This is a genomic window from Bacillus cereus group sp. MYBK108-1, from assembly GCF_051917185.1.
Taxonomy (GTDB): domain Bacteria; phylum Bacillota; class Bacilli; order Bacillales; family Bacillaceae_G; genus Bacillus_A; species Bacillus_A cereus.
In genome coordinates, this window is the sequence record NZ_JBQAHZ010000001.1 from 691,062 (window position 1) to 806,404 (window position 115,343).

Genomic DNA, 115,343 nt, shown 5'->3' on the forward strand with positions numbered 1-115,343 from the left:
TACTCTCTTATACATATCCCTTGAAGACTCTCTTTTTCTTTCTATCACACTAAACCACGCACCACTTCTTCTAATAATAAATTCAACCATTCATCCAATTTGTTTCAAAACACTCTAATACATTCAGCCTTCTTTCCATTTATTTCCTAAAGAGTACCATACAGTATGTTCTGCTTTTCCTTTTTCCAGTTAAAATAATGTTTTATGAGGAACTACAGGGTGTTCCTTAGTATTTTCGTACTACATAATATTCACCTGTAAAATGTCCCACTATATCAATTCTTTGATATTAAAAACTTGTAAAATATCTTGCTCTAACTTTATTGCATTAAAGTCCGACGTAGCCTTTTCCCCTAACAGTCTAATAGATTGAACAACATTTCCAATTGTCAATATTTTCCTCGTAGCATAATCTGCAGATAAAAATGTCTCATAGTCAATCCTTAATCGAAAGTCTGCTACTTTACTCTTCTTTTTAAAAAGCTTTCTTTCTTTAAAGAAACCCGCAGCTTCATATTCCGGAGTTATGTTAACTACTATAGGAATTATAGCTATTTCTTCTACTTCGCTACCATAATTATTACTATTTAATTTTTCAAGGTCACTACCGATTTCTGAAATTATATTTATAAATCCCTCAGCAATTTCCCCTTCTAATTCACCACTCAAAAAAAACCTCATAATCACTCATCCTTTTCAATTATTACTTTTATTTAGCGGGGGACGCTTTCTATCTGTTTCATATAATGGATTGATGGTGCCACTCTTTCTCCTACCTTATATATCTTTTTATAGGGATATACTTTTAAATTTTACGTAGAATATATCTTTCAGGCGGGCCGCTCCCCTGCTCAGCTTGAAAATATAATAATTTACTCGGTATGCATGAAATTAAACAAGGTAAAGCACACCAAATAACTTTTTCTATTGCACATTCTAATCCCATAAAACTCCCATCAATTTCACTAATAAGGGACATTACGTAACAAGAATCCTTTGCTCCATATTTTTTTAATTGCGTTGATATTCCTTCAGCATACACCATATTTTTTGTGATAGATTCAAAATACATAGAATTTAAGATAGTGTCATGGTTATGCGCCAAACGCCCTAATGCCTTCACTCTTTTTTTAGGTGAAGTTAGTTCAAAAATAATTCTATCCTGGATTTTTTTTTGAAAAAAACTCCTAACTATGAGTTCTTCATATTCTTTATCCATGTATCTTTTATCCTCCTATATTCTTAAAGTTACCTTTTCTGAAAAATATAAGTGGTGCGACATATATATATTAATTAACTTTGGATATCTCCAGTATCTCCTTGCGCTAAAAAAATCATTTAATTACCTCTTATTATTTTCATGTTGCATAAATATCGAAATTATTACTAGCAATTGTTAAAAGCGCACCATCATATTGAATAAATGCACACGCCGATGATGGAACTAATTCGATTTGTGGTACAACACATTCTCCCATTAAACACTTCATCAATTTACTTTGATTTATTTCCTCTAGTTTAATACCAACGCTATTTCCTAAACTGATAATAGCAAAAGTATTTTCTATACTTACACCATAAAAATACTTGATTATATATGATACTTCTGTCCTTGGTATAGAATCAAAAACAAAGAAAATGTTCCTTCTTCCCGAATCAAAAACTGTGTAGGAAATGTTTTTAGACTCTATTTCTTCTTTCACATTTTTTTCCTCAGATTTATCTACATGTACAATAAACTGATTAATCCTCTCTTGAACAAGTAAACTTAAATTATCAACATTACGATTATAATCATCAAATAAATCTGTTTCATAAATATCAGTTATATTACTAACACGGTATATATTTGCATCTTCAATACGTTGAACCTTTTCGAATGTAAACTCCATAGTACACCTTCTTTTCTCTCAAAGTTATATTTATCCCTATTCCATCCTACTATTCTCATTTAATAATATTAAGTTTATCTATTCCTATTTGTTTTTATAAATCAATAATAATCTAATTCTCCTCACAGAGAATCCGCTTTTCACCTTATAATACGCTACTTGTAGAGTATGCATACCATTCCCTTTTCCATATCTGTTTCGTATAACGGATTAATGTTGTCTCCATTTAAATCAAAATTCCGAATTATAGGCATTTAAATCCCTAGCTTCTTTAAAGTAATTTCTAAATTTATCATCAATATTTATATCGTTACTTAATAACAACATCAAACTGGAATCCCAACAAACAATTTCAAGTTTTGCTTGAGGGTGCTGAATATTTGGACTTGGTACCCAGAGCCCTTCGTTTCCATTTGCATAGGGCTCTACAAGCAAATTATTAATATCAATGTTTATAGACTTATCAAACGCAGATAGTACGCCCCAAATAAATTGAGGATTATATTTCTTTACGAGATTTGAAAGATCTTCACCTGCTATCCAAACTATTGGATACGACATTTTAGGATAATCTCGGATAAGTTTCTCTTCCTGATGTGCGACAATCTCCATGTCTGTTATAAGCCAATTAAACTCTTTTTCCCTACCTTGAAATGAGTCAAAAACGGAAGCTAAAACTGTATGTTTAGATCCATGTAAAATGAAGTTCATCCAATCCCTCCAATTAGTAACAATCGATAAGTTAGCCTTCTTGAACTTATTATGTGTAGATAATTAAACAAATACCAATGAATACTGTTACTATACACAATATAATAGTTGTTGCAGTATCTAGCAAAATGCTTACGGCTAAGAAAATTATTGATTTAAGAGCAAAAGAAGGCCCTTTTTCTTTCCATTGCCGATAGATTTGTATCATTGCATAAATTAATGGAATCATACCACCTATAATCAGAATAATCCCTATTATTTTCTCCATGTTTCCTCTCCTTTTAAAGATTCGAATCAATAAATATACTATATAATCATACGCCCTCAGAATATATCCTTATATTTTTAGAGTTATTTTACACATACAAAACTCTCTAATCATAGCTACACTCGTATTAAGCGCATTGTTAAAAATTATATAATCTTTCATTCTGTAATTAACGGAACTTTCTATCAGATGTACGATTGCCATTCGCGTCATACGTTAAAGATTCGTTTCCGAATTTTACAAGTTGATTCCCATCATTGAATGTTGCCGCTATAGATTTTGTTTCTTTTCCATTCTCTACAACTTTCACACTCGTACGGTTACCAAATCCGTCATATGTGTATGATTTACTTGTTCCGTTTGGCAATGCTTCATTTAATAGTTGGTTGATCGAGTCATATACAAAGTTTGTCTATCATGATTCTTTTTGCATCACTTTTTAATAAGATTATCCCACACACCATATATGTTTTTACCACTAAGCTACCTTAATATATACAAAGAAAGAAGAGCTTATATAAGCTCTTCTTTCTAAAAATAGTTCTCAAAAAGACATGAATCTTTTTCTATCCCTTCAAAACATCTGGATAATCACTTGATTTCCCATTAAAAAGGTTCAATCCAATGAGCTCCTTCGTTCGCTGTTCTAACAGTAAAAATTCTTCTTCCTTCTTATCATTTAAAACTGTTAGTAGTCCTTCGTTTAGCGGAAAAGAATTAGACCATGGAAGAGATTGAAGCTTATCCTTCCCTATAAAATCAACAAATGATTTCCCGAAATAATTATATTCAAATATTCCGGGTATTCTATTCTTTATTGTTCCTGTTATATGTTGTCTATCTACCATTTTTTCATCACTGATATATCCGTATATGGCATTAAATTCAACCAATGCTCCTTCAAAAAAACTTAGTATTTCTTTTTGGTATTTAGTAAAAATTTTCTTTGTGAACGATATAGTTAAATAATTGATACTCTTCCCCCTAGAATCTTTCCACCACGCTACATTAAACCAAAAGCCATTTCCTCTCCCAAGCATTCCACCGGCTGTACCCATCATCTCATCTAACTCAAAATCATAGCAACCTGGTTCTTCATGCATCCACATCTTCAAAGCCTGTTCAATTGTAAATACTTTATTAATTGGTTCATATTGTGCCATTTTTGTAAATTTCAATCCCATTTTTTCGATTGCTTCAAAGAAAAATTTTGCATATTCATGCGAAGAAATATCTTCCTTCGTATAAATATCTAATTGTATAGACATAAAAACCTCCATTTTTTAAATTTATAAATATTATCTATAAGTATAATATTTATTTTTTCCATAGCGTACTTTTATTTTCCCACCAGATTTGTTAATCGCATTTATTAACGGCTTGGAAACTTTAGAATGTTTAGAAACTATCAAATCAATCCGCTTACCTGACTTCGCATATTGTTTAAACTGCTTGGAATATGATATCTTTCGGACATCTTTAATTTCTGTAATTCTCCCTTTAGATAAACTATCAGGAATCCGGCCCATTACCTTTTTAGTATTTTTCGCTAATCCAAGCTCTTTTAATACTTTCTTTTCAAAACCTCGACCTCTAGCATATCTATATATATAGTGCCTAGCTTTTTAGCTGCATAGCGAGCTACATGAGGGGCAGCCATTCTCGCTCCAGCCACTACAAGTGGAGCAACAGGTATATTACCATCTGGATCGATTAACATTACTGGATTATTATCTACATACGTATATACATTTTGTGTCACAGGATCATCTTCATCACCTGGCTCTGGATCTATCGATAAGAACACACCATGTTCTGGATTATAGTATCTCGCAATCAGATAATACATGCCAATTTCTTTATCATACATGTATCCCGCATATCCAAATGGATTATCTGCTGCGATACCTTTTACTTCGCTCTTTAATACGTTACCCCACGAATCATATTCGTACGTTGCTACAACTTCTTTGTTTTGATTCGTCATCGTAACTACATCACCACGAAGGTTGTAATGATAGTATAGCGTTTCTTCTTATGATTTTATAATCAATAAAAATTAATGTATACACAAAGAGAGAAGAGGCTAATTTAGCTCTTCTCTCTTTCAATTACTTCTCTGTTTATTTTTCCTCTTTCACTTCTTCTATATCATATATTTACAATTCAAATAACGAATTTACTATCCATTGTTCATAAATTTTCTTCAATATAATTTTTAGCTACCTCATTGTTTGGGTCATCTTTTAATATATCCTTTGCCCAATTCATAGCTGATTTTTCTTCAAAAACATCATCTGGAACACTAGCAAAAAACAATAAAAACTCCCTATATTGCATATTATTAGGCTCCAATTCGATACACTTCTTTGCATGATAAAAAGCAGCTAGGTATGCCCCCTCTAAATGACATAGTGGATGACATAAAATATCTGATGCTAGTGAATGTAATCTAGCATCATTTCGACTCTCTAAATAACTAGTCAAGAAAGTGTATATAATAATATTGGGTTCATTAAAAGACCATTCTATTAATAAATCCTCTAATTCCTCAATACTTATTTTATTTGCATATGCTATCGCATTTCCAATGTCTCCTCGATAAATTGCATCTTTTAACAAATCATTCATTATTTTACCCGCCCATTTGATATATATATCTTCCCGTTCTTTTTAGCATACGTAACCGTTACTTGTTGTCCTTTCACCTTCATAGTTCTTTGATAACTTGATTTTTTATATGGAGTTTCCTTTCCTCATTACCTTCCCCATAACTTTAGAAACAGATTTAAAATCACCTGGTTATTTTGTAACTTTATTCCAATTGCACTTTGGAGCTAAAATATGCTGTACTTTATTAGTTTGCTTCCCTATATTTTTTAATTCTTTGTTCACAGCCCTAGAGTGTTTATAATTATTATAAGCTGCCTTTACCTTGTTGCCTACCCACTCCCTGCCTGTTTACCATATTTAACACCAGCACGGATTGCATATTTCGCACCATACCTAGCTGCTATCATTCCACCTGCAATTGCAACCGGTACTAACCATGCCCACTTACCATCTGGATCCGCCATCATAACCGGATTATTATCCGCATAAGTATACCCATTCATTGTAACCGGGTCATCCTCATCGCCCGGATCTGGATCCACCGATAAGAACACACCATGTTCTGGATTATAGTACCTCGCAATCAATTAATACATGCCAATTTCTTTATCATACATGTATCCCGCATATCCAAACGGATTATCTGCTACTATTCCTTTTGCGTCGCCCTTTCGGACATTTCCCTAAGCATCATATTCATAGTTTGCTACCACTTGTCCATTTTGATCTGTTATCGCTACTACATCGCCACGCGCACGGTAGTGGTAGAATAATAAGACTAATTTATATCTTATATAAACAAAGGCGAAGCCTTCCAAGAGACTCCGCCTTTTCAATGTACACTGAACTTCAACAATTACTAGCTATTACCTAAACATTGTTCTGTTTATGCTTTTTTCAAACCTTACCACCGAACTTATTCTATTACTTGTGTTTCCCATCCGTCATAACTATCACATGTTCCACTATATAAAATCGCTAACTCAGCCATTTGCTTTGTTTCTTCCCAAACATTTTCTTTTGTTGGTATACAATTTTTCCCCACTATAAATACATAGTAACGTAACCCATCTTCTGAAAGTTGTTCAGATGGTTCATAAATATCATAACCTTTTACATGTAGTACCTCTGCAATTTTCTCTGCAGTCTCTATTGTATCTACTAAAAAGTAATGTTCTAGATAGTGCACTTTCGTTAAATTAGATCCTGCATCCTCCAAAGCTGCTAATGTTTCTATATCCTGATTTTCTCTTTCTTGTCTTTCATGAATTTTTTCTGTCATTTATAAATCTCCCTTAAATCGCTTTATAGTACGGATAAAAGTTGCTATCCTCAGTTATACTCAATTATAAAATTTCTATTAGCGGATATCTCTTCTACAAACTTTTGTTTTTTTTCTAACTTGTATTCCATGCAGAAATCTATTAAATGAGACGTAGACCAAGTCACATTTCGAACTGGATTTCTCCTAGTGTTTTCATTTATTTCTCCCATTATTTCCATATCAAAAATAACCTTAAGAGTATAATCGTCAAATACCATTCCATTAAGCATCAAAGCTGTTAAAATGTTAGCATTATCGATTTCCTCTTTAGTAGGCACTGTTTTCAAATGTAAATCGAATATAACACATAGAGGAAACACGTCTTCCATCAATTCAACAATTTGTCCGAAAAAATATGTTTCATTTGGTAAAGAGATAGAAAATACATCCCCAACTTTCCATTTTTGTTTTTTAGGTCGTTTCCAAGATTCAATGAATTGTTCATACTCTCTTTTATTCTCAAATGTAAATTCTTCGTCTATAAGCTTATTCACCAAAATCGCCACTTGTAACATTGTCTTTCCATTTGTTGAATATATCTCTACACAATCGCTCTCTGAATCAAAACGGACTTTACCTTTTATTCCCGCTTCTTTAACTTGATTTCGTATAAAAACCATTGCATCATAATTTGTCTCTAAATCTAAAAGCCCGGCTAAATCCTCAAAAAGGATATATTCTTTTGAACTAAAATCCGGTATAAACATACGAATTTTTCCGACCTGTAACGTGTAATTTAATTTATTAAATAATACTGATTGCATTTATTCACTCCTTCACTAATTAAACATAGTATTGTTTCCATTTTTTCTTAGCGATTTCATGACGTGCATTTTCCAGTTTCCCACCATATTTTTGCGGGCCGCCGAATTTATTAATCATTTTTTGTTCATATCTTCTTGCTTGTCGCCCTGGTTTCGTTCTAAGTAAAATCTGAAAATCATATTTGGCATTATTTTTCTTTGCATGTTCTTTTTGGCGCTTTTCATACCTTTGCATATTCTTCGCTCTACCAACATATTGTTTTCCTGTTGCTTTATTTGTCCTTAGATAAATAACAGCTGTTTTCGCCACTTTACCTGCAACTTTAAGTTTACCACCACCAATTGCACCTTTGGCAGCCGCTTTAGCAATTCCCTTTGCGCCTTTTCCTGATTTATATGCCCCATATCCATCATAAAGTGCAAAACCAGCATTAACAACTAACCAAGCAGCATGCCCATCTGGATCCGTCATCATCGCCGGATTATTATCCGCATACGTATACCCATTCATCGTAACCGGATCATCCTCATCGCCCGGATCAGGATCCACCGATAAGAACACACCATGCTCTGGATTATAATAACGCGCAATTAGATAATACATGCCAATTTCTTTATCATACATGTATCCCGCATATCCAAATGGATTGTCTGCTGCGATACCTTTCGTATCACTCGTTAATACATTACCCCATGCATCATATTCATACGTTGCTACAACTTCTCTATTTTGATCTGTCATCGCAACGACATCACCACGAGGGTTGTAGTGGTAGTATAACGGGTTAATACTGTCTCCATCATAGAAGTAACGTGTTACTTGGCCATTTACATTCTTTTCAATACGACGATTATCCTCATCGTACTTATATGTTGTGAAGGCATTGCTTTCACCTTGTTTTGTGAGTGATACGTGTTTGGCCAGATACTACATTTAAAAAGAAAATGCACCCCTAACTGTTGATTTCTCGACAATTAGAGATGCACTTCCATATCAAGTCTATCTTATATCAATCTTCTCTCTATTTTTCTACATGAATTCATACACTTTTTAAATTTAATTAATGCTTTATATTAAATTAAATTCACCTTCACTAGGATACACCTGTATATAATCTTCCTCATCGTTTACATAGGCAATCTTCACACCATCTAACAACTGCTGATTTTCTAGTTCATCTAGAATTGTCTTCAACGCTTTATCAACGTCAATTACAAAGTTAAATATGTTAATTGTCCCGCTACCAATATCTCCACCATCGCAATGGCCATTTCCAGACCATCCCAATGCTTCATCCATAATCTCTTGAACTTGTTGTCGTTTTTCCAACGCTGCTTCCAACTGATTGTCTTTATAATGATATTGTAAAACAAATTCTATCAATTCTTCCTCATCGAGTTCCTTATAACCATCCGCCAAATGTTCATCTGCTAACTCTTTCATTTCTTTTTCAACACGTTGAAATGGATACAGTTCTATTTCATACATTTCACCTGTATCACCAACACAGCCGCAATGTACAATTAAAGTTTTCTTATCTTCTTCCCATACTTCCCAGTACAACATTTTATCTATGCCTTGCTTAATTAGTTTAATCAAATGTATACCCTCTCTCTATATTTATAATTAACTGCATAATGTTTCGCCTCAAGTTCTGCAATAATTGCTCCTGTTAGATTTTTATTTTCTCTTCCAAAATAATTTTGTTATTAAACATGAATTTCTTCTTTCCAACTACTAGATTTAGATTGAACTACTATTAGATTTTCACTTTCCCATTTTAATGTACCCAAAAATCTTGCATACACCATTTCATTTCCTACCTCTTCCACCAATAGTTGATCTCGAATCTTTAATCCCTTTTCATCATAAACTTCACATCGTAGTTGGAAACCTTTAACACGATGAATTCCTTTTAATATCGCTATCTTCTTACGGCTTGGGCTTTTCTTAGGTGTCTTCCCAACTAAAAATATTCCTTCATAGTTTTGCTTCACAATTTCATCTAAAGATTCCTCTATATACCCTTTAACAACAGATGATGAAAGAGTAGAGTTTTCTTCAAGTCCAGGGACAACATATTGGCGTACTAATTTGCAAAACTCTTTGTATTTCTCTTCAACTGAATTTAATGCTAAAAAGTCCATAAAATCATATGGAACATATATACGAATTTCACCCAAAGCTCTATTCACTTCATATGAAATATCAGTGTTTTCGTTAGCTAAACAAAAGACAGTTACTTTTTCAATCTCTCTTAATCCCATCTCAAACTCGCTAACTTTCTTTGAGAAAATTAGCTCAAAAATTCTAATTTCATGTACAAGCAAATAATGTTTTTTAGGACGTTTTTTTTTCCAATCGTAAAACTTTACTTCAAGCAATATAATTCACTCCTTTAAATTTATCACCATGGCATCGGGGACCTATGATACTTTCTATCAAACGTCACTCCCCTTTTACCTATTCTATTTACATGTCCCTGTTCCCATTTATATGCTTTTGCTCTGGTCATATTTTTCTTCACAACACGCGTGTAATGTTTTTGACCGTATTTAGCTGTCCATTTATTTGCTTGGCTTGTGGCCCTAGGAGATGTACCGGCTTTTGTTATACGAGAATTACTAATCCCTACTTTTACTACATGCTTTTTCCCTTTATCTTTTATATATATCTCATAACCATGATTATTTCTTTTACTTGACAGGGAATTCCCATGCCCCTTAGGCCTCTTAGCTTTCTTAGCAACCTTAGCAACTTTTGTAACTTTCTTATACGTCTTATAAGCTTTATATCCTCTATAAAGAAGTACACCACCTACAATAACTGGATGATTTCCATCCGCATCTACTTTCATTACTGGATTGTTATGAGCATATGTATAAGCATTTTGAGTAATTGGATCATCTTCATCCCCTGGATCTGGATCAACTGAAATAAATATACCGTGATCTGGATGATAGTATCTCGCCATTAAATAATAGATGCCTATTTCTTTATCATACATGTATCCCGCATATCCAAACGGATTATCTGCTGCAATACCTTTTGTATCACTCTTTAATACATTACCCCATGCATCGTATTCATAGTTTGCTACAACCTCTTTATTTTGGTCCGTCATCGCAATGACATCACCACGTGGATTATAGTGATAATATAATGTTTGTCCATTTGATTTCATCGCTAAGCGTACACCATCTGCTGAATACACATAATGACGAAGAACTTTTCCACTTCCATCTGTTTCATATAATGGATTAATACTATCTCCATCATAGAAGTAACGTGTTACTTTTCCATCTATATTCTTTTCAATACGACGATCATCATCATCATATTTGTATGTTGCGAATGCATTGCTCTCACCTTGTTTTGTGATCGCTACAAGTTGGTCATCTTCATTCCATGTATACTTATACTTCCCATCAGATGTACGATTTCCATTCGCATCATACGTTAACGATTCGTTTCCGAATTTTACAAGCTGATTTCCGTCATTAAAGGTTGCCGCTATAGACTTTGTTTCTTTTCCATTCTCTACAACTTTAACACTTGTACGGTTTCCAAATCCATCATATGTGTAAGATTTACTTGTTCCGTTTGGCAATGCTTCATTTAATAGTTGGTTAATCGGGTCATAGACAAAGTTTGTTTCTGTTACTTTTCCGCCTGCACCCTCATGTTTAATCTTCGTACGGTTACCCGATTGGTCATATTCATATCGTTCAGATAGAAGAATACCGTTTGATGTACCTACTACTAAATCTTTTATTTTGTTCGCATGATCATAGTTGAAAGTAGAACCTGAACCATTGCCAGCTGTATACGTACGAACATTTTCTTGATCGTCATAATCAAATCGATACGTTTGAGAACCGTCTGTCACACGAATGTTTTGATCTAACGTATTGTAGTCATACGATACTTTATTTGTATATCCGCCTTGCGTTACTGTTTGTTCTTTTAACTTTTCTGTCTTACTGTTTGCTTTGTCGTGATATGCCCAGTCAATTTTTCCGCCTCGGCTATCTGTTGCACTTGTAACGCGGTCTGCCTTGTCGTATGTTTTTGTACGTTCTACGCCGTTGACATGGTCTTTTACTTTCGTAACTTGTCCATTTTGATCACGTTCGAATGTAAATGAATCTTTTCCATTACGCTTTTCACCAACGACGCGATCTGCTGTATCATATACAGACTCTAAAATAGAACCGTTTGGCATTTTCGTTTTAATCTTGTTTGCATTTTCATCGTACGTGTTTTCAATACGACGGTTTAACGCGTCGATATACACTGTATTTTTATTATCTACATCATATTCATATTTGTGTGTTTGTGTTTTCCCACCAAACATGACAGATTTCTCTGTTGTGTTTCCATTATGATCATAACGATAATTTACAGAAGTACCATTTTTTAATGTAACCTTTGTTAATAGATTATCTTTGTTATAATCATATAGTTTTGTATTTCCTTTTTCATCTGTCTCGCTCTTTTTATTTCCTGATGCATCGTATGCGAATGTATTTTTCTGTCCTTCTTCATCATACGTCGCAACAACATTTCCATCGTTGTCGTACTCGTTTTTAATAAGAGCGTTTCCTTCTAATAGGCGTATATCATCAAACCAAACTTTTCCTTTATTCTCTCTTCTAAAGAGCATATAAACTTCCATACGTTTAATTGGTTTAGTGGCAGGGATTACAACCGCACTACGATTCCAATCATTTGTCCCACTTGGGAATTTCGCTTGGAAATTTTCCCCACTACCATCTTGATAATGTACATCTGCCCAAATAGAGTAATCTCGAGAGAGTTTATCTGGTGCAGTATTTTCTACATTTACTGATTTAGACATTCCTGTTAGCGTAATTGGTTCTGCTTTTTTCTGATTTATAGTGATATGCTTGCCATATCCTACATCTGAACCACCATATTGGCTACGCTCTAATACAATAGATGAATGTCCCGTAAAGCTCTCTTGCTGAGAAACATCTTTCGGATCACAGCTTGTTCCATCTCCTCTAATCCAACCTGGCATACAGCCATTTCCCGCCATATTTTCTAAACTACTATTTTCAATTGGGTTAAAGCTAGAAGAAACTTCACCTTTTTCTAGTTGAATCTTATCAAACCATGCGGAACCACTTGAATCTGCTCGATTATAATCAACTTGTAGATATATTCTAACTTTTTTTGTTTGATCTGTTGTCTTAAAGGTTACTTGGCGATTCGTCCAATCTTTCTCGCCCTCTATCCTATTATGACGTGTATCAAACCAGTTATTCCCACTTCCAAGAGGGGTTCCATCTTCTTTTAATAACTGAACATTAAAAAATGCACCAGCGTGAGTTAATGATGTTTTCATCATCCCACTTAATGTGTATGTTGTATTTGGTTCTACTACCACATCTTGAATCGCACTATGGTATCCCCAACCAGCGTTTTGCGCCTTTACTATCATTTGTAAAGATGAAGATCCACCCAATCCACCCGGCGCGAATGTTGCATCTTTTTTCAATGATCCATGACTATTAGCCTTCTCTTCATTCCATCTCTCAGTGTTATTCATTTCAAAGCTTGGATTTTGAATCAGGTTTTCTCCTGTTCCCAACTCTCTAGTTGTCGCAATTGGATTTCCAAACTGATCATACTGCATGAAAGATGATGTATTTGCTGCTTGGTCTGTTTCAGATACTTCTGTATTTGCAGCCTTATAAGCAACTGTTGTTTCACGATTTTCGTTATCTGTCGCTTTTATAAGCCCGTTGTCTTTATTGTACTCAAACTTTTCTGTTCCCATTTCATCAGTAACAGAAGTTACATTCCCATTACCATCATAGGTCGCTGTTTCTGTTTGATTTTTAGGAGTTGTTGTTTTTACTAGGTTATTTGCATTATATTCATACGTTGTCGTTAAATTTAGACGTCCAGAATCTTCAACTGTTTTGACTGGGTTTCCAGCATCGTTATACGTATAAACAGTTTTACGTCCTTTAGGATTCGTTAACGTAACTTCTTTCGCATCTGTATTATATGCTAATGTCGTAGCTTTTCCTAATGGGTCCGTTACTTTTACTAATCTATTATTCTCGTATGCATACGATGTTTTATATGGTTTGGCATCGGTATGTTGCGGATCATAAATAGATGTTAGTAATCCATTATCATATCCGTATTTATATACTTTTCCTTCTGGTGTTGTAGAAGAAACGAGTAAATCTCCATCATATTTAAATGTAATCGTCTTGCTATCTGGGCCGATTACTCTTGCTGCTTTTTTATTATTTCCATCATATTGTACGACTAACTCTTTGCCAGAAGCATTTTTCACTTTTGATAAACGTGATTCACCATCATACTCATATGTCGTCGTATTTCCGTATTTATCTTTTGTATACTGGATACGACCTTGTGCATCTCCAGATTTATAGAAAGTAACCGTTTGGTCTTTATCTTTTATTTCATATCCGCCTGATACTTGTTTAATTTCTAAATATATACCTGTAGGAGCTTGATACGTATTATCTCCCGTTCTAGTAAAAGTAATATTTGCACCATCGGCAGAAATTAATAGTAAGTTTCCATTTCCTTCAGCCAAAATTCTTTCTTCTAATCCACTAGACCAACCTGTACCAAATAAACCTACTTTTTTACTTTGGCTATTATACGTTCTTTCTACTGATACATCCGGTCCGCGCCCTGATAACGTAATATCTTTTTCACTCATGATAAAGTTACCATTTGTAGCATTCACTGTACCATTTAGTACCGGAACTGATGCCCAGTAATCAAACATCCCTATAAACCCAAAGTCTTGAGCAAATTTAGGTACAAATTCATGCGAAATTTCACTTTCAGCATGTCCGGCTTTACTATACGCTGTTACACGGAACCAATAATTTTTAAAGCCAGCATAAATTCCGCCAGAATTCTTATACACAGGTGATGGATCAACTGCTAATTCTGCACCTTTTTTATCATGATGAAGTAAATATTGGCCTTTTGCAATTTCATCTTTCGTTGGCCAAATTTTCTCATTTTGCGTTGTCCAATTTGTTTTATTTCCTACGTCGAACGCTTCGTAATCTTTTCCGTTATAAATCCAAACTTTATAGCCTGCAGCCGCTGGAACTGCATCCCACTTTAATGTGACATATCCTGTTTCCTTATCTGTCGCATTAATGTAGGCCGATCCGTCTGGCTTTTTCACTTGTTCTAATGGAATAAATGGAACTATTTCATCTGAAAGTGGACTATCCCCAAACGGATACTCTGCTACAATACGAATCCAGTAGCTACTTCTTCCGCTATAATCCCCGTACGGACCTCCTGACTCGTAAGCATTTTTATATATTTGTCCTGGGTTAGTAGGCGCTTCTGCACCTTTTCCGTCATCATGTATCCAGTAACGCCCTTGTGCAATTTCTTCTGGCGTCGGGAATATTTTTTTATCTTTTGTCGTCCAGCTTGTCACATTCCCAACAGGAATATATTCATAGTCATATCCATTAAAAATGGCAACTTTATAACCTGTTGCTCCTGGAACTCCGTCCCATTGTACATTGAAGTGACCTGAACCACTCCCACTGCCATTTGAGTAAGCTTGTACTCTTGGCTTATTTGGTTTTGCGTAGGAATATTTCACTTCCAAGAATGGTGCATTCGTTCCATTTTCAGCTGCAATGAATTTCTTCCAATGGTTTTGACCATTACCATTTGCATGTAGCTTAAAGCCATTGTTTTGTCTAGCGCCTTCTACCCATGCTTTTACTGTGTTAGTTACATTAAACTTCGCCAATTGTCCTCTTGTTACATCAGCATGTGCAATATTATTTGAACCAGGTTTATTATTCCAATTTAAACTACCTTCATTCCAGGCACTCGTTACTTCATCTAACCAAACACCATTTGGTTGATTCGCATAATAATGCCAAATGGTATGTACATTGAATGTTGCACTTTCAATATTTGCACCTTTAAAACTCGAAACGTCTGGTTTAATAAATGCAAAGTTTGTCCCAGATGACCCATCATAATATCCTACTTTTAACGTATAAGCATTTTGACCAGCATCCCAAAGCTTTCCTCCTGAATAATTGACAGTTGGATATGCACTTGAAGCATATGCATTATCAAAATCCTTCAACTGAACCGAAGGGTCTACATATACCGGATATTTTCGCTCTGGTGCTTGTAACCACTGCGGATCTGCAGTAACAGTTAATGTATATGTTTTTTCATCTTTCTTCTCAATATTGTAGCGAACTGCATCTGACGTTACAGCCTCGCCTGATTGCTGGTCCACATTGGAATCATTCATATATGGTTTCGGCAATGTGAATACTTTTTCTTTTTTCTCATCTTGGAAGTCGATTGAACCATCTTCCTGTAAGCTAGGTGTTAAATCTGTTTCTAATGCAAATGTAAAAATGTGGTGTCCTGTATACTCACGTAATACAAAATCTTCTTTTACATTTTCATTGAATGTCGTACTCTTTAAATCAATATTTGGGAAGACCCCTTTATACCATACTGTATTATTTTCATGTGTTGCAGTGACTGGTGATGGCTTCATTTCACCTTTTTCACCATTTGCACTTATTAATTTATACTGAATAGTATGATCCTTTACTTTAAATTGAACGTACTTTCCATCTTGTGTCGCTTTCTCGAACTCTGGTTCTAATGTTGTATTTTCAGTTACAATTTTTTCATTTGGTGCTTCTACTAATTTTGGTGAAACCTCTTCTAGCTTTCCATCTTTCTCCGCATGAATCGGTTCCGTATATACCCTCTTTGTAAAAGTACCATCATTGTTATCAAAAACCTTTTCGGTTTCCGTTCTTTCTTCTACAATCTCAGTCGGACTCGCCTGTGCTTTAGCCTTATCCTTCTTTAATTGATCTGGATGTGGAGCTGGTAATTCCTGCTCCTCTTTCTTTTCCACTTCTGGACTTTGTTCTGAATTTGGAGATGGTGTAAACGGTGGTGCCGTTTCTGCCAACCCATTCAGTGGTATAGAAGTAACAATTAATGCAACTACGATAAGTTGTATTAAATACTGATACCACTTCCTTTGTTTCTTACCTTCCATAAACTCACCTCACTGAAATATTTTTAACATATATAATGTTACATATCACAATTTATATAAACTAAAGAGTAAAGTAAATACAGTTTTAAAGTTTTGAAGATTTTGTGCACAAAATACGACAATTTAATAACAATTTTTAAAATATCATTTCAGATAATTAATTCTGTTATATAATTTAAGATTACAATAATTACATCTATTATTATTTACTAACGACAGAATATGAACATGATTCAACTAAACTTTTACATTCACTTTTGTTCTAGCATTCCAATGAAGCTAATACATTGAGTTTCATTGGAATAGCGTAAATGTGGGTCTTCTAATTGTAATAACTGTGTTTAAGAAAGTAAGAGAAATATCCTCATTACTACTCGTATCAAATAGTTGTTTGAACACGCTCCGCTATTATATATACAAACTTCCGACTACATTTCATATGAGAAAAAGTTATTACGATAAACAAAGAAAAGGTCTCCTAAAATATCTTTTAGGAGACCTTTTCTTCATTACACTTGCATCGCTTTCTCTCTCAATGCTCTTCTTAACAACTTACCAGTCGTATTCTTCGGTAATTCTATTAAAAACTCAATGCTTTTCGGCACTTTATATTTCGCTAAATGTAACGTACAGTAATGCATTAGTTCTTCTTCTGTTACGTTTGCTTGCTTCAAAACGACGTACGCTCGCACAGCTTCTCCTAAGTTTTCATCAGGAACACCGATTACGACAACTTCCGCTACTGATTCGTGCGTATATAATACTTCTTCTACTTCACGAGGGTATACGTTATAACCGCCAACTAAGACGATATCTTTTTTACGATCAACGATATAGAAGTAACCTTCTTCATCCATTTTCGCCAAGTCACCTGTATATAGCCAGCCGTCTTTCAATGTCGCAGCTGTATCTTCTGGTGCATTATAGTATCCTTTCATAACGTTAGGTCCGCGAACGATTAATTCACCGACTGCGCCGACAGGTACTTCTTCCCCAAGTTCATTTACAATTTTATTTTCTACATGCCAAATATTTGTGCCAATCGACCCTGGTTTACGAGGACGATCTAGCGGATTGAAACAAGTAACTGGTGATGCTTCTGATAAACCGTATCCTTCTGAAACAATAACATTAAAACGTTTTTCAAAGTTTTGTAGAAGAGCAACAGGCATCGATGCACCACCGGAAATACAAAGACGAAGCGTCTTCACATCTTCTGCGCTTGCTTCTTCAAATAAATATAAATAATTGTACATCGTCGGTACGCCAGCAAAGATCGTTGGTTCGTACGTACGACAAATACGGAATACTTCTTTCGGACTAAATTTCGGTAACATTAAAATCGTTGCCCCGTTCACAATCGGTGCATTTACCGCAACTGTTAAACAGAATACATGGAACATAGGCAGTGCCGCAACAACACGGTCATCAGCCGTATATTGTAAATACGAAGCCACATCGCTTGCATTACTATATAAATTTTTATGTGTAAGCATAGCGCCTTTCGGTTTTCCAGTTGTGCCCGAAGTGTATAGGATAACCGCTACATCTTCTTCATCTAGTTCAGGACCTTCGTAAGTTGTATCTCCAGTCCCCACAAAACTAGTAAACGTTTTCATTTTTTCGGTTTCTGTATGGTTAAAATCTGATGAGGTTTCGCATATGATGATGTTTTCTAATGAAGGAAGTCTTGTTGTAAGAGATTGTATAACAGGTAGAAGGACGTCGAGTACGATGATTGTTTTTACATCTCCATTTTGTAAAATATAATGCATTTCGTCTGCTGTATAAATTGGATTAACTGGAATAACAGTTGCTCCGGCTTTCATTGTTCCGTATAAACCGACCAAAAAATGTGGTGAGTTCCCAACAACTAATGCGACATTGTCCCCTTTTCCAATGCCCATTTCTGCTAAATTGCCAGAAAACCTTGTGACCATTTTGTTTAATTGGTCATATGAGACCGACTGATCCATAAATATATAAGCCGGTTTATCCCCCTTCTTTTTTGCCGTTTCAGCCAAAGATTGAACGAGATTCACAAAAACCCCACCTTTATAAAATTTAGAATATTTAAAAATTCTAAATTAATTATATTAAAAGAAAATTAAAGTGGCAAGTGATATTCTATTAACTGCATATAGACAGACTACCTACTCTTAGTTTACTTTGGAAGAATACGGGGATTTTATTTGTAAGTAATTTATGAAACTAGACCAGAAATCATTTTAGGATAATATGCATTCATCTTTTCTCTAAGTTTATTAAGTTCCTCTTTATTTAACGTCGTATGCTCGCCGTGCAAGTTAAGAGCGTCCGCTCCATCTTCATGAAAATACACCGTAACATATAACGTCGGTAACCCTTTGTTGTTTTCATCTATTGATAAGACGACATCTGGCGTTTTATTAACAGTGCTGAATGTTTCATTTCTTTTCCACTTCTTATTTTGAAACATGTCTTGTATATCATGTATCTTTCGTTTGTTATCTGTATGCGTAAAATATATAACATTATCCTCAGCCGGTTTTCCGATAGACAAAATTGTACGACTTGAGGGCAATCCACTGTTACACGCTGTCATTCCGATGACGAAGCTGAGCAATAATATAACGTACATTACTCTTTTCATTTCGATTCGCCTCCTTTTCATATATATATTCCTTTATAAGAGGCAGATGTCCTGTAAGTATACATTTTGTGGTAAATGGAATTATATCGACAAAACTACAAAAAGAAAGAGGCTGCCTTTATGGCAGCCTCCCTCATTTTTAGAAGAATAAATGTAAGAAATCTTCTGTTGTAATGTTACCGAAGTAGCGTGCGATATCTACGCCTTCTAAAGCTGCAGTGAATGCATCTTTATCGAACTGAACGCCTGTTAGACGCTCTTCGATATCATGAACATCTAGTGAACCGAAGAAGTCGCCGTAAATTTTACATTCTGTTACTGTTCCTTTTTTCACTTCAAGACGAACATCAACTTGTCCAACTGGGAAGCGGTGTGAATGTTGTAAGTTGAACTTCGGTGATTTTCCATAGTTCCAATCCCAATTTTGGTAACGTTCTTCAGAAAGTTTATGGATCTCTTTCCAATCATTTTCTGTTAATTCGTACGTTGGGATTTCTGTTTCTCCTTCGAAAATTGTTTCTAGAAGAAGTTGTCTAAACTCTTCTGTCGTCATTTCTTCGTTTAGGAACTCTGTAATGTTCGCAACGCGGCTACGGATTGATTTAATACCTTTTGATTGAATCTTATCCATTTTTACTTTTAACGCTGATACGACGTGATCGATTTCAGAGTCAAATAGTAACGTACCGTGGCTGAACATACGACCTTTCGTTGAGAACTGCGCGTTACCTGAAATTTTTCTACCTTCAGCTAAAATGTCGTTACGACCACTTAGTTCTGCCTTTACACCTAATTTACTAAGCGCTTTCGTTACAGGCTCTGTGAATTTTTTAAAGTTGCTGAAACTGTCTCCATCATCTTTCGTAATAAAACTGAAGTTTAAGTTTCCTAAATCATGATATACTGCGCCTCCGCCTGATAGACGACGAACGACATGAATACCTTTTTCTTTTACGTAATCTGCATTAATTTCTTCTACTGTGTTTTGATTTTTACCAATGATAATCGAAGGCTCATTAATGTAGAACAGTAAATATGTTTCGTTAATATCTAAATTTTTCACACAATATTCTTCGATCGCTAAGTTTATTCTAGGATCTGTAATTCCTTTATTATCAATAAATAACATCGTATCACCTCATGAGTTCCATACGTAACCACTATGCGCTAGCGTAATATGGCCACTGAAAATTTGTTTTGCTTCTGTTACTAAATCAGATGGGTTGCCTGTATGCGGTAAGTGCGTTAATAAAAGTTCTTTTACATTCGCATCTTTTGCAATACTTGCTACTTCTGTACTATTCATATGCCCTGCTTTTGCAGCCTCTTGATGTGCATACATATTACACTCACAAATGAAAAGATCAGCATCTTTCGTGAATGGAATAAACTCAGGAATATAACTGGAATCAGCGCTGTATACTACGATATCACTACCTGCTGTAATGCGCATCGCAAAGCATGTAACAGGATGAACAGTTTTTAAGAATGAAATCGAGAACGGTCCAATTTGAAGTGTTTCTTCTGGATTGTACGCGATTCCTTTCGTATGCGGTTCATGTGTTAAAGAATGGAAACCATTCTCATCAAACGTATGACCGTATATTGGTAGTTCTGGTAGTTGCCTTGTTATCGCGCTCGTAATTAATCTCGCATATTGCAATACCCCAATATCTGCAACATGATCGTGATGATAGTGCGATAGTACAACTGCATCTATATCAGATGGTGTTATATATTTTTGAAGCTGTGCTAGTACACCACTACCACAGTCTACAAGTAAACGAAAACCATCGTGTTCAAACAAATACCCCGACGTTGCTTCTCCCGCTTCTGGAAAGCCGCCCCAAAAGCCGACAACAGTCATTTTCATATGTATCCATCCTTTCTAAAACCGAGTAGGAATGCAGTTTTTCTCCGTACTTGAGAAAGTTTTTTACTTACATCCTACATTGTTAACTATAATCCATTTCCTAAACTTTTTCATTAATTTTCAATTTTGTTATAAAACAGTTGTTGACTTTTATTTTTTGTACTAATACAATGATAGTAAGAAATGGAAATGGAGGGATTGACATGATCGATCAACCAATGGAGTTTTTCAGAAATTTACCGACGAAAACTTGTGCGCACTGTGGGAAAGAAATTGATGAGCAACACGAAGCATACCATAACAAATGTGACGATTGCGTTCACGAAGAATAGTAGTTTGTGAACATAAAAAAACCTAGCAGACATAGTCTACTAGGCTAATAACATCTTATCCTTCATCGTTGAACCTTTCACCAAGAGCTCCAGTTCAAACTCATACAATTCTTTTTTTCGATAATTTTTCGTATGGATTTTATCCATCATTAGGTCGACAACTTTTCGGGCCATTTCATCAATTGGCTGTTCAATAGTCGTAATACCTGGTTCTGTAATCTGCGATAATATTTGATTATCAAAACCGATAACAGCGAGATCATCTGGAATGCTCCAGTTATGGCGTTTCGCCTCTGAGATAATTCCAGCTGCTACCTCATCGCCTCCTGCCAAAATCGCGGTAGGATTTTTTTTGTCCTTTAATACTTCATGGAATATTCGTTTTCCATCCTCCCAAGAGAAAGCGTTTTCAAGAAAGTCAATCGCTTCTACTTGGCGGCTCTTCTCAGTTATTGCACGTAAAAAGCCCATTTTTCGCTGCTGGCTAACGACTTTGGTTTCGTTACCACGGCAAAAAATAAGATTACGATATCCTTGATCTAACACATGCTTCGCAGCTATGTATGCTCCTTGCGCATGATCAAACTTCACTGTTGGAATATTTGCTTCCTCAATATATTCATTACACAACACGATTGGACCGTGCTGTAAGTATGGCTCTACATCTTCCCACGGATTTTCTAGTGAACATAGAATAATCCCATCTACTTGCTTCGTAGATAATAATTGTAAATACTCCATCTCTTTTTCCGGTAAATATCTTGTTTGACAAATAATCAGTTTATATTTATGTTCAGAAGCAGCAATCTCGATTGCTTCGATAAATCTACTGAAGAAAGGATTTGTAATCCTTGGAACTAGCACCGCAATTGTTTCCGTTTTTTGTTTACGAAGCCTTCTCGCCGCAGAATTAGGAACGAAGCCTAAATGCTTCATTGCTAATTGAACCCTTTTTTTCTTCTCATCTGAAACATATGGATGATTATTAATCACCCTAGAAACCGTTGTCCTTGATAACCCCGCTAATTTCGCCACGTCCTCTATAGTCGACACGAAATTCTCCCCCTTTGCATGAAAACGTTTTCTTAAATTGATTATATAGTATATTATTGGAAACTGCAATATCGGTTGTTATGATTTTACTATATTAATATTATACATAGGTAAAAGTCTGTTAATGCAGGGGAATTTATACTGCTTTTAGAAGTTTACGTTATGTACATTCCTTTTCTTAATACCATATATCCTTTATTCAATATAAAACCCCATCAATACGTCATCTCCATATGATCCATCTTCATATTTAATTTGCTTTCGTTGTCTGCCTTCTTCTACAAAGCCCATACGTTTGTACACTTTAATTGCCCTATCATTAACAGAAACTACACCTAAACAAATTTTCTCTAAACCTTTCTGCCCTTTCGCCCAACTAATAAGAAATTCAATTAATTTCGTGCCTATGCCTTGATTACAATACGCCTCTTTAATCCCCATTCCCATTGTGCCTGCGTGTTGTAACCGTTCTAGTTCATATCGGTTGAAAAGTAAAAAGCCAACTACCTTCCCATCTACTTCATACACGATATAAAGATTACCTTTCTCATTACTTTTCCGTATCTTTTCTCTTTCTGCATTCATATCATTCGGTAACTTCTTTGGGGATACTATGAAAAATTTTGTAGTAGTTTCCGATAATATAATTTCTTTTCTAATATTCATAATTGCTTCTGCATCAGTCTCTTTTACTAACCGTATCATTGAATCACCTCGTACTTTTTCTTTTTAAAAATAATATTAAAACTATAAAACGGCCAATATGCAATATTACATATTGAGAATCTTTTTACTCTTGATACAATATTCATACATCAAAATAAAAGGAATGTATGCAATGAATCCAATCTTAACAGCTGCAAAACAACTATTACATAAAGAAGAAAAGATTTTATCTACTTTAAAATGTTCACTTACTGGCTATATGATTACGCATAAAGTCCCGTATCCTGGCATGTTACTTGCTACTAATCAAAGACTTCTCTTTTTTAGCCAATATAAAAACACATTCATTGCCGAATTTGATTATGAAAAAATTCTATCCATAGAAACAAAGAGAAGAATCTTTGACAAAAAAATAATATTTTACTATGAAGATGAATATATAACACTTGGATACATTACAAGTTCGAATGTTGAAGCGTTCATAGACTTACTACAAAGAAACAGCAAGACTAGCACAGGCTTATAATCAGCGGGGATCCCCTCGCTGATTCATTATTTTAACTCCTCCCACTTCGTTCAAACTTCTCTCCCGTTTATACAGTACATATTATCCTCTCTATTCATAAACCCCTGTACAATAAATTCACGTCTAATTGTACAAAAATCATCATGATATTGTTTTATAAATGTATTAATTTCTTTTTCTGTATATTGATTTTCAGCATTTAACTTGCTAATTAAATGCTCTAACAATACTAGTTTTTTCTTCTTTTGACCTGGAATCGATTTTAAACGATCCTCTTTATCGAAAAAGTTACGAATGGTCGTATCCCGGAATTTCATTTCACTTTCAGTCATTTTGTTATCCTCCATCACTTTTTTTCTTTATCTTTTCACTTAAAATATCAATAAAGTAATATCCACCCATTAACACATAATAGAACGTAAGTATTCCAAATGCATCTTTCATACTTGTATATACTTCTTTATCAAACAATATAGGTGAAAGGGCATAAACAAGAAAGATTATTAGCGGATTTACGATAAAATAATAAGTAAGATTGCCTTTCATCATATCAACTCCTCTACCCTATGTTTCTTTGTAAATTGTTGTAATTCCTTTTCTTTCGTTTTTATAGCTTTTAGAAAGATTTATAGATGAACTAAGGAAAAGATGTGCCCTCTATTAAAATAAAAAAGCACCAAAAAGGTGCTTTTATCTACGCTTCAACCGATTGATTTTCAGCAACATTTTTAAATTGTCGTTTGTGCATCAAAGTTAAGGAAGCGATCGTTCCAAGTGATAATACAACGATAAAGATCATGAGCATTCCTATGTTTTGCCACATGAAGTCAAAGTCTCCACTCGATACGACTGCTTTCAATCCTGATACAGAGTATGTCATCGGTAACCAAGCATTGAATGGTTGTAAAAACTTCGGAATCAATTCTAGCGGGAATGTTCCGGCACTCGTTGTAAGCTGCATAATTAATGTGATAATGGCAATAAAACGGCCTGCATCACCGAATGCTGTTACTAAACATTGAATTAATGCGATAAATGCTAAACTTGTAATGATACTAAAGAGTATGAAGTATGGAATGCTTTGTACTTCTACACCCAATCCGAACAGTAATATAACATCTGCTACTATCGCTTGAATAATACCAACTGATAGTAGTACGCCGAACTTACTAATAAACCAACTAAATCCTGATTTTGGAACTCCTACTGTATCACGTAATGGATATACGATTGATAATAGTAATGCCCCAACGAATAAACCGAGTGATAGGAAATACGGCGTAAATCCAGTTCCGTAGTTAGGAACTTCCGCCATTTTCTCCGTCTTCACTTTTACAGGACTTGCAAACATATCATACGTTTTATCCGTCCCTTTTACTTCACCAGTTTTTTCTGCTCCTTCGCCAAGTTTCTCTGCAAGTTCACTTGAACCATCATTTACTTTCACTAGTCCATCAGTTACTTTTCCTGATCCGTCTGCTAGTTTATTTACTCCGTCGATTAGCTGGGTTGAGCCATTTGATAATGTGCCTAAGCCTGTTGTTACTTGACCGGAGCCATCTGCTAATTGATTTACTCCACCTGCCATTTGATTTGCTCCTACAGATAATGTTCCTAAACCGCCTGTTACTTGACCGGAGCCATCTGCTAATTGGGACACCCCTACAGATAATATTCCTAAACCGCCTGTTACTTGGCTTGAGCCATCCGCTAATTTCGTTACTCCTGCAGATAATATTCCTAAACCGCCTGTTACTTGGCTTGAGCCATCTGCTAATTGATTTACTCCACCTGCCATTTGGTTTGCTTCTGCAGACAATGTTCCTAAACCGCCTGTTACTTGACTTGAGCCATCTGCTAATTGATGTACACCACCTGCCATTTGATTTGCTCCTGCAGATAATGTTCCTAAACCGCCTGTTACTTGACCAGAGCCATCTGCTAATTGATTTATCGCATCAATTAATTGACCGGATTCATTTTTAAATTTATTTGCGCCTTCTTTTGCTACATTTAAATTCTTACCAAACCCTTGGAAATTTTCAACAAATCCTTTTTGTGCACTGGATAATTTCTCAATACCCTCTGTTAAAGAGTCCAATTTCGCTGTATTCGGTAGTTTGTTTTGTGCATCACTTGTTTTTTGATTTATTTCGCCTTTTAATTGTTTTACTTCTTCATTTAATTTATTTGTTCCACCTGCTACTCCGGCAGCTTTTTGTTGAACTGTAGCTGTACTTTTTACAGCACTTGTTATAAATGGTTGTAACTGCTCTTGATATTCTTTCGGTAAACTCTCGATTTGCTTTTGTAAATTCGCTACATCTTGCGCTGCATTTTTTGCATCTCCTGCTGTTGATTGCGTAAGTTCATTTAACTGATTTACATTCGCCCCAGCTCCATCTATTTTCTCATTTACTGTATTCAATATAGAAGGGCCTTTCGACTGTATTTCCTCTAAACCTGCAGCAGAACTTTTCACTTTACTATTTAAATCTTGCAAACCCTTTTCAATTTTTTGAGAAGCTACCTCTAATTGTTTTTGTCCCCCAACCAGTTGTTCCATACCATTTGATAGATCAGTTGTTCCTGTTTTTAATTCACCGGATTTACTTACTAACTTGTTCAAACCACCGGTCACTTTCTCAGATCCATCACGCAATTCGCCAATACCTTTTTGCATTTCACCCGTTTTGTTATTTAACGTATTTAAACCGTCTGTTACTTTTCCGGAGCCATCTACTAATTTTCCGATACCTGTTTGCATCTCACTTGTTTTACTATTTAACGTATTTAAACCGTTCGTTACTTTTCCTGAGCCGTCTACTAATTTCCCGATACCCGCATTGCCATTTAGTGCATGTAAACCGTCTGTTACTTTTCCTGACCCATCTACTAATTTTCCGATACCTACATTGCTATTTAATACATGTAAACCATCTGTTACTTTTCCGGAGCCATCTACTAATTTCCCGATACCTATTTGCATTTCACCGGTTTTGCTATTTAACGTATTTAAACCTGCTGTCACTTTCCCAGATCCATCAAATAGTTTCCCAACTCCATCCTTCATCTCCCCAGATTTCCCTTGAAGCGTATGAAGGCCATCCGTCACTTTACTTGAACCATCATGCAACTCACTTGATCCGTCGTGTAGTTTACTTGCCCCTTCCGCTCCATCTGCTAATCCTTTTGAGACGTCTTTAATAGAATCGAACATTTTCTCTGCATATGTTTTCGTTAACGTGCTTGATACTTCAGTTTTAATCTTTTCAATGGCTGTTCCTCCAATTTGTGAAGATAAGAAGTTTAAACTTTCGTTTGGAATGTACTCTAAGTTTAATGGCTTTGGATTGTCTTTTAGTAACGTTGTAGCGTTACTTGAGAAGTCATCTGGAATGCGCACTAACATGTAATACTTTCTACCTTCCATTCCTTTCTTCGCTTCTTTTTCACTTACGAACTCCCATTTAAAACTTTTATTATCTTTTAAATTATCAACGAGCCCTTTTCCGACCTCAATTGGTTTCCCATCAAATACTGCGCCTTTATCTAAATTGACTACTGCAACTGGTAAGTCATCTAACTGTTTATACGGATCCCAAAAGGCCCACAAAAACATCCCTGCATATAAAATCGGTACGAATAAGACCGCAATAATTGGAATTAATATTTTTTTACTTTTTATAATTTCCGTGAACTCTTTCCGAAGTAACTGATTCCCTTTCATAATTTCTCCCCCTTTTTATAAAATGACCAAAATGTTCATATAGTCATTTTTACCCAAACAAAAAGGCTATACTTGTTCATACATATGCCTTATCCCTGAATTTATTACTATGCAACTTTTTCTTATTATGATTATAACTTTTCTATATCCCCCCTTAACTTAAATATATGACCGCATTGTTCATTCGGTCATTTTTTATAAAATTAAAAGGATTATCTTAGTTTGACAATCCTTTTAATAAATAAAGTTCAAATAACTCTGCAATTTTTTCTTTTTCTAGCGGTTCGTGATTTTTTTCCCAATCAAAAATAAGCGATACATATAGACGAAGCATAATAAATGCTGTAATTTCTGGATCACATTTGCTAATTTCACCTTTTTCAATCGCAATCTTTAAATACGATTGAATAACAGAAACGATTTCCACATCAACTTGTTGCATAACTTCTTGTACTTCTTTCGTTCCCATATCGCGCTCTTCTTGAATTAATTTAATCATGAGCTGATGTTCTTTTCTAAATTCCAAGATGCTATATAATGCTCTATGTACATTTTCAAAAAATGAAACATCTGAACGAATTGCACTTTCTGCAACTTGCTTCATTTCTGTAATTAAATTAGAAATAATTTCACCAAATAGCTCTTCTTTATTTTTGAAAAAAGTATAAATCGTTCCTTTTCCTACATTCGCTAACTTCGCTACTTGATCCATCGTTGTTGCTTTATAACCGAACGCTGAAAAAGACTTTGTTGCAGCTTCAATAATAGAACGTTTTCGATCTATCGCCACATTGTCACCTCCAAAAATGACCAATTGGATAATATAGTCAATCAGTACATCTTTGATATTACCACACGCTTACATTCTATACAAGTTCTCTTTTTATTATTTCCAGTATAAAAAAATTCCAGTCAGTGTATATCATACTGTCCATAGTTTATCAAAAAGTATACTTGTATGGAAAGCTAGAATATATTCGTAAATAATTGCTGACTAGATCCCACTAGAAATTTAATAAAATAGACAGTGTTCTTAAAACCAAAGGTTTAAGAACACTATCTATTATTTTGACATAGAAAGTAATATTTTCTCCATTTCTTTCTTAGTTAGCTCATCATCGATTATCTCTTCGTATATCTTTGTATCTCTTGTAAAAATATCATTCACTATGACAATTTGATAATCACTATTCTTACCTTGTGCTGGTACAAACATTTTAAGGCCTCTTAACTTCCCCTCTCCATGAGAAGATTTATTATAGACCATTCCTTTCCCGTCTAAACTATAACTTTCTAAATTCTCTTCTCCAGGCATCATATAGTGTAGTGGATCCTTACCACCATTAACATTACCATCCATATACATCCTTGACTGATAAATCGTAAAACCATATTTCCCTTTTGTATATTCTGATTTAATAACTAATTCTACATCTCTTCCAAAATATGAGTCAGCCCATTCTCTCTTTAGCTCATAACCTTCTGGTATATAAGTCGGCTGCTTAATTTGATACGGTACATGTTCTTTTGCTTCTTCTATAGTATATGTTAAAGACTTCTCCAGCTTATCTTCAAGCGGCTTTAATGTCTTCTCAATAGTAGCTAATCTTTCTTGATCAGCTTTCTTCAAGCGTTCAGGTTTATATTCCTTTGTATCTCCATCATAATTCTCAGGCACATTTTTCTTAACCATTGCTTTCTTATGAATTTCTTGCGCTTCCTTAAATAATTGAACATACTGCTCAAATTCTTCTTTCGTAAAATTCTTTTCTGCCAAATACAAAAAATCTGTATTCATTTTATATGACTTTATCGACATACCCCATTCTCTACTTGCATTCTCTGGTGTACCTAATACTGTTTCTATCGCTTCTTCAAAAGCCGCTTTATGTTGCTTTTTTCCTACAATTTTTTCTTCCTGTCTTTCATCTCCCTCAGTTATCCTTGCATTTAATAAAAATCCGCCTGCTATAGCTGCTATCGCAATCACTCCAAGTAAAGAAAGGCGATACGATTTCTTTTGGAATTTTTTAATCATAACGATTCTCCTTTTTAGTGTTCGTTTATTTCTACTTAAATTTGCTAGGCTTGGTACTTGATAGGAATAATGTTCTAGAAGGGTAATAATTGTATGACCGTATGCAATTTGTTCCTCTTTATCTATAAAAGTAAGTGCATATGCATCACAGGCTAATTCTTGATCTTCTCGCATACAAAAATAGGCGTACCAAAGAATCGGATTGAACCAATTTAATAGGATTAAACTGTACATAATCCAATTTACAGCTACATCGTTTCTCTTAATATGAGCTAACTCATGGTAAAAGACATATTGTAATTGTTGTTCATTTAATACTTTCATATGTTTTTTTGATAGTAATACTTTCGGACGAAAGAAACTAAACACAGTTGGGCTCGCAATCTTTCCCGCCAGACGTAACGAAACTGCCTTCTTTATTTTCATAGACTGCTTACAGCGATTAAACACTGTAACGACCTGTTCATTCGTAATATCCGGTTGTTTCTTTATGTACGAATATAACCGTCTATTTGTACGAAACGTAATATATGCTAATACGATGCCCCCAGCTAGCCACACATACAAAGCAATTTTGTATAAAGAAAATGTAGTCTGTTGTTCCGAACTTACTTCTACTTCCGGTTCGCTAGTTTTTGTCACCATTTTAGGATTTGATTCCAATTCCACTTTACGGTCGCTTTCTATGTTCACTATATTCTCAGTAGCCGGCATATTTTTTGGAATAACTTCCGATACACTAGAACGATAGGAAAGTAATGAGTAAATGCTATAAGAGCTATCTGGCGACCACGGTAAAAGGAGTCTTACCATTAATACGATCCACAGCATATATTGCCACCGGGGTGTTAATTTATTTCTAAATAAAATTTTTATACATAAAATAAATCCGACTAATATGCTAGCCATAAGTGACGTTTCTATAAGCCAATCAAAAAAATGAGGAAGGTATACATTTATAAGCGTGTTTATCATTTTTATCGATCCTTCCTCTTATTCTCCTCTGTCTTCTCATCTAAAATGCGTTTTAATTCATTAATATCTTCTGAAGATAATTTCTCCTCTTTTAAGAAATTAACAAGTAATGGCTTAAACGCTGCACCGCAAAAACGTTTTAGTAAAGATTTCGTTTCCACTTGCAAATAATTATGTTGTGATACTAACGGATAATAAGCATACATTCGCCCTTTATCTTGATGGTAAGAAACGGCTTCCTTTTGTACTAATCGATTAATTAATGTGCGGATTGTTTTCGGTTTCCAGTCCATTGCATCTTCCAGTTCTTCTATAATTTCATTCGCTGTTTGTGGAGAATTCGACCAAAGTACTTTCATAATTTCTAATTCCGCTTCAGATATTTTAGGTAATTGATTTGTCATCGTATGTTTCACTCCTAAGTATTACATTTGTAATCTATAATTAAGATTACAAATGTAATACTTAATTGTCAACCATATTTTAGAAAAATTAATTTCAGCTAACCCTTACCTCACAACAACAAAATTCCTCTTTTTCAAATAATCAAATAAAAAAACAAGAAAATCTTTACAATTAATAGTAATATAGAAAATAGACAAGTTTATCAAAATAGTGGAGGCTTTTTCAGTCATGATGCGTGCGCTTCGTTTAAATATAAAGCAAGCTTTTTGTAATCGTGTTTCTTTAATTATTATGTTTAGTGGATTTGTTCTTATTTGTATTTATCATTATTATTATGTAATTCGTTATTTAGGAGACGCTGCGAATGGACCTATATCGACGGATATTAAATGGATTGGATTTCGTGGAAATGAAATGGATGTTTATTTATTATTAATGCCAGTTATTGCAAGTCTTCCCTTTAGTACAAGTTATAACTCGGATAAGTCCGATGGTTTTAAACCGTTTGTCAGTAAAGAAATTTCTTTATTTTCTTATTCAGTAACGAAATATATCGTTACATTTTTTTGCGGCGGACTTCTTTATACATTTCCATTCATCTTATCGTTATTATTTTGCAAATTAACCATTCCAGACGGAGTACCAACGGCTGGTTCAGGCATTATAAATGATAACGGGATGTTCGCAAACTTATATGAAACTTCTCCCATCACTTACATTGCTGTATATATCGGAATTAATTTTTTATTTGCAGGCTTGATGGCTCTTTTAGGACTTGCTGCATCTGCATGGTCCCAAAAGGACTATATGGCGCTTCTATTTCCATTTGCAACTACCTCTATTCCTTACGTCCTGCTAAATACGGTACTCCCTACAATAGGCGGAGCACCTATTCATTTATATGATCCAAGGCAGCCGCTGCATGGCATGTCACCATATATTTTGACAATACAATGTGCCTTCTTCCTCTTCGTTAGCTTAATCATGTATATACAAGGAGTAAAACGTGATAGAAAAAAATATAGACGAAGGTTGCAAAAAAGAGAGCGGTGCAGAAAAGCGTTTCAAGTATAATAAAACCCTAATTTCCTTACTATATTGGAAATTAGGGTTTTATTTACTATTCACTTACGGTGTACCTGCCAATCCCCATAAAATAACAACCGCTACAAAATAAATCGCTTTAATCGCTATTACTAAACATAATGAAACAATTGCATATTTACTTAATTCTCTTCTTGCACCTATTAAAGTGAAAATAACCGCCAAACTAAATGTTATATAAGAAGCTGCTGTATGTATTAAGTTATACGTAATATCTAGATTGCTTGTAAGTCCTGTTATATCAGCTACAAACTGAAGCATGATGATCGTACTAAAAAAAATTGCAAACTGATTCATTACCTTTCCATTTATTTGTAACTGCATTGTTGTCCCCCTTATTAAAAACTAAATATTCAATCAATTTTATCATTAGATTACAAAAAAAGGAATCATCTCTTTATACTATTCTATAACGATGCCAAAAAAGAACGCTTAGTCACCTAAGCGTTCCTTTCTTTAAGAAGCTTTCTTCAAATCAATTTGAGCAAGTACTGGGTCATGGTCGCTTACACGTCCGTGCTCTTTCATTATATTTGAGTTTAAGTGCACTGGATCTACAATTGTGTGTGGTGCGATATTATTTGTTACTAAAATATGATCTAACACTTGTGCATTTCCTTCGTGAATGTACGTGTAACGATTCTCTTTTGGCACTGTGTTTAACATATCTTTTAAGATTGTTCCCTCTAGTGTTTTTAGTGGTTTAGAGAATTCGAAATCGTTCATATCACCTAACACGACAACTGGTGCATTCGTATTCTTTTTCTGAATTCCTTGCACGAAATGATTTACTTCTTGTGCTAACTGAATTCGTTTGTCTTCACTTTTTAATACGAGCGGCTGCACTTTTCCAAATGGCGTTGCATCTCCTAGTTTTGAGTTTAAGTGATTTGCAACGACAACAATGTTTTGTCCTTGGAACGTAAATTCTGCCGCTAACGGTTTACGTGTACTTTCAAATAATGGATTTTCGTCTCCAATACGAACAACATTTTTATCAAGTAACTTTGGTACCGTCGCTAATTTCACGCGTGATGGATTATAGAAGAAGCCGACGCGAATATTCGCTCCTGGTGCTCCTCCGTCTTGATTATTGTTTGGAGCGATTTCTACATACTCATACTTCGGTCCACGAATTTCTAGCACTGCATCAATGATACGTTTTGCGCTTAATGACGCATCTGTTGTACCGTCATTAATTGATCCGTTATTATCTTGCATTTCCTCTACACCGATAATATCTGGCATTTTTAAGTTGTATTTAATAGAATACGCTAACGCTTTTACCTTTTCATCTGTTGTTTCTTTTTTATTCGCTGAGAAGTTTTCAATGTTATATGTAGCAACCGTTAACTTATCAAGACGTGGCTGAATATTTGCGCCTACTTGCTTAAATCCACCATCCACTACAGCTGGCAGTTCTGTTATTGGCGAAATACGGAAAGAACCGTAATCATATCCTACTACCCCTGTTATATCTCCAGTAAAAATATCTCCTACTTTTGCTACATAATCACGAGGTACTTTCACAGAAAGACGCTCTGGGTTTAATTGGTTTTCATCTAATAGAGGTGTGCCATATTGTGTTACTATTTTATCTCCACCATTTTTTACTGTTACATATAAATTTCCATTTTTCTGAGGTGCAATAATTTTTGGTGTTGGCATCGTAACACGCATGCCTTCTATACTTTCATAAAAGTCGATTGCATCTTCATTTGGATCAAATAAACCGAATGCATCATTATCAATAATCTGTTCCGGGATTTTCACACCGTTTTCCCCAAGTACAATCGGTGCTGGCAAAGATTGATCTTTTGCGATTACAGCAACGCGACTCGCCTTAATTTCTGTCGTCGTTAAGTCTGTTTCAAATCGCTCTGCATATCCTGGTCCAACATATTCTTCTACTACTCCATCAACTTGAATAAGATCTCCTACTGCTACATTCGCATCTTTTTTATATACGTACATACCTTCTGAAGTAGCTGGATCATTATCTGGCTGATTATCTTCTATATAAAAGCCGTTTTTATCAAGCGCTGTGACAACGCCTTCCACATTGTTTACTTTCTTCCCGTTGTAAGGAGACATATGTGATTTTCCTTGAATGTCATGAATACGAACTGGTTCATTATTTACGATAATAAATGAAAATGTCGAAATTGCTGAAGAAGTAAGTCCTTCTTTTTCTGCGATTGCTTTCACTACACTATTTTCATTCACTATAATCTGTCCATTATAACGAACACTTTTATTAGTAGGATTAGAGCCATCTAACGTATAGTAAATTGTTGCACCTTCTGTATTCGTCGTTAATGTTACCGCTGTTCCTTTAGCAACTTCTCCGCCGTTCGGTGAAGCTACTACATCGCTAACACGGTTTTGTCCTTCACCTTGAAACTTATAAGCTGTTACTGATTTTAGACCTGGGTTACTAAAATATAATTCAAGAGTCCCAGTCAAACTAACTTTCTTCCCGATATTTTCAGGGTGATCTTTTACATTCACTGCCGTTCTCACATCACCTTTTGGCAACTGAACGGGCATGATTTTGTCTGGATTCGTTTCGTTTGGCGAATCTGCAATTGCTACGTTTGTATCATCAAACTTAGCTGGATCCTTCGTATATTTAGAAGAACTTTGCGTATATCCGACAATATAGCCTTCCACAATCCCCTTCGTTTTTCCTTGCTGCTTAAATACTTGAATTGCTTTTTCTACTGACATAGAAGCAGTTTCTTCTGCTTGCGCTAAAGTTCCAGTAAATGAAAGCAATAGCAAGAATGATAAAAAGACGCTTAACAATTTCTTCACAGCCATTTTCCTCTCCCTATTTCATATTTTCTCAGCATTTCTATCATAACAAATGATTCGTTATATAGAACTATTTTTCGACAAATTTTACAAAAGATTTATTTAATTTACAAGCTTTCAAACTATAATACAAAATAATAATTTTACACCTTCTACAAATGCACTCTATAATGTTAGAGAGAGAAAACAGAAAATATCGACATTTGATTGGCATGTAAAATGGATTCATTTGAATAGGAGTGATTGGATGGAAGTGCAAACAGAAACATACCGCGCAGCTATGAATGGAACATTAGAACGTCATTTTTCAGATATGATTGCCGTTATACCAACTAGAATTACAATTGAGCAGTTAAAACAACGGCTAGAAACTATCGCTACTAAAGTTGATGAGTTAAAAATTGTTTATAGTGATGAGACAAGCCTTATTGTTGAGTTACATATGGATGAAACAATCATACCGTATGAACTGCATATTGATGAGGCGAATGACCCAGAAGAATATAAAATGTACAATAGACAAGATTCTACAATCGTAGATCGTAATTTTGAAGATGCGGCTTTCGGTACTGAAATTTTCACTCGTACGCTATTTGTAGGCGATGTACTGGACTGCTTTTTCCAGCAGTTACAGTTTTTATGGAACCTCGCCCCAGATTTGTTATTTGTAATCGATTCAAGTGCAGCAATGAAAGTGCTATCTAGAAGCTATATTGAATATCACGTTGAAAATGAATTATTACCTGACATTCCTGACTTATACGTTATTCATTCCGTTTATGAAGACGATAAAGAAGGCGAGCCTACGCAACATTGGTTTCATACACATGGTCTTTTAAGAGCAGGCGTAACTGAAATAGAGTTAATTATTCCAAATCGCATTTCTTCCTACTACGGCATTGGCGATCTCTTTCAAACATTTGCTAATAATGCCGTTGAGAATGGACAAGTCCCTATGAATGAGCCTATCGTTATCGCGCATAGTCAGCAAGGTTCTATACATACAGTCGCTGTTCCGTGGGAGAAAGGATTATCTTATATAGGGCATAAAACGAGTATGGGCCAATTATCTTCAATCGAGGATGAAGAAGTGAAATTACAGCCAATAGATGCACAAAATACATTCTTAGGCGGAATGGATGCCCGAGATGAATACCATCAATCTCCATCCGTTCTCTTATTCAAATTTAATACTTCAGAAGAATATATTGAAAGTTTTTTCAAAGAACACGAGGAAGCTACAGGGCTCATGTTCTATAAAACAAATAGTGAAACCGATCGTATGGCTTATAATGCGAAAAATACTTTCGGGTATTTCAGCAACATTTTTCAAATTGAAAAATCCAATGAAGAGTTTCGTTTTCTCGCTAAGTTTGGTGTTTCCTATGAAGAGGGTAAAAGCGAACATATGTGGTTTGAAATGCAACATATTACAGAAGACCTGATTCAAGGAATACTCATCAATGAACCATATTTTATAGAAGATATGAGTGAAGGAAATAGTTATCATTTAGATTTTGATAACTTAACAGATTGGGTTATTTATGCAGGAGATGCTGTTATAAAGCCAAATAACTTATATATGTTTATTGGCGAATAAGTATTTTATATAATAAACGAAACGCCTTCAATATGATTGAAGGCGTTTCTTATAATTTATTGTGCGATTAATTCAGCATCTATTACTTTCTCCAAATGAGATAATACACGCTTTGCAGCTTCCTCACCTTGATTCATACAGTCTGGAAGTCCAGCACCAGCATAGGAGCTACCTGCCAAGTATATACCTGGCAACTCTTTCTCCATAAATGTTGTGAGCTTTTTCATTCGCTCGTTATGGCCTACTGTATATTGAGGCATCGCTTCTTTCCAGCGACTTACGATTGTAAACTCTGGATCCTCTGTAATATCCATCGTCTTCCTTAAATCTTCTAGTACGAGCTGAACGAGTTCTTCTTCAGTTTGTTCTACAACCGCTTCATCACCAGCACGTCCAACGTAACAGCGAAGGAGTGTTTTTCCTTCTGGCGTTGTATGTGGCCATTTTTTATGCGTCCACGTACATGCTGTAATGGTGTAATCGCTATTTCGTGATACGACAAATCCTGTACCATTAATATCGCGCTGGATTGCAGACTTTTGGAAAGCAAGTGCCACATTCGCAACGGATGTGGCTGGAATATTACGGAAGAAACGAAACTGCTTGTACTGAGCAAACATGGACGGCAATACTTTATGCGAAGTTGCCACTACGATGGCGTCCGCTTCTATTTCTTTTCCGTTACTAAGAGTAATCGTATAACCATCACCCTGTTTTGCAACTTTTTCAATGCGAGTTCCCTTTATTATCGTACCTTCATGCATCTTTGCTTCGAGAGATTCTACGATAGATTCTAAACCTGTTTTCACTGTTTGGAAGATTCCTTTTTTCGGTTCAGCTTTCTCTTCTTTCGGAGCGAGCGTACGCATACCGAGTGAAATACTGCGATGTTTCTGCTCAATTTGATACATTTGCGGGAATGTTGACATTAAGCTCATTTCATCAATATCCCCTGCATAAATACCCGATAGTAACGGCTCTATTAAGTTTTCAACCACTTCGTTTCCAAGACGATGTCTGAAAAATTGTCCGAGTGATTGGTCAGATACTGGCTTTGACCTCGGCATTAATAGATCAAAGCCAGCTCTTAGTTTACCAATTGGGGAGAACAGCCCGGAAAATAGAAACGGCGTAATTTGCGTTGGAATTCCCATCATTGATCCATTCGGCATTTTATGTAACCGATTGTTTACAAGGATAAATGATTGACCGGCTTGATTATTTACAAGTTCATCGCCAAGACCTAATTCTTTCACTAATCTAGCTGCACTTTCTTTTCGTGCTAAGAAAGAATCTGGTCCGCGCTCAATTGTAAATCCATCTTTTCGAACGGTTTGAATTTTTCCGCCAAGTTTACCCGATGCTTCTATAAGTAATGTATCAATCGGCAAGTTTTTTTCATGAATATTTTTTTGTAAGTTATACATTGCTGTTAATCCAGTGATGCCTCCGCCGACGATCACAACTTTTTTCCTCAAGCAGGCTCCTCCTTTCTTCTTACAGTACAGATTCTTTTTTCTTTAATACAACATCTGTTAAACAATCAATAAATGCCTCCGATGCATTTGGCATTTCTGGACGATAATATTTTGCACCAATTTCATCCGTTACAACTTTACACTCAAAGTCGTTGTCATATAAAACTTCTAAATGTTCCGCAACAAATCCAACTGGTGCATATACGAATGAAGTATAACCGTGCTTTTCATTTAGTTCTCTCGTTAAATCTTGTACATCTGGACCAATCCAAGGATCTGGTGTGTTTCCTGCACTTTGCCAGCCTACTGCATAGTTTGCTACTTCAGCTCCGCGCGCGATATAGTCCGCTGTTTCATTTAATTGATCTGGATATGGATCGCCCATTGCAATAATTTTCTCTGGTAAGCTATGTGCAGATACGATTAATACTGCTTTTTCACGCTCTGCATCTGACATACCGTTATATATACCTTTCACTGCATCGACCCAGTACTGGATGAATTTCGGCTCTTTATACCAGCTATCAATGCCATGAATTGTTAAGTTTCCAAGTTTCTCAGCTTCTTCTTGTGCTCGTCCAACGTATGATTTCACGCTAAACGTAGAATAGTGAGGTGCAAGAACAAGTGCGATTGCATCTTGTATTCCGTCGTTATGCATATCTTTCACTGCATCTTCAATAAACGGTTCAATATGTTTTAAGCCAAGATACATATGGTACTCTACTTCATCTTGTACTTCATTTAAACGCTGTTCTAACTTCTTAGCTTGCTCTAATGTAATAGTAGCTAAAGGAGAAATACCACCAATTGCACGGTAACGCTCTGTTAAATCTTCCAGCATTTCAGGACTTGGCTTTCTTCCTCTGCGAATATGTGTATAGTAACGTTCAATATCTTCTTCTTTATATGGCGTTCCGTATGCCATTACAAGCAAACCAATTTTCTTTTTCATACAGCAATGCTCCTTTACTTCGCTAACTGCCCTTTAGAGTATTCATGAATAAATGTAGTTAAACGTTTTAATGTATCTGGATTTACTTCTGGGAATACACCGTGACCTAGGTTAAAGATATAACCCGGCTGTTTCATCCCTTGATCTAAAATACCTTTTACATGTTCTTCAATAACAGACCATGGTGCAAGTAAGAATGAAGGGTCCATATTACCTTGTACCGCCTTATGAACGCCCCGTGCACGTGCTTCTTCAATCGGTAAGCGCCAGTCTAAGCCGACTACATCAAGCGGTAAGTCGTGCCACTCATTCACTAAGTGTGCAGCTCCTACGCCGTGCATAATCATTGGAACACCCATCTTACGAACTTCTGCAAAAATACGCTCCATTGCTGGTTTAATAAATACGCGATAATCCGCTACATTTACTGTTCCAACCCAAGAATCGAAAATTTGAACTGCTTTTGCTCCTGCGTTAATTTGCGCTTTTAAATATGTAATAACCATATCTGCTAGTTTATCCATTAAAGCGAACCAAGCTTTCGGCTCTGCATACATGAACGCTTTCGTATTATGGTAGTTACGAGATGGACCGCCTTCAATCATATAGCTCGCTAATGTAAATGGAGCTCCTGAAAAACCGATTAACGGTACGTCTAACATTTCTGTCGTTAATAAACGAATTGTATCTAGTATGTACGGTACGTCATCTTCTGGATTGATTTCCCCTAGTTTTTCTACGTCTTGTAAAGAACGGATTGGATTATCAATAACTGGGCCAATACCTGATTTAATTTCTACGTCCACACCAATTGCAGGTAGTGGTGACATAATATCTTTATAAAGAATTGCTGCGTCTACGTTATACTGATCAACCGGCAATTTTGTAACGTAAGCACATAACTCCGGATTGTGTGTAATTTCAAATAAAGAATACTTTTCTTTAATCTTTCTATATTCCGGCTGTGAACGACCTGCTTGACGCATATACCATGCTGGTACATAATCGGTACGTTCCCCCCTACATGCTTTTAAAAATGTCTCATTTATAGTTCTTACCAAGACCCTTGCTCCCTTCCTTACCAATGCTTCGAATACGTTCGATATTTATCTTTTTTTACTATACAGCTTGTAAAAACAAAATGCATAATATTATGTACGTTGTTCATTAAATTGACACAAACACTCTTAAAAACGCTTACTATTTTCACAACATTCTTATTATAACACAGAGAAAAACTATGGTTTAGCTACTTTTGACTTTTCTCCTTCACGATTCGTTTGTGTATTATATGGTACAACGTAAAAGCTCGGTTTTGAAAATATGTTAACGAATTTTTCCTCATATTCCCCAGCACCATTTACAGTGCTAACATGCGTATGAATTCCGTTCTCCACTCTATAGATTCGGTACATAATTCTGTTATCTGGAAGTGGCGTCCAGCTTAATTTTGCTTTAAATAAACCGAAAGGGCTAAATGATAGTTTCATTTTTACATCTTCAATTTTGCGCAGCCGAATCGGAGCGCCGATTGTTTCCACACCTTCAGGCTTCATAAACTTCTCTTTATGTTCTACATTAGCCTTCGTTAAAATTTTCTTAAACAATTTTGTCGCAGATGCGCTTTCTCCTTGCAACTGATGCTCCTTATCCGTACGGTCATAACCAATCCAAACAGCGCCTACTAAGTTCGGTGTATAACCAACGAACCACATATCTCTTGCTCCCTTATCGTCATTTGGCAATGAAGTTGTACCCGTTTTTCCAGCTAACGCACCGTTATATACACCAACTCTTGCTGTTCCTTCCTTCACAACTCCTTCTAACATTTTCGTCATATACCATGCTGTCTGCTTCGAGAAGATTTTTGTCTCTACTTTTGGAGATTCCCCAATGACTGCACCGTGTCTATTTAATACTTTATCAATAACGTGCGGCTCGATAATATTTCCATTTGCTAAAAATGAACGATACATTTTTACAAGATCAAATGTTGAAACGCCATTTTTCAATCCGCCAAGCGCTGTACTTAAACCAGCATCTGCAATATGAACATTTCCTTTTTCTAAATATTGCTTTCCTTCTTCTACCCCTAACTCATTTAATAAAGAAACTGCCGGTACATTTGCCGACTCTAAAATCGCATCATACATCGTCATTTCTTTTGAATACTCATGATTATAATTTCGAGGTTCATACCCTTCAAAAGAATTTCTTTCATTCGTTAATAAAGAATACGGATTATACTTTTTCGTTTCTAGTGCTGGTGCATAAACGATAAGTGGTTTTAAAACAGATCCAGGCTGCCTTTTGGCAAAAACACGATTAAATCCTCTCGGGACGTACTTTCTTCCCCCAATCGCCGCTTTAATCCCTCCCGTACGATTATCCATTAATAAGAAAGCACCTTGCGCCCCCTCTTCTTTCCCAGGGAAATTCCTTGCATCTTGAAACTGGTTATATGCTACCTTTTGAATCTTTTCATCCATAGGTACGACAAACGTATATCCTCCGCGAAGTACTTCTTGATGAGACAATCCGTATAAACGAGCGGCTTCATCTATGACCATATCAATATACGGCATATATGCAAGCTCATTCTCATCTAAATTTTTATATAGAGCAATTGTCTTCCCTTGATAACGAACGCTTTCTTCTGCAGTCAAATAGCCTTGTTTATGCATAAGTGACAACACTAGATCACGGCGTTCCTTACTCTTCTCTGCAGAATAGTACGGTGAATATCCGTTTGGTGACTTCGGAAGGCCTGCAAGCATTGCCCCTTCCTCTACTGTTAAATCCTCAACATTTTTATTAAAATACAACTTTGCTGCCGCTTGAATGCCGTAAGCCCCATGACCAAAATAAATATGATTCATATACATTTCAAGAATTTGTTGCTTCGTATATTTTTGCTCTAATTGAAGAGAAATTGCGACTTCCTTCAATTTGCGCGTAAATGTTTTTTCACGAGTTAAAAAGACGTTTTTAGCGAGTTGCTGCGTAATGGTACTACCGCCCTCTACCTTTTCTCCAGCTAACGTATCTTTATAAAGAGCACGGAATATAGACGGATAATCAATCCCTTGATGCTCATAAAAACGAGAATCTTCCACCGCAACAAACGCCTGCTGCACATACTTCGGAATTTGCTCGATTGGTACGAGCTCTCTATTTTCTACGTATAATTTCGTAATTTCTTTCCCTTTCTGGTCAACGATACGTGATGAAGAGTGGAAAACGAGCTGCTTTTCATCCATCATATAGCCACCAGCTAACACGATAAGTTTATAGAGTACAATCGCTACTACGAACGTTGCGACGCCGCCTAATAAAGTCCACTTTACTTTCTTCATACATCGTCCTTCTTTCCAAATGATGGTACATTTATTATTTGAAAAAGAAGTATCTTTATGTATATAATCTTCGAAGTTTTTTAAGAGAGTTGATATAATAGAAACAAACTATTAAGGGGGGCATTAAAATGAAGGCTATTATTTCATACGAAACACCTCTAGAACAAGCACATTTCACTGCAAAAAATGATGAAAAAAATATGTTTTATAAAGAAAATACAGAAGAATCTGTAGAAGGTTCACTTCAATATGATGTACTAGATGCTGTCGGTGAATTTAAAGGACAACCTGGCTATATCGTTTGTAACAACATTTCTGTCACAGACGAAGGTCGCCCAGTATTTGAAAACCGCTTTAAAAACCGCGCAGGCCTTATTGAAAACGAACCAGGATTCCAAGCAATCCGTGTTCTACGTCCATTAAGTAACGATACATACGTCATCTTAACGATGTGGGAAACAGAGCAAAACTTTAAAGACTGGACAGAATCACGTTCATTCGAAAACGCTCATAAAAAACGTCCCACGCAAGCAGAAGGACAAGCTCCAGCGCATCCACATGCGGAACAGCAAAAGAGTATTTTCTCTCGTCCATCTTTTGTGACTACTTTTGATGTGTTAGTTTAATTAAAACATAATACAACACTAACAGTACGTGAAATTATATTAACGATTTTCCGAATATATCTATCATATCTTTGAATATATCAACGATTTTCCGAATATATCTATCACATCTTGAAATATATCAACGATTTTCCGAATATATCTATCATATCTTGAAATATATCAACGATTCGACTAAAGATATCCATTTAATAACAAAAAGGAAACACCATTACACACCGGTGTTTCCTTTTTCTTTGTACCAATTATATATACGGAGTGAATCTTTTTTTCTCATATGCTTTACTTCATAACCCCGCCCAGCTACCGCTACAAGAGTTGTACATAATTCATCTTTTCTTTGAAAATACGATTGATTATAACCTACTGCTTGAACATGTCTTCTTCGCATTATTCCTGTATATTTCGAAAAATTACGATATACAACCGTTAGTTGATTTTCTCTTAATTCATAACCGCCACTTTTATATCTAGCATACGCAAGTAACGAAAACACGATAAATAACGGTAAAATAACAAACAACGCAATATATTGTTTAAAATATATACTCACGCTGGCAATTAGAACTGTGAGTATGATACTTATTAACCAGCCCATAATGAAATAACGACGCAACGCTGTTTTTGGTAAGTGAACGATCTCCGCTTCGATTTCATATGGTAACTCTAAATATGTGATCAGGTGCTGTACATCTTTTTTCTTCATAAATGGATGCAACATTACTTCGTTACTTGCTGCTCCAATACTTTGAATTGCTTCCACTTCAACAGCACAATAGCCAAACGGCTGGCGAAGCATACCTTCTTTTACAGTAATCGCTTGAATGCGGTGCAATTTTAAGACAAACTCTTTCTTTTCAAATAATCCTTGAACGATACGAATCTCTTCCCCTTTTCGCTCAATTTTAAAGTTTGCATATTTCAACACATATCCAGTCGTGGAAATAATCCACGAAATTGCCATTAAAATTAATGCAATTACAATTAGTTTATAAACACCGTTTCCCATCACATACGCTTCTACTTTACTTGTGAATCCTTCAGGAAGAACAAAATCAAACTTTGTGTAAAGAAGTACTAGTCCAGAGAACACTAGTCCGAACCGACCAGATGTAATCGCTGCGGCTAAAACCTCTTTCGCTGTTAACTGATAAACCGTCTTGCTTTCTTCCTCTTCTATTTCTTCTTTTACAGTAGTTTCTTTCTTATGTAATAAAGAAATTAAATGTTTTGCCTCGTCTTCTTTAATACCAGCCAACATCACTTCTGGTTCATTACCACCACCGGCTACTTCTATATTTAACTTCATAAGTCCGAGCATTTGATAAATGATGTTAGAAGACGTACTAATATTTTGTACACGCTCTTTATTTAAATAGCTTTCCTTCTTTACAAAAACACCGTGCTTTATATGTAAAATATTATTCTCAATCCAGTACACTTTAAAATACCATTTAATTGCTGAAAAAATAGCCATGATGAATAAAACAACCAGAAGAAAAAGATAAAATAAATACCAAGGTTCCACTTGTTCATCAGGTTTAAATAAAACAAGAATAATAAGTGGCAACAAACTCGCAATCCTAATACCTAACAATATCGTAATCGGATGTTGCCTCTTATACATCCTCATCACTCACTTTCGCAAGTTCTCCAATTTGTCTTTTCAGCTGTTCTGCTTCTTCTTTCGTTAAACCTGGAATACTATGAGAAGTTGCGGCTGTTGAAATATGTAATTCTGCTAAATTATACTTTCTCATGATCGGCCCTTGCTCAATCGTTACGTGCTGCACACGGATCATCGGAATAAGTACGCGTTTTACAACGAACATTCCCTTTTGAATCTCAATCTCTTCTTCATTTAATCTGTAACTATAATAGCGCTGACGTAAATTTGGAAACACAAAATAATCAAGTGGAATAAATGTAATAGCTCCTGTTACTAACAGTCCAAACAACCAGCCCCACCAGTTAAAGTTAATCATAAAAAAGAAATACGCAATTACGACTGTTAGTATAACTGCCGCCCCAATTAAAGCGTGCGTCCTCCACACTTTCAGCATATTAGAATGAATCTCCCTTTCTAACGGCTGCATCTCATCACTCCAATTCTATGAATTTATTACTTATATATTATCAAAAAATAAGGTTTTATATACATTTTTGTAAATTTATAGTCAAATAAAAATAGTTGAATCAAAAGCATATTAAAGAAACACATACCTCAGTTTTGAAAATTATGTATTATAAATATGAATTATATTGAACTAAAATAAACCTTACATGATTCATGCAAGGTTTATCTTTTTATACACAATATATTTCATTATTGTTGAGATATACTAGCATCGCTTTCAATTCGCTTTTCTTTTTGGCTTAGTTTTTTATCTTTAGATTTTTTTAATGTTAAAGTCATGCCAATAAAAATAAAAAGAATTCCTGTTATTTGCATTAAAGTTGGACGGAATCCAGTAAGTACAGTATCTAATAATATTGCCACTGCCGGATCTAAAAAAACTAATATTGAGATAGTTTTTGTAGATAAATAGCGTAAACTATCAAAAAACAGATAATATACTATCCCTGTGTGAATAAAACCAGTAGCTATAATATATGTCCAATTACTTTGAGTGAGGCCACTAAAAGCATCTAAATCTATAAATGGTATTAAAAGAAATATCCCCAAGAATGTTTGTAAAAATGTCATTGCATACGCACTCATTTTGTTAATCCCTTTACCAAATAAAGTTGTAAATGCATAAAAGAGAGCCGCAAGAAATCCCCATATCATACCTGAAGACATTAATGAGCCGACAGAGAAGCTTCCATCAATACCAGCAATTAATAAAGCTCCTGCAAAACACACAATTATTGAAATGATAGATATGAATGTTAATTTTTCTTTAAAGACGATACTTCCAATTAACAGTACAATTACTGGTGCAAGATGATAAACTGAGATAGCAATGGTAACTGACATATTTTCAAAGGCTTTAAATAAGAAAACCCAATTAAATACTAAGAAAAAGCCACATATTAAAACTTGAATAACTTCTTTTCGTTCCCATTTATCTTGTTTATATTGCCCTGTAAGCAACCAGCATACACTTAAAAATATTGTCGCAAAAATACACCTTACAAACACTAATTCAAACGAAGGTAAGTTTGTTTGAACAGAAAAAAATCCAACTGATCCAAAGATAACCATTGATGCTATCATCTTTAAGGCCGGTACCGTTTTCTCTTGCTTAAAACTCTTTTGAAGCAAATTAATCCCCCTCCAATAAAAACTCGGTTTATAGTGAGAAAAACACCAGCCTAAAAAAAGGACAGGTGCTTTTCCTCAAAAACACTCAATTATAAATTTTTCCCAGCAGTCCAACCACCATCAATTACAAAATTAGAACCAGTAATAAAGCGGGCCTGATCAGAAATCAAGTACTCAATACATGAAACAATATCCTGCGGCAACCCCCAAGTATCTAAAGATTGATTACTTTTTATCATAGACATCAAGGCTTTATTACTAAAGTATTCTTCTGTAAGTTCAGTTCTAATAACACCGGGAGAAATGCTATTTACCCTTATATTTTGCTTCCCAAATTCCATAGCCATCTGTTTAGTCAATCCGATTAAAGCATGCTTTGATGCAACATAAGCAGCTCGCTCTGGTTCAGCCATTAATCCAGAAACCGATGCTATATTCACAATACAACCTTTTATTTTCGATTCACACCATCGCTTAGCTACTTCCCTAGAAAGGATAAATGGGGCTACTAAATTTACATCAATTACTTTTTTAAACATATCATCGGATAAATGTAAAACAGGTGTTATCTCTCGAATACCAGCTGCATTTATTAATATATCAGGAGAAAGCTTTTCTAAATCTAATTGAGTAAAAAGATTATGAATCGCTTCGCTATTACTTAAATCAATTTGCACTACTTTCAAAGGCATATCTGTTTTCATATAATCTATTAAATTATTATTATTAATATCAAGCGCTATTACATAAAATGATTTTTCTAAAAAGTATTTTATACAAGCATGACCTATACCGCTATTGGCTCCAGAAATCATAATTATTTTATTCTCTCTCATTTTGTCTCCTTATAAGAAAATGTTACTAATAAAATATCACGAAAAGCCTCCGTACTACATTCTGTTCCAAGTGGCGTTACGGCATGGAAGACCTTTTGTCCAAATACTAAAGTTTCTAAAGGCTCCTTCAAACTTATAAACTGATTAATTTCCCGAGGAGAATTAGCTATTAAATTATCTCCACCAATAGCTGTATTACTTAAATTCATAAGGTGTAAAAATACTACTGGTTCATCATCTTTATGTAACCAAATAGGTGAACTAAAAGATGGTCTTTCTTTAGTAGCTTTATATCTTACTTGATGTAAACCTATAATTAAGTCTTTACTTGTATCTATTATATTTGTTTTAAATGCAAATTCAGTATCGAAACGCACGATATTTTGAATTAAAGGATTGCATAAAAAGCTATCATTTATGCTATTGAACTGTCTAACTTTCCCGCCATCGTCATAGTTATATTCTTTAGATTGGAAGTAATCATTACTATTATCTAAAATATAATCTGGTGAATCAACATACTTTATATACCTTGAATAAGATCTAGCACGGCATTCACCGTACGCATCATCTTCCAAATTATAATAATCTAACTGTGCTTGTGTTAGTAAACGATGATTCTCTTCCTCTTGTAAAAAGATTTCATTTGAGATTTCAAGGAATCCTTTAGATTCAAATTCATGTACCTTTTCTTCTATGCTAAACCCATTCATTTTACTAAGAACAAACGTCATTATCAAAACCTCCACACTATTGTATTTTTCTATCTCACCCTATGTTAGAAATGCAATAAGTAACCGAGATTCTTGCTTAATAAAATTGAAAATTATGATATTCAATTAATACACCAAATGAAATATATGTAATTCATTAAAATTATTTATTAAGCAATATTATATATCCTTTTGGTTATTTTTTCTAATTATCTGAAGATTTATCAACATTAGTCTTAATATTCGAAATTAAAGAAATGGATTTTTCAGAAAGATAAAACTGCGCGTATTGCAATTATTTATGTATATAACTTTTTTAAAAATTATATTTTAAATATAGCTAGTTTTTTATAAATTTTTTGATATAATTACATACGGGAAAAGGGAAGAATTTTGTCTTCCCTTGTGTTTTTATTTGCATCTAGTACTTTTGCTAGATGCTTTTTTTTATGCTAAAAAAGGTATCCTCAAATACTTTGAGGATACCTTTTCACCTTTATTATCTCTGCTGTTTTCTACCTAATACGAGTAACCCAAAACTCATCATTACAAGAAGTGCTCCCATATATGGTTCCACAGGCATTTTCTGCCCTGTCTTCGGTAATTCTTTTTCAGGCTTTTCCGGATTTGGTGTTCCAGGTTTCTCTGGATCTGGTGTTCCAGGCTTTTCTGGATTCGGTGTCCCTGGCTTTTCTGGATTTGGTGTTCCAGGCTTTTCTGGATTCGGTGTTCCAGGCTTTTCTGGATTCGGTGTTCCAGGCTTTTCTGGATTCGGTGTTCCAGGTTTCTCCGGATCTGGTGTTCCAGGCTTTTCTGGATCTGGTGTTTCTGGACCTGGTGGTGCTAAATGATTCAATTTGTTTAATACTTCTAATTGAACTGCATTTATCATTCCATTTGTAATTTCAAATGGAATTGGATTAGTTAATTTTTCATATCCCTTTGGTGCTTCTACTTCTACTAGTGTGTAGTTACCTACAGATAGATCTGTGATTTTTGCCTTTCCATCTTTATCTGTTGTTACTTTCACTACTACTTTTCCCTTTTCATCATGAACTTCAAACACAGCTCCTGATAAGACTTCCTTGCTTTCAGCGGCCATTTTTGTAATCTCCACTGCACCTTTGTCTAACTGTTCGTTCTCTACTTTCAATGATAAGACTTTTGTCATACCTTTTGTAATTTCGAATGATACTGGTTCCGTTAACTTTTTGTAACCTGGTAAGCTCTTCGTCTCTACTAATTTGTATTTTCCTACTGATAGATCTGAAACGTTTGCTTTTCCTTCTTTATCCGTCGTTACTTTCGCAACTACTTTTCCTTTTGAGTCACGTACTTCAAATACAACATTTTCTAATGGTGCTTTACTGTCTTTATCTATTTTTGTGATTTCTACATTCCCCGTATCTACCATTTCATTTTCTACAGTGAACGCTAAAGATTTTGACATACCTTTTGTAATTTCAAATGGTACAGGCTTTTCTAATTTTTTGTAGCCTGGTAAACTCTCTACTTCTACTAGCTTGTACTTTCCTACTGATAAATCTGAAACTGTTGCTTTTCCAGCTTTATCTGTCGTTACTTTCGTTACTACCTTGCCTTTGTCGTCTTGTACTTCAAAGACTACACCTGCTAACGGTGCCTTATTATCTTTATCTATTTTTGTAATTTCTACATTTCCCGTATCTACCATTTCATTTTCTATTTTTAATGATAGAACTTCTGGCATACCTTTTTTAATTTCAAACGATACTGGTTCTGTTAATTTTTTGTAGCCTGGTAAGCTTTCTTTCTCTACTAATTTGTACTTTCCTACAGATAAGTCTGAGATTTTTGCTTTACCATTTTTATCTGTTTTTACTTCTGTTACTACTTTGCCTTTGTCGTCTTGTACTTCGAAGACTACGCCTTCTAATGCTTTTTGACTATCTTTATCTACTTTTGTGATTTCTACTGAACCTTTATCTAACTGTTCATTCTCTACTTTTAATGATAAGACTTCTATCATACCTTTTTTAATTTCGAATGATACTGGCTCTGTTATCTTTTTGTAGCCTGGTAAGCTTTCTACTTCTACTAGTTTGTAATTTCCTACAGATAGATCTGAAATTTTCGCTTTTCCTTCTTTATCTGTTTTTACTTTCGTTACTACTTTGCCTTTTTCATCTTGCACTTCGAATGTTACGCCTTTTAATAACGCGCCACTTTCTTTGTCCACTTTTGTAATTTCTACTGAGCCTTTATCTACTAATTCGTTCTCTACTTTTAGTGATAAAACTTCTGTCATACCTTTTTTAATTTCAAACGATACTGGTTTCGCTAGTTTTTTATATCCTGGTAAGCTTTCTACCTCTACTAGCTTATATTTTCCTACTGGTAAATCTGAAATTGTTGCTTTTCCTTCTTTATCTGTCGTTATTTTTGTTACTACTTTGCCTTTTTCATCTTGCACTTCGAATGTTACGCCCGCTAATACTGCGCCACTTTCTTTGTCTACTTTTGTAATTTCTACTGAACCTTTATCTAACAGTTCGTTCTCTACTTTCAATGATAAAACTTTCGTCATACCTTTTTTGATTTCGAATGATACTGGTTCCGTTAACTTTTTGTAACCTGGTAAGCTCTTCGTCTCTACTAATTTGTATTTTCCTACTGATAGATCTGAAACGTTTGCTTTTCCTTCTTTATCTGTCGTTACTTCTGTTACTACTTTGCCTTTGTCGTCTTGAACTTCGAAGACTACGCCTTCTAATACTTTTTGACTATCTTTATCTACTTTTGTAATTTCTACTGAACCTTTGTCTAACTGTTCATTCTCTACTTTTAATGATAAGACTTCTATCATACCCTTTTTAATTTCGAATGATACTGGCTCTGTTAGCTTTTTGTAGCCTGGTAAGCTTTCTACTTCTACTAGTTTGTAATTCCCTACAGATAGATCTGAAATTTTCGCTTTTCCTTCTTTATCTGTTGTTACTTTTGTTACTACTTTGCCTTGCTCATCTTGCACTTCGAATGTTACGCCTTTTAATAACGCGCCACTTTCTTTGTCCACTTTTGTAATTTCTACTGAACCTTTATCTACTAGCTCATTCTCTACTTTTAGTGATAAAACTTCTGTCATACCTTTTTTAATTTCAAACGATACTGGTTTCGCTAGTTTTTTATATCCTGGTAAGCTTTCTACCTCTACTAGCTTATATTTTCCTACTGATAAATCTGAAATTGTTGCTTGTCCTTCTTTATCTGTCGTTACTTTTGTTACTACTTTGCCTTTTTCATCTTGCACTTCGAATGTTACGCCCGCTAATACTGCGCCACTTTCTTTGTCCACTTTTGTAATCTCTACTGAACCTTTATCTAACTGTTCGTTCTCTACTTTCAATGATAAAACTTTCGTCATACCTTTTTTGATCTCGAATGATACTGGTTCTGTTAATTTTTTGTAACCTGGTAAGCTCTTCATCTCTACTAAATTGTATTTTCCTACTGATAGATCTGAAACGTTTGCTTTTCCTTCTTTATCTGTCGTTACTTCTGTTACTACTTTGCCTTTGTCGTCTTGTACTTCGAAGACTACGCCTTCTAATACTTTTTGACTATCTTTATCTACTTTTGTTACTTCCACATTTCCCTTGTCTAACATTTCGTTTTCTACTGTTAAAACAAGAGATTTTGTCATACCTTTTTCAATTTGGAAAGTAATCGGATCTACTAATTGTTTATATCCTTTTGGTGCTTTTACTTCTACTAACTTGTATGTGCCGACTGATAAATTAGTAACTTGTGCTTGTCCTTTTTTATCTGTCGTTATTTTAGCGACTACTTGTCCTGCTTCATCTTGAATTTCAAAGACTGCATCAGCTAAAGCATCTTTATTTTCTTTATCTACTTTTGTAATTTCTACATTTCCTGTATCCACTAATTCATTTTCTACAGTCAATTGTAATGCTGTTACTCTACCCTTTTCAATTTCGAATGAAATTGGCTTTTCTAGTGGTTTGTATCCTGCCGGTGTTTCTACTTCTACCAACTCATACTTTCCAATAGATAAATCTGAAACGTTTGCTTTTCCTTCTTTATCCGTTTTTACTTTCGCAACTACTTTTCCTTTTGAATCACGTACTTCAAATACAACATTTTCTAATGGAGCTTTACTATCTTTATCTATTTTTGTTATCTCTACATTCCCTGTATCCACCATTTCATTTTCTACTTTTAATGATAGAACCTCAGTCATGCCTTTTTTAATTTCAAATGATACTGGTTTTTCTAACTTTTTATAACCAGGTAAACTTTCTACCTCTACTAATTCATACTTTCCTACAGGTAAATCTGAAACATTTGCTTTTCCTTCTTTATCTGTCGTTACTTTCGTAACTTCCTTACCCTTTTCATCTTGTACGATGAATGTTACTCCCGCTAACGGTGCTTTATTATCTTTATCTATCTTTGTTATCTCTATATTTCCCGTATCTACCATTTCATTTTCTATTTTTAATGATAAGATCTCGGTCATACCTTTTGTAATTTCAAACGATACTGGCTCTGTTAATTTCTTATAGCCTGGTAAACTTTCTTTCTCTACTAATTTGTACTTTCCTACTGATAGATCTGAGATTTTTGCTTTACCATCTTTATCTGTTTTTACTTCCTTTACTACTGTTCCAGCTTCATCTTGCACTTCAAAGACTACGCCTTTTAATGCTTTTTTGCTGTCTTTATCTATTTTTGTAATTTCTACTGAACCTTTATCTAACTGTTCATTTTCTACTTTCAACGATAGGACTGTTGTCATACCTTTTGTAATTTCGAATGATACTGAATCTGTTAGCTTTTTGTAGCCTGGTAAACTTTTCGTCTCTACTAATTTGTACTTCCCTACTGATAAATCAGAGATTTTTGCTTTACCATCTTTATCTGTTTTTACTTCTGTTACTACTTTGCCTTGCTCATCTTGCACTTCGAAGACTACGCCTTCTAGTACTTTTTGGCTATCTTTATCTATTTTTGTAATTTCTACTGAGCCTTTGTCTAACTGCTCATTTTCTACTTTTATTGCTAAAGCTTTTGTCATACCTTTTTTTATTTCAAATGGTACTGGTTCTGTTAGCTTTTTATAACCTGGTAAGCTTTTTGTCTCTACTAATTTGTACTTTCCTACTGATAGATCTGAAACGTTTGCTTTTCCATCTTTATCTGTTACTACTTTTCTTACTACTTCATCTTTCTCATCTTGGACTTCAAATTCGACACCCGCTAATACTGCTCCGTTTTCTTTGTCCACTTTTGTAATTTCTATATTACCTTTGTCTACCATTGCATTTTCCACTTGTATTGGGAATATGCCGTCCCCTGTTACATTTACTTCGAACTCTGCTTCTTTTAATTGGTAGCCTTCAGGCGCTTTCGTTTCTTTTAAAATATATTTCCCTGGTGCTAACGGTTTAGAGATTGCCTTACCATCTTTATCTGTAACAATATGTTCGACTACTACACCGTCTTTTACTATATCAAACTCTGCATTTGCTAATGGTTTTTCACCATTTTCCGAATCAATTTTCTTTACTTCAATTTGACCCTTTTGCATAGTATTTTTAATTTCAATTGTTTTTGTTTCTCCAGCTTGAAGTGTAACCTCTACTGGTTCTTTTAATTTTTGATATCCTTCTGGTGCTACTGTTTCATAAACTTTATACGTTCCAGGAGCTAAAGTTTGAGGTACTGAAAAACCTTTTTCGTCCGTTTTCAGTTTTGCAACAACTTCATTTGCACTATTTCGAACTTCAAATTCGGCACCTTTTAACCCTTTGTTCAGATCCTCAGAATCTATTTTATGAATCGATACTGTACCGTCTTTTAGAGCTTCAGGCGGCGTAATAGTTACTTCTTTTGATGTTAATGTTTTATTATCAAAATGTAATTCCGCTTTATTAGGAATCTTCTTATCTACGTAAGAAGATAAGTCTGCATTATTTTTAATTTTCGCCTTGATACTAAGATTGATTCTCTGGTCTTCATATGACTTATAGTCAAAACTCTCACCAAACGTAAATGTTACTTCACTTCTTTGTTTATCTATATTTAACGTCCCTTTAGAAGTAATATCTTGGCCATTTTGATCATATACTTTTGCCTCTAATACTTCTAAAACATCTTCTAAATCATCACGAATTACCATTGATGTGTATTTAGGAGGATCGTTCGGTATATGTGTACCAACTTGGTATTGAATCACTTGATCCATTTGTGCTAGCTGCTCATTCTCTACAAGCTTGCCATTCTCATCAACTATATTTTTTTCAATACTAGGTGGATTATCGTCACCTGAACCGGTTCCCCCTCCACCACTTACGAATACTTGTCCTACTTTTTCTTCAGTTTTAATATTTTTACCTTCTAATTTCACAGTATTTTTATGAGGCTTTGCAGCAGGATTAGTAATCTTTGTTTTATATCTTAAAATATAACCTTTTGAACTGTCTGGAAACTCAATTGTAAATCCAGCCTTTGTTGCATTAATTTTAATGTTAGATAAATCTGCTGGCTTAATATTTGTTGGTGCATAACCATCTTCAAATACAGCCTCTTCTAATACTACGCTGTCTGTAATTAACTCATGCCCAGGTCCTAATGTATCTGTTAATTTAAGATCTTGCATTTCTGTTCCAGTTGCATTTACATATACAAGCCAATCAGCAATCGAAGGATCTTCTTGATTATAAGAACCCCATTTCAATAGATTATCTGTATTGGGCTGTGGCTTCGGTCTCTCTGTCGTATTACTTACATTTACTTCTTTATTGACGATTTGACCATCAACGTTAAATTCTAATGGAATTTCTTTAACACCATCATATGCTTCTAGACCAAAGTAGAATTCTACGAATAAAGAACCTTTAATGTTATTCTTTCCTTCTACGTAATCCCCCATAGTACACGTTAATAGACCCTTTTTCATCTCACATGTACCAACTGTTTTTCCTTCAGCATCTTTTAAAGGAAAACTCATATTCATAAGGTCTTTTCGAAACTCTTTTGGCATATCAATTGTGAATTGATCTCCACTTTTTATTTTTTCTTTAGCTGACCACTTCACTTCTACTTTCATACCATCTGAGGCTTGATACGGTTCAGATGTCGTGCCATCAGTACGGGAAATATTAATTTCGTCCACTGGACTTTTCATCACAGCAGCTTGAATAACTGGAGCCCACACATTCAGCACTGAAAATAATACTAGAAAAACTAATGAAACCATTGAAATATGTCTTTTAGTACTTTTCATTTGCATAGTTTCCTCCTATTTTTTATATTTATATAACAAAAAAAGATCGTCTGGTTGCATCAAAAATGTGCAACCAGACGATCTTAGTAACCAATATGTATTACCGTAGACTCTAAGCTTTGCGGCCTATCCTTTCGAATAGTGTGCTAAAAATATCTTTTATTCTTTTTTTGTTTCATTTTCCTCTTAAACCAAATATTACTATACCGTCTGGACGGTTATAATTCAATACTCTATAAAATTGTTCTATTTTTCTAATAAAAAAAACAATTCACCACTACATTAAAGAAGCAATGGTGAATTATTTTTGCATTATATAGTTCGCATATTCTATTTATATGAATTACTAATAAGAGCTTGAATCACTTTTTCTCTTAACTCGGGGCTTAGTCTTCCAACCCCTAAATATTCCGAATACCATAATCCATCTGCTGCTAATCTAATAATTGTTGCACAAACTGAATCTATCTCATCATTTTCTATATTCTTTTGCAGTTGCTGAAATGATTGTTGTAATGGCTCAAGTAATTCAGGTTTTAACATGAATGCTGCCATCATACTACTAGATAACTCTTCTGTTCTTCTCTCATTATTTAATCTTTCCTCTACAAAAGAGCGAACCCATCTCCCTTTCCTCTCTGAGTCTTCCGCTACTTTATTGTAAATGGCCCCTTCATAATCCTCTACCCCTCTGACTATCATACCTTCTATTAAAGCTTCTTTATTTGAAAAGTGATACAATAATCCACCTTTACTTACACCCGCCTCTTTTGCCACTGCTTCTAAGGTTAATTTAGCAACCCCTTTACATTGCACAATTTGAGAAGCGGCCGCCAAAATCTTTTGCCGCGTTATGCTTATACTCATTCCTTTTTAAAACCCCATTTCTACTAAATTTATATAAATACGAATCTTATTTTTAATATTGTTGATTACTACTAAGTATTTTCTTTATACAACAAAAGCTTCATTACCTTTGAATTTTTAGTTACTTATTCTATTAAAAATTTCCATATCATTCAATATGATAACATTAAACACACAAAGCTGACTATACATCTATACTTTTGTATTTATTGAAAATATATCCATTAATAAAATTTACCAATTTAGTCCTTCTTATTACCTTATAAGACGGCAGTAATTCTTTCAGCACTAAATAAAAAATGTTATTACTCCCATTGAATTGAGTAATAACATTTCACTTAACAAATTCGCTGCCAACTAGCATCCTTCACATCTTCACTAGTCGGTTTTCTAACTAATCCAATAAAACATTCCTCGCAAGCACCAAATGCAATAAAATTTTTCTGTGCTTGTCTTAACGAGACTTCATTTGCACCGCCTTCAAAGTCAGGATCGTTAAACTGTACCTCATCATCTTCCCAGTAACACATATTACAAATTTCATATGTACCTGGTGGTTCTTCTTCTATTGTTCTATACCCGCAGCACGGACATGTATATTTCATTCTGTTACTTCATTATTCATTTCTTTTTTCTCCCATATATTCCGGCCCATAAAGAATGTAACAGCGCAAATCATAGTTATTACCATGAAAGTAGTATTAGAATCCTCATATGTAGTTGGAATTCCAACCGTTACAGAAACAATACTAAAAGCTAAAAGTAGATATAATAATAAAGATATAATATAGCTGAGTTTAAATCGTAAAATGATACCTCTAAACAATAGCTCACCAAGTAGACAGCCACCTAAAATAATAGGTACTCCGAAATACAATGTAAGGACTCCCATTTGCGCAGTAGATTGAATTATCTTTCCAATTATGTTCGGCGAAACCAGCTCACTATTGTTTCCCATCCTATCATATAAATCAAGTGCTGTTGCTGAAATAAAGAAACTTAATATAGAAAATGAATACGGTATTAAAAATTTGCTCACTCTCATTCACCTCGCTTGTTTCTTTACATATATTATTCATTATTTTCGCATAAAAAAATAGCCCGTCTTCCGCGAAAGACGAGCCGTTCCACTTAATTCTCACTTAACTTCTTCTTATACCAATCCTGCATTCTCTCCGCATCTTCTACTCTCGTATGCTCTATTTTGTAACTAGATGATGCACTCGAAAACTTATACGTACATAAATCCGCACGGCGCTGGAAATATGATTGTGTCTTCTCCATTGATTGGACGTGTCTTCTTCTAATAAGTCCTGTATATTTTCCGACGCTACGATAGACAAGTGTAATTTGTTCTCCGTTAACACTGTAACCATTTGTTTTAAATGTTGCGTATCCAAGTGTAAAGATAAGGATTGCGAGCGGTAATAATGCCCACATGATGTAATACTTTTCAAAGTATATGCTTATTCCAGTAAGCGGGATTGCGAGCATAGCGAAAAAGATGAAACTATCAATGTGATAACGGCGCAATGCTGCTTTTGGTAACGAAGTAATATTTGCATTCAGTTCGTATGGTAATTGTAAATGCGCGAGTAACTGTTGCACTCGATCTTTTCGAATGATAGGATGCAGTGTAACTTTTTCTTTTTCGTCACCCGTTCCCTTACTTTGAATGACTTCTACTTGCACAGCACAATAACCGAACGGTTGGCGTAAAATACCTTCTTTTATCGTAATCCCTTGAATACGGTGCAATTTTAGTACGAGTTCTTTTTTCTCCAGTAATCCTTGCGAAATACGGACTTCGTCATTTCTTCGATTCACTGTGAAATCTCCATGTTTTAGCGCATAACCAATTGTCGATATAATCCACGAAAGGACGAGCAAAATGGCTATCATAAAAATCCAGCCATATATATCATGTTCCATTACATACGACTTTACGCTATTCTCTATCCATTTCGGAATGTACTCATCTACTTGGTGATACACAAAAAAGATTAATGAGAATAATAATCCAAATTGACCAGATGTAACAGAGGCTATTAAAATCTCTTTCCACGTTAATTTGTATTCTCTCGCTTGTTTTTCCTCTGTAATAATTTCTTTTACTTCTACTTCTTCTAATGTTTTTTCTACTTTCAATTCTGAAGCCGACTCATTTAACATTGCGATAAGCTCTGTCGCTTCTTCTACCGTAATTCCAGCTAAGCTAACTTCTGCTTCATCGCCTCCGCCAGCTGTTTCAATCTGAATTTTTTTCAAACCGAGCATTTGATATAGTACGTTAGAACTTGTATTAATCGTTTGAACACGTTCTTTATTTAAGTAGCTCTCCTTTTTCACGAAGAGACCTTTTTTCACATGTAATACGTTATTTTCAACCCAATATGTTGTGTAATACCATTTTTCAAACGCTGAAAAAACGGTGAGTAAACCAAATGCTGCGGGAATTAAATACCAAAACGGGAACTTTCCGTTTAAGCTAAACATGAAAATAATGAGTGGTATAAAATCTGTTATTTTTAATTCTAATAACATCGTGATTGGATGCTGCCTCTTATACATCCTCATCACTCACTTTCGCTAATTCTGCGATTTTCGTTTTCAACATTTCTGCTTCATACATCGTTAAGCCTGGGATGCTATGAGAAGTTGCTGCTGTTGAAATGTGTAATTCTGCTAAGCCATATTTTCTCATAATTGGTCCTTGTTCAATCGTTACGTGCTGTACACGAATCATCGGCACTAATACACGCTTAACAACGAAAAGGCCATGCTGAATTTCAAGTTCTTCTTCATTTAGTTGGTAGCTGTAATAACGTTGACGTAGTTTCGGGAATAAGAAGTACGAAAATGGTGCGAACACAACTGTCAGCCCAATCATTACATACAAAATCCACGCCCACCAATCAAACTTTATCATGAGGAAAAGGTAAGCTAAAATGACGAGTATACCGATCCCTTCTTCAATTACAGCACGAACTTTCCACACCTTGACCATGTCAGGGTGAATTTCATTTTTCAATGGATCCATGTAACCACTCCAAATCTAGTAATCTAATATATGAATACTCTTAATCTATATTTTACGTAACTTTACAGAAAATTGGAATTTAATCTTCTTTCTTCTCAGGAATAAAATATCCGAACCAAAGTAGCCAAATGAAACCGATTAACTTCATCCAATTTCCATCCGCTTGAAAAGCTTCAATCATACCTGGTATTTTATAAACCCCAATAAATCCAAGAAAACCGAGCCACCAGTTTTTTTGCATTTTCATTTTTACTCCTCCTTCATTACGTTTTTCACATTTCGAATCCAAATTTCTTTATACTTTAACTGGAATCCCATGAGCATATAGTTGCTCATATTATCGATCACGAGCGCTAGCGTATGAGCATTTTCTTCCGTTTCATGTTGTGACACAACGCCCAGTCTCGCGCCTTTCTTCAATAAATCATGGAAACCATGCAAAAAATCCTCTTGTATTTCAAATAAACGTTTCTGATACTTTTCATTTCGCGATGCAGTTACGATAAATTCATTGATAACGCGTAGTATTCCTTCTTGCCCTTCATACTCAGAGAGCATATGTAAACCATCTGCGATTAGCTTTTCTGCAAAGTTTTCTTTCGTATACCGCTCTTCATTAAAGTATTTTGTAAAATGATAATCAGAAAAAATCTCTTCAAATAAAAAATCAACTAACGCTTCTTTAGAAGAAAAATGATAGTAAATAGCCGGTTTTGAAATACCTACCTCTTTCGCAATCATGGAAAGACTCATCTTCTCAATGCCGTGTTCTGCCATAAGTTTAAATGATGCCTCTACAATGTTCTGCGATGTTTGTAAATTCTTCGTCATACTGTACCTCACTTATAATTTACTTACCGGTCGGTAAGTAAATTATAAAACAAAACGAAATGATTTTCAATTTAGTTAGCACTACAGAAGGTATTTATTGGAAAATACAGAAAGTTATAAAGTAAAAGCAACATATAACAATAAGGAGGATATCATATGGGACTTGGTGGTAATGGCGGTAGTGGTGGTAATGGCGGCGGTGAAGCGGGACAAGCTGGTAAGAGCGGATTTTCATTAATCATTGTACTTTTTATCGTATTGATTATAGTTGGAATTAGCTATATCGGACTTAGCTTCTAAGAAAAGGCGTCCTACATTACATATGTAGAACGCCTTGTTTTTAATCCCTATTCAGCAATCGCATACGATAGCAATTCATCGTCACTTCTCCAAGTCGTTGTAATAATTGATAGTTCGCATATGCGCCGACCGGGGCACCGATTACTGGGACGAGCTGAAGCATTTTTGCTAAATCGATATAGTCTCGGTATTCTGTTTGGAACTTTTCCCAGTCCATATGATTTTCTTTTTCTGTATCCCACGTTTCGATTGCTTTCCATATTTCTTTTCTGTGATCGTCACTTGAAAAGGCAAGTTGGAAAACGTGAAGGATAAAAAGACGCTCTTCTTGTTTACTCGTATCAAATCCGTACAATGTCGCTGCATCGAATAAAAATTTAATTTTAATTGTAAGTAAAAGCGGAAAGTCAGCAAGACCGAGGAGAATACCACCAGCTCCAGTCCCTGCTCCTTCTGCCGCTGCTATTTTTTTGTACTCATCCATTTTTTTACGAACTTCATCGTCACGTCTTTGCAGTGACCATGTCGTCTCTTTTAGCTTCGGCTTTATAAAGTTTGACCCGGCGCTAATCGTTTGCACCATCATACGAATCGTCTCTGTTAGTACCTTTTGTACTTTCGCCGGAATGAGCTGTTGCACCTTCGTCTGCACTTTTTTGGAGAACCGTGTCATCATAGAAGAATCTTTCATGAATGTAGCTTTCCACTGCTCCAATTCTTTTATAACCTTCTCTTCGTATGTAATCATAGGTTCATTCCTTTCAATTTAAACGCTCAATGCGCTTCGCCCCGTATTGGTAAACGAAACCGATACTAAATAATATGCTTACGATAAGTAAAATTCCTGTCATCATGAAATCTTTCGTTGCTAGTGCAAATATAACTGTAAAGATTACGCTTCCGATGATTAGAATCGCGTTTAATAAAGCAAGAAAATCTTTCTTCTTCTCTTCTCCCCCTACTGGATACAAATCAAGCCAAATTTTCATGCGATGATGTTTCCATAAAGTTAATAGCTGATAACCGATTAAGTATAGGAAGATAAGGCTTACGATAAATCGTCCATATAAAAATGGAATGAAGTAAAGAATTACTCCGCCAAGAGCGAGCAGACGCACATATAATCCAAAATAATTACCAGATCTTAAAAATGTTCTCGTATATAAGTATAAATATGTACGCTTTTCGCCTATCATCGACAGAATGAAATCTAGCCATTTTCTGCGGGCTACTCTTTCTTTTAATGCTGGTACATCAACGAACATGTTCGCAATGCGGTACAGTAGCATCATCTTCTTACCTTCTTCGGAAATTAAATACTCCCAGTTTAGTGGCTTTCCTTTGACCATTTGATGCATGATAGCAAGGTATAACACCATGAGAAGGACGATTCCACCAATGAAAAGAACTGAAGTACGTTCTACAAGGAAATATACAAATAAACCGTTTAGGATAAAACGAATAAACCAATCAGCCCTTTGTATATTTTGATCTGTTAAAAATGACTTTTCCCACGCTACAAATAAATTCCACGCTTTTACAATGACAAATGCGAGTACGATCCATATGTAGCCAGCTCCTGTTTGCTTCATTTGTTGGAAGTATAACGGAGCAAGCGCGGCTGCTACGATTGCGATTATGTATAACTGAATCATAAATGTAAAAAGAAATGCCTTTGTGAAGTAAGGTTTTAACTTTTCTTCAACTGGCAGTAAGTAAACGAGATCCGCTTCTTTTAATAACGTTTGAATGGATCCAGCCGTTAACAAGAGTCCAATTAATACTGCCATTACGAGCGCAGTTGGAAACGAAGTTGTTAACGTTTGTAACCATTGCTGGTAATAATACGCTCCCGCACCGATGATGAACACGAAAATAAATTTCAAATGATCATTAAATACGTATTTACTATATGTACGAACTTCTTTTAGAAAGTGACGAAATCGTTCTTTCCATAACGCTGTGCTATTCATAATCTTCTTCCTTTGTTAGCGCGATGTAAATATCATCTAACGTTGCACCTGGCATATTAAACTGTGATTGCAGTTCAGATAGCGTTCCCTTCGCTCTTACTTCACCTTGATGCAAAATAATGAACGAATCACAATAACGCTCTGCCGTCGCTAAAATATGTGTGCTCATTAAAATACCGGCACCACTCTTTTTCATTTGGTCCATCATTTGAAGAAGGGATTGAATCGCTAACGGATCTAATCCAACGAAAGGTTCATCTACTATGTAAAGAGATGGCTCCACTAAAAATGCGCTCATAATCATTACTTTTTGTTTCATCCCTTTTGAGAAATGAGATGGAAACCATTTTAAACGATTTTTCATACGAAACTCTTGTAGTAGTTGTCCTACACGTTCTTCATATTGTTTTTCATCAACGCCATACGCCATAGCTGTTAATTTCAAATGCTCTTCTAACGTTAATTCATCATATAATACCGGCGTTTCCGGAATAAATGAAAAGCTAGAACGGTACGCTGTCATATCATCACGAATTGTTTTCCCATTAATTGTGACAGTTCCTTTTTTCGGTTCCATTAAACCGATAATATGTTTAATCGTCGTACTTTTACCAGCTCCATTTAAACCGATTAAGCCGACAAGTTCGCCTTTATTAACAGAGAACGAAACTTCTTTTAATACAGGTCGTTTCGTATATCCTCCCGTAACATTTTCTACACGCAATAACTCGCTCATACGACACCACTTTCTTCATTAGTATTCATTCTATATTCATCTTACCAAAAATTATGCTGTACTACATAGTATCCATGTACTCAAAAAAATTTTTAAAATTTATTAGCATATATTTTCCCGAAAGCGGACATCATAATTATTGAAGAAGGAACACATTGAAAAAGCAACCACCAATTGATGAGTACAACAACATAGTGAAGTCATCATGAAATGGGGTGTCCAAGTTGGACAATGAAATTTACACATAACCAGATCATTTGTTTCATTTTCGAAACGGGGTGTCTCTGAAAGAGCATATACTGTTTTAAAAAATAAACAATTTCATTTTAAAAAAGATTGCAATTCATTTCACTTGAAAATGGGGTGTCTGCGGCAGAAACTTTAGCCGATTTACCGTGCATTTCTTAAATAAATGAGGTGTCTGCGAAACGTAAATTACGATAATGCTTTTTCAATCCCTCTTCAGAAAACAGGAAGCTGAGTCAGCTTCCTGTTTTTCGTGTTTGTTCTCTTATGTAATTATGGTAAAATACGGCTAAGGATATTTGAAAGGATGAGATCAATGAATCATACAGCAGACAATTGTATTTTTTGTAAAATCATTGACGAGCAAATCCCTTGCTCAAAAGTATACGAAGATGAACATGTGCTTGCATTTTTAGATATTAGTCAAGTAACAAAAGGACATACTCTTGTTATTCCGAAAGTTCACAAACAAGACATTTTTGCGTTAACGCCAGAAATCGCATCACATATTTTTTCTGTCGTTCCAAAAATCGCAAATGCGATTAAAGCAGAGTTTAATCCAGTTGGCTTTAACCTACTTAACAATAACGGTGAAAAAGCTGGACAAACTGTGTTCCACTTCCACCTTCATTTAATTCCACGCTACGGTGAAAAAGATGGTTTCGGTGCTGTTTGGAAATCACACCAAAATGAATACACTATGGAAAATTTACAAAACATCGCAAGTACAATTGCAAATAGTGTGAAATAATGACACTATAAGAAGGCGTAATACATAACAAGCCACTTCCCTGAAGTCATCAAATTCCGCATGGCTTGTTTCTTTACTTAAAATGCTCAGGGATGATTGTTTGTGCATAGCACATATAAGAAAGATATGCATATTTTTCCATCATGAATACGAACAAAAAATAAGGAGGCCTCCTTTTATGTCAAAAGCTAAATCCTTTATTACAGGTGTTATTTGCGGCGGAGCAGTTGCTGGACTAGCTGTTCTTTTCTCAACTCCTTCTTCTGGTAAAGACATGCGCGGCAAGTTAAAAGAAAAAGGAAATGATATTAAAAAGACTTTAGCTGATATTACAGCTGATACGAAATTATTAAAACGTCAAATCGTTGAAACTGCTTCAGAAGGTAAAGAAGTGTTCCAAGAATTAAAAGACGATATGCACGATACACTTTCTAACTGGAAGCAAGATATTTCTCAAAACAAGCGCCATATTGAGAAAGAAATTTTGGACATCCAAAAGTCAATTGAGAAACTACAAGAAGCTGTTCCAGAAAAAGCGTAAACAAATTCCTGCTTAGTTTTTTGCATATAACAAATTTTTTTATATAAATTGACCTTGACACGGCATGTCGTATAGATATGCCGTGTTTTTATGCATTTACAATATATGTTATCACTTAACATGTAAGGACAACGTATGTATTCATGACTCATAAAACGCTTCCATAGTTATGCATGATTTGTATAGAATGTCATTTTTCCGAAAAATTTTCACAATTCTCACAAAAAGACTTTATTAATTTTTATTTTACTGGCATAATAGATAGTAATGAAAAAAGAATGTTAAAGTGGGTGAGTAAATGAAAAGTGGAGAAAAAGATTACTCGGTAAAAGAAGCGATGATTTTCAGCCAACGCATTGCTCAATTATCGAAAGCGTTATGGAAATGTGTAGAGAAAGATTGGCAGCAGTGGATTAAACCTTACGATTTAAATATTAATGAACATCATATTTTAACAATCGCTTATCATTTAAAAGGGGCTTCTATTTCTGAGATTGCTAAGTTTGGAGTTATGCACGTATCAACGGCGTTTAACTTCTCTAAAAAGCTAGAAGAACGTGGCTATCTTGTATTCTCAAAAAAGGAAGATGATAAACGAAATACGTACATTGAAATTACAGACAAAGGGGAAGAATTACTACTTCGCTTAATGGAGGAGTATGATCCTGAAAATAATTCAGTGTTTAATGGGGCTCTTGCACTTCGTAATTTTTATGGGAAGTTCCCAGAAAATATCGAACTGATTGCAATCCTGCGTAATATTTACGGACAAGACTTTATCGATATTTTTGAGAAATCATTAGAAGATATTGAAGAGAACTTTACAGAATCCGATCAAAAGTTAGTTAAGAAATAATCTATTTATTTTTTCGCAATCATGCTTAAGAATTCATTCATAAGCGGCTTAAATAAACCTTGTTTTGCTAGCGCTTCCGCAGTTTCGTGTACTTCGAGCTGATGTGGAAGCGCTTTTTCAAATTGATCTAACAGCGCATCGAACAAAAGAAGCCCTTCTGCTTTCTCCACTACATATTGCTCGTTCAGTTTTTCACAAAGATTTAGTATACGTTCAATATCTTTTTTACGAGCTTTTTTCTTTATGATCAAAGAATAAAATGGACACTTCTCTTCATCAATCATTTTAAATAGTAGGTCTACATAGTATTCAGCTTGTTCTAATCTTCTAACAACGTCCATTTTCTCCCTCACTTTCTAACACAAAGTCTTCTATTTCTGAATTTTGTAACACGAACAAAATATCGTGTGATACAATATATGTATATGTATTTTAGCCAAAAGGAGGTCTCGCCTCATGACACTTATAACAGTTGTTTTTGTCGCATTCGCACTTCTTGTTATATTTTACACGAATTTCATGACACATACACTGTGTGAACGAAAACAAATAGCTGCGAGCCGCCAGCCCGGTGTCTTTCGGGTTATTAATGTATGTATAACAATTTTATTAATTTCTAGTTATATAGAAATTATATTTCATGGAAAGTGAGGAAGGAAAGCCCCTTCCTCACTTTTTTCCTCTATAAGCAAATTATACCTACAATAACCAATAAAATAAACAGTACAAGTAATAAAATAAGTTGAGAATTCATCCCCATCCCCTCCTCTATTCTGTATATGCGGCATACGCCCAATATGGCACACTTTCAAAATCTGACACGTACTGGTTAATTTTTCTTTATCAATATGAAAACGCGTCGAAATATGATATATTAAATTTTGTACATATTGCTTATACTATAGAACAAAACATTCATCAAAACTTTATCCTCAGCCACGGTAAGCCCTGTTAAGCGCGCTTTACCAATACAAAAAGCAAAAGTATCAGTGAGACTTAATCGGGCTCTTATGAATTTAAAATTCATCGGTGTAGGATAAATTAAAAATACATAATAGTAGGAGTGTTTATCGAATGAAGAAAGCTATGCTTGCCTTAGCCGCAACAAGTGTAATCGCATTATCAGCATGTGGAACATCATCATCAGACAAAATCGTTACATCTAAAGCTGGTGACATTACAAAAGAAGAATTCTACGATCAAATGAAGACACAAGCTGGTAAACAAGTACTAAACAACATGGTTATGGAAAAAGTACTTATTAAAAACTACAAAGTTGAAGACAAAGATGTAGACAAAAAGTTCGATGAAATGAAAAAACAATACGGTGATCAATTCGATACCCTAATGAAACAACAAGGTATTAAAGAAGAAACTATAAAAAATAGTGTACGTGCTCAATTAGCTCAAGAAAAAGCTATCGAGAAAACAATCACTGATAAAGAACTAAAAGAAAACTACAAGCCTGAAATTAAAGCAAGCCACATTCTTGTAAAAGATGAAGCTACTGCGAAAAAGGTAAAAGAAGAACTTGGACAAGGTAAATCTTTCGAAGAGTTAGCGAAACAATACTCTGAAGATACTGGTTCAAAAGAAAAAGGCGGAGACCTTGGCTACTTTACTGCTGGTAAAATGGTTAAAGAATTCGAAGATGCTGCTTACAAGCTGAAAAAAGATGAAGTAAGCGAACCTGTGAAATCACAATTCGGTTACCACATCATTAAAGTAACAGACATTAAAGAACAAAAACCATTTGATGAAGTAAAAGGCGACATCAAAAAAGATCTAGTTCAGAAGAAAGCACAAGATGCTGCATTCATGAATGATCTTATGATGAAAGAAATCAAAAAAGCTGACGTAAAAGTTGACGATAAAGATTTAAAAGATCTTTTCGAAGAGAAAAAAGCTGACGATAAAAAAGAAGAAAAGAAATAATGAAGTAAAAAGCTTGGGCTTAGGCCTGAGCTTTTTTATGTATCCTCTTCGTTAACGAAAGTTTATTTTTTCATTCGTTTAACTAAAACCATCTTTTATGCATTTCACTTAAAAACATTTCTGTAATTTTAAATCCAGAACTTTCTCCTATAATAGAGTCAATCCCGCAATGCGGACAAACTGCTGTGTTATCATCATCCCACCACTCTGTAATTTTTTTTGAATGAAAAATTTCTAAACAATAGAAACAACCACATATAACATCCTTTTCTAAGTGCTTTCTATTACGAGAACAAAAACGATGTGCTTCCTCAAAATATTTTCCCATCAGTATCCCCCTATTCCTGATTGTTTCTATACTTTACTTAGATCATCCTCGGCAAAATTGCAATTATTTCTTACAGAAAAACAAAAAACCCTTGATTCACAACGCGTGGAACCAAGGGTTTATCTCATCATTATTGATTAAATTAAGAAACTATGTTAAATTAGTACAGAAACACGTTTTCTAAAATACACAGAACGTATTTATCCGTATCTTAATTGTACAACAAAACCTTTCTTCAGTCAACCTCTATTTTTCACTTTTAAAGGAGTGCTTACGTATGAACAAAAAACTTGATCTAGAGCAAAAACGATTGGATACCGTAATCGAAACGATTACGCAGCAAATTGATAAACTGGAAAACGAAACTGGCAGACGCCGGACAGAAGTAATCAACATCCGTAAACACTTTTGGGATGATGTGAAAGTGAATACAGATACTTTTGACGATTACCTTGAAACAGTTATCAACTTAAGACAACAAGCTCAATCACTAGCTGTTACACAAATCACCCATAAACACACCTTTAATCGACTTGCCGCGCTGCGACGTATGCAAAAAGCACCTTACTTCGGACGCATCGATTTTACTGAAGAAGGCGAACCTGCCGCAGAACAAATCTATATCGGTGTTTCTACCCTTACTGATGCAAGCGGAGAAAACTTTCTTATTTATGACTGGCGCGCCCCAATTTCAAGTGTTTATTACGACTATCCACCAGGACCGGCTGAGTACAACACACCAGGCGGCGTAATTCGCGGTAATGTGGAGAAAAAATTACAATACATTATTCAAAATGGCGAGATTGATTCTATGTTCGATACGAGCCTTACAATTGGCGATGAAATCTTGCAACAAGCGCTCGGAAAAGGTACGAACAAACATATGCAGAGCATCGTCGCTACAATTCAGCGTGAACAAAATGAAATTATTCGTCACGATGAAGGCCGACTCCTTATCGTGCAAGGAGCTGCTGGTAGTGGTAAAACATCAGCTGCCCTGCAGCGAATCGCCTACTTACTATATAAATATCGCGAATGGCTAAAAGCGGATCAAATTATTCTCTTCTCCCCTAACTCTATGTTCAATAGCTACGTTTCTAACGTACTACCTGAACTCGGTGAAGAAAATATGCAGCAAGTGACATTCCAAGAATATTTAAATCATAGACTGAGTAAGTCATTTGACGTTGAAGACCCTTATGAGCAATTAGAATATATGCTAACTGAAACAAATAGCCCTACCTATAAAACGAGAAATGCGAGCATCCGATTTAAAGCATCCACTCAATTTTTCGAGATGATTAGAGCGTACAGACAATCTCTTGAATCTTCAGGTATGCTATTTAGAGGAATGAAATTTAGAGGGAAACTAATCGCCTCAGCTAAAGAAATTACAGAGCAATTTTACAATACAGACTCCTCCCTTCGTTTCAATAATAGAATTGAAAAGTTAACGGATTGGCTAAATAAACAAATAGATGCACTTGAAAAAGCAGAACTGAAAAAGCCTTGGGTAGAAGAGGAAATTGAATTACTTAGTAAAGATGAATACCAAAAGGCTTATAAATATTTACAGAAAAAAGGCGAGTTTGACGACAACTCCTTTCAAGACTTTGAGAAAGAAACAAGAGTACTTGGGCGTATGATTGTCCGTAAAAAAATGAAGCCACTTCGTAAAGGCGTTCAAACATTGCGTTTCATCAATTTCACAGGCATATATAAACAGCTCTTCACAGATGCATCATGGGTTACTGGGGAAAAACCGAAAGAGTGGGATGACATTTGCTCATTAACAGTAAACATGCTTGATGAAGGAAAGCTATATTACGAGGATGCGACTCCATTTTTACTTTTAAAAGAATTAATTGAAGGCTTCCAAACGAACAGATCGATTAAACACGTACTCGTAGATGAAGCGCAAGATTACTCTCCGTTCCAGTTCGAGTTTTTAAAACGTCTCTTCCCTGCTGCAAGAATGACGGTACTCGGAGACTTTAACCAAGCGATATTTGCCCATGCGAGTGAAACGGTGAATTTCGATACACTTACGAATTTATACGGGCCAGACGAAACAAACGGCATTAACTTAACTCGTAGCTATCGCTCAACAAAACCGATTATTGAATTTACACGTGCTCTCGTACCGGAAGGGAAGAACATTCACGCCTTTGAACGTGACGGCGCGAAACCTACAGTGACGAAAGTAGCTAATCACAACGAACTACACGAACATATTACTGCTAAAGTTGCTGCACTACAAACAGAGCAGCACAATACGATCGCAATCATCTGTAAATCCGCAGCTGAAAGCGCCGCTGCCTACGAAGCACTTAGTCATATCGAGAATATTAAACTTGTGAAAAGTAACTCAGCCGAGTATGAGCAAGGCATTGTCGTGATCCCTGCTTACTTAGCGAAAGGTATCGAATTTGATGCCGTTATTATTTACGATGCTTCTAAAGATGTGTACAGTGATGAGAGCGTTCGTAGATTGTTCTATACTGCTTGTACGCGCGCGATGCATGAGTTGCACCTTTATAGCGTTGGTGAGGTTAGTCCTTTTGTGCTTGGGGCTGATTCGGATAGTTTTGAACTTATAACGAAAACACCTTGATGATTCAAGGTGTTTTTCTCATTCTAAACGACATATCTTTACGCCGATATACACTTAGCACGATTCCAATTATAAATGCGTGAAACAGAGTTGGTACTAATCCATAACTAATAAAAGGTAATGATATAGAAACGCGTGGTAATAATCCTAAAATCATGCCCACGTTATAAATGAAATGGAATACAAAAAGAGTTACTCCACCAACGAGTAGCAATTTACCATATCGATCGTTTATTTTATAAGATATGGTCATTATTCTTACTGCAAAAAGAGAAAGAATCACGACAAGAACTAGCGCAAGCACATATCCATAATAGTAAGTCAAACTTGCAAACACAAAATCAGTATGGGTAGCAGGGATAGACTTTATATTTCCATATGTACCAAACCAACCTGCCGATGACATCGCCTCTTTTAAACGTAAATACCATTGATCATGTTCTGGGTTTAAAAAACCTAAAATTCTAGCTATCCGGTATTCTTTTACGGCAGACCAGGAAAATAAATCCCTAATAATAAAGAAACAAATCGGTAACATTGTAATGAGCCATGCCGTTTTCTTTCCTAGCCTACTCCACCAAAGCATAACAAATACCATCGTGATATAGATGAACAGTGGTAAAAGAGTTGATGTAGTTAGAAATAAATATAAAGAAAATAAATACAACATGAGAAGATGTATAAACTTTAATCTACTGTTATTGAAAAAAGAAGCCCAGGCTAGAAGGAAGAATGGTATTGTCATTAGACAGTCAATTATGATGGAACCAATTTTCATTAATGGCTCACCATTCAAAAAAGCAGTAGGAAAACACTTTATTATTAACAAGATAAGTACACCAATTGTATAAAACAGCCACCCGATTCTCTCTAACTTCCGATAATCAAATAGCATCATCCCAATCGCTGTTGTAACACCGAGAATTACAAATATCACCTTATTCATTAATAAGTCAGCATGTCCAAGCGCTATAACTGGCAAAAACCCTAGCCCCATCGCAGCCACTAATAAACCAATTAAGAACCAATCAACCTTTGGCTTATGTAGTTTATTAAGTTCCTGGCCAAGCTTAATTGGACTTCCCATTTGTTCAACAGCCTTATCTTCAGCAACTTCCTCACTTAAGCCTTTCTCTACCCACATATTTTTCGTCTGTTTCAAATGAAAATCTAGTTCCGTTGCTACTAAGTCCTTCGCTTCTTTTGATTTAATATGGTTCGTAACTTCTTTTAAAAAACGCTCCCCTTTTTTGTTCAATTTTTTCTCACTCCTGTACTAATCCTTTTAATATAAATCGTGCCTTCGTAGCATTCTTCTCTGCCTTTCGCAGCATCTTGTTTCCTTTATCATTTAATTGATAATATTTAGCTCCTGCGTGATCCCAGCTAGATTGGATAAAGCGATTCTGTTCTAAACGATGTAATAAAGTGTATAGAGACCCTTCATCACCTTCGAATTTTTGAATTCCTCTCCCTCTTAGCAACTGCATCAATTCATAACCTGATTTTTCATTCATAAGAAGTTGTAACACTGCTAAAAGGATATCTTCTTCCTTTTCAGACGATTGCTTAATTTTTTCGCGCACCTGCTTCTGGTGTTGATCAGAAAAACTCAAATGTTTAAACGTTGTGTTCTCCATTGATTTTCGCAAGCCTTGTAATCGATCTTCCATTTGATTATTCCTCCAATCCTTCCTTCAAAAGTTCCTTCGCTTTTTTTAGTCTCGTTTTTATCGTATTTTCCTTTACGTCTATTACCATAGCAATCTCTTTAATTGAAAGCTCTTCATAATAAAATAGATAAATCACTTCTCGATATTTTATCGGTAAATTCATTACTGCAGAAGCGAGCTCACGGTCCTCCGCATTTTGAATAACAGTTTGTTCGACACTATCATTTTGAATCCCAATATACGCAAATTCATCCTCTGTAACGATTACCTTTTTGTTATACCAACTTTTTATATAGTCCTTACAATGATTGATCGCAATTCTCCATAACCACGTTTTCACATTCGATTTCCCTTTATATGTATGAAGAGATTTATAGCATTTCACAAATATATCTTGCGTTACATCCTCAGCAACCTCTTTATTGTTTACATATGAATACACAAGTTGCAGGACTTCTTGTCCATACTTGTTCATAATTTCATCGATAAGAAGTTCCTTATCTTCTATTTCAAACGCTTCTATCGTTAATTCATCCATAGCATTCCCTCCTTCCCATATATTAGACGATGCAACCTATGGAAAAGTTTTATAAATTCATAAAAAAATTCGGCTGACAATGTTCATACCGTTTTGTTACACCTTTATAGATGAACTACCTCTTTAACTTCCACATAATATTTTTAATCACGCTTATACTATACTTACTTAAAGTTACACTTCATTTACTTGTAGAAGATAAGCTTCTTTTTTCAAAATTAAGTTTTAATCTATATTCACTTTCACAGGATATGTTATTTCAATTGACACTGTATACATACTCGTGGCAGATACCGCTACACAAAAGGAAGCACTTTCCTACTCAGAGATGGAAGCAATAAAATTCATTCCAAATAAACTATTAAAAATCCCCATCGAAAAAAATAGGAATTATCAATTGGGAGATAAACTCGTTATATCCTTCGGCGTAACGACTAAATCTACACCACCAATCGCAAAGGATGCTATCGTTGAAAAAATACCTAATGAATAGTACCTTAGGAACTTTTGATTCCATCAATTGCTCCATTCTTTTTAAAATAACCTTTTTATAAAATCACTTTCTTAGCAAATTGCATATAATGAACCGAATAGTCGTTACAATACATTCACTTAAAGAGCGCCTCTCTCCCAAGGCGCTCTTTAAGTTTGCAATAAGGATTTTGTGTTAGTTTTCCATCGTCAAGATTCTCCTCATCGCTAAATGAAAAAGAGAACCCATTTCATTGAGTCCTCCTTCTTTCTAACACTCACTTAAAGAATCTAATATTTCATGGCCATACAAAGATGGCTTGATAATATCAAAACCAATAAATTCTTCATACTTCTTATCTGCAAAATAAAATACAACATTTTGAAATAACACTTTTTGCAAATAATTATCCTGAGAAACTCTAAATGAGTATATGTATGCATTATCGTTTGAAGCTTTCTTTTTATATATTTTACTCATATTTGTTAATTCTTTTAATTTATGAGCATTTTCTCCAAAAAACTCAATCCCTACTATACGATCAAATTGATCTATATCTAAATTTAGTTTTGGATTTTCTTCCAATTCTTCAGTCGATTCAATCTCAATTTCTGAAGTGAATGGAATTACATATAGATATGCCATCTGAATTTCAGAATCATACGTAATTAATTTTTTCATGCTACACCTCATATCTTATTATAGCGGTCTCCATCTTGTTTTTGGATTTTTTTGTTTATAGGTAGTTGTAAAAGTTCCTCCTTTTTTCCCTACAGCTACACCCCCAAAATGATAAACAGTTGAATTATGGTCAGGATCATAGTATTTCTTCCCTTTGGCAATTGCGTTATATACCTGAGTAGCTGAAATACCTCTCTCATGCATTCTTTGAGCTAAATGATAAGCTGGCACACCATACTTTTTAATTAATTGAGCTACCGTTCTAAGTAACGCCGCAATTACAACTGGGTTTCTTTGAATTTCAAATTCATTGATAATATGTTCTGGCTGTTCTAATAAAGATTGCTCAAATGAGATTTCTTCTTCCTGTTTTAACAACGTAGCTAAATCAAAATCTGGATTAATTGTATCAATATACATTAAAACATCATCATTTAATTCCGTTTCCGAGATATCAAGATTCAGCAATTCTTCGTCAGTTAAACGATTCTCTGCCGCCTCAGCAAAAGTCCCTCCAATAAAACTAAACAACATTAAGAACGCTAAAAGACTTGAAATTATTTTTTTCATAATACATCTCCTTCTTGACATTTTTCTAACAAACTAAATATTACAGATTTAATATATTAAATACAAGTATGGTATTTAATGTACTTATTGGTATAATAAGGTGTATAATAACTAATGTTTTATATAGTGTAATATAAAGGATATTAATATTAAAACAACCTTTCATGAACTGACGTTCACTGTCCCCTTCAGGTAGTGTTTTATTTTACGCTAACGCAGCTACCTGTTCTTGTTGGTCTACAGGAATTACAGCTCTGTTAATGCTTTTTCTAATTCAGCTGTGTATTTCATTTGAACACTTTTATCATTTACAGTACTAAAAACATTCTTTACGCATGTATAACGCCAGTAAGATTAACCATTTTATAACGGAGTGATTCGAAGGTTTTGGAATTTATAACAAGCACACCTTGAGTAACCAGAAAGAATATCATAAAATAATTTTGTATGTAAAATTGAATTTATAATATATTAGAAAAAAATAATATAAATTTAATTAAGTGGGATCTCAACAGTGAATTTCACCATTCAAAAACATTGTCGGTTTCCTACTCACAACTAGATGCAAATCAATTTCTAGCAGTATTCTCCAGATTTACAAGAGGGTACAATACATTCGAGTAAATCTAGATAGCAACAATAATAGTTTGGGAGGAAATAGATGTGAATGATTTAACAGGTTTTATTATATATTTATTAATAATGTTTATACTAATTCCCGTTCCAGTATATTTTTTAGTAACTAAGATTGTAGTCCCTATTTTAGAAAAGATAAGTAAATTTATGTCATCATTTTTAATTAAAAGCTTCAAAAAACAACTATCCGGATTCCTGATAGTTATAGAAGTTATAATGTTAGTTGCGACAATTTGGTTTATTTATACCACTTTTGATACACTTCTATTCAAAAGTGAACAAGCGATAAATAAATTTGTTTACGTATGTTCAATTTATTTAACAGTAATTATATTATTTGGAAGCACTTTATCTAATTTACGAGCACACGGTGTAGAGTACAAAGGCATAATTGGAAAACTATCAAAAAAAATTGCTTATAAAAATTTTTATATTATAAACCGAATACAAAATTCTTCTAAAACCCTTTATACATTTTTGTTATATGATTTAATTTTGTTTGTAATAATAGTCGGAATCACTACTTTCCATAATATCTCGATACATCTATTTTATATTTTTTGTTTAAGTATCCCTATTTTTTTAGTTATGTTTGTTTATTTAACAAGAAATAAAGTAGAACAAAATGTCAGGCGAATTATAAGTTACTTTTTAATCATTATTTTAGTAATCTTGAAAAGTTTTAAAGATTTTAGTGTATTAATAGAACTCGATATTCCAAATCCAATCACAGATTATATGACATGGATTTCTATAACAATATTTACTGCTATGGATAGATTTATAAAAGCTATTATAGATGATCGTAATGATTGGAAAAAAGAGCTTGAAGATATTAACGATGGTGAAGAGCAAAAAGATAAGCAACATAAAGAAACTCAAATTAACCAGCAACCTGTTATTACTCCTGTAAACCATAGTGAAAGACGCTTACTTACTGACGAACTAAAAGAAACTTATATCATTTTTGAAAATGGCATTCCGAAAGTTGAATTAACAAAATCTGATGCTACATTTTTGATGGAACAACTTAATGAAATTAAAGAAAAGAAACGTAACTCAAATGAAAACCTTAACTTGTAGGCGGTCACAAATAAGTTGTATATGACAAAACACGCTTTACACACTACCCAACCATTTAAAACTAGGGCTTTTTATCTATATGTCTTGTTCCCTATTTTAAAACATAATACAATGAATACGTAACTTAATAAGCTATAACTAGTAGGTGTGGCAATCATCTCTTCCATTTTGAAAAAAGGGGGGAGGTGATAATATGATCGCGATGTTTGTAATTAAATTAGTGTATGGTATCCTAACCGGAGCTGGCGTTGTCATCGGTAGAAGATACGTCGGTCCATGGCTAATTTCTGTATACAAAAAAGCGAGAACCACCCTGCTTCGTGGAAAAAGTAAGGGCGGTTCTCGGCTAAAACGTTAATGTAATTGTCTTATAACCGCACCTACTACCACCACAATAGCAAGTTAGGTTACACAAGGCAGAAGTTTCTCAGGCTTCTGTCTTCTTTATTTTATGCAAAATTCATACTAAATACTCTATCATCATTGTAACACATTTTATTTATTTTTAGTCAAGAGAAAAAACCACCTAAAGGCTCCCCTTCAGGTGGTTCTCTATTTTATGCTAACGCAGCTGCCTGTTCTTGTTAATCTACAGGAATTACAGCGTCTGTTAGTGCTTTTTCTAGTTCAGCTGTATATTTCATTTCCACACTATTATCATTAATAACGCTATAAAGACATATACAGTGGTGAAAGCCTTCTTAGATCTGGAGAATTTTGAGTATGATAAATAATACCTTAATTCGTTCAAAACTTACAATAATGATGGCCTATTATTTATTATCTTGATTTAATTCTATAGAAACCTTTCTTTTCCCTATTCGATTTGCAAAAGGAACAAAAATAATAAACGCCATTCCTAACATAACTCCTACAATCGTATTCACAAAAATAAAATCAATATATACTTTCCCATGATCAATTAAACTAATAGCATATGTTAATAGAATCCCGGCAAAAGTACCAAGTATTAATCCTATAAGGATATATAGAATAACTTGTGTCATTATGACCCTTATAATCCCTCTTTTATCAATACATATCGTCCTTAAAACAGCAAATTCTTTTCTTTTTGAATTTATATTATTAATAAGAGTATTAAATACTCCTAACATAACACTAAACACCATTACTATCATCACTACAATAAATATGGACCATCTTTGATAAAACATTTGTTTTGCCTTTTTGACCGACTGTTCATAGCTATTGATTTGTAATTCTGGATACTGTTTTTTTAATTCTTCTAATTGTTTCAAGGTATATTTTTCATCGTTGGAGCTAATAAATAAACGACTAAATACAGTGAAATCTGTATTAAATTCTTTATTTCTCCAATCCATATACATTTCTACATTTGAGCCAGATAATTTTTGAACGATTTCCCCCACAACAACTCTTCCATTCTCTTCTATTTTTTGTGAGGATTCTGAGTACATACCAAGAACAATACTATCCCCTACATGAAGATCATGTTGTAGCGCAAAACCTTTAGTAATAACAACCTTTTTTTCCACATTTGTAGAAAGAAGTGGAAGTAAATTTTGTTTCCCCATCTCCTTTAAATCAGCTAATGCATAATTAAAAGAAACATATTGATCGCCTTTCTTCAATTCTGCAGAAACAAAATTACTTAGCGTGCTTACTTCCTTAACACTTTTTATTTTTTTTATCTCCGCTTGCAATTCTGCATGCTTAATTGTTGAATTTTTACTTAAATGACTTTTCACAATAATATTTGTTGGATATTCTTGTTTTAAATATGCTTCTTCATTCTTTTGAATAGTTTTTAATAGTGCCGATCCAAAAACAGCAATAATCATCATTGTACTAATAGTCAAAACAACAAATGTATTCTTTTTTACTTGTGGTATAAGATTCTTAATTGCTACAAATGATGTATTACCAGTAAGATATTTAATGATAGGTAAAGTGCGCGTTAATAACGTTGGAAGATAAATAGGAAACAATATAAATATCCCTAATATTAATAACAGTGATCCAATTAATACAAACGCTACTCTTGTACCTTCTCCATAAGTTACAAATCTTCCTATAAGAATTAGAGCTATACTGATAAAAGTTATGAATTTCCCAAATTTCAAATACTTATTTTTATTAGAAAAATCGACTTTTTCATTGTCCTGCATAATTTTAAATGGCAACACTTTTGCACTCTTATAAGAGGGCAAAAGCATGAATATTTCAATCAATATTGCGCCAAAAATCATGACCATTACTGCTATTTTATAATCAAATCCTAACGAACTAATTTGAAAAGAAAATAATTTTTCCAGCCATTTTTGCAAGAATTGATTACTTATCACAGCTAGCACAAAGCCCAAGATAGTACCAATAATATTAATCAAGCTACATTGAAATAACACAACTTTAAATATTTGTTTTGTTGTCGCTCCAATGGATCTCATAATAGAAATTTGATTTTTATATTTATATAAAAACAATTCAAAATTAGAAATAATCATTAATGAAGTAACAACAAGCATGAGTACCGACAAAATAATCATAAATATATTTAATGAGGCTAGATTACTCTTTAAAAATTCATCTTCTTCTGTTACATCAATTCGTAAGTCCGAATCAATTTCTCTAATTTGATTAGCTAATGTTAGTACATCTTCATTTTCTTTCATCTTAATTAAAACATAAGTGGCTTCAATATTTTTACTATTCTTTTCCTGCATAAGTCGTTGAACTGTATCTTTAGATAATATAATTATATCAGGAGGCATCCCCGTTGCATCTAAATCTGTCAATAACTCTTTTATCTTATATTGTTTATTTTCTATTAAAATACTATCCCCTATTCGAACCTTCAATACTTGAGCTAATTCTTTATTAATTATCACCTCATTGGATTCTATATTCTCATTAAAATGATATTTACTTTTTGTTAGTACATCATTTTGAACCCCAACTGTATACATATTTGTGTTTAAACTATCTACTTTTAAACGTGTAACCAAGGCACTCGATGATTGTTTAATACTTTTTGAGGATGTAATTTTATCTAATAGGGACTTATCCATGACTTTTGTTTGATCACTACTGTAACCAACTGATAAATCCATATCTCCATATATCTGTTTAACTTTATTTTCTATTGAATGTCTAGCATTTACCGAGAAAGTTCCCATTGTGATAATTAAAGAAATGGACAACATCACACTAACAATTGATGACAATGCAATAAATTTATTCGCTCTAAAAAAACGTAATGCTATTCCCCTAATAGATCTAATCATTGCACTTTCTCCATCAACGCTTTAAACTTCTCTAAAATATTTTCCATATCGACCGGTCCATTATCACATACATAATTGTCCACAATTTTTCCATCATGGAAAAAAATCACGCGATCTGCGTATGTTGCTACATTGGGATCATGTGTAACTAAAACCATACTTTGATTTAATTTTTTTTTCATCTCTACTAACATTTTTAAAAGTTCTGTAGTTCTATTAAAGTCTAAATTCCCAGTTGGTTCATCAGCTAATACGATAGGTGGTGATGTAATTAATGCTCTTCCGATAGCAACACGTTGCTGTTGCCCCCCTGAAAGTTGAACTGGTCGATGATTAGACCAGTTTTCCAAACCAACTAGTTCTATCATCTGCTGTACCTCAGTGTCTATTTCCTCTTTTTTTATATCTTTTAAAATAAGCGGTAATGCAATATTTTCTTTAACTGATAAATCTTTCAATAAATTAAATGATTGAAACACAAACCCTATATTCTCACTCCGGTATTTTGTCGCATATGGTTCAGTAAACATATTATTTTTCACTTCCCCATTTAACAAAATAGTGCCTTCATCTGGACTATCTAAAGCACCTAATATGTTAAGTAATGTACTCTTTCCTGAACCACTTGTTCCCATAACTGCAAGTAACTCACCTCTATATAAATCAAAGGATACATTTTTTAGCGCTTTAACTTCATAGCCAACGCCCTTATAAGTTTTACACAAATTTTTCACAGATAATAAAAACTGACTCTTTTCCATAATACACCTCAATGTCTTAAATCGAATTTTGCGTTATTTGTTCCTCATACCATTTGGCTTGTGATAAATACATTTCATAATACACTCCACGTTTATTCATCAACTCATCGTAGTTTCCCTCTTCAACTATATTCCCATTGTCCATTACAATAATTCTATCTGAATACTTTGTAGGTCCTAATCTATGAGAAATAGTTATTGTCGTTTTATTTTCAGATAATTTGTTGAAAAGTTCAAAAATTTTCATCTCACTTAGTGGATCTAATGCTGCAGTAGGCTCATCTAAAATAATTAAATCTGAATCTTTCAAGAACCCTCTTGCAATAGCTAATTTTTGCCACTCTCCACCAGATAACTCTCTCCCATCTGGTATTTCTCTAGTTAAATATGTATCCAGATTAAATTGATAATTTTTTACTTTCTCATATAACCCTACCTTTTGTAGTGCATTATATAATTCCTGATCATCGTTTAACTTCTTTAGATTCCCAAATCCTAAATTTTCTCTTAAACTAAATTTATATTTATAAAAATCCTGGAAAATTGCTGCTACTCTTTCAAAATAAGTTATTTTATTAATATCTTTAATATTTTTTTCGTTTACTCTAATTTCACCATCACTTACATCATAAAGGCCTAAAATACATTTAACTAGTGTAGTCTTTCCAGAACCATTATGCCCTACAATTGAAATATTTTCTCCCTTATTAATCTTTAAGTTTATATTATCCAATACTTTAACATTAGTTTTTGGATAATAAAAACTTATGTTTTTTAAAGATATCTCTTCTACGCTTTGAATTTCTATGGGATCTACTTCTTTTTTATTTTTAACATCGTAATCCAATATTTGCATTAGAGCACTATTATAGATAGCTGTCTCAAAAATCGAACCTAGATGAGAACCAATTGAACCAAATATTGATTGCACAGAAGCTACTGCCCCAAGTAAAGCAACATAGTCACCAATGGATAACTTATTATCAAATATTTGGTATACAAGTATTAAAGATACAACTAAACTAGACACCTGTAACAGTAATGCGGCAATCGATTTAGTTTTGCACTCCCATAAAGCTAAGTTGAGTTTATATTTTTGTATAACTTTAAATAAGTTAGACCATTTATTTAATAAAAAATCTCCCGAATCATTAATCTTTATCTCTCTGATAGCACTTTTATCAACAAAAAGGTTATCAGTAAAGCCCAGTTCTCTATCTTTAGCCGCTGTTTCTTTAGTCATTCTATAATTTTTAGACTTTGCTATAAAAATCAAAATAATACCTGGCAATGTAGACAAAAATAGTGCAATGGGTAATATCCAATGGATCGCAAGTAATATCCCACAAATCCCAATTAAAGAAATCAAACTTTGTAAAACCCCTATCAAACTACTAATTACCCTTACACCATTTCCGCTTATTGCTATATTCGCTAAATTTATAGTGTCAAAAAAACTACTATCTTCATATTCTTTTAATGGTATTTTAATCAATTTTGTTAACATTATTTTTTTTAGAACATAATTAACAGTCTGGGTAATACGAGTAAATATATATATTCCTATATTACTTAATACAGAAGAGAAGTACTGCAATAAAAAAGTTACTACCAACAAAATTATTACAACTTCTTGAGCATCAGGGTTATTATGTATATTAGTAATCGTGTCAATGGTTTGTTTATTTAAAATGATTAAAATTGGTGGAATAGTAGCGGTAATAAGTGATAATATACAAAATAAGATTAAACTCAAAGGATGCTCTCTATATATATAACCTAGAAAATATTTCTGAGTTTTTATAAATGCCCAAAATTGATTATGTCTTTTCTCCTTCACTATAATCCTCCTCTCAATTAGCTAGTTTAATTTTTCAAGTTATATAGTTAATCAAGTTTTCTTTAGTAATATGACTATTCTCTTCAACTTTACCACTTTCATCCACTCTCATTGCAAAAGGAAATACATCAATATTGAATTTATTAATAATAATATCTTCATCAATAAATAATGCTCTATCCTTATAAACACTATTGCTCATATATTTGAAATTTTTTTCTGTTTTTATTAAAACTAGTTTAATTTCACTTAGGTAGCTAATATTAAAAACATCTAACGAGCTAAAAACTTTATTACATTCTTTGCAATCTAGATCTAAAAAAACAAGTGTATTTTTATTTCCTAATACATTATCGTAAATCCCCTTTACGTCTCCATCAACATTGTTAAAATCAACGTTTGGAATCTTGTCTCCGATTTCTAGTCCCCCCTGAACTACTTGACCCCATTTTAATTTTAAAATTGTAATTATATGTAAGGCTGTTTGTATCGTTATAATAATAAGTAATGAAATTATTATTTGATGATTTATATCCATTATTGCTCCTCCAATTACAACTTAATTAGATAATTTATTAGGAAATATAATTTCAAATATTAATCGAATTAATATTAATGTTATTGTCCAAAATACAGAAATTATAATAATTTCTAGTCCATACATTAAATGCTCCTTATGAGTCAATACTGTGCTTAAATTTGTGCCATTAAATATTATATTTGGAATAATACTAAGCAATAATAGTAGACATTGAATTAATCCACCATAACCAAGTTTAGTCTCTATTATTTTTCCAAAACAAAAACATTTCTTTTGCTTTTTTTCAACAATTACTTTGAAGTTGATTAAAATAAACATGACTATCAAACCTATCGCTATAATATTAATAAACATATTATTATTAAAAATAATTAAGGATACACCTAAAAAAATCTCCAGAAAAGGGAATAACATTCCAAATATAGATGCTAATTTTTCAGGCATTAAATTCATTTCAACAATCGATTGAGATGCTTCTTTTATAGCAATCAATTTAAACAAACCCGAAATAAAAAAAAGTAATCCTACAGACACACTAAATATTAATGTTATAACATTCAAAAGCCTAATTCCTCCTAATCGATAACTAGTCTGCATAATATATCATGTTAAAATATGGTCTATTATAAAAGTCTAATCTCACAACCATATATCAGTACTATGGATAATAATAAAATAATATTAACAGCTAAATTTTTTGTTGTTACTTTCTTAGGCATATTTAAGGAAAAACAACCACAATTATTTATAAATTCTTTGTTTATGTTAATTACTATCAGTAATATATAAAACACTTGAATTATTAAACCTATAATTAGAACAATATTTGAATATATTGTAGTTATTAATAATAATGCTAAGAATAGCTCTAAAGCAATTAATAGAGAAGTAATAACATTTAGTGATTTTTCTTTTTTAACTATTTGATAATCTTTCATAGCCATATAATAAGCAAATGGCTTTTTCACTTTAGTTCTAACACTTTTTAGAAAAATCAAACCAAGAGTAACATATGACATCTTAATCATAATTAGATAAACTGTATCCATAATTTAATCCTGCCCTAACCTTTTTTTGAGTTCTACCAGAATTTCTTGATTATTGAAGTTTTCCTCGAATTCACCAAAATGTATGATTTCTTTTAATTCCTTACCATTTTTCATATATATAATTGAAGGAATAAAACTAATGTCTAACATTTTAATAAGTTCCATATTTAGTTCAGATGAATCATGTGTGTCATTAGATAAATCTACTAAAACACATCGTCTTTCTTTATTAATAATATTTAACAACTCTATAAACAAATTAAAATCATGTATAAAGCTTTCTCTATCTGAGCATATAGCATATCCTGTATAGTCATTAATCTTCTTCCTAAATTCCGATCCACTCATAATACTTGCGGTAAAATCTTGATTTTTTTTAATTTTGATATATATGTATGCGCATGTAATAATTGCTACTATTAAAATTATTATAAAAAGGTAAGTCACCATTAAAATTCTCCTATGAATACTAATAAAATAAATTTAAAAACAATTAAACATTTTTTGTTTCATCAGTTTAGTAAATTAACATGTTTTATCAATGGATTAATATTCCTCTCATTAAAAACTATAAAATTAGGCAATCATACCAGCTACACAGCTGGTATGATTATCTTTCAATTTATTTAGCATTGGTTAGAGTCGGAACTACAACCATCTACAACCGCACATTTAAATACTTCTTTATATCCTGGAAGCCAACCAGCATGTACATATTTTCTTTTTTTCGTATAGTACGCTCCTGTTTCGTCTAATGCGAAATTTTCTTTCCCCCAAGAGCAATCTCCTTTAATTACACTTTCACTTTTACCACAATTCACCATTGAAGGTTTTACAAATGTTTTCATTTAACTTATCTCCTTTAACTTTATAAGTATAATAATCCTAAATAATTACATATTATTTCTTAGCATTGGTTAGAGTCAGAACTACAGCCATCTACAACTGCACATTTAAATACTTCTTTATATCCTGGAAGCCAACCAGCATGTACATATTTTCTTTTTTTCGTATAGTACGCTCCTGTTTCATCTAATGCGAAATTTTCTTTCCCCCAAGAGCAATCTCCTTTAATTACACTTTCACTTTTACCACAATTCACCATTGAAGGTTTTACAAATGTTTTCATTTAACTTATCCCCTTTAGTTTTATGAGTATAATAACTTCAAATAATTTCTAACTATATTTCAATTACATTCTTGACATATTGTGCATTTCGAAAAATCTGTTACCAATAAATATACATATTGCGCTATTCACCTGTATATTTTTGCTTAATAAAATAATTATTTATTTATTTTTAGCATTGGTTAGAGTCAGAACTACAACCATCTACAACCGCACATTTAAATACTTCTTTATATCCTGGAAGCCAACCAGCATGTACATATTTTCTTTTTTTCGTATAGTACGCTCCTGTTTCATCTAATGCGAAATTTTCTTTCCCCCAAGAGCAATCTCCTTTAATTACACTTTCACTTTTACCACAATTCACCATTGAAGGTTTTACAAATGTTTTCATTTAAATCAATCTCCCTTATTGTTTTTTGATAAATAACGCAATAGTTTTATACTAATTTTAATTAAATATATTCATTATAAATTCACAAAAAATTAGTTAACATTAATTTCATATATAAAAATATTGCGTTATTTATTTGATATATTTTCTACTAATTATTTTGATTTAACCTTTGTTGATACTTTATAAACCATATTTCAATACAAAATAATGTCCAAAAATCTTTTCTATTTTCAAGACCATTTCTCCATTTTGCGAGTTCCTCGTGCCACTCTTCATGCGAAAGCAGGTTAAGCTTCTCTACAATCATCGGATTTTCCATTAATCTGTATATTTTATCCCAATTCTTTCGAATGCTTTTATAAGTATAATCTAAGTGAGTTGTTTTATTAATTTTATTAACAATATTTGGAGTTAAGTATTTCTCCATTGATTTTCTTAATATATATTTAGTAGTTTCAGTTGAAAATCTAAATTCACCGGGGATTTTGTAAACGAATTCGATTAATCTTCTGTCTAAAAACGGATGACTAATATCTGCACCTACTGCAGCACCTATTACCCTATCTATATATAAGTGCGCTTTAGCATTAGTAATTTGGTAATATAATTCCTTTTGGTGAAAACGTTTAATATTTCTCATTTTTTTATTCATAAACTTATAATAATTACTATCTGTATTCCCAATAAATTCTTTGGCTAAATCAGGAGATAGTACACAGTTATAAAAATTTTTAAGGGCTGATGTATTTGTAGTTATAGAATAATCAGTAATCCAAGAAAATGTTTTTTTCAGTTGTCCTTTATTAAAAAAATCTCGAGTTGTATGTAAGGAACCTTTTAATAGATGATCACCCGCGAAGCCACTCAATATGTTAACTAAGTTATTCTCAACTGATTTTTTCACAGTATTATATGTGAAATTAAAAGATATTGAATTTACATTCGGTTCAAAAGTAAAAGGGTCATCATTAGGGAATTTTTCAAACATCAATGTATTATCTAAATTTAAATATATTCCTTCATCATTATATTTGTGAGTTAATTCATTAATATATTCTCTTTCATCACAATTCTTCAATTCATCAAAAACTGCACTAACTGATGAAATATGGAGTTTTTTTTCTTCCTTCGCAATAATTTTGGAAGCTGCGTACAACGAGGTAGAATCCATCCCTCCACTCAACATTATTGCGTTTCCTTCCTCTTTATCTAGCCTATCTTTTACAGCTTGAAATAATAAATCTGAAAATTTTCTGAAATAATCTTCCTCAGTCTTATATAATATTGTTCCAGAAACTTTAGATAAATCCCAATATGTTTGCACTTTAGATACGTCCTGATTTATGTTTAAATAACATCCACTAGGGATTCTAAAAATATTATTATAGGGTGTATCTGTTGTATCAATTATTCCGTTTCTCTCATGAAATTCTTTGAAATAGTTATAATTTATATCTTTAAAATCAAAGTAACTCTTTAATAAGAAAATATCACTTGCTAAAACGTATTCATCCTTATGCTTAACCCAAAATAAAGTTTTCACCCCTATATGATCTCTTACTGCAAATGTTTTTTGCTTCGCTTGATCATACAGTACAAATGAGAATTCGCCTACCAAATCTTTTATAAATTCAATCCCTTTTTCTTTGTATAAATAACTAATGATATATTCACTTTCTACGTCTTCATCTAACGATATTGAAAGATTATATTTCCTTATAAGCTCTCTTTTGTTATGTAATACAATATCCCCAATAATTAATATGTCACCAAATTCAAATTTAGTGTTTATATTCTTATGGCTATTGGCGGCAAAAAATTCAAAATGATTTTTCATTCCATAATTTTCTTCAACTTTTATTTTAAATTCATCAAAAATAGTATTCTTTATACTTAGATTTTTAAAATCTTTTTCCTTAGAAGAAACGGATACCAAAAACCATTTCATTTTAAATCCTCCTTCTTTAATTCCCTCGAATCCAATATAATGTTATATCGACTTGTTTCTTCTTGGTCATCAAAAAAATTATCACCATTGCACTGTAACCATGCGTGAGCCTCAAAAGGAAATTTTTTAATCCCTATAACCATCTCAACTGGTATTGCGAAATTTTTTCTAATGATTTTATAGCCTAGTAAAGTTTTATGTATGCAATCGGCCTTTCTTGGATACCAAACACAAACAACATCTAATATATGGAATATTCTTTCGATTTCACTTTTAGTTTTTTCTATAGATTCCTTGTCCCATTTTATATCCCTTATATTAAGATGTTTATATGCATATCTTTTAAATGTATTATTAAATCCATTTCTTGATAATTCCATGTCGAATTTTACTAATAATACTAACAAGTATATGTATGTATTCAAATTCTTAAACTTACTTATCAATCTCAATTACCCCTGCCTTCTCTAAATTAAAAATAAAATCCATTATTTCATTCTTAATAACTTCTCTTTCGCCATCAAACTCTTGAAATATAGAGTCAATTATCTTTGTTACTTCTGATAGAAGTTCGATTTTCTTCCAAATCTCAGATCCTGTGTGATCTAATGCATAGAAATTATTTTTAATCATATTCACTAGAATAATTTCATTATTTTCTTCATATACAATTACATCTTTATTTACCGAAATATCCAATTAATCAACTCCATTTTCCTGCCATTTATATTTCACAACACAAAACATATTTTTACAAAAAATATGTTTTTTTACTTTTTCCATTAGCGACATCTTGATATTACAATACGAACCAAAATTTGTATATAAGTTCCACATAATTTCCAATATGCAATTTTACATATCTGGATAAATAAATTAAAATTCCCTTTAGAGATACATCTATCTAAAGATTCTGACAGAAGAGAATCCGAATACTCCCACTTAATTATAATTTTCAAATATAAAAATTCTTCTAATCATCTAGTACAAAATAGAAGAGTGTTCTTTGATGGAAATTTATTTAATTTTAACTGTCCCCGTTTGAAACATACGTTTCCTTCTTGTTCTTTGTTACTTCACATATCGTTTTAATGATTTCGTGCGGTACAAAAAGTGAAAAACACCCCGCTTGCGAAAAAGGTAAGGGCGGTTCTCAATTAAATTGTTGATTTGATTGTTCAATAACCACATCTACTACCACCATAGAAGTATGGTTGTACAAGACAGAAATTCATGAGTGTTCTGTCTTTTTTTATTTTATGCAAAAAAGCTTATAAACCCATTAGAAACCTTAATATTCAAAATAAAATTAATACACTCTATTTACTTATAATCACGGTTTTAGTGCGTGCATAATAAAACAAAAACCACCTAAAGGCTCCCCTTCAGGTGGTTCTCTATTTTAAGCTAACGCAGCTGCCTGTTCTTGTTGATCTACAGGAATTACAGCGTCTGTTAGTGCTTTTTCTAGTTCAGCTGTATATTTCATTTGTTCTTCTTTGCTCCAGCCTAGTTTCGCAGCCATGTAGTTGATTACTGCTTCTTTCCACTCGTATACCCAGTGGATGTTGAAGAATACAGCGCCTCTGCGGCGTACGAAGAAGTCGACTGGTTTTGCTGTCATTTCGTAATCCATTGCGTATACAAGCGGGATTAGAACGTCTAGCGGCATGTTATATTCTTTCGCTTCGTCTTTATGTTTTTTCGCTAAGTCGAATAGTACATCAACGTTAGAGCCGTAGAATTTCGCGAACTCTTCTGCTTGTACTTTCGTTAAACCAGATTTTGTACCTTCGTCTGCTTTTTTCGCAACAAATGCTGGGAATCCGTGTGAACCATCTACATGTCCACCAGAGATTGGCATATGTTTCGTTGTACTCTTCGGATATGCACTATGGCCTTCTTTTTGTAATAAGTTCGTTACGTAATCTACTACCATTTCAGCCATTTTGCGGTATCCAGTTAATTTACCACCTGCGATTGTAATTAAACCAGATTCAGAAGTCCAAATTTCATCTTTACGAGAAATTTCAGATGCACTCTTACCTTCTTCATAAATTAACGGACGAACACCAGCCCAGCTTGATTCGATGTCTTTTTCCGTAATTTTTACGCTTGGGAACATATAGTTAATCGCATTAATGATGTATGTGCGATCTTCTGTTGTCATTTGTGGTACAGCTGCGTCTTTATCATAGAACGTATCTGTTGTACCTACGTATGTTTTTCCGCCGCGAGGAATCGCGAACACCATACGTTTATCTGGTGTATCGAAGTAAATCGCTTGACCTAACGGGAAACGTTTTTGATCAATTACTAAGTGAACACCTTTTGATAACTGAAGTACTTTTCCTTTTTTCGAGTTATCTTTTTCACGAAGTGTATCTACCCAAGGACCAGCTGCGTTTACAATTTTCTTACCGTAAACTTCGTATACTTCACCGTCTAGTAAATCGATTACACGTACACCGCATACTTTTCCATCTTTATATAAGAAACTGTCTACTTTTGCGTAGTTAACAGCTTTTGCGCCGTGCTCAATTGCTTCTTTCATTACTTCAATTGTAAGACGCGCATCGTCTGTACGATATTCTACGTAGTAACCGCCGCCTTTTAATCCTTCTTTTTTTACAAGAGGCTCTTTGTTTAGCGTTTCTTCACGGTTAAACATCTTTCTGCGCTCGCTTCGTTTTACACCTGCTAAGAAGTCGTATACACGAAGACCAATTGATGTACTAAATGATCCGAACGTACCGCCTGTATGGAACGGAAGTAACATCCACTCTGGTGTTGTTACATGGGGACCGTTCTCATATACGATCGCACGCTCTTTACCCACCTCTGCTACCATTTTCACTTCAAGTTGTTTTAAATAACGTAGACCACCGTGTACAAGCTTCGTTGAACGACTTGATGTACCTGCTGCAAAGTCCTGCATTTCAAACACAATTGTTGATAACCCGCGTGTTGCTCCATCTAATGCAATACCAGAACCAGTAATACCTCCACCAATTACGATCACATCTAACTCTTGTTTATTTACTCCGTTTAATACGTCTTTACGTTGTTTACTTGAAAATTTCATGGTAATTCCTCCCTTTGATAACGAAAAAAGAGACCACAAACTCCGCTATAGATTTCGCCTCTATAGCGCGTTGTGGTCTCTCCAAATCTCCTACCGAATTATTAACTTGTCACCATTATAACACTGTTTATGATTATTTGAAAGCTTTTGTTGCTTCAATTGCCTTTTTCCATCCAGCATACAGCTCTTCGCTTGTTTCCGCTTCCATCGTTGGTTCAAAGCGTTTGTCCATATGCCACTGTGATTTAATTTCATCTTGGTTTTTCCAATATCCAACCGCAAGACCAGCTAAGTATGCTGCACCTAAAGCTGTCGTTTCGTTGATCACCGGACGCTCTACAGGAACATCTAAAATATCACTTTGGAACTTCATTAAGAAGTTATTTTTAACCGCTCCGCCATCAACGCGTAATGTTTTCAGTTCAATACCTGAATCTGCTTCCATTGCGCATAATACATCTTTCGTTTGGTAAGCTAAAGATTCTAGCGTTGCACGAATGAAATGCTCTTTCGTCGTACCGCGTGTTACACCAAACATAGCGCCGCGTACTTCACTATCCCAGTAAGGTGTTCCTAGTCCAACGAATGCTGGTACAACGTATACACCGTCAGTTGATTCAACGCGAGAAGCATATACTTCACTCTCACTTGCATCTTTAAACATGCGCATTCCGTCACGTAACCACTGAATTGCAGAACCTGCTACGAAAATACTTCCTTCTAATGCGTAGTTTACTTTACCATCTATTCCCCATGCAATTGTTGTTAATAGACCATGCTCAGAAGCTACTGCCTTTTCACCTGTGTTCATTAACATGAAGCAACCAGTTCCGTAAGTGTTCTTCGCCATACCTTCACCGAAACAAGCTTGTCCAAATAATGCTGCTTGTTGGTCACCAGCTACACCTGCAATCGGTACATTTTGACCGAAGAAGTGGTAATCAATTGTTTCTCCATATATTTCAGATGATGGACGTACTTCTGGAAGCATACTCTTTGGTACTGTTAACATGTCTAGAAGCTCATCATCCCACTGTAAGTCGTGAATGTTAAACATTAACGTACGTGATGCGTTTGAGTAATCTGTTACGTGTGCTTTACCACCAGATAGTTTCCATACAAGCCATGAATCAATTGTTCCGAATAATAGATCGCCGTTTTCTGCTTTCTCTCTTGCACCTTCAACGTTATCTAAAATCCACTTTACTTTCGTTCCAGAGAAGTATGCATCAATTAAAAGACCTGTTTTTTCGCGAACCATTTCGCTATAACCTTTTTCTTTTAACTCATCACAAATTTCAGCTGTTTGGCGAGATTGCCATACGATTGCGTTGTAAATTGGTTTACTAGTTGTTTTATCCCATACAACCGTTGTTTCACGTTGGTTCGTAATACCGATACCAGCGATTTGTTCTGGTTTTACATCTGCTTCGCTTAAGCAAGTTGCGATAACTGCTAAAATAGATCCCCAAATTTCTTGTGCATTATGCTCTACCCAGCCCGGCTTTGGAAAATGTTGTGTAAACTCTTTTTGAGCTGAATGAACAATTTCACCTTTTTTATTGAATAAAATTGCACGTGAGCTTGTTGTTCCTTGGTCTAATGAAAGAATATATTTTTTCATATCGGTTTCCCCCTTATGCTACTTTTCTACTATTTGTATTGCTTCCGCTTTTTTTACTTGTCATATAAGAGATTGCTAGTACAATCACAGTTGCGATAATCACATAAATAAGTGCTGAATTTTGTTTTCCTTCAAATACAACTTGATGGAATAAACCTGCAAGTGATCCACCTAAAATTGGACCTACTACTGGAATCCATGCATACTTCCAGTTTGAACCGCCTTTTCCTGCAATCGGGAGGAAGAAGTGTGCGATACGCGGACCTAAATCACGTGCTGGGTTAATTGCGTATCCTGTTGTCCCACCTAATGATAAACCAATACTTACAATTAAGAAACCTACGATAAATGGATTTAATCCATCTGCAAATTTATTTGCACCAATTGCTAATATACCAAATACTAAAACGAATGTTCCAATCATTTCACTTAAAAGGTTTGCAAATGTGTTCGGAATTGCTGGACCTGTTGCAAATACACCTAACTTTGTTCCTGGATCTTCTGTTTCTTTCCAGTGTGGTAAGTAATGTAAATATACGATAACTGCCCCGATAATTGCCCCAATCATTTGTGCTACGATATAACCTGGTACGTCACTCCATGGGAACGCTCCCTTAAATGCTAGTCCTATCGTTAAAGCTGGATTCAAATGTGCCCCACTAATTGATCCAACCGCATACGCTGCAACCGCTACTGCTAAGCCCCAGCCCATTGTAATAACAATCCAACCTGAATCTTTCGCAAACGATTTCTTTAAACTTACACCAGCACAAACGCCGCCACCAAGTACGATTAACAACGCAGTCCCTATTAACTCTCCTAAAAATGCTGACATAGTATCCCTCCACAATCAATTTAAACGCTTTCAAATGTGATAGAGGTAAAATGAATGGCCATTCGTTTTTGTCAAAAGAAAAAGACCCACAGCTTGCACGCTTCTATATAAATTTATATAGAAACAATGAAATGTGGATCTCTACTTTTCTCCGTCACGTTTATTAACTTGTCTATAATGTTAACCGCAAATGAAAGCGGTGTCAACGAAAAAATTCACATTTTCGTCACTTTTTTTGGTAATGTTTCCATAGTTCACGTTTTGATGTCGTAATTGCTGTCGCACCAGCATTTAATGCTCTTTCCACATCTTCTACAGTACGAATAAAACCACCTGCTAAAATCGGTACACCAGTACGCTCTTTCACTTCAGCGATAACATCCGTTAATGCTCCAGGAAGTACCTCAATATAATCCGGTTTCGTCTTATCTAAAAGATTGCAGCTCTTCTCCATCGCACTCGAATCGATTAAAAAGATGCGTTGTATTGCCACAACACCTTTTTGCTTCGCCTTCATAATAACGCTCGCCTTTGTTGAAAGTAACCCGTACGGTCTAAACTCCTGACATAAATATTCCGTCGCATGCCCATCACTCTGCAAACCATGAATTAAATCCACATGTAAAAACACCTTTTTACAATATTGCTTCGCAAGTGATATAACACTCTTCAATTGGCCGACATGAATATCTAAAATAACGATATATTCATACGAACTATGTAATAGCTTTTCCAAATCTTTAATTTGCCTCACTGCCGGCAAAATTTTCTGTTCATGAAATTCCATTCTATACGTCCCCTTCTTTATGTCATCCTATCCTTTATAGTACACAATTTAAGTGAAAAGAACAGCTAGTGTCGGGGATTTCTTTCAAATCTTTCCTCTATTTATATATTTTCTTCAACTTATCGGAACCTATACCACCTATAATCATGAATACAAGGGACAAAAGATTCATTACATATGGCGCATCTGCTACAATTGTAATACTTGCTCCTGCAAACTTATTTAGCATCCATACAACGATTTTGATAAGAAACAAAAATACTCCAAGCGTGAATAGACTATCGAAAAACACCTTCCATTTTGGATATGCTAATTGTTTACTATCTTCAATTACTTTTTGCGTCAACTCTTCGTCACTCCTTAACAATTCATCAATCGTAATACTGAATAAATCACTTAAATGAATAATAATTTCAATGCTCGGATAGTTCTTTCCCGTCTCCCATTTCGAAACCGACTGCCTACTTACATGAATTTTTTCAGCCAAATCATTTTGCGACCAATTTCTTTTTTCTCTTTCTTCTTTTAAACGCTCACTAAAAATCATACTGTGTTTATCACCTCTCTATGCCCATTATGTTCAAATAAATGATGAAGAGTAAAGCTAGTTATCGTTGCATTTCCTGCGCAACTTATGCGTTACAGCTTATAATGGCGCTATTTTATATGTATCTTCCCTATACTATGCTCCAATAATAATTTCCCGAACAATAATACAAGGGACGGATACTAATAAAGTGAAACTTTAATCAGCCCTCACTAATCGGGCTTTTACGGACAGCCCGCGCCCCACCTAACTTCTTTGATTCCGCTGAATTTTGAGGTGGGTCTTACTGCCCGGCAAATAGCGGGATAAAGACTAGATTAGGCATAAAAAATACGCCATCCCTTCTTATCAGTCTCCAGAAAGAATAACGTAAATTTTCATTTTACTCATCATTTTTCGGACTATATGAAAATCCCGGATATTTCACAACAGGCGATTTCTCTTTACGCAGAGAATCCATTACTTGCGGCCCAACATGTATATTACTCTCCACTATTTCTTTAGGAGTCAGTGCCATCCATTGATTTAACGATACATCTTCAAAACGATTGCTTCTGAACATCTCTAAAAACCATAATGTTTCGTCACCTGTATTTTGGATATAATGCCCCGTCGCAAATGGTACATATCCGACATCACCAGCTCTATAATCAAATGTTCGAGCTGTACCATTTCCAAGAAACACAGTCATTCTCGCTTCCCCGGTAAGATAATATTGCCACTCATCATTATTCGGGTGCCAATGAAGCTCTCTCATTCCACCAGGCTCCACTTCAACGAGCGCTGCTGCGATTGTTTTTGAAATAGGAAAATTCGTAGAGTCGACAATTCGAACGCTCCCACCAGGAGTCTTAATCGGTTTTTGTTTTAAAAGTTCGTACTTGAACGTTAAAGGAACTTCTCCTTTCGGCGACTGAACTTCCTGACTCTCAAGCGAACCTGGTACCTCTCCCTGATAAATATACACTTGCTCTGAAGGAATGGAATGAAAAGCACTTTCCGGCACTCCGAAGTTAGCCGATAGCACTTCTTTCGGCGTATGTGCAAACCAATCAGAAATAGCTAAAGTAGATAAATCTGAAAAATGCCCATCATCGAAAACGAGTAGAAATTCACAATGTTCCAATCCTTGAATGGAATGTGGAATACCAGGTGGAAAATACCAAAGATCACCTGGTCCAACATCAGCAATAAAATTCCGCCCATTTTGATCAACAGCCGTTATGCGTGCCCGTCCTAAAAGCATATACGCCCATTCTGCTTCTTTATGCCAATGTAGTTCTCGTACTCCACCGGCCGTTAAACTCATATTTACTCCGGCAATCGTCGTCGAAACCGGTAGTTCCCGAGCAGTAATCTCCCGAGACCACCCGCCTTGTTTCAAAATCATAGAAGTGTCCGAGAATGAAAACTTCAAGTTAGGAACTAACCCTGCATCCGTTATAGGCGGAACAAGCATATTCGGATTTTGAATATCCCGCATAACATTACGAGGTCCAGAATCAATCGCACCTGCTCCGTCGCTGCGGATTGGTTGTGGCACATTCCTTCCTGCTTCATTAACAGTACGTTTCTTCATGATTACACTCCTTTTTCATCCGGTTATGAAGTAAAAATCCTCCACCATAGTGTATGAATTGGGCTTTAGATGGTTACAGTTACTATGTAGTTACATTATCTTCCTATCATTATCGTTTTGTTCATTTCTCGACTTATACTAGTATGGACAGCGTCTGGAAAGATAATGAAGAAATTAAATTAAAACTAATAAAAAACCCTGTAAAATTTATTACAGAGTTTTTCACCAATTATTTATTGTTTTACATATCGAATACGAACATTATCGTCCATTTGATAAATTTGTAATGTGTTTCCATAACTAATTCCTAACTCTTCACTTGCACCAACTGCACTTACAAATACCCCTTTAAATACTTTATTTTTAGTTGGTTTTACTACCAATACTCTTCGCTGCCTCTTCAAACAGTTTCGAACCTTCTTGTGCCTTACTTACTGATTGATGCATTTTACTTTCGTCTTCTTGGTCCAATGCATCAAAGAGAAGTTGAAAACAATCCGCATACAGTTCCATCGATTGCTTTATCTTCGCCTGTTCTCCCTGTAACTCAGGGGGCGCTTGTAAATTCTTCAGTTTCTTCGTTGTTGCCTTTGCTCCACCTAAACTTAGTTGTACTTCACTTTTCTTTTGTTTGTATGATTTTACATCTGAATCTGCTATTCCTTCAATTAATTTCATTGTATCTTCAATTTGAGTAGCACTGTTTATGATATCTGCCTTATACCTTTCAACATCAGAACCAGTTACCTTACCAGTTGAAGAATTAGAAGAGGAACTTTGTTGACTACTTGATGAACTACTGTTTGTACCTTCACCTTTCGCTACAGATAAGCTATCTTCTTTCTTGCTATCAGTTGACTTACTCTCTTTTTCAGAAGCCTTATTTTCTTTCTCTACCTGTTGTGTTTCTTCTTTCTTTGGTTCATTAGCTTTCTTACCATCCGTTTCAATTGTAATACAACCGCTCAATAACATAACTGGTAATGCTAAACTTACTAATTTCTTTGCCTTCATGATTACTACTACCCCTTTAGTTGTAAAATTTAATGTGAAAAAGTTAATATACTTAATTAATAAATTTCCCCCGAGTAATTTATTAGAATCTACTACCCATAGATTTCCTGTATATTCATAATCTTTCCATATATAACATTTTACAAAGAATTACATATTTGGTCAAAAGGATTTATGTAGTCCTTAAAAGAAAATTTTAATCACAAAGAAAAGAAGCTAACAATAAATTGTTAACTTCTCAGCTTAAGGAAAAATAGTATCTTTCCTTATCTTCTAATATCTAGGTTGTGATTGAATATTTGTAAGATGAACATCATACATATCAATGATTTCAAGAAATCTATCAGCTTCACGAAAAACATGGTCTGCTAATAATGGATGAATAATGCTCTTTATTTTACATTGCTCAATTAAATCACGTGCTGTTTTCTTAAAATCCCGAAGAGATGCAACTGACACGCGATTTTGATCTAAAAATTGATCTAAAAGAGGAGCTGTTTGGGATTGTGGTTTCATAGATTCTAAGTCAATTGCTTGATACATCAATTCATCAAAATCATTGCTAAAATTTCGTGCTGTATCTACAAGCTTTCTTTCCGACGGATCAAGAAGATGGCCAATAAATTTAGCATGGTCTGCCATAATCCTTAAAAAGAAAACATTTTCTTTAATAATAGCATCAGGAAGGGCATCTAATTTACCTTCATTTAATTGTATTAAACGTTTTCTAAAATAATCAGCTTCCCTACTTGTATGGTCAACTAAAAGTGGAAAGTTATTTTGTCCTGGCAATTTACATGTGAGAATTAATCCTAAAATTTTTCGTTTAAATCCCCAAATATTAGTTGCGGCTTGTTGTACTTCTGCATTAAATCTTTTTATTTGCTCAGGATCTGTTTCATTTGTATAGGAATGCGCTATTTGTTCAATATGTTCAAACAACCGATAAAATTGATTCGCCTCTTCAATTAATTGAGTATCCTCACATCTAAATCCCAATCGAAGAAAAAAAGAATGCTCCTTCATGATTCTAGACCAAAAACGAATTTCATTTAATGAACGCTCAACAAACATTACAGACGTAACGCCTGTATCAGGATGTAATGAAGTTTCATCCCTATGCATTGTTAATCCCCCCAGTAAAATCCCCGCTAGTTCCATTCTTATGAGTAAAAATATATATAAATACCATCAATAAAATTTTATGATGACTCTCTTATACATGTAAAATTAAACTAATATACCCTTAGCTTGATGAACATATACTGCTCCCCCAGAAGAAAAAAAGCTACCACCTAGATGTAAAATCCTACTAGGTGGTAGCCTTTCAAAATTTTTATTAAAGCAATACCGAATCTTTATCACTATCCTGATTACGTTTCTCGCGCTCTTCTTCTAAGCGCTTCATATATACTTCGCCTTCTTTTTCGATAAACTCATTATCCATATCTTGCTCTTTTTTCGAAGTATATAAAACCATGTAGCCACTTAGTACAATCCCAACAATTACAAGATACACCCACCATGGTAAAGTTTCCAAATCACTTCATTCCTTTCCTTAGACAAGCCTTATTAGTTTCACTTTATGAGGAAAGAATTGGATTTATGCTTAAAATTTTTATTGTGGATGCTTCGCGAAAAATGCTTGTACATATTCCATAAACTCAATTGGTTCCTGACGAAACGGTGCGTGGTATCCTTTTTCAATAATATGAAACGTACTATTCGCAAATAGCTCATGATACAGTTCACCATTTTTCCAAGAAACACTTTTATCATGTCGTCCCCATAAAATTAAAGTCGGTACCTTAATTTTATCAGCTTCCATCGCAATGCGGCGCTCTCTCATTTTCGTAAGCTGATCATAATGCTCTTTATCATCACGACTATTTTTCACTTCATTTTTATTATACTTCGTAATCTCAGTTACAGTTTGTAAGTCCGTCGATAGCCGTGGTACTTCATAACTTTCTTTTTGCTGGAAAGACTCTATCCCTGTAGCATCTGCCAAGATGAGATGCGTCACTGCGTCCGGATATAAATACGCTAAATTGAGGGACATCTCTCCGCCCATTGAATGGCCGAGCACCGCAAACTGATCGTATCCGAGCTTTTTCATTAACTTATAATATAAATTCACTTGCGCAGGAAACGAATACTGAAAATCAACTGGCTTAGAAGAACGCCCAAACCCTAAAATATCAACCGCAATAATCGTATGGTCTCGCGCTAGTTCCGGATAAATATCACTAAATCCATCTGAAGAACCACCAAACCCGTGCAACATAAGTAAAGGGGGTTTTCCCTCACCAATTTGCTTAAAATAAATCGTCTGCCCATCAATTTGCGCCATACTTTCTTTCGTATTCAGCTTCATCATAACAGTATCTTTCACTTCTCCAACCTTCGCAATCGGCTTATCAACGAAGTTACAAACAATTAACAAAACGAGTACAATACCGCTAATCATATAAAACTTAAACCGTTTCAAAGTTCCCGTCTCCTTTCTCTTGTTGCTATTTAAAGTTTTTACATTTTTTGGTTATTTTATGTTCTCTTTTTCATTGTAACTAATACAGTTACAATTAAACTAAAAAAATATAACTCATTTCTGTCACTAATGGTTATTTTGTAACTATTATAGTTACATATTTAAAGTAAGTCAATTCTTTTATAGTAAAAAAACAAAGGGACCTCATTATAAGATCCCTTCACTTTATTATTTAATTTAAAAATGATCAGCGTGTGAGTCTTGTTTGCTAATACCGCCGTCTCCTTTATTGAAGTTGGCTGGCGCTCCTCCGTCACCAATATTAACGTAGTCTGGTCTTGCTGGTGCTGGAACATCACCATGCTCCGCTTGTTGTACAAAAGAACTATTTAAACCGACAGATACAATACCAACTAACACTATACCAGTTACAGCCATACCAATTTTTTTAAACATTATTTTAATGCTCCTCTCTCTATCTTCTTCTCTTTTGCCTGTAATGCTTTGTAAAAATAATCACTTGCTTTCATGTAATTAGCATCCTCACGAAACTTTATTGCAAGTTTTTCCACATATTCCTGAGTGTAACTATATAAAGATTCTTTATCAAAATAAGTAATTCCTTTAAGGATAATTTGTTCTAATTCTTTAATAGGAACATTACCATTTACTGCTTTTAAAATACTAAAATGATGTATATACTCTTCATTTTCTAACTCCATACAAATATTTAATCCTCTATCAATTAATTCTTCAGCAATGTTTGTTTCTCCCAGTTTAAAATGTTCCCTAGCTTGTAGGAAAATCGCTTTGAAATGTGCTGGGAATTTCTCTGTTACTTCTGAAAGATGTCGAATAGCTAGTGCAGAAAGGTTTTGACTTGCGTATAGCCATCCTAAATTATGACGTACCCTTAAAAGCAATATAGCGTTATCCTGTTTTTGTAGAATATCTATCGCTGAATTTAAACACTCTTCTGCTTGTTCATATTGCTTTATTTGTATGGCAGTTAGTCCTAAAAGATTTTGAGATAAAGCAATATTCATATCTTGTCCTGCTTGTTTTGAAAAAATTTCTTTAGCTTTATTTACATATTTTATTGTATTCATTGGTTGCCTTGTATTGTAGAAAAATGCAGAAAGACGATAACAGAATTCCCCATATTCTAATTCATCAGGAATATATTTTATTAGTGTTTTGGCCTTCTCATAACATCTACTTGCATCATTGTAATTTGATATTAGAGTTGCATGCATTGCCTTAAAAAAATAATAGTAATATGACAAACGATTTTCAGACGTTTTATAAATTTCATCAATTTTATCAAAACTATTTTTAGTAATTTGTAAACCATCCGCCAGCACTTTATATCTAAAATCTAATAAAGAGTAATATAGCCATAAATCCCCATCCTCTTTTACATTAGAAAATTCACTCTCAATATCTTCCTTCATTTCCGTGGCCTTCTCTATATTTTGCTGCAACATTACACGATACCAATCATCTAAAGAATGTTTCATTTGCTCCCTTGTTACTACATCTGCTCCCATACACTCGCATCCCCTTTTCTCCAAAATTACAAAATTAGGATTTTTATACAATTATCAAAATTGTATATTACCACTCCTTTTCTATGTATTAAAAAACAATTATCAGAAAATTTAATATTTTAATTAATTATACCAAAGTTTTCCTTTTTAATAACTTGAGAAACAATTGTCAGAAAACTTACTAGGATAAATAAAAAAGCAAGCAGTTCCAGCACTCCGCTAAAACTACTTGCTCTATTTTTACTCTTTAATAAATTCCTTCGTGCTTCTTACTGTATCAATTGGACGAACTAATTTTTCAATTTCTTCACGTTTTGGCTCTAGGAATGGAGGTAAAGATAATTTTTCGCCAAGTGTTTCGTATGGCTCATCTCCCATAAATCCTGGGCCATCTGTTGCAAATTCAAATAAAATTTGTGGTGCAACTCTTGCATATAATGATTCAAAGAAATGACGGTCTACATAACCAGATGAAGGAAGTCCAACGCTACTGATTCTCTCAATCCATTCTTCTAATACAGCGCGATCTTCTACGCGGAATGCAGCATGGTGAACCGTACCAAAACCTTGTCGTGCTTCTGGAAGAACCGTATTATGTTCTACAATGACAGAAGCACCGTTTCCACCTTCGTTCACTTCAAATAAATAGAATTCTCCTTCTTGCGCAACCTCTTTAAATAATAAAACTTTTTCTAACACTTCTTTGAAGAAACTAAAGTTTGCAATACGGATGAATACAGGGCCTAAACCAGTAATTGCGTATTCTAATGGAACTGGTCCGTTTTGCCATGGTGTACCTGATTCTATACCGTTATCAAGTTCATCTGAGATTAATTGATAGTGTTGATCATCAAAGTCAACGAAAGAAAGAGTTTTCTTACCAAATTGCTCTTTAATTCCTGTATGTTCTACTTCAAGACGGTCAAAGCGTTTCACCCAATACTCTAATGCTGCATCAGTAGGAACACGGAATGAAGTTTTTGAAATTTCATTTGTACCGTGTACTCCTTTCGGAACACCTGGGAAGTCAAAGAATGTCATATCTGTTCCTGCACTACCTTTATCATCTGCAAAGAATAAATGATATGTTTGAATGTCATCTTGGTTTACTGTTTTTTTAACTAAACGCATTCCTAAAACGTGAGTGAAAAACTCATAGTTTTTTTCTGCACTACTTGTAATCGCTGTAACGTGGTGAATTCCTTTTAATTGGTTCATTTTATATTCCTCCAATGGGTTTCATTTATATGTTAAAGTTGTATATTTTCTTCTATTACTTCTCTTCAATCGGTGCTAAATTCGCTTCAATCTCTGCACGCTGATCTTCTAAGAACGGTGGTAAATCAAGTTTTTCTCCTAAATGTTCCAGATCTCCATCAACTGTAAATCCTGGGCCATCTGTTGCAATTTCAAATAGGATTCCGTTTGATTCGCGGAAATATAAGCTTTTAAAATAGAAACGGTCGATGATTCCTGAAGAATGGAAGCCTCTTTGTTTCACCTGTTCTTCCCAATAAGCAAGCTCTGCATCGTTTTTCACGCGAATTGCTAAATGATGAATGCTGCCTCGGCCCGGCTTTTCAGTAGGACCATCTAAATATTTCACAACGATTTCTCCAAAAACCTCTCCTTTAATGGACTGGAAAATTGCTTCTTGATCATTTCGGCTAACCTCTGTATAACCGAACATCTCTGTAAGTGTACTCGCCATTTTATCAAGTCTACGCACTGTCAGTTCTACAGAACCCATTCCTTGAATTTGATGCTTTGCAGGAACTTCTGATTTCTCCCAAGTTTCCCAGTGCTCCACTTTTTCCCCGTTTGAAACGAGTAGTACTAAGCGAAGACCTTCAGCATCCTCAAATTGTAAAGCAGGACGATTTGCATATGTTGTTATTGCACTATGTTTCACATCAAATTTCTCAAATCGTTCTTTCCAGTAATGTAAGCTTTCCTCTGAAGGAACGAGTAATCCAATTCGAGTAATCGCATTCGTACCGCGATATGTTCTTCCTACTAATGGAATTTCAAAAAATGATAATTCTGTACCTGGACTTCCTGTTTTATCTCCATAAAATAAGTGGTACATTGACGGATCATCTTGGTTTACTGTCATTTTCACACGACGTAAGCCAAGCACGTTTTTATAAAATTGATTATTTTCATTTGCATTTTTCGTAACCATTGAAATGTGATGATGCCCTTTAATTTCATACATTGGTTATTCCTCCGTTTCGTTTTACTAGTCAAGTGATAACTAAAAAAATAACATTTCCCACAACTAATATGGTTTTTAGCTTTTCAATTTATTCTTAATTATGTTTTTGTAAATTCATCTTAGTTTTTACTGTATAAGTTACTTTGTTTTTAATCGAAAACAACTGAGTGTATGTTTTTCATATGACTCAATCGCTTTCGTTACTATCACTTTACACCTCAAGTGATTAAAAAGCAAGAGATTTATTTCAAATTCGAGATATTTTTTGTATCATACTATTTACTTCCTATAAAAATAGCCTCACTAAGCTTTTAAAACTTAATGAGGCCACTTTATTCACACTATTAATTATGGAACGACGGTTTATAAAACGAACGATTATCAAGCGCAAAGACACGCTCTGTATATTCGCCTGGTTTTGTGCGTCCTAATGCGCGGTCCATCATGTTCATTTTTGCATCTAAGTTATCGATGTAGTGCAGAATTTCTGCTTCTTTTACTAATGGTGGTTTTGGGCTACCCCATTCTGCTTTTCCGTGGTGAGAAAGGACGATGTGTTGAAGAATTAATACTTCTTCTGCATCGATTTGCAATTCATCTGCTGCTTTACCAATTTCGTTTACCATAATAGAAATGTGGCCTAGTAAGTTTCCTTCTAACGTATACGTTGTAGAAATTGGGCCAGATAATTCAATTACTTTACCAAGGTCATGTAAAATAACACCTGCATATAGTAAGTCTTTATCTAATGATGGGTATAGATTTGAGATAGCTTTCGCTAAATCAAGCATTGATACGACGTGATAAGCTAGTCCAGATACGAACTCGTGATGGTTTTTTGTCGCTGCTGGATAGTCTAAAAATTCATTTTGATGCTTATTTAATAAATGTCTTGTTAGACGCTGAATGTTCGGGTTTCTCATTTCAAATATGTATTGCGTAATTTTCTCAACCATATCTTCTTTTTTCACTGGTGCTTTTTCTACGAAGTCTGAGATGTCTGTTACTTCATTTTCATTCGCAACACGGATTTGTTTCACACGTAATTGAATACGTCCTTTGTAGTTTAAAATATCTCCAGCTACTTTCACGATTGTTTCCGCTACATATTGTTTCTCAACTTCTGGTGATACGTCCCATAACTTCGCTTCAATATCTCCACTTGGATCTTGTAAGATTACTGTTAAAAATGGCTTTCCATTGCTTGCGATACCTTTTGTCGCTGTTTTAATTAACAAGAAAATATCGACTTGTTCACCAACTTCATACTCTGCAATTTTCTTTTTCATTCGAATTCCTCCACCAAATCAGTTACTTTTAGTATAGCACACTACAACTCATTTTCTTTACGCATATGTGTTAATTTTATAATCTGTTTTTCTGTAAAATACGCGAGTAAATGCGCATGACATGTAAAGAATATGACTTGTCTACCCTTTGCAATTTCCTTTATAAGTTCAATCGTTCGATTCGTCCTTACCGCGTCAAAGTGCACGAAACTATCATCAATAATAAATGGATAATCATGCTCAAATGTTTTTGCTAGTGCAAATCTCAGCGATAAATATAACTGCTCCGCTGTCGCTTGGCTTAGTTCATGACTGTAAAAACGCATACCATCGTTACGCTCTACAATAAACGTCTCTGACTCTGACGGTGAAAAGATTTTACTATATCGTCCGCCTGTTAAATAGACGAAATACTCTTCTGACTTTTGTAAAATACGAGGAAGATGTACTTCATGATAATATTGCTTCGTTTTCGTTAACACCGTTTTTGCGGCCGCATAAGCAGCCCACTTCTTCACTTGTTCACGCACTTGCGCTTTTTTCATTTCCCATTCATGCATTAAATCGCCGTACGTACTACCTTCTTCTAAATTCGCAATTTCCATACGATGTTTCGCAATACGCTCTGTCAGTTCTTTCTCTTGCGCCAGACAGTTTTGCACGACTGTCAGTTCTTGCTTTAATTTTCCGTCATAACCGTTAGCTTCGTAATGTTCAGCTAATGATAAACTCGTTAAACGTTGTTCTAAGAGATCAATTTGCGGTAATAAACGTCCCACTTGTTTCTCTGCATCTTCACGTTTTTCCGCTAGTTTACCTGCCTCTAAAAACATCTCTTCATTTGTAGACTCTGCGATATGCCATAAACTGTCTCGTTCTACTAACAGTTGTTTCAATTGCTCTTGCATAAACTCATATTCTTCTTGCCATTCCGCCAGTTTTTCTTTTAACTGCTTACAAGTTTGGCGCTTCTCTTTCTCATTTTGCATACGGCTTTGCGCCTCGTGCAGCTTACTATACTCCGCGCTACCGATAACAGTTTCTAGTTTATGTTCAAATTGCGAAATCATTTCATATAATGAAGATTTTCGCTTGCCTTGCTTCTCTAATTCACGATATAATTGCTGCATTTTTTCCATACGCTCAAACGCCGGCAATATGTGCGCATACGTATAAAATTCAGGGAACGTATAACGCTTTTTATACACATTGACTTGTTCGCTCGTGCGGAACGTTTCTCTCTCCCATTCCTCATACGATGAAACGACTTTATCATACGCTCGCTCCATTTGCTGCAATTTATATGACTCACGCTCAAATAACTTACGAATTTCTTCGTCTTTTTCTAACTCATAACGAACAGACATCGCTTCTTCACTTTGTCTCCCGCCAGCACTTTGCTGAAGAGTAAGGAGCTCTTCTTGTAACCCACTTGACGGATCTTTATATAAAACAAGAGCAAGAACAATCCCTACAAAAACAATGACACTAATAAATAAAAGCGCTCGGTTATCTATAAATAAGCTTGTGAATAAAACGCCTGTGTTAATAAGAAGTAAAAGAAGACAAACTCTTTGCCACTGCTTTTTCTTTTGCATAGCCGCTCCTGCTTTTTCCTCATACTTGCGCTTCATTCTCTCTGCGCCCATACCGATAAACGCCGCATCTTGGAATGACTTTTCTTTCTCAACTAACGTATTTCGCTCTTCATCCGCTAACATTTGTTTCTGAATTTGTCTTATGTTTTCTTCTTGTTCTTCTAATTGCTCCTGCGCTACTTTAAAGCGATCATCAAGCTGCGTTTTTTGCGTTTCTAATTCGCGTGCCTTTTGCACAGTTTGCGTAATTAACTCTTTCGTTGCTAAACTCATATCAAACGAAACAACTGTTTCTTCTTCAAAAGTAGTGCCGATTTGTTGCTCGAGTTCTGCAAGCTCTTCTTTTATATTCGTAATCGCTCCTGTTATATCACGCATTTCTTGGCGTGCATTTTCATACGACATATGCTGCATACGAAGTTCTTCTACATAACTTTCTTTTTGTAAAAACTCTTCGTCTATTTGAATCGATTCTATTTCTGATTGCACATTCTCAATTTTTTTATGAAGTGAATCAACTTGCAACTGAAGCGGCTCCATTTTTGCCTTAATCGCTTCATAACGCGCCATTCCGTTTACCGGAAATTGTCCGCTCTCGTTCTCTAACACTTTCTCATACGCACGTTTTTCAATAACGAGGGGCTCAAGCGCTGCTAATATTTCATAATCTTGCTTTCGTTTTTCTGCACTCTCTTTTTCTGCGCGAACAGAAGCAAGCTTCTCTTCACTTTCTTTTAACTGTTCGACCTGTTTTTCATACGTGCCAATTTTCCCTTGCCACTCTTTCATCTTCTCTTCAAGTTTTTTCATCTCTTGCAGTGACACGTTAATTTCCGGTTTACGCCCGCTCGGCTTAAAGCGCTGATCCATTTCTTTTTCTAGCTTTTTATCGAGCTGTAATAGCGCATCGCTTCCGACTGCACTTGCCGAAAATAAATAATTGCCGATATCCGCTTCGCCTAGCTGATGAATGTTTTGAAGGCCATGCATATCAAAAGAAAAGACCGATTCAAATAAACTTTCATTCATCCCGGTTAATATATCGTGTAAAATTTCTTCGCCACCCGTTTTCCCGTCTTCAAAATAAACGGTTACCTCGCCATTGGCTGTCTTTGGTAATCGTTCAATTTTCAAAAGGCCGTACTTCTCTGTTTGTACAGTGATCGCACCACCATACTTGCCGCCTTCTTTCGGTTCATAACGGCGCTGTCCTCTCGTCGGAAAGCCGAACAAAATACTTTTCATAAACGAGCGAATTGTCGATTTTCCCGCTTCATTTTCACCGTACAACACCGTCAGCGTTGAAAGATCTATTTCCACATTTTCTAATTTTCCGTACCCATAAATATGGAGTTTTTCCATTCTCATTTTTTATCCCTCTCTTGCTGGAATAATTGTTCTAAAATAATATTTTCCGCTTCCTTCTGAATCTCTTTCTTCTCTTCTTCTGTAAAAGATTCAATACTATTACGCGCTACAGGAGATGTCCAAATGGTGCGCAATACGCCGTCCATATTTGTGAAAGCTTCTAACTCCTTTAGCACACTACCGACGAAATGATTTTCTTCTTTCAAACGTTCGATTTCCGCAAAAGAGACCGTCTCATTTTTCCACTTCATCGCATACACGAAATCTTTTCGCTCTTCGCCAGCTGCTAAAATATGAAAAATTTCTTCAACACGTTTTTCATCACGCAAATAAGGAGAAAGTGGTCCCTGCCCTGTAAATACGGCAGTTAAAAGCGTCCCTTCCTCTTCTCTTCGACATTCATTCATCGCTGTTGACACTGCCGTCATAAGATCATCAACAGTTTCAAGTCCATCAATATTCACTTCTATCTCATCCCACACAACATCTGCCGTATGGAAAAATGAACATTGCGTTCCTTGTTTCGTAAGTTCAATCAGGTACGCACCCTTCTCGCCTATTTCCTTGCGATGACGACCTTGTATGTTCCCTGGATAAACGATGTATGGCTCTTCTAATAAAATTTCACGTTTATGTATATGGCCAAGAGCCCAATAATCAAACTGCTTTTCTTTCAGCTCACGAATTTGAAACGGTGCATAGCGATTATGCTCTGCATCCCCTTCCACACTTCCGTGAAGCATGCCAATATGAAAAGGCGCATCACTCATTTTCGTATACTGCGCTGTCATATTATCCGTTACCGCTTGCTGCAAATAACTAAACCCGTAAATAGAAGCTAATAGCTCACCATTTTTATAAAATGATTTCTCTTCTACGTAAGGCTCCGTAAACACATGAACATTTTCCGGAAACTCAATTGCTGCCCAGCTTCCCCCTAAATGATCGTGGTTACCGTGAATAATAAAAACAGGGATATCGTACTGCGAAAGTCTCTTCATTTGCTCACGCACAAACACTTGCGCCCTCAAACTTCTCGTCTCCGCATCATACAAATCCCCGGCTAGCAATACGAAATCCACGCGCTCTTGAATCGCTTTATCAACAATACGCTCGAACGATTCAAACGTACTTTGCTTCATTCTCTCCCAAACAGACTGCGGTACATTCATCTCCATCCCTTTAAACGGACTATCCAAATGCAAATCAGCCGCATGTATAAACTTCACTTGTTTCACAAATAACGATCCTTTCTTTTTCCGTACTTTACTACGAATAGTAAATCTAATGTCCATAAAACTTTCACTTTATTTTACCACGCAATGTCATATATTTCTTTGCATATTCTAGTGATTTATGCCAAAATAGTTATAAGATTCTGATTTTTATTATTGGAGGGAATTTTCATGGGAGTATACGTTCTAACAGTCTTTGAAAAAGATGGTTCAAAAGCATTAGACGAATCATTCGAGGCGGCAACTGAAAAAGAAGCGAAAGCAAAAGGTGAATCTATTTTACGAGAAAAAGGATTGTATGAAAAAACACATCGCTGCACATCTACTGCAGGTAAGCTCGTTTTATTCCAGCGCTAAAAAAAAGAAGCGTCATCCGCTTCTTTTTCACTCTACTATATCTTCGTCACACCACGTAAACACCACATCTAGAATGCGATTACCGATACGTACGCGTTTATTCCATTTTCCTGTTTGGATCTGATGTTGCAATTCAGCTTTCATCTTTTCCGTCCAGTCGTGAATCGTTTCACTACCGTCGTACGGATATACGCTCGGAAACTCTTTCTGCAGTAGATGCAAGCTCTCTGCATCAAAATGAAAATGGAAGAAGTAGTTTGCTGTAAGCGATGGTTCTTGCAATCGTAAAAAATGATCATCAATTTGCTTTCTATTTCGATAGAAAGTAAAGATATTCACTTTACCGCTAGTAATTTGGTCAATTTGAATTTCGTGCTTCTCTATAATCACGTCTTGTCCACCTCGTTGTATACTATCTTTAGTATATATGTCTTTTGCAACAAAGTTAACCATTTTCGCGCGAAATTCATTTCCTTCATTATAATTCCTGTACCTCCATATGCAATCAGAACAAATAAAAACAAAGTTGAAGGGGAGCGATCACATGTATTTCGGAAGCAAAGGTTGGTATGTAAAAGAACTTAAAAAATTAGGTATCCGTACTTATGAAGGTAAAAAACTAGAATCTTATCGTACGCATGTGTTGTCTAGTTTACTTGAGAGAATGAAGAGAGCTTCGGCTTAATAGAATAGCAAGAAGTAAACCTGAATATTGGTAAATGATAAAAAACACCTCCTAAATTCGCATACTAAGTATGCAAATTAAATGGAGGTGTTTTTATTAGTATCACTTTTTCAAGGGCGCTTCAGTTTTCATAAAATATTTTTTGTTTCCGCTGAAACGGATACGTTTTAATCTCAGCTGTATCTAAATCTTCATTGAATAAATGAATGGCTATAATTTGTCTACAATCGTAAGTATGGTAATAATATGTTCCAGACTCCATACACATTGCACTTGTATAGATCGTATTATCTAATATACCGTCTTCTGTTATTACTGCCCCCTTAGGAACCTCACAATTCGATAAAATATGAAAAATAGCCGATATACCCTCTTCTTCGTTCTCTATACCTTGAATGTTTTGTTTGCCATACGCTGCCCGTACAAATCTTGATGGCGGTGTGAAATCTCCAGGAAGTCCCATCGATCCTGAACCTTGGCCAAAAGCACTTAATGGTACATCGCCCCACTCCGTTGGCGCAAATGGCTGCGATTTAAGACCAATATATTGTCTTAAATTTTGTAAATGCCAACTAAACTCCGGACTATTAGTCATCACTCCTATTGGATTGTCATACACTTTTATTCCATCAGCTGTCGGCTCAAGTACAATACATTCTCCCGATTTATCTGCTAAAATCCAATGTAGCGGTGGAGTAACCCCTAAAATTGGTAATGGCACATCTATAAAGGCAATGCTATCAATAGATTTTCTTAATTCTTCAACAGAATTGAACTGCGTGAGGCTCCAAGTCACAAAATCAAATGGTGCTACATTCGTTTTATTGCTATCTACATGACTACTATAAGTAGCGAATCCTGGGAAATAGAGAGTTGCACATGTCATACCAGCTTCATTTACTCCATCTGCCATCATGACCCTTCCTCCAAAATTAATTCCCATTCCGACAACAGCCTTTTTCGTTCGGATTGTTTCACCAGTTATATTGTTCCACTGATAACGCCGAGGAATGATTATTACTTCCTGATTCATATCTAATGTGAAATCCATTGTTCTCGCAAAAAGATGTTGGAAATTTTTAGTTTGTAACGTCAAACTAGTACACATGAAGAAATCTCCCCCATTTCATAGTTATATACACATTTTATAAAATTCTGATAAATACGTAAATTAAAATCTATTTTACTTACCATTGTACAAACCCTATTTATCATTAACAAAATAACCAACCAAACCAAAAATGCTATAATAAACTCAATCAAACTAAGGGGGAACATCTATCTTGCGTGGAAAACACATTCAATTTCATAAGTTTGGCAATCCAAAAGACGTATTACAAGTTGAATATAAAAATATAGAACCACTGAAAGATAATGAAGTTTTCGTCCGTATGCTAGTTAGACCGATTAATCCATCTGACTTAATTCCAATAACCGGAGCGTACGCTCATAGAATTCCGTTACCTAACATACCTGGTTATGAAGGTGTTGGTATTGTAGAAGATGTAGGAGCTTTTGTTTCTAGAGAGCTTATCGGTAAACGTGTGTTACCGTTACGCGGGGAAGGTACTTGGCAAGAATATGTGAAAACATCAGCTGACTTTGTAGTTCCTATTCCTGATTCCATCGATGATTTCACAGCGGCACAAATGTATATTAATCCTCTTACGGCGTGGGTTACATGTACAGAAACGCTAAACTTACAACGTAATGATGTTTTATTAGTGAATGCTTGTGGATCCGCAATTGGTCATCTTTTTGCGCAGTTATCACAAATTTTAAACTTCCGACTCATTGCTGTTACAAGAAATAATAAGCATACAGAAGAGTTACTGCGCCTTGGTGCTACATATGTAATTGATACTTCCACTGCCCCGCTTTATGAAACCGTTATGACATTAACAAACCGGATCGGCGCGGATGCTGCGATTGATTCTATCGGGGGACCGGATGGAAATGAATTAGCTTTCTCCTTACGTCCAAACGGACACTTTTTAACGATCGGTCTTCTATCAGGTGTACAAGTTAACTGGGCAGAGATTGTCACGAAAGCAAAAGTGCACGCGAACATATTTCATTTACGACATTGGAATAAAGAAGTGTCACCATATAAATGGCAAGAGACGTTTCGTCATTTAATTCACTTAGTAGAAAATAAGCAATTACGTTTTATGAAAGTACATTCTACATATGACTTAGCGGATGTGAAAACGGCGGTTGATGTTGTGCAATCTGCGGAGAAAACGAAAGGGAAAGTTTTTTTAACGAATTATTAAATTGAGTACATTCAACTATCAATCCATTTAGTAGCATAGAATTTTAAGTAGCTTATGTAATTTAATTAAAAAAGCGAAAGGAGATTCTAACATGTGGTTACTCACGGCAATTGCGCCTGTTTTAATAGTCGGGGGAATTGTAGTCTATGTAATCGGAAGGCTTAAACATAAATATGACAACGGCACATTAGGTAAGAAAAAATCAAAAGAGGCTCAACTGTTATTAGACAGTTTAATACCTATGGGAATGCTTGTTGGCTGTATAATCGGTTTAATTTTCGGCATGTTTTTCCCAGATTATTCACTTCTTGCAGTGAGTTTAGGATCTGGAATCGGCTATTTATTGGGGTTTTTCGCCTATGAAATTTATAGCAAGACAGGAAACAACCTCTCATAATCCAAAAAGAATAAGCGGAACAGTACATAGTAGTCATATACAATATGTACTGTCCTTTATTTTTGTATCAACACTATCACCTTACCTTTCGCCTACTATACACCTTTTTTATTGATTTTCCTCTCCTCCACCTTTTGCATATTCGCTTTTTTATTTTCATTGGATCTATATCCAAAGTAAAGTAGCGCACATGTAATAATAGAACCTACAATGTATCCTAAAAAACATCCTAACCAAAACATAGTGTAACCGCCTCCATTCATAATAAATTTTATGTAATATAACTCTTTACATACTCCATCGTTTATTTCTATTAACTATACACTTTCTAAAATTATTCATACCACTCATTCTCTTCGTACCTCAAATAGCAATTTTATTATTTGTCATAAAATTAACACCTTCTTTAAATACAAAAACTTCCATTTACTTGCTTTTTCTTAAGAAATAATATACTACATTTGAAATAAGCGAGCTAGTACATCGGCCCTTCTCTATTTTAACTTTAGTCATGAACAAAAGAAAAATAAAAACCCCCTCAAAGCATAAACTTCAAGGGGTGAGCCTGTTTTTTATTTACTTATATACGTACAGCTGTACCACTTACAGCAACCATTAACATTCCATCACGAACTACTTCGTAATCTACGTCAACACCAACGATAGCGTTCGCACCTTTTTGTTTTGCAAGTTCTTTCATTTCGTCCATTGCGATATCACGAGCTTCTTTTAGCTTACTTTCATAAGAACCAGCACGACCACCGACAACATCACGAACAGAAGCGAATAAATCGCGGACAATATTTGCACCCATAATAGCTTCACCATTTACAATATCGATATACTCAATAATTTCTTTACCTTGAATTCCAGACGTTGTTGTTACAATCATGACTGACACTCTCCTAATAAGTTGTAGTTTTAATTAGCTTTCTTATGTCTTTATTATGACATGGAACAAACAACTAATCTATTGAATTACCTTACAGGAATGTGACAGTTTTGTAAGAATGAAACGCGCATTATGTTTCATTTTAATAAAGCGCTTTAACATTAGGATACATAAACGATTCTTTATTTTCTTTCCAATCCTTTTCTACTTCTTTAAAAGTTGGTCGCCCTAATTCTTTGTTATTTTCATGTTTACGAAACCACTTCTTCACATACTGGTCTCCATTTTTATTTTGAACTGTACAAAGGAAACTATTACTGCTATCCTTTAATATTTTTACAATCACGAAAAGACACCTCTTCCCTTTTAAATAGCATGATAGAACTTGATCTTTTACTATAAGCCCTTCCTCTCTTATAGTCATACGACTCCTCGGCCGCGCCAAATTTGTAAGATCAAAAAACGATATTTACTTTGTTTACATTTTATTTAAAGAAATCAGAGTTATAAGCATGATGCTTATCAAAGATTTTATAGATTTCTAACTTATTATCTAATTTTGCATCTACTAAAATTAATATATTTCCATCGTAAATATATTCTTCATACTTTTTAGCATGTTCTTCTGGAATTCCTAATCCTATAAATGCTCCTATTAAACTTCCAGCTCCTCCGCCAATACCAGCTCCTCCAATAGCTGCTGCGATCGGTCCCGCTGCTACGATTGGACCCATTCCAGAAACGGCAAGTATACCAAGACCTGTTAATAAACCACCGAGTCCGCCTGCTACTCCTCCAGCTACAAGCCCTGTCGCTGAAAAGATATCTGCTTTATGTGCAGTTTCGCTATTCACTTTTTCACCCGATTTTTCTTCCAGATGTTCAATTTCCTTTTGATCTTTCGCAATAGCTGAAATGTTATCTGCTGAGTATCCTTTTTCATTTAATTCATTAATAACGAGTGCCGCATCATCAATTGTTCTAAAAACACCTACTATTTTTCTATCTACATTCATAACTATTACCCTCCTAAAGTTTTATATAATGTATCTTTATTTTTCTTCATTTCTGTATACACTAATCTTCTTATTAACATAACCATTTACGAAAAAAGCGAATAGTATAAGCACTACAAGTGAACTACTTAACAAGTAAATTAAATCAAATGTAATATTAATCATCATTTCATTCATGTATACCAGGCTCCTTTTTATTTAAAGTAAAAGTATATTTTGATAGACTAATCTACTAAACATAGACATCTTACAATTCATCTTCAGTTAATCTCTTTGTAGTATATGTATACCCTTCCTAACCTTTTCTAAACGTAAAAAACTATAATTATATTTTTTCTTATTTATATGTTTAACATTTTTTTAAACGGGTATGTTTATATTGTTATGCTTACTATATGGAAAGGAATATTACGATGAACGCCATTCACTCTACTACTATTTCTTATAATGAAACACCTACAATAACGCAGATTCATCATTTTTATGCTTTAATGACAACATTTCAAACGAATGTATTTATAAGTAAACACGGAACACTTACTTCTATTAAAAACTTAAGCACTCTAGTATCCTTTTTCCTTACTGTAAAAAAGAGAGATCTTGTATTATTTATTTTTGAAGGAATAGATGCAAAAAGAGCTTTAAAAACACTCTTCCCTTCTTAGAATGTTTGTTATCCTCTATTCCCTCGTCTACTACCTTTCATATATGTTTTTATATTTCAAAATGATTTCCTCTATTAAAAAGAACCCCCTAATATAATAGGGGGATTTCTAGTTTGACCTTATGAAAACTGATATAATATATATTACGTTTTTCATTCTTTAAAATAGAAAAGTTTTAATAACCTTGAAGGTAGGAATTTTTAATGAACTCGAAAGCAAAATTTAGTATTCGCTACAAAATTATGGCTGGTTATTTAGTTATCATTTTGTTCTTACTTGTTTCTTTCATTATGTTAAACAATGAGATTTCCAGCTTACAAAAATCTCGTAATTTTATTATTGATCACGATTTTAAAGTTCTCAATTTAACGAATCAAGTGGAGAAAGAGTTACTAACAATTGAAAATAAAGCGAAGGGGTTTATCATTTCTAATAACCCTACTTACGTGCAATCCCTTAACTCTGCGGAAAAGGATTACGAAAAACATTATCAAGATCTTTTTGCTTTATTAGAGGATAATCCCTCTCAGCAAGAAAAATTAAAACAGATTAACGAAAACATTACTAGTTGGATTAATAAAGAGATTCGCCCACTCATTGCAAATAATAATAGTAATAATGTACAAACAATCGACACGACTCAAATTCAGTCATTACAATCACAGCTAACTAACTTCCGTAACACTGAGGAGCAACTAACGAAAAAAAGAGCTGCACAATTAGATACTGAAAATAATAAATTAGAGATTTGGTTATACAGTTTATTGTTCTTACTTTCTTGTGTTGCCATTATCGTTTCACTCTATATTTCGAATTCCATTACAAAAACGATTAAAAATGTAATTCAAGCTATTAAATCCATTTCTTCTAAAGAAAAAATTACGGAAAGAATTCATGTAAATACACATGATGAAATAAAAGATCTTGCTCATACAACAAATCACCTACTAGACGAAATATCAAAAAGAGAGTGGTTACAAACTGAGCTTGCAGAATTAATTTTAATGTATCAAGGTGTATCTTCTATTGAGATGTTAGGTAAAAAAATTCTTAGTGGCATCATACAAAAAACGCAAACTTCTTGCGGTGCATTTTATGTACGTGAAGAATATGAAGAAACTGTCTACTATGTGAAAAAAGCTTCTTTCGCCGATCAAGGTGCTGATATTGGAAAACAATCCATTAAAATGGGTGAAGGTTTCATTGGACAGTCTGCCTTAGAAAAGAAAAGTTTTATTCTCAGTGACATACCCGAAGAGTTTCGTTATGTCACTAGTGGAGTATTAGAA

112 protein-coding genes, 6 pseudogenes and 1 riboswitch (1 of these 119 only partly in view) are annotated in these 115,343 nt (G+C 34.5%); of the genes and pseudogenes, 22 read left to right on the top strand and 96 right to left on the bottom strand.

Going from position 1 to position 115,343, the window contains the following annotated elements:
- Positions 1-270: 270 nt before the first annotated feature.
- The 11 genes and pseudogenes from ACTFSL_RS03605 to ACTFSL_RS03655 form a co-directional block, all read right to left on the bottom strand.
- Positions 271-681, bottom strand: coding sequence for an Imm44 family immunity protein (locus ACTFSL_RS03605; RefSeq protein ID WP_440041177.1), 411 nt, complete (start codon positions 679-681; stop codon positions 271-273).
- A 124-nt stretch (positions 682-805) separates the two neighbouring features.
- Positions 806-1,219 (bottom strand): hypothetical protein, encoded by a 414-nt coding sequence (locus ACTFSL_RS03610; RefSeq protein WP_440041178.1) that lies wholly within the window; start codon positions 1,217-1,219, stop codon positions 806-808.
- A 139-nt stretch (positions 1,220-1,358) separates the two neighbouring features.
- Entirely contained in the window at positions 1,359-1,892 is a 534-nt protein-coding gene (locus ACTFSL_RS03615) for a hypothetical protein (RefSeq protein ID WP_000397230.1), read from the bottom strand.
- Between the two features lie 231 nt (positions 1,893-2,123).
- A complete protein-coding gene (locus tag ACTFSL_RS03620) occupies positions 2,124-2,603 on the bottom strand; it encodes a hypothetical protein (protein WP_119683080.1) in 480 nt (159 codons plus the stop codon).
- 49 nt (positions 2,604-2,652) lie between these two features.
- On the bottom strand, positions 2,653-2,871 hold the full coding sequence (locus ACTFSL_RS03625; RefSeq protein WP_000411162.1) for a hypothetical protein: 219 nt from the start codon (positions 2,869-2,871) through the stop codon (positions 2,653-2,655).
- 172 nt (positions 2,872-3,043) lie between these two features.
- Positions 3,044-3,283, bottom strand: a pseudogene (locus ACTFSL_RS03630) (RHS repeat domain-containing protein); the annotation flags it as partial.
- Between the two features lie 154 nt (positions 3,284-3,437).
- On the bottom strand, positions 3,438-4,139 hold the full coding sequence (locus ACTFSL_RS03635) for a hypothetical protein (protein WP_065211719.1): 702 nt from the start codon (positions 4,137-4,139) through the stop codon (positions 3,438-3,440).
- A gap of 30 nt (positions 4,140-4,169) precedes the next feature.
- Positions 4,170-4,903: pseudogene (locus tag ACTFSL_RS03640) on the bottom strand (RHS repeat-associated core domain-containing protein); the annotation flags it as partial.
- A gap of 161 nt (positions 4,904-5,064) precedes the next feature.
- Positions 5,065-5,502, bottom strand: coding sequence for a hypothetical protein (locus ACTFSL_RS03645; protein WP_000998883.1), 438 nt, complete (start codon positions 5,500-5,502; stop codon positions 5,065-5,067).
- Complete coding sequence (locus ACTFSL_RS03650) at positions 5,502-5,585, bottom strand: hypothetical protein (RefSeq protein WP_228549857.1); 84 nt, start codon at positions 5,583-5,585, stop codon at positions 5,502-5,504. The genes ACTFSL_RS03645 and ACTFSL_RS03650 overlap by 1 nt, the downstream gene beginning before the upstream one ends.
- Positions 5,586-5,825: 240 nt before the next feature.
- A pseudogene (locus tag ACTFSL_RS03655) lies at positions 5,826-6,257 on the bottom strand (RHS repeat-associated core domain-containing protein); the annotation flags it as partial.
- An 8-nt stretch (positions 6,258-6,265) separates the two neighbouring features.
- Between ACTFSL_RS03655 and ACTFSL_RS03660 the strand changes: the two are divergent.
- A pseudogene (locus tag ACTFSL_RS03660) lies at positions 6,266-6,358 on the top strand (IS6 family transposase); the annotation flags it as partial.
- Positions 6,359-6,400: 42 nt separating this feature from the next.
- Here ACTFSL_RS03660 and ACTFSL_RS03665 read toward each other — a convergent pair.
- From ACTFSL_RS03665 to ACTFSL_RS03710, 10 genes and pseudogenes are all read right to left on the bottom strand, one after another.
- Complete coding sequence (locus tag ACTFSL_RS03665; RefSeq protein WP_046392442.1) at positions 6,401-6,766, bottom strand: ribonuclease E inhibitor RraB; 366 nt, start codon at positions 6,764-6,766, stop codon at positions 6,401-6,403.
- A gap of 50 nt (positions 6,767-6,816) precedes the next feature.
- Entirely contained in the window at positions 6,817-7,572 is a 756-nt protein-coding gene (locus ACTFSL_RS03670; protein ID WP_001192248.1) for an Imm26 family immunity protein, read from the bottom strand.
- Positions 7,573-7,591: 19 nt separating this feature from the next.
- Positions 7,592-8,485, bottom strand: a pseudogene (locus tag ACTFSL_RS03675) (RHS repeat domain-containing protein); the annotation flags it as partial.
- Positions 8,486-8,641: 156 nt separating this feature from the next.
- Positions 8,642-9,172 (bottom strand): hypothetical protein, encoded by a 531-nt coding sequence (locus ACTFSL_RS03680; RefSeq protein ID WP_046945933.1) that lies wholly within the window; start codon positions 9,170-9,172, stop codon positions 8,642-8,644.
- A gap of 110 nt (positions 9,173-9,282) precedes the next feature.
- On the bottom strand, positions 9,283-9,957 hold the full coding sequence (locus tag ACTFSL_RS03685) for a hypothetical protein (RefSeq protein WP_059304033.1): 675 nt from the start codon (positions 9,955-9,957) through the stop codon (positions 9,283-9,285).
- Positions 9,958-9,980: 23 nt separating this feature from the next.
- On the bottom strand, positions 9,981-16,673 hold the full coding sequence (locus ACTFSL_RS03690) for a DNRLRE domain-containing protein (protein WP_440041180.1): 6,693 nt from the start codon (positions 16,671-16,673) through the stop codon (positions 9,981-9,983).
- 509 nt (positions 16,674-17,182) lie between these two features.
- Complete coding sequence (locus tag ACTFSL_RS03695; protein ID WP_001055150.1) at positions 17,183-18,715, bottom strand: fatty acid--CoA ligase family protein; 1,533 nt, start codon at positions 18,713-18,715, stop codon at positions 17,183-17,185.
- 161 nt (positions 18,716-18,876) lie between these two features.
- The gene (locus ACTFSL_RS03700; protein ID WP_000832612.1) at positions 18,877-19,305 is read right to left on the bottom strand and encodes a hypothetical protein; all 429 of its coding nucleotides are present in this window, start codon (positions 19,303-19,305) and stop codon (positions 18,877-18,879) included.
- Positions 19,306-19,444: 139 nt separating this feature from the next.
- On the bottom strand, positions 19,445-20,434 hold the full coding sequence (locus ACTFSL_RS03705) for a lipoate--protein ligase (RefSeq protein WP_000897273.1): 990 nt from the start codon (positions 20,432-20,434) through the stop codon (positions 19,445-19,447).
- 9 nt (positions 20,435-20,443) lie between these two features.
- Positions 20,444-21,178 carry an MBL fold metallo-hydrolase gene (locus tag ACTFSL_RS03710; RefSeq protein ID WP_440041182.1) on the bottom strand — a complete coding sequence of 245 codons (735 nt, stop codon included), beginning with the start codon at positions 21,176-21,178 and terminating at the stop codon, positions 20,444-20,446.
- 203 nt (positions 21,179-21,381) lie between these two features.
- Here ACTFSL_RS03710 and yhfH point away from each other — a divergent pair, with 203 nt between their 5' ends.
- Complete coding sequence (yhfH, locus tag ACTFSL_RS03715; RefSeq protein ID WP_000567010.1) at positions 21,382-21,510, top strand: protein YhfH; 129 nt, start codon at positions 21,382-21,384, stop codon at positions 21,508-21,510.
- Positions 21,511-21,549: 39 nt separating this feature from the next.
- Here yhfH and ACTFSL_RS03720 read toward each other — a convergent pair whose 3' ends face one another.
- A complete protein-coding gene (locus ACTFSL_RS03720; RefSeq protein WP_000103715.1) occupies positions 21,550-22,563 on the bottom strand; it encodes a LacI family DNA-binding transcriptional regulator in 1,014 nt (337 codons plus the stop codon).
- Positions 22,564-22,758: 195 nt separating this feature from the next.
- A complete protein-coding gene (locus ACTFSL_RS03725) occupies positions 22,759-23,268 on the bottom strand; it encodes a GNAT family N-acetyltransferase (protein WP_000620469.1) in 510 nt (169 codons plus the stop codon).
- Positions 23,269-23,401: 133 nt separating this feature from the next.
- On the opposite strand from ACTFSL_RS03725, the gene ACTFSL_RS03730 reads away from it, so the two are divergent.
- The gene (locus ACTFSL_RS03730) at positions 23,402-23,755 is read left to right on the top strand and encodes a PH domain-containing protein (RefSeq protein ID WP_001068220.1); all 354 of its coding nucleotides are present in this window, start codon (positions 23,402-23,404) and stop codon (positions 23,753-23,755) included.
- Between the two features lie 50 nt (positions 23,756-23,805).
- Here ACTFSL_RS03730 and ACTFSL_RS03735 read toward each other — a convergent pair whose 3' ends face one another.
- The 6 genes from ACTFSL_RS03735 to ACTFSL_RS03760 form a co-directional block, all read right to left on the bottom strand.
- Positions 23,806-24,087, bottom strand: coding sequence for a DUF2087 domain-containing protein (locus ACTFSL_RS03735; protein ID WP_440041183.1), 282 nt, complete (start codon positions 24,085-24,087; stop codon positions 23,806-23,808).
- Positions 24,088-24,091: 4 nt separating this feature from the next.
- Positions 24,092-24,304, bottom strand: coding sequence for a hypothetical protein (locus ACTFSL_RS03740; RefSeq protein WP_001986098.1), 213 nt, complete (start codon positions 24,302-24,304; stop codon positions 24,092-24,094).
- 145 nt (positions 24,305-24,449) lie between these two features.
- Positions 24,450-27,485 carry a YhgE/Pip family protein gene (locus ACTFSL_RS03745; protein ID WP_440041184.1) on the bottom strand — a complete coding sequence of 1,012 codons (3,036 nt, stop codon included), beginning with the start codon at positions 27,483-27,485 and terminating at the stop codon, positions 24,450-24,452.
- Positions 27,486-27,702: 217 nt separating this feature from the next.
- Positions 27,703-28,275, bottom strand: a complete 573-nt coding sequence (locus ACTFSL_RS03750) for a TetR/AcrR family transcriptional regulator (RefSeq protein WP_000963381.1) — start codon at positions 28,273-28,275, stop codon at positions 27,703-27,705.
- A gap of 273 nt (positions 28,276-28,548) precedes the next feature.
- A complete protein-coding gene (locus tag ACTFSL_RS03755; protein WP_416809773.1) occupies positions 28,549-30,498 on the bottom strand; it encodes a M56 family metallopeptidase in 1,950 nt (649 codons plus the stop codon).
- Between the two features lie 2 nt (positions 30,499-30,500).
- A complete protein-coding gene (locus ACTFSL_RS03760) occupies positions 30,501-30,902 on the bottom strand; it encodes a BlaI/MecI/CopY family transcriptional regulator (protein ID WP_000184504.1) in 402 nt (133 codons plus the stop codon).
- 229 nt (positions 30,903-31,131) lie between these two features.
- Between ACTFSL_RS03760 and ACTFSL_RS03765 the strand changes: the two genes are divergently transcribed.
- Positions 31,132-31,977 carry a hypothetical protein gene (locus ACTFSL_RS03765; protein WP_000984145.1) on the top strand — a complete coding sequence of 282 codons (846 nt, stop codon included), beginning with the start codon at positions 31,132-31,134 and terminating at the stop codon, positions 31,975-31,977.
- A 54-nt stretch (positions 31,978-32,031) separates the two neighbouring features.
- Here ACTFSL_RS03765 and ACTFSL_RS03770 read toward each other — a convergent pair whose 3' ends face one another.
- A complete protein-coding gene (locus ACTFSL_RS03770; RefSeq protein WP_001176843.1) occupies positions 32,032-32,331 on the bottom strand; it encodes a hypothetical protein in 300 nt (99 codons plus the stop codon).
- A gap of 132 nt (positions 32,332-32,463) precedes the next feature.
- The gene (locus ACTFSL_RS03775) at positions 32,464-34,830 is read right to left on the bottom strand and encodes a DUF6359 domain-containing protein (RefSeq protein WP_326263361.1); all 2,367 of its coding nucleotides are present in this window, start codon (positions 34,828-34,830) and stop codon (positions 32,464-32,466) included.
- 241 nt (positions 34,831-35,071) lie between these two features.
- Here ACTFSL_RS03775 and ACTFSL_RS03780 point away from each other — a divergent pair, with 241 nt between their 5' ends.
- Positions 35,072-36,424, top strand: coding sequence for a DUF4026 domain-containing protein (locus ACTFSL_RS03780; RefSeq protein WP_440041185.1), 1,353 nt, complete (start codon positions 35,072-35,074; stop codon positions 36,422-36,424).
- A gap of 56 nt (positions 36,425-36,480) precedes the next feature.
- Here ACTFSL_RS03780 and hemY read toward each other — a convergent pair whose 3' ends face one another.
- The 4 genes from hemY to ACTFSL_RS03800 all read right to left on the bottom strand — a co-directional run bounded on the left by hemY (position 36,481) and on the right by ACTFSL_RS03800 (position 42,213).
- Complete coding sequence (gene hemY / locus ACTFSL_RS03785; protein WP_001228097.1) at positions 36,481-37,902, bottom strand: protoporphyrinogen oxidase; 1,422 nt, start codon at positions 37,900-37,902, stop codon at positions 36,481-36,483.
- A 19-nt stretch (positions 37,903-37,921) separates the two neighbouring features.
- Positions 37,922-38,857, bottom strand: coding sequence for a ferrochelatase (gene hemH, locus ACTFSL_RS03790; RefSeq protein ID WP_000726801.1), 936 nt, complete (start codon positions 38,855-38,857; stop codon positions 37,922-37,924).
- Between the two features lie 14 nt (positions 38,858-38,871).
- Complete coding sequence (gene hemE / locus ACTFSL_RS03795; protein ID WP_000252605.1) at positions 38,872-39,918, bottom strand: uroporphyrinogen decarboxylase; 1,047 nt, start codon at positions 39,916-39,918, stop codon at positions 38,872-38,874.
- A gap of 177 nt (positions 39,919-40,095) precedes the next feature.
- The gene (locus ACTFSL_RS03800; RefSeq protein ID WP_000756300.1) at positions 40,096-42,213 is read right to left on the bottom strand and encodes a transglycosylase domain-containing protein; all 2,118 of its coding nucleotides are present in this window, start codon (positions 42,211-42,213) and stop codon (positions 40,096-40,098) included.
- Between the two features lie 128 nt (positions 42,214-42,341).
- Between ACTFSL_RS03800 and hmoB the strand changes: the two genes are divergently transcribed.
- Complete coding sequence (hmoB, locus tag ACTFSL_RS03805) at positions 42,342-42,839, top strand: heme-degrading monooxygenase HmoB (protein WP_000644062.1); 498 nt, start codon at positions 42,342-42,344, stop codon at positions 42,837-42,839.
- A gap of 211 nt (positions 42,840-43,050) precedes the next feature.
- Here hmoB and ACTFSL_RS03810 read toward each other — a convergent pair whose 3' ends face one another.
- The 13 genes from ACTFSL_RS03810 to ACTFSL_RS03870 form a co-directional block, all read right to left on the bottom strand.
- Entirely contained in the window at positions 43,051-44,466 is a 1,416-nt protein-coding gene (locus ACTFSL_RS03810; RefSeq protein WP_440041187.1) for a PH domain-containing protein, read from the bottom strand.
- Positions 44,459-44,935 (bottom strand): PH domain-containing protein, encoded by a 477-nt coding sequence (locus ACTFSL_RS03815; protein ID WP_440041188.1) that lies wholly within the window; start codon positions 44,933-44,935, stop codon positions 44,459-44,461. The genes ACTFSL_RS03810 and ACTFSL_RS03815 overlap by 8 nt, the downstream gene beginning before the upstream one ends.
- Positions 44,936-45,165: 230 nt before the next feature.
- Entirely contained in the window at positions 45,166-46,107 is a 942-nt protein-coding gene (locus ACTFSL_RS03820) for a DMT family transporter (RefSeq protein WP_000939625.1), read from the bottom strand.
- A gap of 89 nt (positions 46,108-46,196) precedes the next feature.
- Positions 46,197-46,943 (bottom strand): SDR family NAD(P)-dependent oxidoreductase, encoded by a 747-nt coding sequence (locus ACTFSL_RS03825; RefSeq protein ID WP_001208949.1) that lies wholly within the window; start codon positions 46,941-46,943, stop codon positions 46,197-46,199.
- A complete protein-coding gene (locus ACTFSL_RS03830) occupies positions 46,940-47,677 on the bottom strand; it encodes a 2OG-Fe dioxygenase family protein (RefSeq protein ID WP_000144813.1) in 738 nt (245 codons plus the stop codon). Before ACTFSL_RS03830 ends, ACTFSL_RS03825 begins: the two co-directional genes overlap by 4 nt.
- Positions 47,678-48,155: 478 nt before the next feature.
- Complete coding sequence (locus ACTFSL_RS03835) at positions 48,156-54,950, bottom strand: SpaA isopeptide-forming pilin-related protein (protein WP_440041190.1); 6,795 nt, start codon at positions 54,948-54,950, stop codon at positions 48,156-48,158.
- A gap of 59 nt (positions 54,951-55,009) precedes the next feature.
- Positions 55,010-55,102: riboswitch (cyclic di-GMP riboswitch) on the bottom strand.
- Between the two features lie 172 nt (positions 55,103-55,274).
- The gene (locus ACTFSL_RS03840) at positions 55,275-55,811 is read right to left on the bottom strand and encodes a TetR/AcrR family transcriptional regulator (RefSeq protein ID WP_000028022.1); all 537 of its coding nucleotides are present in this window, start codon (positions 55,809-55,811) and stop codon (positions 55,275-55,277) included.
- 338 nt (positions 55,812-56,149) lie between these two features.
- Positions 56,150-56,416 (bottom strand): CPCC family cysteine-rich protein, encoded by a 267-nt coding sequence (locus tag ACTFSL_RS03845; protein ID WP_440041191.1) that lies wholly within the window; start codon positions 56,414-56,416, stop codon positions 56,150-56,152.
- Positions 56,413-56,856 (bottom strand): hypothetical protein, encoded by a 444-nt coding sequence (locus ACTFSL_RS03850; protein WP_002197494.1) that lies wholly within the window; start codon positions 56,854-56,856, stop codon positions 56,413-56,415. The genes ACTFSL_RS03845 and ACTFSL_RS03850 overlap by 4 nt, the downstream gene beginning before the upstream one ends.
- 86 nt (positions 56,857-56,942) lie before the next feature.
- Positions 56,943-58,382 carry a PH domain-containing protein gene (locus ACTFSL_RS03855; protein ID WP_440041193.1) on the bottom strand — a complete coding sequence of 480 codons (1,440 nt, stop codon included), beginning with the start codon at positions 58,380-58,382 and terminating at the stop codon, positions 56,943-56,945.
- The gene (locus tag ACTFSL_RS03860) at positions 58,375-58,851 is read right to left on the bottom strand and encodes a PH domain-containing protein (RefSeq protein WP_000371358.1); all 477 of its coding nucleotides are present in this window, start codon (positions 58,849-58,851) and stop codon (positions 58,375-58,377) included. The genes ACTFSL_RS03855 and ACTFSL_RS03860 overlap by 8 nt, the downstream gene beginning before the upstream one ends.
- Before the next feature lie 79 nt (positions 58,852-58,930).
- Positions 58,931-59,098, bottom strand: a complete 168-nt coding sequence (locus ACTFSL_RS03865) for a hypothetical protein (RefSeq protein ID WP_000783813.1) — start codon at positions 59,096-59,098, stop codon at positions 58,931-58,933.
- A 2-nt stretch (positions 59,099-59,100) separates the two neighbouring features.
- A complete protein-coding gene (locus ACTFSL_RS03870) occupies positions 59,101-59,682 on the bottom strand; it encodes a TetR/AcrR family transcriptional regulator (protein ID WP_000164838.1) in 582 nt (193 codons plus the stop codon).
- Positions 59,683-59,838: 156 nt separating this feature from the next.
- On the opposite strand from ACTFSL_RS03870, the gene ACTFSL_RS03875 reads away from it, so the two are divergent.
- The gene (locus ACTFSL_RS03875; protein WP_000522759.1) at positions 59,839-59,982 is read left to right on the top strand and encodes a YjcZ family sporulation protein; all 144 of its coding nucleotides are present in this window, start codon (positions 59,839-59,841) and stop codon (positions 59,980-59,982) included.
- Between the two features lie 40 nt (positions 59,983-60,022).
- Here ACTFSL_RS03875 and ecsC read toward each other — a convergent pair whose 3' ends face one another.
- The 3 genes from ecsC to ecsA are packed head-to-tail and all read right to left on the bottom strand — an operon-like array spanning position 60,023 to position 62,691.
- Positions 60,023-60,730: an ecs operon protein EcsC gene (ecsC, locus tag ACTFSL_RS03880; protein ID WP_000634142.1), complete on the bottom strand. Its 708-nt coding sequence runs from the start codon at positions 60,728-60,730 to the stop codon at positions 60,023-60,025.
- Between the two features lie 13 nt (positions 60,731-60,743).
- Positions 60,744-61,955, bottom strand: a complete 1,212-nt coding sequence (gene ecsB / locus ACTFSL_RS03885; RefSeq protein ID WP_440041195.1) for an ABC transporter permease EcsB — start codon at positions 61,953-61,955, stop codon at positions 60,744-60,746.
- Positions 61,948-62,691, bottom strand: a complete 744-nt coding sequence (ecsA, locus tag ACTFSL_RS03890; protein ID WP_113304915.1) for an ABC transporter ATP-binding protein EcsA — start codon at positions 62,689-62,691, stop codon at positions 61,948-61,950. Before ecsA ends, ecsB begins: the two co-directional genes overlap by 8 nt.
- A 562-nt stretch (positions 62,692-63,253) precedes the next feature.
- On the opposite strand from ecsA, the gene ACTFSL_RS03895 reads away from it, so the two are divergent.
- From ACTFSL_RS03895 to ACTFSL_RS03905, 3 genes are all read left to right on the top strand, one after another.
- The gene (locus ACTFSL_RS03895; RefSeq protein WP_410992655.1) at positions 63,254-63,688 is read left to right on the top strand and encodes an HIT family protein; all 435 of its coding nucleotides are present in this window, start codon (positions 63,254-63,256) and stop codon (positions 63,686-63,688) included.
- Between the two features lie 178 nt (positions 63,689-63,866).
- Positions 63,867-64,229: a YtxH domain-containing protein gene (locus ACTFSL_RS03900; protein WP_000030300.1), complete on the top strand. Its 363-nt coding sequence runs from the start codon at positions 63,867-63,869 to the stop codon at positions 64,227-64,229.
- Between the two features lie 298 nt (positions 64,230-64,527).
- Positions 64,528-65,085, top strand: coding sequence for an HTH-type transcriptional regulator Hpr (locus tag ACTFSL_RS03905; protein ID WP_000834924.1), 558 nt, complete (start codon positions 64,528-64,530; stop codon positions 65,083-65,085).
- A gap of 5 nt (positions 65,086-65,090) precedes the next feature.
- Here the strand turns inward: ACTFSL_RS03905 and ACTFSL_RS03910 are convergent, their stop codons facing one another.
- On the bottom strand, positions 65,091-65,426 hold the full coding sequence (locus ACTFSL_RS03910) for a DUF1878 family protein (RefSeq protein ID WP_000383655.1): 336 nt from the start codon (positions 65,424-65,426) through the stop codon (positions 65,091-65,093).
- Positions 65,427-65,541: 115 nt separating this feature from the next.
- On the opposite strand from ACTFSL_RS03910, the gene ACTFSL_RS03915 reads away from it, so the two are divergent.
- Positions 65,542-65,736 (top strand): hypothetical protein, encoded by a 195-nt coding sequence (locus tag ACTFSL_RS03915; RefSeq protein ID WP_000172690.1) that lies wholly within the window; start codon positions 65,542-65,544, stop codon positions 65,734-65,736.
- 423 nt (positions 65,737-66,159) lie between these two features.
- Positions 66,160-67,020, top strand: a complete 861-nt coding sequence (prsA, locus tag ACTFSL_RS03920; protein ID WP_088338555.1) for a peptidylprolyl isomerase PrsA — start codon at positions 66,160-66,162, stop codon at positions 67,018-67,020.
- 82 nt (positions 67,021-67,102) lie between these two features.
- Here prsA and ACTFSL_RS03925 read toward each other — a convergent pair whose 3' ends face one another.
- Positions 67,103-67,348 carry a cytoplasmic protein gene (locus ACTFSL_RS03925; protein WP_088338556.1) on the bottom strand — a complete coding sequence of 82 codons (246 nt, stop codon included), beginning with the start codon at positions 67,346-67,348 and terminating at the stop codon, positions 67,103-67,105.
- 277 nt (positions 67,349-67,625) lie between these two features.
- Here ACTFSL_RS03925 and helD point away from each other — a divergent pair, with 277 nt between their 5' ends.
- Positions 67,626-69,962: an RNA polymerase recycling motor HelD gene (gene helD, locus ACTFSL_RS03930; RefSeq protein WP_440041196.1), complete on the top strand. Its 2,337-nt coding sequence runs from the start codon at positions 67,626-67,628 to the stop codon at positions 69,960-69,962.
- Between the two features lie 4 nt (positions 69,963-69,966).
- On the opposite strand, the gene ACTFSL_RS03935 is transcribed toward helD, so the two are convergent.
- The 3 genes from ACTFSL_RS03935 to ACTFSL_RS03945 are packed head-to-tail and all read right to left on the bottom strand — an operon-like array spanning position 69,967 to position 72,173.
- Entirely contained in the window at positions 69,967-71,220 is a 1,254-nt protein-coding gene (locus ACTFSL_RS03935) for an FtsW/RodA/SpoVE family cell cycle protein (RefSeq protein WP_059304044.1), read from the bottom strand.
- Between the two features lie 7 nt (positions 71,221-71,227).
- Complete coding sequence (locus tag ACTFSL_RS03940; RefSeq protein WP_440041197.1) at positions 71,228-71,635, bottom strand: PadR family transcriptional regulator; 408 nt, start codon at positions 71,633-71,635, stop codon at positions 71,228-71,230.
- 4 nt (positions 71,636-71,639) lie between these two features.
- Positions 71,640-72,173, bottom strand: coding sequence for a sigma-70 family RNA polymerase sigma factor (locus ACTFSL_RS03945; protein ID WP_098583930.1), 534 nt, complete (start codon positions 72,171-72,173; stop codon positions 71,640-71,642).
- 238 nt (positions 72,174-72,411) lie between these two features.
- On the opposite strand from ACTFSL_RS03945, the pseudogene ACTFSL_RS03950 reads away from it, so the two are divergent.
- Positions 72,412-72,666: pseudogene (locus ACTFSL_RS03950) on the top strand (DUF3221 domain-containing protein); the annotation flags it as partial.
- A gap of 249 nt (positions 72,667-72,915) precedes the next feature.
- On the opposite strand, the gene ACTFSL_RS03955 reads toward ACTFSL_RS03950, so the two are convergent.
- Positions 72,916-73,326, bottom strand: a complete 411-nt coding sequence (locus ACTFSL_RS03955) for a DUF2283 domain-containing protein (protein WP_069355158.1) — start codon at positions 73,324-73,326, stop codon at positions 72,916-72,918.
- Positions 73,327-73,344: 18 nt separating this feature from the next.
- Positions 73,345-73,896, bottom strand: coding sequence for a hypothetical protein (locus ACTFSL_RS03960; RefSeq protein WP_327886655.1), 552 nt, complete (start codon positions 73,894-73,896; stop codon positions 73,345-73,347).
- Between the two features lie 663 nt (positions 73,897-74,559).
- On the opposite strand from ACTFSL_RS03960, the gene ACTFSL_RS03965 reads away from it, so the two are divergent.
- The gene (locus tag ACTFSL_RS03965) at positions 74,560-75,615 is read left to right on the top strand and encodes a hypothetical protein (protein ID WP_440041199.1); all 1,056 of its coding nucleotides are present in this window, start codon (positions 74,560-74,562) and stop codon (positions 75,613-75,615) included.
- Positions 75,616-75,808: 193 nt separating this feature from the next.
- Positions 75,809-75,973 carry a hypothetical protein gene (locus tag ACTFSL_RS03970; RefSeq protein WP_440041201.1) on the top strand — a complete coding sequence of 55 codons (165 nt, stop codon included), beginning with the start codon at positions 75,809-75,811 and terminating at the stop codon, positions 75,971-75,973.
- Positions 75,974-76,388: 415 nt separating this feature from the next.
- On the opposite strand, the gene ACTFSL_RS03975 is transcribed toward ACTFSL_RS03970, so the two are convergent.
- From ACTFSL_RS03975 to ACTFSL_RS04125, 31 genes are all read right to left on the bottom strand, one after another.
- The gene (locus ACTFSL_RS03975; RefSeq protein ID WP_078404171.1) at positions 76,389-78,881 is read right to left on the bottom strand and encodes an ABC transporter permease; all 2,493 of its coding nucleotides are present in this window, start codon (positions 78,879-78,881) and stop codon (positions 76,389-76,391) included.
- A complete protein-coding gene (locus ACTFSL_RS03980) occupies positions 78,878-79,642 on the bottom strand; it encodes an ABC transporter ATP-binding protein (RefSeq protein WP_000415763.1) in 765 nt (254 codons plus the stop codon). Before ACTFSL_RS03980 ends, ACTFSL_RS03975 begins: the two co-directional genes overlap by 4 nt.
- A 16-nt stretch (positions 79,643-79,658) precedes the next feature.
- Positions 79,659-81,482 carry an ABC transporter ATP-binding protein gene (locus tag ACTFSL_RS03985; RefSeq protein WP_074553962.1) on the bottom strand — a complete coding sequence of 608 codons (1,824 nt, stop codon included), beginning with the start codon at positions 81,480-81,482 and terminating at the stop codon, positions 79,659-79,661.
- A gap of 34 nt (positions 81,483-81,516) precedes the next feature.
- Positions 81,517-82,020 carry a hypothetical protein gene (locus ACTFSL_RS03990; protein ID WP_078186740.1) on the bottom strand — a complete coding sequence of 168 codons (504 nt, stop codon included), beginning with the start codon at positions 82,018-82,020 and terminating at the stop codon, positions 81,517-81,519.
- A 21-nt stretch (positions 82,021-82,041) separates the two neighbouring features.
- On the bottom strand, positions 82,042-82,584 hold the full coding sequence (locus ACTFSL_RS03995) for a MauE/DoxX family redox-associated membrane protein (RefSeq protein ID WP_063535823.1): 543 nt from the start codon (positions 82,582-82,584) through the stop codon (positions 82,042-82,044).
- Positions 82,585-82,646: 62 nt separating this feature from the next.
- On the bottom strand, positions 82,647-83,072 hold the full coding sequence (locus ACTFSL_RS04000; RefSeq protein ID WP_440041204.1) for a MauE/DoxX family redox-associated membrane protein: 426 nt from the start codon (positions 83,070-83,072) through the stop codon (positions 82,647-82,649).
- Positions 83,073-83,075: 3 nt separating this feature from the next.
- Entirely contained in the window at positions 83,076-83,522 is a 447-nt protein-coding gene (locus ACTFSL_RS04005; RefSeq protein WP_440041205.1) for a hypothetical protein, read from the bottom strand.
- A gap of 176 nt (positions 83,523-83,698) precedes the next feature.
- Positions 83,699-83,920 (bottom strand): hypothetical protein, encoded by a 222-nt coding sequence (locus tag ACTFSL_RS04010; protein ID WP_000847606.1) that lies wholly within the window; start codon positions 83,918-83,920, stop codon positions 83,699-83,701.
- Positions 83,921-83,979: 59 nt separating this feature from the next.
- Positions 83,980-84,201 (bottom strand): hypothetical protein, encoded by a 222-nt coding sequence (locus tag ACTFSL_RS04015; RefSeq protein WP_000847606.1) that lies wholly within the window; start codon positions 84,199-84,201, stop codon positions 83,980-83,982.
- A 172-nt stretch (positions 84,202-84,373) separates the two neighbouring features.
- A complete protein-coding gene (locus ACTFSL_RS04020; protein ID WP_000847606.1) occupies positions 84,374-84,595 on the bottom strand; it encodes a hypothetical protein in 222 nt (73 codons plus the stop codon).
- Between the two features lie 151 nt (positions 84,596-84,746).
- On the bottom strand, positions 84,747-86,546 hold the full coding sequence (locus tag ACTFSL_RS04025) for an asparagine synthase-related protein (RefSeq protein WP_000870873.1): 1,800 nt from the start codon (positions 86,544-86,546) through the stop codon (positions 84,747-84,749).
- Positions 86,543-86,992 (bottom strand): lasso peptide biosynthesis B2 protein, encoded by a 450-nt coding sequence (locus tag ACTFSL_RS04030; protein WP_223840594.1) that lies wholly within the window; start codon positions 86,990-86,992, stop codon positions 86,543-86,545. Before ACTFSL_RS04030 ends, ACTFSL_RS04025 begins: the two co-directional genes overlap by 4 nt.
- Complete coding sequence (locus tag ACTFSL_RS04035; protein ID WP_000355425.1) at positions 86,982-87,245, bottom strand: PqqD family protein; 264 nt, start codon at positions 87,243-87,245, stop codon at positions 86,982-86,984. Before ACTFSL_RS04035 ends, ACTFSL_RS04030 begins: the two co-directional genes overlap by 11 nt.
- Before the next feature lie 703 nt (positions 87,246-87,948).
- The gene (gene glpD, locus ACTFSL_RS04040; RefSeq protein WP_440041206.1) at positions 87,949-89,631 is read right to left on the bottom strand and encodes an aerobic glycerol-3-phosphate dehydrogenase; all 1,683 of its coding nucleotides are present in this window, start codon (positions 89,629-89,631) and stop codon (positions 87,949-87,951) included.
- Positions 89,632-89,764: 133 nt separating this feature from the next.
- A complete protein-coding gene (gene glpK / locus ACTFSL_RS04045) occupies positions 89,765-91,255 on the bottom strand; it encodes a glycerol kinase GlpK (RefSeq protein WP_000760007.1) in 1,491 nt (496 codons plus the stop codon).
- Between the two features lie 13 nt (positions 91,256-91,268).
- Positions 91,269-92,090, bottom strand: a complete 822-nt coding sequence (gene glpF, locus ACTFSL_RS04050) for a glycerol uptake facilitator protein GlpF (protein ID WP_001272200.1) — start codon at positions 92,088-92,090, stop codon at positions 91,269-91,271.
- Between the two features lie 226 nt (positions 92,091-92,316).
- A complete protein-coding gene (gene glpP / locus ACTFSL_RS04055; protein WP_000394285.1) occupies positions 92,317-92,877 on the bottom strand; it encodes a glycerol uptake operon antiterminator GlpP in 561 nt (186 codons plus the stop codon).
- Positions 92,878-92,974: 97 nt separating this feature from the next.
- Positions 92,975-93,424: a helix-turn-helix domain-containing protein gene (locus ACTFSL_RS04060; RefSeq protein WP_088338559.1), complete on the bottom strand. Its 450-nt coding sequence runs from the start codon at positions 93,422-93,424 to the stop codon at positions 92,975-92,977.
- A gap of 382 nt (positions 93,425-93,806) precedes the next feature.
- Positions 93,807-95,003, bottom strand: coding sequence for an oxalate decarboxylase family bicupin (locus ACTFSL_RS04065; RefSeq protein WP_088338560.1), 1,197 nt, complete (start codon positions 95,001-95,003; stop codon positions 93,807-93,809).
- A gap of 233 nt (positions 95,004-95,236) precedes the next feature.
- Positions 95,237-95,386 (bottom strand): hypothetical protein, encoded by a 150-nt coding sequence (locus tag ACTFSL_RS04070; protein WP_000260576.1) that lies wholly within the window; start codon positions 95,384-95,386, stop codon positions 95,237-95,239.
- Complete coding sequence (locus tag ACTFSL_RS04075) at positions 95,367-96,017, bottom strand: DUF7018 domain-containing (lipo)protein (RefSeq protein ID WP_088338561.1); 651 nt, start codon at positions 96,015-96,017, stop codon at positions 95,367-95,369. The genes ACTFSL_RS04070 and ACTFSL_RS04075 overlap by 20 nt, the downstream gene beginning before the upstream one ends.
- A gap of 273 nt (positions 96,018-96,290) precedes the next feature.
- The gene (locus ACTFSL_RS04080; protein ID WP_000554479.1) at positions 96,291-97,142 is read right to left on the bottom strand and encodes a DUF2935 domain-containing protein; all 852 of its coding nucleotides are present in this window, start codon (positions 97,140-97,142) and stop codon (positions 96,291-96,293) included.
- Positions 97,143-97,356: 214 nt separating this feature from the next.
- Positions 97,357-97,557 carry a sporulation YhaL family protein gene (locus ACTFSL_RS04085; protein ID WP_000449223.1) on the bottom strand — a complete coding sequence of 67 codons (201 nt, stop codon included), beginning with the start codon at positions 97,555-97,557 and terminating at the stop codon, positions 97,357-97,359.
- Positions 97,558-97,635: 78 nt separating this feature from the next.
- A complete protein-coding gene (locus ACTFSL_RS04090; protein WP_440041208.1) occupies positions 97,636-98,508 on the bottom strand; it encodes an alpha/beta fold hydrolase in 873 nt (290 codons plus the stop codon).
- A 237-nt stretch (positions 98,509-98,745) separates the two neighbouring features.
- On the bottom strand, positions 98,746-98,964 hold the full coding sequence (locus ACTFSL_RS04095; protein WP_440041210.1) for a Phr family secreted Rap phosphatase inhibitor: 219 nt from the start codon (positions 98,962-98,964) through the stop codon (positions 98,746-98,748).
- Positions 98,964-100,058, bottom strand: coding sequence for a tetratricopeptide repeat protein (locus tag ACTFSL_RS04100; RefSeq protein ID WP_440041212.1), 1,095 nt, complete (start codon positions 100,056-100,058; stop codon positions 98,964-98,966). Before ACTFSL_RS04100 ends, ACTFSL_RS04095 begins: the two co-directional genes overlap by 1 nt.
- Before the next feature lie 240 nt (positions 100,059-100,298).
- Positions 100,299-101,276, bottom strand: coding sequence for a ring-cleaving dioxygenase (locus ACTFSL_RS04105; protein WP_016124229.1), 978 nt, complete (start codon positions 101,274-101,276; stop codon positions 100,299-100,301).
- A 55-nt stretch (positions 101,277-101,331) separates the two neighbouring features.
- Positions 101,332-102,276, bottom strand: a complete 945-nt coding sequence (locus ACTFSL_RS04110) for a ring-cleaving dioxygenase (protein WP_440041214.1) — start codon at positions 102,274-102,276, stop codon at positions 101,332-101,334.
- Positions 102,277-102,620: 344 nt separating this feature from the next.
- Entirely contained in the window at positions 102,621-103,565 is a 945-nt protein-coding gene (gene yhaM / locus ACTFSL_RS04115) for a 3'-5' exoribonuclease YhaM (RefSeq protein WP_000726638.1), read from the bottom strand.
- Between the two features lie 41 nt (positions 103,566-103,606).
- The gene (locus tag ACTFSL_RS04120; protein WP_440041215.1) at positions 103,607-106,531 is read right to left on the bottom strand and encodes an AAA family ATPase; all 2,925 of its coding nucleotides are present in this window, start codon (positions 106,529-106,531) and stop codon (positions 103,607-103,609) included.
- Entirely contained in the window at positions 106,528-107,769 is a 1,242-nt protein-coding gene (locus tag ACTFSL_RS04125) for a metallophosphoesterase family protein (protein ID WP_025991695.1), read from the bottom strand. Before ACTFSL_RS04125 ends, ACTFSL_RS04120 begins: the two co-directional genes overlap by 4 nt.
- A gap of 168 nt (positions 107,770-107,937) precedes the next feature.
- Here ACTFSL_RS04125 and ACTFSL_RS04130 point away from each other — a divergent pair, with 168 nt between their 5' ends.
- Positions 107,938-108,123, top strand: a complete 186-nt coding sequence (locus ACTFSL_RS04130; protein ID WP_000539554.1) for a YhzD family protein — start codon at positions 107,938-107,940, stop codon at positions 108,121-108,123.
- 27 nt (positions 108,124-108,150) lie between these two features.
- Here ACTFSL_RS04130 and ACTFSL_RS04135 read toward each other — a convergent pair whose 3' ends face one another.
- Positions 108,151-108,513 carry a hypothetical protein gene (locus tag ACTFSL_RS04135; protein WP_000582785.1) on the bottom strand — a complete coding sequence of 121 codons (363 nt, stop codon included), beginning with the start codon at positions 108,511-108,513 and terminating at the stop codon, positions 108,151-108,153.
- Between the two features lie 154 nt (positions 108,514-108,667).
- Here ACTFSL_RS04135 and ACTFSL_RS04140 point away from each other — a divergent pair, with 154 nt between their 5' ends.
- On the top strand, positions 108,668-108,808 hold the full coding sequence (locus ACTFSL_RS04140; RefSeq protein ID WP_000273537.1) for a YflJ family protein: 141 nt from the start codon (positions 108,668-108,670) through the stop codon (positions 108,806-108,808).
- A gap of 121 nt (positions 108,809-108,929) precedes the next feature.
- On the opposite strand, the gene bsh is transcribed toward ACTFSL_RS04140, so the two are convergent.
- Complete coding sequence (gene bsh / locus ACTFSL_RS04145) at positions 108,930-109,916, bottom strand: choloylglycine hydrolase (RefSeq protein WP_000337598.1); 987 nt, start codon at positions 109,914-109,916, stop codon at positions 108,930-108,932.
- 175 nt (positions 109,917-110,091) lie between these two features.
- Between bsh and ACTFSL_RS04150 the strand changes: the two genes are divergently transcribed.
- Both ACTFSL_RS04150 and ACTFSL_RS04155 read left to right on the top strand, forming a co-directional pair.
- Positions 110,092-111,084, top strand: coding sequence for a zinc-dependent alcohol dehydrogenase family protein (locus ACTFSL_RS04150; RefSeq protein WP_440041216.1), 993 nt, complete (start codon positions 110,092-110,094; stop codon positions 111,082-111,084).
- Between the two features lie 91 nt (positions 111,085-111,175).
- On the top strand, positions 111,176-111,481 hold the full coding sequence (locus ACTFSL_RS04155; RefSeq protein WP_048538033.1) for a hypothetical protein: 306 nt from the start codon (positions 111,176-111,178) through the stop codon (positions 111,479-111,481).
- Positions 111,482-111,576: 95 nt separating this feature from the next.
- Here ACTFSL_RS04155 and ACTFSL_RS04160 read toward each other — a convergent pair whose 3' ends face one another.
- The 5 genes from ACTFSL_RS04160 to ACTFSL_RS04180 all read right to left on the bottom strand — a co-directional run bounded on the left by ACTFSL_RS04160 (position 111,577) and on the right by ACTFSL_RS04180 (position 113,566).
- Positions 111,577-111,723 (bottom strand): hypothetical protein, encoded by a 147-nt coding sequence (locus tag ACTFSL_RS04160; protein ID WP_000498629.1) that lies wholly within the window; start codon positions 111,721-111,723, stop codon positions 111,577-111,579.
- A 338-nt stretch (positions 111,724-112,061) separates the two neighbouring features.
- Positions 112,062-112,373: a YbjQ family protein gene (locus ACTFSL_RS04165; RefSeq protein ID WP_000637511.1), complete on the bottom strand. Its 312-nt coding sequence runs from the start codon at positions 112,371-112,373 to the stop codon at positions 112,062-112,064.
- A 142-nt stretch (positions 112,374-112,515) separates the two neighbouring features.
- Positions 112,516-112,719, bottom strand: coding sequence for a DUF4028 family protein (locus ACTFSL_RS04170; protein ID WP_002025407.1), 204 nt, complete (start codon positions 112,717-112,719; stop codon positions 112,516-112,518).
- A gap of 139 nt (positions 112,720-112,858) precedes the next feature.
- Positions 112,859-113,389 carry a general stress protein gene (locus tag ACTFSL_RS04175; protein WP_001100102.1) on the bottom strand — a complete coding sequence of 177 codons (531 nt, stop codon included), beginning with the start codon at positions 113,387-113,389 and terminating at the stop codon, positions 112,859-112,861.
- Between the two features lie 36 nt (positions 113,390-113,425).
- The gene (locus ACTFSL_RS04180; RefSeq protein ID WP_001004569.1) at positions 113,426-113,566 is read right to left on the bottom strand and encodes a hypothetical protein; all 141 of its coding nucleotides are present in this window, start codon (positions 113,564-113,566) and stop codon (positions 113,426-113,428) included.
- Positions 113,567-113,802: 236 nt separating this feature from the next.
- Here ACTFSL_RS04180 and ACTFSL_RS04185 point away from each other — a divergent pair, with 236 nt between their 5' ends.
- Positions 113,803-114,054, top strand: a complete 252-nt coding sequence (locus ACTFSL_RS04185; RefSeq protein WP_000991356.1) for a hypothetical protein — start codon at positions 113,803-113,805, stop codon at positions 114,052-114,054.
- A 203-nt stretch (positions 114,055-114,257) separates the two neighbouring features.
- Positions 114,258-115,343: the 5' end (the start) of an ATP-binding protein gene (locus tag ACTFSL_RS04190; RefSeq protein ID WP_440041219.1), read on the top strand. Its footprint extends 1,605 nt past the window's final position; the window shows 1,086 of its 2,691 coding nt (coding positions 1-1,086); the start codon lies at positions 114,258-114,260; its stop codon lies off the right edge, out of view.

What these genes read in the sequence shown, in the direction of transcription:
- ACTFSL_RS03605 (WP_440041177.1), bottom strand. Translation starts at nt 681, where the DNA reads ATGAGGTTTTTTTTGAGTGGTGAATTAGAAGGGGAAATTGCTGAGGGA.
- ACTFSL_RS03610 (WP_440041178.1), bottom strand. Translation starts at nt 1,219, where the DNA reads ATGGATAAAGAATATGAAGAACTCATAGTTAGGAGTTTTTTTCAAAAA.
- ACTFSL_RS03615 (WP_000397230.1), bottom strand. Translation starts at nt 1,892, where the DNA reads ATGGAGTTTACATTCGAAAAGGTTCAACGTATTGAAGATGCAAATATA.
- ACTFSL_RS03620 (WP_119683080.1), bottom strand. Translation starts at nt 2,603, where the DNA reads ATGAACTTCATTTTACATGGATCTAAACATACAGTTTTAGCTTCCGTT.
- ACTFSL_RS03625 (WP_000411162.1), bottom strand. Translation starts at nt 2,871, where the DNA reads ATGGAGAAAATAATAGGGATTATTCTGATTATAGGTGGTATGATTCCA.
- ACTFSL_RS03635 (WP_065211719.1), bottom strand. Translation starts at nt 4,139, where the DNA reads ATGTCTATACAATTAGATATTTATACGAAGGAAGATATTTCTTCGCAT.
- ACTFSL_RS03645 (WP_000998883.1), bottom strand. Translation starts at nt 5,502, where the DNA reads ATGAATGATTTGTTAAAAGATGCAATTTATCGAGGAGACATTGGAAAT.
- ACTFSL_RS03650 (WP_228549857.1), bottom strand. Translation starts at nt 5,585, where the DNA reads ATGAAGGTGAAAGGACAACAAGTAACGGTTACGTATGCTAAAAAGAAC.
- ACTFSL_RS03665 (WP_046392442.1), bottom strand. Translation starts at nt 6,766, where the DNA reads ATGACAGAAAAAATTCATGAAAGACAAGAAAGAGAAAATCAGGATATA.
- ACTFSL_RS03670 (WP_001192248.1), bottom strand. Translation starts at nt 7,572, where the DNA reads ATGCAATCAGTATTATTTAATAAATTAAATTACACGTTACAGGTCGGA.
- ACTFSL_RS03690 (WP_440041180.1), bottom strand. Translation starts at nt 16,673, where the DNA reads ATGGAAGGTAAGAAACAAAGGAAGTGGTATCAGTATTTAATACAACTT.
- ACTFSL_RS03700 (WP_000832612.1), bottom strand. Translation starts at nt 19,305, where the DNA reads ATGAAAAGAGTAATGTACGTTATATTATTGCTCAGCTTCGTCATCGGA.
- ACTFSL_RS03705 (WP_000897273.1), bottom strand. Translation starts at nt 20,434, where the DNA reads ATGTTATTTATTGATAATAAAGGAATTACAGATCCTAGAATAAACTTA.
- ACTFSL_RS03710 (WP_440041182.1), bottom strand. Translation starts at nt 21,178, where the DNA reads ATGAAAATGACTGTTGTCGGCTTTTGGGGCGGCTTTCCAGAAGCGGGA.
- yhfH (WP_000567010.1), top strand. Translation starts at nt 21,382, where the DNA reads ATGATCGATCAACCAATGGAGTTTTTCAGAAATTTACCGACGAAAACT.
- ACTFSL_RS03725 (WP_000620469.1), bottom strand. Translation starts at nt 23,268, where the DNA reads ATGATACGGTTAGTAAAAGAGACTGATGCAGAAGCAATTATGAATATT.
- ACTFSL_RS03730 (WP_001068220.1), top strand. Translation starts at nt 23,402, where the DNA reads ATGAATCCAATCTTAACAGCTGCAAAACAACTATTACATAAAGAAGAA.
- ACTFSL_RS03735 (WP_440041183.1), bottom strand. Translation starts at nt 24,087, where the DNA reads ATGACTGAAAGTGAAATGAAATTCCGGGATACGACCATTCGTAACTTT.
- ACTFSL_RS03740 (WP_001986098.1), bottom strand. Translation starts at nt 24,304, where the DNA reads ATGATGAAAGGCAATCTTACTTATTATTTTATCGTAAATCCGCTAATA.
- ACTFSL_RS03745 (WP_440041184.1), bottom strand. Translation starts at nt 27,485, where the DNA reads ATGAAAGGGAATCAGTTACTTCGGAAAGAGTTCACGGAAATTATAAAA.
- ACTFSL_RS03755 (WP_416809773.1), bottom strand. Translation starts at nt 30,498, where the DNA reads ATGATAAACACGCTTATAAATGTATACCTTCCTCATTTTTTTGATTGG.
- ACTFSL_RS03760 (WP_000184504.1), bottom strand. Translation starts at nt 30,902, where the DNA reads ATGACAAATCAATTACCTAAAATATCTGAAGCGGAATTAGAAATTATG.
- ACTFSL_RS03765 (WP_000984145.1), top strand. Translation starts at nt 31,132, where the DNA reads ATGATGCGTGCGCTTCGTTTAAATATAAAGCAAGCTTTTTGTAATCGT.
- ACTFSL_RS03770 (WP_001176843.1), bottom strand. Translation starts at nt 32,331, where the DNA reads ATGCAGTTACAAATAAATGGAAAGGTAATGAATCAGTTTGCAATTTTT.
- ACTFSL_RS03775 (WP_326263361.1), bottom strand. Translation starts at nt 34,830, where the DNA reads ATGGCTGTGAAGAAATTGTTAAGCGTCTTTTTATCATTCTTGCTATTG.
- ACTFSL_RS03780 (WP_440041185.1), top strand. Translation starts at nt 35,072, where the DNA reads ATGGAAGTGCAAACAGAAACATACCGCGCAGCTATGAATGGAACATTA.
- hemH (WP_000726801.1), bottom strand. Translation starts at nt 38,857, where the DNA reads ATGAAAAAGAAAATTGGTTTGCTTGTAATGGCATACGGAACGCCATAT.
- ACTFSL_RS03800 (WP_000756300.1), bottom strand. Translation starts at nt 42,213, where the DNA reads ATGAAGAAAGTAAAGTGGACTTTATTAGGCGGCGTCGCAACGTTCGTA.
- hmoB (WP_000644062.1), top strand. Translation starts at nt 42,342, where the DNA reads ATGAAGGCTATTATTTCATACGAAACACCTCTAGAACAAGCACATTTC.
- ACTFSL_RS03810 (WP_440041187.1), bottom strand. Translation starts at nt 44,466, where the DNA reads ATGTATAAGAGGCAACATCCGATTACGATATTGTTAGGTATTAGGATT.
- ACTFSL_RS03815 (WP_440041188.1), bottom strand. Translation starts at nt 44,935, where the DNA reads ATGCAGCCGTTAGAAAGGGAGATTCATTCTAATATGCTGAAAGTGTGG.
- ACTFSL_RS03825 (WP_001208949.1), bottom strand. Translation starts at nt 46,943, where the DNA reads ATGAGAGAGAATAAAATAATTATGATTTCTGGAGCCAATAGCGGTATA.
- ACTFSL_RS03830 (WP_000144813.1), bottom strand. Translation starts at nt 47,677, where the DNA reads ATGACGTTTGTTCTTAGTAAAATGAATGGGTTTAGCATAGAAGAAAAG.
- ACTFSL_RS03835 (WP_440041190.1), bottom strand. Translation starts at nt 54,950, where the DNA reads ATGCAAATGAAAAGTACTAAAAGACATATTTCAATGGTTTCATTAGTT.
- ACTFSL_RS03840 (WP_000028022.1), bottom strand. Translation starts at nt 55,811, where the DNA reads ATGAGTATAAGCATAACGCGGCAAAAGATTTTGGCGGCCGCTTCTCAA.
- ACTFSL_RS03845 (WP_440041191.1), bottom strand. Translation starts at nt 56,416, where the DNA reads ATGAAATATACATGTCCGTGCTGCGGGTATAGAACAATAGAAGAAGAA.
- ACTFSL_RS03850 (WP_002197494.1), bottom strand. Translation starts at nt 56,856, where the DNA reads ATGAGAGTGAGCAAATTTTTAATACCGTATTCATTTTCTATATTAAGT.
- ACTFSL_RS03855 (WP_440041193.1), bottom strand. Translation starts at nt 58,382, where the DNA reads ATGTATAAGAGGCAGCATCCAATCACGATGTTATTAGAATTAAAAATA.
- ACTFSL_RS03860 (WP_000371358.1), bottom strand. Translation starts at nt 58,851, where the DNA reads ATGGATCCATTGAAAAATGAAATTCACCCTGACATGGTCAAGGTGTGG.
- ACTFSL_RS03865 (WP_000783813.1), bottom strand. Translation starts at nt 59,098, where the DNA reads ATGAAAATGCAAAAAAACTGGTGGCTCGGTTTTCTTGGATTTATTGGG.
- ACTFSL_RS03870 (WP_000164838.1), bottom strand. Translation starts at nt 59,682, where the DNA reads ATGACGAAGAATTTACAAACATCGCAGAACATTGTAGAGGCATCATTT.
- ACTFSL_RS03875 (WP_000522759.1), top strand. Translation starts at nt 59,839, where the DNA reads ATGGGACTTGGTGGTAATGGCGGTAGTGGTGGTAATGGCGGCGGTGAA.
- ecsC (WP_000634142.1), bottom strand. Translation starts at nt 60,730, where the DNA reads ATGATTACATACGAAGAGAAGGTTATAAAAGAATTGGAGCAGTGGAAA.
- ecsB (WP_440041195.1), bottom strand. Translation starts at nt 61,955, where the DNA reads ATGAATAGCACAGCGTTATGGAAAGAACGATTTCGTCACTTTCTAAAA.
- ecsA (WP_113304915.1), bottom strand. Translation starts at nt 62,691, where the DNA reads ATGAGCGAGTTATTGCGTGTAGAAAATGTTACGGGAGGATATACGAAA.
- ACTFSL_RS03895 (WP_410992655.1), top strand. Translation starts at nt 63,254, where the DNA reads ATGAATCATACAGCAGACAATTGTATTTTTTGTAAAATCATTGACGAG.
- ACTFSL_RS03900 (WP_000030300.1), top strand. Translation starts at nt 63,867, where the DNA reads ATGTCAAAAGCTAAATCCTTTATTACAGGTGTTATTTGCGGCGGAGCA.
- ACTFSL_RS03905 (WP_000834924.1), top strand. Translation starts at nt 64,528, where the DNA reads ATGAAAAGTGGAGAAAAAGATTACTCGGTAAAAGAAGCGATGATTTTC.
- ACTFSL_RS03910 (WP_000383655.1), bottom strand. Translation starts at nt 65,426, where the DNA reads ATGGACGTTGTTAGAAGATTAGAACAAGCTGAATACTATGTAGACCTA.
- ACTFSL_RS03915 (WP_000172690.1), top strand. Translation starts at nt 65,542, where the DNA reads ATGACACTTATAACAGTTGTTTTTGTCGCATTCGCACTTCTTGTTATA.
- prsA (WP_088338555.1), top strand. Translation starts at nt 66,160, where the DNA reads ATGAAGAAAGCTATGCTTGCCTTAGCCGCAACAAGTGTAATCGCATTA.
- ACTFSL_RS03925 (WP_088338556.1), bottom strand. Translation starts at nt 67,348, where the DNA reads ATGGGAAAATATTTTGAGGAAGCACATCGTTTTTGTTCTCGTAATAGA.
- helD (WP_440041196.1), top strand. Translation starts at nt 67,626, where the DNA reads ATGAACAAAAAACTTGATCTAGAGCAAAAACGATTGGATACCGTAATC.
- ACTFSL_RS03940 (WP_440041197.1), bottom strand. Translation starts at nt 71,635, where the DNA reads ATGGAAGATCGATTACAAGGCTTGCGAAAATCAATGGAGAACACAACG.
- ACTFSL_RS03945 (WP_098583930.1), bottom strand. Translation starts at nt 72,173, where the DNA reads ATGGATGAATTAACGATAGAAGCGTTTGAAATAGAAGATAAGGAACTT.
- ACTFSL_RS03955 (WP_069355158.1), bottom strand. Translation starts at nt 73,326, where the DNA reads ATGAAAAAATTAATTACGTATGATTCTGAAATTCAGATGGCATATCTA.
- ACTFSL_RS03960 (WP_327886655.1), bottom strand. Translation starts at nt 73,896, where the DNA reads ATGAAAAAAATAATTTCAAGTCTTTTAGCGTTCTTAATGTTGTTTAGT.
- ACTFSL_RS03970 (WP_440041201.1), top strand. Translation starts at nt 75,809, where the DNA reads ATGATCGCGATGTTTGTAATTAAATTAGTGTATGGTATCCTAACCGGA.
- ACTFSL_RS03975 (WP_078404171.1), bottom strand. Translation starts at nt 78,881, where the DNA reads ATGATTAGATCTATTAGGGGAATAGCATTACGTTTTTTTAGAGCGAAT.
- ACTFSL_RS03980 (WP_000415763.1), bottom strand. Translation starts at nt 79,642, where the DNA reads ATGGAAAAGAGTCAGTTTTTATTATCTGTGAAAAATTTGTGTAAAACT.
- ACTFSL_RS03990 (WP_078186740.1), bottom strand. Translation starts at nt 82,020, where the DNA reads ATGGATATAAATCATCAAATAATAATTTCATTACTTATTATTATAACG.
- ACTFSL_RS04000 (WP_440041204.1), bottom strand. Translation starts at nt 83,072, where the DNA reads ATGGATACAGTTTATCTAATTATGATTAAGATGTCATATGTTACTCTT.
- ACTFSL_RS04005 (WP_440041205.1), bottom strand. Translation starts at nt 83,522, where the DNA reads ATGGTGACTTACCTTTTTATAATAATTTTAATAGTAGCAATTATTACA.
- ACTFSL_RS04010 (WP_000847606.1), bottom strand. Translation starts at nt 83,920, where the DNA reads ATGAAAACATTTGTAAAACCTTCAATGGTGAATTGTGGTAAAAGTGAA.
- ACTFSL_RS04015 (WP_000847606.1), bottom strand. Translation starts at nt 84,201, where the DNA reads ATGAAAACATTTGTAAAACCTTCAATGGTGAATTGTGGTAAAAGTGAA.
- ACTFSL_RS04020 (WP_000847606.1), bottom strand. Translation starts at nt 84,595, where the DNA reads ATGAAAACATTTGTAAAACCTTCAATGGTGAATTGTGGTAAAAGTGAA.
- ACTFSL_RS04025 (WP_000870873.1), bottom strand. Translation starts at nt 86,546, where the DNA reads ATGAAATGGTTTTTGGTATCCGTTTCTTCTAAGGAAAAAGATTTTAAA.
- glpD (WP_440041206.1), bottom strand. Translation starts at nt 89,631, where the DNA reads ATGAAATTTTCAAGTAAACAACGTAAAGACGTATTAAACGGAGTAAAT.
- glpK (WP_000760007.1), bottom strand. Translation starts at nt 91,255, where the DNA reads ATGAAAAAATATATTCTTTCATTAGACCAAGGAACAACAAGCTCACGT.
- glpF (WP_001272200.1), bottom strand. Translation starts at nt 92,090, where the DNA reads ATGTCAGCATTTTTAGGAGAGTTAATAGGGACTGCGTTGTTAATCGTA.
- glpP (WP_000394285.1), bottom strand. Translation starts at nt 92,877, where the DNA reads ATGGAATTTCATGAACAGAAAATTTTGCCGGCAGTGAGGCAAATTAAA.
- ACTFSL_RS04060 (WP_088338559.1), bottom strand. Translation starts at nt 93,424, where the DNA reads ATGATTTTTAGTGAGCGTTTAAAAGAAGAAAGAGAAAAAAGAAATTGG.
- ACTFSL_RS04065 (WP_088338560.1), bottom strand. Translation starts at nt 95,003, where the DNA reads ATGAAGAAACGTACTGTTAATGAAGCAGGAAGGAATGTGCCACAACCA.
- ACTFSL_RS04075 (WP_088338561.1), bottom strand. Translation starts at nt 96,017, where the DNA reads ATGAAGGCAAAGAAATTAGTAAGTTTAGCATTACCAGTTATGTTATTG.
- ACTFSL_RS04080 (WP_000554479.1), bottom strand. Translation starts at nt 97,142, where the DNA reads ATGCATAGGGATGAAACTTCATTACATCCTGATACAGGCGTTACGTCT.
- ACTFSL_RS04095 (WP_440041210.1), bottom strand. Translation starts at nt 98,964, where the DNA reads ATGTTTAAAAAAATTGGTATGGCTGTAACTGGTATAGTGTTAGTTGGT.
- ACTFSL_RS04100 (WP_440041212.1), bottom strand. Translation starts at nt 100,058, where the DNA reads ATGGGAGCAGATGTAGTAACAAGGGAGCAAATGAAACATTCTTTAGAT.
- ACTFSL_RS04105 (WP_016124229.1), bottom strand. Translation starts at nt 101,276, where the DNA reads ATGAACCAATTAAAAGGAATTCACCACGTTACAGCGATTACAAGTAGT.
- ACTFSL_RS04110 (WP_440041214.1), bottom strand. Translation starts at nt 102,276, where the DNA reads ATGTATGAAATTAAAGGGCATCATCACATTTCAATGGTTACGAAAAAT.
- yhaM (WP_000726638.1), bottom strand. Translation starts at nt 103,565, where the DNA reads ATGAAAAAGAAAATTGCAGAGTATGAAGTTGGTGAACAAGTCGATATT.
- ACTFSL_RS04120 (WP_440041215.1), bottom strand. Translation starts at nt 106,531, where the DNA reads ATGAGAATGGAAAAACTCCATATTTATGGGTACGGAAAATTAGAAAAT.
- ACTFSL_RS04130 (WP_000539554.1), top strand. Translation starts at nt 107,938, where the DNA reads ATGGGAGTATACGTTCTAACAGTCTTTGAAAAAGATGGTTCAAAAGCA.
- ACTFSL_RS04140 (WP_000273537.1), top strand. Translation starts at nt 108,668, where the DNA reads ATGTATTTCGGAAGCAAAGGTTGGTATGTAAAAGAACTTAAAAAATTA.
- bsh (WP_000337598.1), bottom strand. Translation starts at nt 109,916, where the DNA reads ATGTGTACTAGTTTGACGTTACAAACTAAAAATTTCCAACATCTTTTT.
- ACTFSL_RS04155 (WP_048538033.1), top strand. Translation starts at nt 111,176, where the DNA reads ATGTGGTTACTCACGGCAATTGCGCCTGTTTTAATAGTCGGGGGAATT.
- ACTFSL_RS04160 (WP_000498629.1), bottom strand. Translation starts at nt 111,723, where the DNA reads ATGTTTTGGTTAGGATGTTTTTTAGGATACATTGTAGGTTCTATTATT.
- ACTFSL_RS04165 (WP_000637511.1), bottom strand. Translation starts at nt 112,373, where the DNA reads ATGATTGTAACAACAACGTCTGGAATTCAAGGTAAAGAAATTATTGAG.
- ACTFSL_RS04175 (WP_001100102.1), bottom strand. Translation starts at nt 113,389, where the DNA reads ATGAATGTAGATAGAAAAATAGTAGGTGTTTTTAGAACAATTGATGAT.
- ACTFSL_RS04180 (WP_001004569.1), bottom strand. Translation starts at nt 113,566, where the DNA reads ATGAATGAAATGATGATTAATATTACATTTGATTTAATTTACTTGTTA.
- ACTFSL_RS04185 (WP_000991356.1), top strand. Translation starts at nt 113,803, where the DNA reads ATGAACGCCATTCACTCTACTACTATTTCTTATAATGAAACACCTACA.